This window comes from Brevibacillus sp. NRRL NRS-603 (genome assembly GCF_003013445.1).
In the GTDB taxonomy this organism is placed as follows: Bacteria; Bacillota; Bacilli; order Brevibacillales; family Brevibacillaceae; genus Brevibacillus; species Brevibacillus formosus.
In genome coordinates, this window is record NZ_PXZN01000032.1 from 1 (window position 1) to 111,215 (window position 111,215).

The following is a 111,215-nucleotide window of genomic DNA, read 5'->3' on the forward strand; positions in this document are numbered from 1 at the left end:
TTTCGCTGTTCAGTTTTCAAGGAGCAATTTCCTGTCCTCAATGTTCATCGTTATTTGTGATGGCGTCTTAAGGACAAGAACTAATCTATCACGTTACCTATCTTTGAGTCAATATGTTTTTTAAAAAAGTTTTTAAGTATAATGCTCCTCCCCGAGTTTTCTGCGTCTGACATACTTGGATAACTCATTGGGAGAGGCGATTCTTGCGTACATACGAAACATGATGGAATACCTCTCCTCCATGGCTCGCTTCACTAGATGATCAATTCGTTTATCGCTAAAATCAAGGAGCATCTCTTCCAGCTCACGTTTTAACAAGTATTCTAGTTCCTGGACTTCTTTCGTATTAAACAAAAACCCTAGCAACGATATCGCCCTCCGCCTTACGAGTCTCTCCTCTATCCTTTCCATCAAAATTCAGCCCTATTCAAAATAAAAAGCCCTCCGTTTAGGAAGACTTCAATTTGTTCACAAATCTGAATTATTTCAGTAAGTTCAATTGCTGTAGTTGTTGGCCCACTGTTTCCTTAAGAATAGTTGGAGTAATCGTACTCTCCACAATGGCAGCGACAAATAACAGAACGACCACAGTCAAAACCGCTATTGGAAATTGCTTGAGTGTATCGTACCAGTCATTTTTCAATTGTGCCAGCTTTTGTGGTTGGATTAGAACTCCCACTGAGCGTAAACTCAGCACCCCTAAACGAATACCAACTCCCGCTGCAAACAGGATAGCTGGGAGCTCAAAAATTCCATGAGGCAAAATCCCTGCACTAAAAATAAGCCATGGACTTACTCCAATCCCGCTGTATTGGAAAAGGATAAATCCAAGCAGCACTCCATTCGTGAGCATTCCAATTATGGGAAAGAATGCAAACAATATTCCCAGCGCCATCATCATCAATGCACTGAAAACATTATTAGAAAAAATCATCCAGAATACCGCTAAAGGTCCGCCGCCGTTATCTTTTATCCGTTCAGCAATTTCCTTTAATTGGCCCATCATTTTACCGACCATCTCTTCAACAAGCGGTGCTTGAAAATAACCAATCAAAGCACCACCAAAAAATAATAAGCATGCGGCGAAGAAATATTTTCGGTTATCAAGCCATAAATGCCGCAATCGATTGCCCATGCACCACACCCCTTTACTGCCTCATAATTCACTATATGCATTGTACCTCAACAATAGCCAACAGGCCAAAGAATATCCTTGTCTTCCCTGCATAAACTGTTATCGGACAAAGGAGGTGCTTATCCATGAAAATTATTTACGTGATCAGCGCGAAACGATTAAAGCAAATCTTAATTATCTTCGCGGCCATCGTACTCACTGCTGGAATTGGTTATGCGGAACGCGATTCCATTGCTGCATTTGCTGAAGGTGCCAGCACGCAAGCCCCCCAAGCTATTTATAAGGTCGACACCAAAGAAAAGAAAATCGCCCTTACCTTTGACATCAGCTGGGGAGAGACACGAGCATTACCTATACTGGATGTGTTGAAAGAAAAAAAGGTAAACAAAGCGACCTTTTTTCTCTCCTCCCCATGGAGTCAACGACATCCGGACATCTTGAAACGAATCAAAGAGGATGGCTTAGAAATTGGTTCGCACGGTCACAAGCATGATAACTACACCAAATACTCCGATGAAGAAATTCGCTCCCAAATGGCTAAAGCAGACTCCATTTTAACCGAAATGACTGGAAAAAAACCAACGCTCATTCGGATGCCAAATGGTGATTTTGACAAACGAGTGCTAGAAATCGCGAATCGCATGGGTTATTCCGTCATTCAATGGGATACGGACTCAAAAGATTGGACCAATCCGGGAACAGATGTGATTATCAATAATGTATTATCAAAAGCTCATCCAGGAGACATCATCCTGATGCATGCGAGCGATTCTGCGAAAGATACACATCTTGCCCTGCCTGTGATCATTGATCGACTTCGCAAGGATGGGTATGAATTCGTTACAGTATCCGAACTCATTTCGGGTACAAGTGTAGACAGCAAAGAAATTCACTGAAACAAAAAAAGCTGACCTTCATCGGGTCAGCTTTCTCTTTTTACCAAACGGTGCAATTGCATGACTTGCCAGACGTTACAAAACAATAGTGGGACGAGCATGGATAACGTTGCACGAACATTATCTTCTTTCAATGCCGGAATCCATTCCAATGCCGTAACGACAAACATAAAGAAGGTCGTCGGTATCCATGCAGATTTATTGGTCAGACTTACTTTTCCATAAGCGGTAACAATAGCAACAATTAATAATAGCGTTGGCTCAATAAAGTACGGGCCAAATCCTTTTCCTTCACCGAAGGATGTATATCGAAGATAAATCATGTCGAAAAAGACAAACAAAATAAGAAATACTTGGACGCTTTTCCACAAGGAAGCTGTTTTAAATATTGTTTTGGCGAAATAATTAATCGTCATATACGCAAAAAAACCCATCTGAGCCACAATGCTAATGGTCATTCCATACAGTAAATACATGAACAAGCCGACAAAAAAGTTACCGGTGCTTCCCCCGAGCAGCTTGTCCAAATCAAAAATAAGGGCAACCAGGATCCCACCTAATCCCCCAAGCAAGAGTGTGGTAATAAAAAGCCATCCATACTTACGCAAACTCACCAAGTATTCCCTCCCATCCATCGAATATGATTGTACCAATGGATACAAGAAAATACTAGCGTAAGAACAAAACAAAATGCACACGTTACTTGTAGGCAGAGTAAAGAAGGAGGTGTCCACCCCATGAGAAAAAAGACGATGTCTTTTTGGTTAACCGCTCTTGTCTGTCTTGTGCTCACCAGTTGCGGGGGTGGCGGACAAGCGCAAGGTTCGTCTCAGCCTGATTATAAAAGCGTCAAAGACATGGTGCTGGACATATTGCAGACGGACGAAGCGAAGCAATCAGTAAGTAAGATGATGAAGGATGAAAAGTTCAAGCAGAGCCTGATGTTGGACGAGTCCACTGTGCGAACCACCTTGATTCAAAGCATGACCAATCCAAATAGTACGCACATTAAAGAGGCGTTTAAAGATCCCAAGTTCGCTAGCGCCATGGCGAAATCCATGAAAAACGAGCAAAAAACGCTTATGAAGGACCTTATGAAGGACCCTGAATACCAAAAAGAGCTCATTAGCGTAATGAAAGACCCTGAGTTTGAGAAAAATTTGATGGACCTCATGAAAAGCTCAGCCTATCGTCAACAAACTATGCAGGTGATGAAGGATTCCTTGCAAAGCCCTTTGTTCCAAGCTGAACTCATGAAGATCATGACCAAAGTATCTGAGGACATGACAAAACCAAAGGAGCTCAAGCCAAAGAAAAAAGGGAAAGGAAAAGAAGGTGGCGATGGTGGCGGCGGCGGCGATTCCGGCGGAGGAGGCGGCGGCGGCAGTTCTTCCTAAACGTAAAGGTGAGCTCTTTTATAGAGCCCACCTTTTTTTACGTACATTTTTATCGTTTCACAGCTTCTCCGCATTTTTCTACAACACGTTTGGCCATATCGATGTAAAGCTTACCAATTTCCGTCTTTTCTCCATAGATAGATGGGGAATAATCAGGTTCAGATGGATGATTATCCGGTTGTCCCAGCGGAATTTGAGCGAGCAGCTCACATGCCAATGTCTCGGCAAGCTTAGCTCCTCCCCCACGTCCGAATACGTATTCTTTCGAACCATCCTTTGCTTCGTACCATGCCATATTTTCCACAATACCGAGGATTTCATGACCAGTCCGCTTTGCCATAGCGCCAGCGCGAGCTGCTACAAACGCTGCAGTAGCATGGGGAGTCGTTACCACAATCTCCATGCTTTGTGGAATCATGGTGTGCACGTCGAGGGCCATATCTCCCGTTCCTGGAGGCAAGTCTAACAAAAGGTAGTCCAATTCTTCGCCCCAGTGCACTTCTGTGAAAAAGTTACGCAGCATTTTCCCCAACATAGGGCCACGCCAAATGATCGGAGAGTTGTCTTCCACAAAAAAGCCCATAGACATAACCTTTACGTTTTGCTTTTCAACAGGCAGAATGGTTTCGCCAATCACGGTTGGACGTTGCTCAATATTCATCATATCGGGCACACTAAATCCGTAAATGTCTGCATCGATAATGCCCACTTTTTTTCCTAAACGCGCGAGCGCAACAGCCAGATTCACTGTCACCGTCGATTTTCCGACGCCACCTTTTCCGGAAGTGACCGCGATAAAGGTCGTATTCGAATCCTTCGCCAAGATCGGGTTCAAAAGGGGAGCTTGTCCCGGTGTCATGTTATGTGTTTGCCCACCTTGGTTCTTACGAAGCTGAGCAGACAGAGCCGCACGTTCCTCGTCTGTCATCGAACCGAATTGCAGGCGTACTTCTTCGGCTCCTAGCGCTTTTACAGCTGCAATGACATCGTCCTCGATCTTGGCTTTGAGCGGACAGCCCGAAATCGTCAGAACGACCGTAAGGCTTACTGTCTTGTCTTCAATATGGATATCCCGAATCATGTTGAGCTCGACCAAGCTACGATTAATTTCAGGGTCTTTTACATCGCGTAGTGCTTCGAGAACCTGTTCTTTGGTCAACATTCTGGTTCACCTCATCTATAATCTTTTCAAACATTTTCATGCTGGTATATCTACAGCGTATGCGCGTTCATTATAGCATATTCGGGCGGTCGGAACACGACCACCGCCCTCTCAAGGTGTAATTGGCGCTTTTTCTCCCGAGTACTGACGCAGTATCCCTTGATAAATGGCATTTGCCATAGCCTTTTGGTATTCAACGCTCTGAAGTCGCTTTGCCTCCTCCGTATTGCTGACAAATCCTACTTCTACCAAAACGGCCGGGCAGTTAACCTCCCTAATCAAGAACACATTGTTCGTCTTACTCGGAACCCGATCTGTATAACCGATCACCCGTTTGATTTCATCTTGTATCAGAAAAGAAACTTCTTCACTCTTTTTGAAGGTGGGGGAGTAAAATGTCTGTGCTCCTGACCATTTCGGAGAAGGGATAGAATTGACATGGATGCTGACCAAGAAATCCGGTGAACTGTCATTGACCAGCTTCACCCGGTTTCGAATGTCCTCTGCTTTTCGTTTTCGTAGCTGGTCAGCATCCGGACTCGCCAAATCCTTGTCCTCTTCCCTCGTCATGACCACAAACGCTCCTGACTGCTGAAGAAAATCCCGCAAGTACATGCTGATGGCTAACGTTACTTCCTTTTCAACCACATCTCCGGCTTTGGAAACTGCACCGCCGTCCTTCCCCCCATGCCCTGGGTCAATTGCTATTACCGTTCCTGTCAGCGGCAGCGACCATGCCTGCCAGGAAGAGCGATCCGGTGATTCGTAGGTGAACAACAGCATGAGTACTGCAAAAGCCAATATCCAGCCTACTCCTTTTCGTGTCACAGTGTATCGTCCCCTTTGTCCCATTCTCGTTCCATCTTATGGACAAACATGGACAAATATACCCGTTTGTGAAAAGGAAAAACCCCCTGCCTGCGAACAGACAAGGGGTTTGTATCGAACAGCAATTAGCGCTTGGAGAATTGAGGTGCGCGACGAGCTGCTTTCAAGCCGTATTTCTTACGCTCTTTCATTGTTGGTATCGATTCACTAAGGTTTCTGCATATTAATAGGAAGATTTACAACTTAGGTTCCGTTTATTTAAGATACTTTCTGATAGAAATATGGTCAAAATATGGTCACGACGAGAGTCCTAGAGATTATGTTCTAGGGCTCTCATTATATCGATCTGGAATACCGATGGGAGGATAACCGATCTGCTGCTAAGAAAAGTTGAATCTTTTTTACGTTGGTTGCCGACGGTCTTTCCATTCATCAACTTCCCTAGGATCAATGTCGAAGACTTCGCAGATATGCAAGGCTATTGTAACCGTGGGTATTGTGATCCCATATTCGATATTCTGGTAGTGCTTGAGAGACACATTTACAATCCGACTTACTTTTTCCTGAGACAATTTCTTTTCTCTTCTTGCGTCAAATAGTTTCAAACCGGAGAACGCTCCTTAATTCCTTTACTCCTATCTTAGGTTGTTGGTGAATTTTTAATCATCCATTTTACTTGGCTAATTAAAATACACGTAGTATACTTACTATTATTGCCAAGTATTTACATTTTGTGTTTACGATTGGATGTTGCATGATTTTAAGGAGTGTTTATGTATGAGGCTGCAAGAGAAGTTTCTAGGGACGCGCATCTGTTTCAAGGGTGGGATTATATCACAGTATGCAGGATTTTAGCTGTTTACAAATATCGGAAAGGAAACTATTACCAAATACTATTGTGTGTGATATCATTAAAAAAATTAAAAACGATAAATTTTTTTAGGGGGCATCCAATGTTCATGGAAATCGGAGATTTACTCCATGCCTACCGACAACGGGAAAATATATCGTTAAATGAGCTTGCAGAGCGCACAGACATTAGTAAGACAACACTTTCCAAGATCGAATCAGGGGAAACGAAGCGACCAGGGTTTGCCCTATGGAAAAAGATCGCAAGCGCAATCAAAATCCCGTCTGTCGATGTGATCACCGCATATCTGGACACCACGGAAAGACCTGCGACAATTCAATTACTTCTGAAAGAGGCGATTGAGCTTAATTACCCGCCAGTGGTTCAACAGGTGGCTTTAAAGCTACTAGAAACGCCGAAAATGGATACTTTTCTAGCGCTGGATCATCTACTACAGGCGACAAACGACGCGAAGGATCGGGCCGTTACGCTGGCATTGCATGAGGTGATTATTGATTACGCGAGGAAGCGCGGCGTCCCGTTATATCTCGGAAAGAGCCTCTATGATCGCTACATGCTTGAAAGGGACGACTTTTCGCGGTTTGAGGAAACCTACCGCAGAGGAAAGGAATTGCTGCACTACATCGATATGCTACTGCCGATGGAGCGCATTACCTTTTACTATCGAATGGGGACGCACGCGTATATCTTAGGCTACTACGGGGAGAGTATCGAATTTTGCGGGAAAGGGATTCGCGAAGACGGTACGGACAATAAGCCCAAAGCCTCGGCCCTCATTTCGATTGTCAATTCATACCTGAGTCTTGGCGATCTGATCCTAGCCGAACTGTATCTAAAAGAGTATGAAAATAGCGAATACGCAGATTACCGAAAGAACCACCTGCGAGCGCTTCTGCACGCCAAAAAAGGGCAGCACGAGGATGCTATGAGACTTTACGAACAGTGTCTCGCAGAAGCAGGGAAGGACAGCCGCGCGACCATTATCAGCGATCTCCTAGAGGTCTATCTGGAAAGCGGCAATGACATCCTAATAAAAGAGCTGATTGGCTCTGAAGATCAGTTCCTACCTTCAGACATTCTCGCTCACCCGTACCGGATCAAACAGGCTGCGCGATACTACAAGCGCAAAGGGGTATGTCAGCTCGCGATTGGACACGTTGAGGAAGGATTCGAGAGTCTTCTGCAATGTATCAGCTACTACCGACAGCTAGGCGCGTCCGACAAAGTAATAGAGGGCGTGGGACTCTTCCTAAAACATCATCGGCTGCAACAAAGGGCTTTTTCTTTCGAAAACATGGAAATAATTGAGAGATTCTGCCATAATGAGGGCATAAAGGAATAGGAGGTGCTGCTCGTGAAAAAGAAGCTACTCATACTCACGTTTGCTTTCCTCGTCACAGCAATTCCGTCAATGTCACTAAGTCAACCGGAACACCTAGTCATATGGTATGGTGCCGAACCGGACTGGTAGAAACTAAATTTTATGGGAGGGTGTAAAATAATGTATAAAAAGGCTACGTTTGTCCTCGCGGGCATCGGTGCGCTGCTGCTTGTCGGAAATAGCGCGTCTGCAAAAATTACAGAGTATGAATCATATGTGACTATCCAGAGTTCGACAAAAGAGGATTACACGATAAAGTTTTACGCTACAACACTCAACGATGACCCGCAAGCAAAGCTGTCAACGCAATCAACCTTGTATAAAGGCGATGAACACGTAGACGACGCGGAAGGCTCTGTCAGGGCGTCAAGCACATATACTGATGTGCATGGACACAAGATCAGGTATAAAGTCGAAACGGATCACTTTGAGACGGTAGGCAGGAAACAGACCGATGCCGAATATTCGGAGGATACAGTCGCATATAATCCGACTGATTGGAAATTCGTCAAGTTGAGCGACGAAGAGGCGCAAGAAGAAGCGAAAGCACACAACAATCTACTCGCCCAACGAGCTACGGAAATCGCTGCTGACACTGGCGTAGACTTGGATGGATACGCGCCAATTAACAAAGGCGAGGTTTTTGATATTGATCCAGACCTGTACCAAGAGGTCAGAGCGCTGACTAAAACCGAGGTAGGCGATAAAAAGCCTCAAATCCATTTGCACGAGTCCGGCGAAAGTCTGTACATACTGAGGCAGTACGCGGACGGATCGAACACGGCTGTAAAGTTCGTGCTGGAAAACGGCAAGTGGGAAAAGCAATAGTATAGGTATTAGTAAAGAAACCCGTCCCCTCAAAACAGGGACGGGTTTTTACTAGCTAGCTAAAATAAATCGACGAATACTGGTGAGCGTAGCATGCCGCTCTTTGTCCAGTTCCGCATTTTGACGCGTGCTTTAATTTGAGGCTGAATGTAAACCTAATCGCGATTCTCGCCAGTGACAATTGATTTTGATACGCCCTAGAATACCTCTCAAATGAGAAGGCTTAAATCTTACTTTTCACAAGCAACTCCGTCTTTGTCACGATCTAACTTCTCTCTGTACCCAGGCTCACCTCTATATAGAGGAGCTGCGCCTGCTGCTTTTGCCTCACTGCAGTTAGCATAATACACTTCCTGTACTGGCTGGGGAGCTGGTTGGGATTGGGGATTAGGCTTTGGTGAGGTTTGGGTAGCCACGGTGCTTGTAATGGGCTCCGATTCGTTCTTTTTCACAACATCCGAATGGTACCCATCCTCTTGGGCGTAGTTTTCAATTGACCAAATTCCAACTCCGGCTTTTTGAGCTTGTTCTTGAATTTTACGGTACTGTTCAACATATTTCACATTAGGTACGTACACATAAGCGACGCGTGCCAACCCCTTTTCCAGCAATTGCTCTTGAACCGATTTACCATCTACATAAATGTAGTAGAGAAGTCGTCCATATTTGTCAGGACCATTATTTACATCCTGTTCTAGCTCCACTGTCTTTTCAGTAAGGAGTTGCTTCGTGAAGTCGCTCGCTTCTTTACCGAATGGTTGTACTCCGTATTTAGGGTGCTTCGTTTCAGGAGTATCGACTAGAAGCAAACGTACAGTCTCTTCTTTGTCGTTTATTTTTACTTTGATAGTATCTCCATCTACCACTTCCAGGACCTTTGCTTGAATCCGTTGTGCATTCTGAGTAGTATTTACATCGGTAGCCGAAGCCGAAACTCCCTGCTGATCTATGGTTACATTTTGAGAGAAACTAACCGCCTCTGTTTTCGGTGAATTTACTGCTGCAGATGTTACATTGGCCGTTTCAGTTGTATTACTTGGATTTGGTTTATTATTGGTATCTCTGCCAGCTATCCCAATGATTAATGCTAATATGGCCCATGTTGCCCCTACACGCTTACCAATTTTACCAAGCCGTTTCCAATCAACAAATACCATTATGTAAGGTACAAAAATCCATCCTAATATCTTTATAAGTTTCAAAATAAGTCCCCCTAATATCCCGACGTATTAGATTTTACCGAGCTGCTTTAATGTTTCTGCATTTCGGATACCCTTTACAGCCATAGAATTCACCTTTTGCTCCTTTTCTCAAGACCATCTGGCTACCACACTTGTCGCAGATATGTGTTTTCGATTGGAATTGTGCGATCACCTTTTTAGGGTCTGGTTTTGCTGTAGGGTTCATCAGGAGAATCATTTCAATGAGTGCTTCGCGATTAATCAATTTTACCCCGTTAGAGGCAGCCAGCTTATAAGCAGCATCTGTGAAGTCTCTATTAGTTACTACCCACGAACCCGATGCACTATAATGTTTCATTGCCCCAACGACTTGCTGAATTGCTTCGATCCCAACGTTTTTAGAGTAGCGCTTAGCTTGGACAACTGTTTTAGTGCCATTCTTTTGCAATATCAAATCAGCTCCGAAGTCTCCTGAAGCACGTGTTACTTCTGCCTTATACCCTTGCGAACGAAAAAGCAGTCCAAGGTATTGTTCGAATTGTAGGCCATCCATTTTGTCTATTTCGCGTATTCCTGATTTCCTTAATCGCTCTTCTCTTTTTGCGCTCTGAGCAATAGAAATCCAAAGAGCAGCACCCATTACAGCAGCAAAAGCAATTCCACCTATGATAAATGAATTTGTATAGTAATATGCCCCGCCAAATGCAAATAAAGAAAGCAGTCCGACCAACTGGCTTATCGGGTCATCTCCCTTTTTCCTTCTTCGTGCCAAAAGTACAGTCCCCTTTCAAAAATAGTTCTTTCAGCATATTTAATTCCCTATTTTCTAACAAACGAAACAATTATACACAAATATACAAAATAACAAAAACCCACCCTTATTTTTGAATGGGTGGGGAGGTTCGCTGTTGTAATCCTTCGCTATATACTATGCACGCCCATTCGCTTGCTGCTTGGCGTCGTATAAATAATTGTTAAGGCGAACTTGGCATTCAGCTTTTAAATGCGACACGTTATAGAGACATTCTTCTTGTCGGCCACCGACAGTCACAACTACAGAGTATAGAAAACTATCAGTTGTCCTTTGGATATGAATTTTCCCACCCATCCTCCCAAACTGGCTCCGATATTCGTGGTGTTTTCGCTCTGCCTACATCGATACGGTATCGAGCATGGGGCGGTATGACATTTTGAGCTGATCCTGATTAAGGCTTTCTGCATCAAGGGCGATTGCCTTAAAAAGCATGCCGTATAGGATCGTTTCGTGTAGTATCTCGCCATTGGTCAGGTTGAATCATTGTCGCTACACCCGCTCTACCTGCAGCATTTTTTCCAAGGGCACCCACCATACACCATCGATTCGAACAAGCTTGATCTTGTTCTCAATTCGGTCGATATCCTTGACCACTCCCCATTCTCGCCGAATACACTCATCAAGCCAGCTGACGGCGATCGCAAAGTCTTTTCGAACAGAGTCGTAAATAATGACATTCATTTCAGCCAAGACGTCTGAATCAACCGGTGGTAACGGGGTCATGACTTCCTCGTAGTGATTCTCATAAAGCAAACTCATTTGTAATCTCCTCCACCAATCCAGCCTCTATCAGATCCCGTAGAATGTCAGGAGCACAACAAGGACTCACTCCTGTGTGGATTATGCTTATGGCTTTGAGATGTTTGGGGGTTAAAACCGGAACAGCTTGGAGTTGGCTGTCGATTACAGCGTTGATTCTTTCCATAGTAATCACCCTCAACAAGAACGTTTGTTCGTATTATATACGAACAAATTACGAACATGCAATTAAAAATGCCTCCCATCAAGGAGGCATTTTAATAAATTTTTCTTTCTCTATATTATTTCTATGCAGTTATATTGTTCCGTGCTTTAATTTCTTCTATCTTTTTGCTAATTTCAGAACGAATCCTCGGCACTATTTTACCCCACCTTGTTTGTAGTCCGACTTGCTCAAGATATGCTTGATCATTATCTTCCTGTTCGCCAAGGTATGAAACAAATAATTCAACCGCTTTAATTCTTGTTTTCCAGTAATCTGATCGCTCCAAGTGATTAGTTCTTAACGAATTAAGGGTATAACTTAGTTCGGAAAACTTTTCTTCATTACAAATTGGGGTATCGTGCAGCACTAGCTCTAAATACTCAAAAGAATACATAATTTCATCAAGATAGTAAATTCCGGCAGGAGTTATTCGAAGTAGCTTAACTTCATCGTAATAGTTTTGTTCATTTTCATCTGGTCTTCTCGATCCGATGTCACTATCAATTAGAAAATAACGTAGTAATGGAATTATACACAGTCTTAGAGCAGACTCATCTTTTACATAGGGTGACAAATCTTGAAGTAATCTCGATATTGGTACATATCCTTCCCCGAGATCATGCCCGAAAGATTGATGGTATAAATCACGAAGGACTTGCAATATCCTAATTGTAACAAAGTGACTAAAGAATCCATCTTTATTAATTGTAAACAAATTTATTATTTTCGATTTCTCGGAATTGTATATCACATAATCTGTTAGTGCAAGGCTCTTTAATACTTCGTCTGGTCTATATAATTTGGGTCGCTCTTGTAAAACCATATTATTTACGAATCTTGATACATCCGTGTGACCTGAAGTAACAAGATCTCTAAACAATTCCAATGCTTGTCTCATATTTCCGCTGGACAGATTTTCAATAATTCCCTTTGTATACTGTGTCGATATCGTATTGTCTAATACTTCAAATACATCTTTAATTCTTACCGAAACTGCAATAGGTTTCCCAGCACGTCTAACATCAAAATTAACTTGTTGGGTTCCTAACAAATTTTTTGTGTACGAAATTCGTTTTTGAATTAATTGAGTAGCCTCTGGGGGAATTATTTGGTAATGAGTAAAATTGCTAAAGGCATCAATAGGTAACCTAGTTCGGATATTCCAAAATGTTTCATCTCTTAAAGAAACAACAATCAAAGTTTTGGAATTTTCCGCCTCTGCAAAAGCGTAGTGACTAATTTCCAATTGTATTTTCGTATCAAGCTGGTCTACATTATCAAAAACAATGCATATGACTTTATTAAGTTTTTGTTGTATGTAGTTAAAGATTCTTCTAATATGATTAGGTAAATCAGACTCCCTCTCTTCTAAGAAGTCATGTAATCTATCATTCAATTTTTCTTCCATAGATAAAATTAACTTCCATCTACCTTTTTTCAAGCGTGAGATTTCATCTTCGTATATTTTCAATAGAGCTTCTAAACTGGTCAAATCTAAGTCCTGGTAGTTTTCGTTAATAACACTCATAATACTGTCATTAATAAAATCATGTAAAGCTTTTCCGGACTTTTTTAATTTTAGAAAATCTATGTGTATCCAAACAAGTTGCCTCTTTGATACCTCTTCTAAAAGAAGTGAATAAAAACGGTGCATAAATGTAGTTTTTCCTGCACCAACATTACCTAGGAGCAAGAAAACGTGACCACTATCTTTCTGAAATTCCATTTTCAAATCTTGTCCAAAATCACCTGATGAATCCTTAGTAGTAATAACCTGCTTAACAGGATTACCGAAAAAAGGGATTCTGTTTTTCAAATATATCTTTAACTCATCCCCATAATTGTCCAAATTATTGGTTACACAGTACACTTCTTGCATAAACTTATCACGTTCATGTTCTTTAACATTTGTGACCTCTCCAAAATACTTATGCAATAAAGGTCTTAAAATACTAGCTAATGCATTAAAATCTTGCAAACGGTTTTGAAAATAATGCGTACCTAAAATTGTTTTTCTAAATTGCGGCTCATTTCTAATTTCCCCGCTTGCAGACAATGCTTCTAGGAATAACTGTTCACTTGAAGAAGAATAAGGGGAAATAAGTGAATAAATAATATGTAAGCTCTTCTCAATACTTTCTTTTCCATTGTATGAAATAACATCTATCGTTTTATCGTTTGCTGGGTATGTTTTAATAAAAATTAGGCTCAATCCATTTGAAACAATACAAAAAGGACAGTTCTTTTGTCTGGCATAACTTCTTGCTTGTTCAATCGCCTCAAATAATTCAGGGCAACTTTTCTCAAGGGTCTTCGAAATCAAGCGCTCCTGATTTCTTGGGATACGAAATGGAACCCCCGTTCTTTTTGCTTCTAATACAAATTTATTTTTTGAACTTTCGCAATAGTAATCAATGTACCCAGCAGAAATCTTTGGCTCTCTTGTTATAGTATCTTCCTGCCACCCAAAAACTTCTTTAATAATAGGATCGATTATTTTACATCTTGTATCAGTTTCACTAAAACTAGAATACATGCTATCCAGACGTTCCAATTCATTAATTAGCGAATTCCAATTGCGAACAACCTGCTGAAAGTCCAAAAGCATTTCCTCCTTAAAAAAAAACTTCTTGACCTATTTTAAGTCAAGAAGCCATATTTATCCATTGCATAATAAGCGACCTTTACTTGTTCTCTTGAGAATCTAGGTTTCTGTAAGATTAATTCATTCGCCACATGATTGTAATCTTTGCATTTCCAATACCAAAATATATAGTGTACTGATGCCAGAAGTTCAAGCCAATCATGTATTCTAATTTCTTTGGGTTTATTATTTGTAATCTCTCTAAGAGGCTTGAGAGCTTGTTTAGACTCATCCCTTAATACATATGAAGCCATTTCATCAGCATTAATGGTTTGGTTTGCATACATAACTCTTGTAAGGGCTGGTGAATAAGGTCCCTTCTTGTACCAAGACCATATAAAATCCCCACAATTTATACCTAACTCATTGGCTAAATAAATTACCTTCTGGGCAATAATTCGATCTTGTATTCCAACTGTGGAGGGCGGAGCGTCAGTAACATATTCATGTACCTTAAATACGGAAATATATTGCGTGTCCATATTTCCCTCCTCCTCTCACAGATAAATCACTTTATTAACTTGAATATAATACAATGCAAAGTGAATTAAAAGTAATTCTCATTAAAAACACACAACATTCACTATGCTACAATATTATTTCCAAATGGGCAAGTATTCTATTCAGAAAACGAAATTATATGCTTTAGAGACAGTTGTTAATACTTTATTCAATGCTTTACGAAAGTTTCCTCTGAACAGTGGGATAATTCAAATGTATTTAAGTCATGTGTCGATTTCGGCATTGAATACCAAACTTCATCAAATGATTTTTTTCTTATTTTATTCTAAACATGTCCTAACTTCCTTCTCAATACATTTAGAATAGACAACTTGGTTCTCATTTTAACGATTAAGTATTGGATAGTTAAAAAACTCCACCTTTCAGTGGAGTTTTTTAACTTCTTTTTCCGTTATGCCTGCTACAACTAATTTCCAAAAAAGTTCAATGCAAAATCCAACTTCTGTTACTGCATAAGTGGTTGGTTCCTACTTGTTTATTTCCATTTTACCAAATACTTTATATTACTCGTCACAAACGTCTATAGTGTAAACTTCTGTAAACTTGTGTCCCCGAAGGAGGGGGGGCCTATTAGAATGCAGTTAGCAGTATCTCCAAGGCCTGCTGGATCGCCTCAGCTTGCTTATCTGTCACTACCCCATACCCTGCTCCTACAATTGCAAGAACGCCACCGACAATCATCCAAACTCCTCGTTTCTTTTTGTTTGTTTTATCCATGAAACTCATCCTCTCAATATTACTGTATTTGTACTACCATCCCACTCAATCTGTAGACAAAGCGCGGCAGCTAACTCACGTGCTGGCGCATACGCCGAACCCGATATGAGCTTTTCATTTAGGTCTTTGCCGTTTACGCGAACATCCTTCGTTTGTTCAATCCACTCCACTTTTCCACCTGCAGCATTGGCGACAGCTCGTACTGGCAGCATAGAAACGCCTTCCTGCAAAAATCCAGTTACCGCGAGTAAAGTACCATTCAGACTGATAGCAACCGGAACTTGCTTGGGCTTATCCACTTTACCCACAGCTTTTTGCAAGAATTGTGAGTAATTAGTGCGGAATGTGCCCATCGGGAATGCAGGACAGTTTTTCCAAGCGTAGCCGGGGTACTCCTGGTGACCAAACACCTGCTTCATGGTTGGAATCTGTACCTGCAAGTGCTTGATAAGGCGATTCGCCGAATCAAGTTGTGCTGCGGTTGGTTGCTGTGTCCGGAAATCACCTACAAGGCAAATCCCTAGCGCATGACGGTTGCTGTTGCCAACATGGTAGGAAATTGCCTCTGGATCGTTGCACCAGTAAATCACCCCATCCTTTTGAATCACAAAATGATAGGCAATGCCCGGCCATCCGTTTTTGACGACATGGTAGCTTGCGAATGCCTCTGGCGATCCGCTTTTTGTAGCTGAATGATGCATAGCTGCCGATCGGATGTCAGTCAGCTTACGCAGTCCATACCTTAGTGTTTTGTGACGTGGCAAAGAGGTGCGAACGTCGATCACGCGCGCACCCGAGATAGTAATATTCATGTTTACTTGTTCTCCTTTCTTGCAGCTCGCTCTGCTTTCGCTTTGATTTCCGATCCTACCAATTTTTCAACTGACCTTGGCATAGGCCAGCCAGCTCGATGTGCATTTGCGGTCAGGCTCGTCCACGTGTGATAAATGAGACCGAACGTTACTCCGTAAAACAAAAAGCCTGGCGTGCCCATGACGCGATCTAAGAGATTGGCTAAGGCTGGTAGAGCAAAGAGGAACATTGTGCGTGGGATTCTTGACAACCCATAATCAGATGAGTAGGATTGATCTTTTTTTGCTGCGGAAATGCCTGTGATCCAATCGAGGACGATCATAAAAAAGAGCACGATCAGGATATCCTGACGGTTCGTGCCGTACAGATAGAAAAAGGCGGGCGACACGATTGCACCTGCAGTTGTCGCCCATCCGTTTGCAGGGGTCGCTACATTTTCTAAACTCTGTAGAAATTTCATAGGGTACCTTCCTTCTCACCCGCTAGGGGCAAAAGTAAAAGGAGCCGCGATAGCAGCTCCTCATAAAAATGCATTTTGCTCTCTACAACCCACAACTGTCCAGCCATTCGCTCATTGTTACGGTGTCAATGTCGGCACGCCGGGAATAGGCATAATCCACAACCTCTTGGAAGTTGCTTACGTTGTACTCGATACTGGACGAGGCTTCACCGCTAACGATCTTATGGAACATGAATAAACACACGCCCCCCACTTTGGCCGCATTATCTATGTGCCCTTTTAGTGTGGCCGGCGTAATTGTATGATCCACATTTCGAATCTTGATCGTCCGTTTATCCGGTGGCGGTGTGGTCACCGTATCTTCTTGGACAGTGCGGCCCGCTCTGCGAGATTGCATAACTTGCAGCACCCTGGCATCATACGCCCCGTATGGATACGCCAAGATATTTGATGCTCTCGTAAAGCCATTTGTATTTAGCCAGGTCTCGGCCTCTCCAATTTCTTTCTCGATGGCTGCTGTGTCTTTCAGGTCTTTCAGTGTCGCGTGGTTCATGGTGTGGTTGGCCATGTCCCACCCGTAGGCGTACATTTCCTTTAACTGTTGCAGCGTGCAATAGCCAGACCACCCTACGTGCGACGGAATGACGGCAATGACACCTGGAAGGTTAAATTTCCCCATGTACTTGAACGCTTCGGTGTACTGTGTCAACCAACCATCGTCAAACATGAAAATCACTTTCCCGCGTTGTGTTTCATCACGAATGATCGAATCAAATATGATCGACGCGGTAGTATTATCGTTGGACTTAACCCGAATCTGCATAGAGACAATATCCCGGGTAAGGCTTGCAGCTCCAATTGGCTCCAGCTTGCTGACATCGATGATATGTTCATTCCACCCCAGCGCCATTCGCCATCCCCGCACGGTGTAGCCCAAAAATTCTGCGTAGCCGGTATCATGTGCCAGATAAATTTGAAACTCATAGAAGTCAGTCAAATTGTCTACATAGAATTTAATCTTTAGGGTTTTTGCCCCTGTAAGGTTGAGGAGAATATTTCTTCGAGCAGCGATCGATGTACCCGTAGAGGTGACTTGTAGCATCCCGTTGATAAATGACACAGTGCCTCCGCCATATGCTTTTAGCCAGGCGTTGGTATCACTAAAAGGCTCCACGAGACGGCCTTTCTTGTAATCTCTAACTTGGGCCAATATCAAGTCTTTGCTTTTCTTGTCTGCCGGCTTAGCCCATGCCATTCTCTCCACCCTCTTTTTGAGCATTTTTCAGCTTCTTATTTTCTTTCCGCAATGCTTCCAGCTCTTTTCGTAGTGCCTCTTCCTGTTGTCGCTCCTCCTCTCCTGCTGGCGTGTAAACCCAATCTCCTAGCGATCCGTCAGGATTCCGCTTCCGGTATCTCATGCTTTGATCGCCCCCGATAAATTCGTCGCTGCAGCTGTTGAGTTGGCGTCATTACTGGTCAGTGTAAATTTCAAATGGAGTTGAGCGTCTGGTGTCGCGTACGTTCCAATGAATTCCTTCTCTACGATTCCAGTGATAACAGGTGCAGACGTTTTGTTCATGGGCTTGTAAGATTCAGCAGCCCCAGCCGCCACGATGGAAAGAGCTCCATCCACATTCAGGTCTCCTGTTTCATGCTGGAGCCAAGCTAGGACTTCTTTGGCTGTAGTTGATTGAGGAGATAGCTTGTAGCGAGCATGGGCAGTTTTGAGTCGTGTTTTCGTCACTAATCGGGTCAGGGAAAATGTGAGGACTGTCGTTGCTCCTAATGAGTCGGCTGCTGTTATGACGAGACTGTTCGGTCCATTAACCATCTGCTTCGGTGTGACGGTTATCGTCCACGCGCCACCGCTGACCGATATGGGTACATCTGCACCACCGTTCAGACGATACTTCATGGATACTGCTTGTCCATCTGGATCGGAAACAGTGCCGTTTATCGTAATGGGTGAATCATCCGACAAATTATCATTGTTCTCCACAAATGTGTGTGTAAGAGTAGGCGGGCGATTCAGCATAACGGTAAACGTACGCTCTGCAATGATCGAGGTTCCGCCCTTATTGTCCTCTGACCACACTTCTAGTAAATGGGTTGCTCCCTCATCCAGTAGCCCAGAAACGGCTGTCGTTCCATCCTTCAATGCTCCACCTGTAAATGTCAATGTCTTGTTAAAGGCTAACGGATTTACCCCATCGACTGATCCTTGGGCAATCCGATAATTTGTCCCTTTGTTTACACGTACATAGACAGATACGATGTCACCAGCGTCTGTGTCTTTTGTGGTTCCTGCAATTGTGTAGGTATTACCTACAGATAACTTGACCCCGCTTGCTGGAGCAGTAAGTGTGAGCGTTTGACCAAAGTTGTCTTCATAGGTAACTGTTACGGTATAGGCATAATAGTAGGTATATGAAACGGAAGATGGTCCGTATACCGTACCGGAATAGCTTTGTGTGTAGTTGTACTTACGCGTATCAGGCTTGCTGACTGTCCCGGAATAGCTGCCTGTTGCAGAAGCACCATATATCCTTTCGCCGCCACCTTCGTTGCTTAAAAGCTGACACGACCCCGCAGACGCTCCGGTACGTTGTAAAGTGCCCGTGTATCCTTCCCCGTCCGAATAGGGAATCGATGATGGCAACGCCGACAAAGCGCCGCTTTGTGCAGCACTACAAGACCCCCCGAGGTCATACCAAGAATCGCGAGAAGTTGATACTGATTTTTGACCGGGAGGGCTACCACTAACTACATAAGGAGTTGATCCGCCTGCCTTAGACAGGGTACCGCTATAAGTACCATCGTTGTAACTGATCGACGATGGAAAACTATCAGTGCTGCTGGTACGAGTATCCGATACGGTTTTTGTGTTTGGGGTGCTGGATGTGGTGTATCGGGTATATGAGCCATCGCTGACATTGATCGTCACTTCGCTGCCATTGACAGAGTGTGTAACTTTGCCTGTATTGACCGCAACTGACACGACACGCTTTAGGTTCGAAATGGTTATCTTTTGTGACCGGCTTTGTGATGTAGATTCGGGGAAATTAACAACGGTTGATTTGCTCGCCATCTAACCTCCTCCTTTCTTATGTGACGGCTATTTTCACACTATAGGTATCAATTGACCCTCGTCGCATACGTTTCGCCGCTGTATCAATCTCCACGGTTGACCGTGCCAAGATCGCATTTGATGAATAGGTTGCTGTGGGAGCCGCATTTAGTGTAATGACCTGAGTCGACGCATTAATTGCCGTGATGATACGCTCCTCCTGATTGTTGACAGAGGCTAGTGTCACCTCTTGCCCTACTGCAAAACCTGTCACCGATGCAACGGTAACATTCGTACCAGAAATCGACTGAATGGTTGTTCTCGTTTTGTCCAAAGAAATGACCGCATCCTGGATGCCATCAAACAAATCAACAAAAATCCCACTATTCCCCGCTGTCCTGTCTCCTGTCGTGATCTTGGCGTGCAGGTAGAGAATGCGATTTTCTAATCTGATTACAATGCCATCGATGTCCTTTATACCTTCTTCTATGTGATTCATACGCCGTGCGGTAAAACGAGTACCATCTTGGATTGTCTCACCTGTGTCCGTATTTACAAGCCGGTCAGTCCAAAATTGTCGTTCGTAAGGCATTTCACACACTCCTCACTTCGAAAGGGATTTCGAAAAGCAACAATGCCCCTGTTTCGTGCGAGGTAATCTGTGCATCAGAGGTGATCATTGCCGTCCCGCTTGCGTCCACAAGTTTTGCCTCTGTAATGGTGCCCTCTGCATCCACGGCGTCCAAGTAGACGTAGAGCTGCACAACCGTTTTCTGGGCGCTGGTAAGATGCTTCGTCTGTGTAATCGGATGGACGACTGATTTCCCGTCAACAGTGATGATGGCATTGCTCAGTTTTGCACTTACCGTATTTCGGATGAATTCCAAGAAAGCTGCCTCTACTTTTATTGCCATCTGAATTACCCCTTCCCGTAAGCACGAAACGGAGAAGTTGTTTTTATGATCACTTGTGTAAATGGCTCAAAATATTCCTCAAACACTTCGCCTTCTTTGACCGTAAATGTGTAGTTGTTAATCGTGAATGTCAAATCGTTCGTTCCGTCGTTCTTAATAACAAAGCCGTACATGGGCTCTGTGAAAATTTGCGTAGTATCTGTGGCACCGCTAAAAGGCTCTTTTGCAGATAAGCCGCGAAGTTGCACGAACATAGCGCCTTTATTACCCTGAATTTCCTGAAATTCATCCTTCGTCACATTGAAATATTGCGGGACCGGAAGTAGACCGCCGTCACGTAATATATGTCTTGTGCCAATTGGCATCTGATTCCCTCCTATCTCATTCCGTTGCTGTAAACATAGGCATGCCAGGCGCAACAAAGACGGGCAAGCTTGGAGCATTGACAACAATTTCGTCAGGGTAGAAGGTATTGCACACAAAGTAATCAACCCTGAATTTTTTAGCGGAAACATTCACTTCGATCGTACTGGCTACGATTTTGAAAACAATGTCATCAAGCCAGGAGCTTTTGCGCTTCACACCTTCCACCAGACGGCGGAACTTTGCCAGATCCCCCGGTTCAAAAATCAGCTGTTCTGTCTCAATTCGAAAATGATGCGGTTCTCCTCCATATTCGAACCACTCGCGGACAGATGAGTTTTTAAAAACGATGGACGCAACCTGCTCGATTGCCCAGGGGGTGCCCTTATATCGATGAGCTCCAATTGCTGTTTTGACGAGCTCTCTCCGACTTTCAAGGGATAACGTTGAATCATAGAAATCGACGTGCAATTGGTGGGCTAAAATGTCCACAACCTCTGAATCTAGTTCATCGATCCGAGAGAACATCAGCACCAGTTTTATATCAGAGGAAATGTCCTGCATTTCCTTTGTAATCGCTGCGGCCAATGCTCGAATCTGCTTGTCTTCTTTTATGGATGGCGGAAGAATGTCCGAGAGCTTTGCGTTGTAGATATCAACCACTTTCCAAACCTCCATACACCACATTGACCGTGTGTTCTTTGGCTACTTCCGATTCAGTCAGCGTGGTAAAAACTGGACTTGTCACAGAAACCCTTTTTGCTCCCGCCTTCTTCATCAGGAATACAAGCTCGGATGGATCGATGTCTCGTCCAAGCTTGGCTCTTTGCCACAGTTGATAATCAGCAACAGCTTGATTCACTTTGGCTTGTATAGCTGTAACAGCACTTTCCTTGTCTGTATCAATCCAGTAAGTGGCCTCAATGTTGTATGTTTTTTGAGTCGGGGCCAAAACAAAAACTTGGTCGGTGAGTGGCCGAATTTTCCTGTCATTGCAAACAGCCGCGACAAGATCGATAATTGTCTGATCAGGTATCTCGCCCGTTTTGAGAAGAGGTCGAATCTCTACCACTCCAGCTCTTGGGCTCGATACATTTACATCACCTAGAAGGGTACTGGCGGACTTTGCCCAAAACTCGTAAGCTCCAGATGGTCCAGCTACGGAAAAACTCTCAGGTGCTTGCCGGATTCGTTCTGCATATGAATCGTCGTCCTCTTCATCTGCCCCGCCACCCGATTCTGTGACATTGGAAACCGATTGGACAAATGGCAAAGGGTCAACCAATTGGTTCAGCTTCCCCACTGGATACCCATTACCAATCACACCCACGGAAACACATTCCGCTTTGACCTCTACTTTCGTTTCCCCGCTTGAGACTGTGACGTCCACTGTTGTTGCAAAAAATACGTTGTCCCCTGCTGTGACCCGTGTCCCTTTTGGGATAGTCTGAGATACTGGTGTCGATAAGGTAAAACGAACCGTAGTCTTAGCCTTTGTAGCCAGTATTCTTACTACGTTCAGCAAGATACCAATGAGGTCCAGGTACTTACCTCTCGCATATTTAAGCAAGTTCTGTTTTGCAGAGTCGTCGATAATGACTCTTTGCTGTACAAAAAAAGGCACGATGCTCTTGATAAAGAGTCGTACCGGATCAGCTGCTGCAAGTGGTTTTTTGTATTCTTTTTCATAGTTTGCGATCAGATCCGCTTCGATTTGTTGCGGCGATTTATTGGCGAATGATACATCTGGTAAAAAATCAAACCTAGACACCTTTTATCGCCACCTTTACCAAAGGTTTTAACATCCCGTTTTCATCACCTTTATACGTAACTTCCTGGACCTCTGCACGTGGTTCATATTGTTGGATTTTTTCAATGAGTCGTGCCGAAGTGATTGCCATATAAGCATTAACAGGTGCATCGATGTTAGGGTCCCAACCAAATGATCGGTACATCGGAGATGTATGAATCATGCTCAGCATGATGGTCCTCACATTTTGGATCACTTCTGTTTCTCCCGTCGCGCCGAAAATAACCTCTTTAAAATCACTGGTAATCGTTACGATTTGAGCCATTAGCTTCCCGCCTTTTTCGGATACTCCTTGAGACGCAGCTCAACGTTAACAGATAGTAAACGACCACGGCCGTCATAGTTTTTGTGTTGTTCGCTAACCGACTCAGTAACCCATTGGCTGGTTGAAACAGGTTTATTTCCGATGACTAATAAATCCCTTTGGCCCGTATCCCTTTTGATCCGCAATGTTTTCAGCTCCGCTTCTGGATCAACCCCGAGCGAGGCTTTCAACTGAATGGAAAGACTAATTTCTTCAAGCCCCGGACCAACGAATTCAGGAATCGGTTTGTTTCGATGGATGTCATGGGTTACCCACCGGCTCGAGCCGTTTCTTGTCAGTTCATCAAAAGTACGAACACGCTGGGAAGATACTTCAAAAATCACTTCTCCAAGACTTCCGATGACCGCCATTCTGGTTCACCTCGCTGCGTCGTTTGGTTGTATATGATATTGGCGTTATTGACGACGATTTTCCCAGGGTGGAGGAAATCAATGGTGATGGTATGCGTTTCTCGATCATAGTCGATGAATGTCCCATCACCAAACCGGATGTGTCGTTTATTTTTGTTTTTGATTGGCACCAGGTCCTCCTGGTTGTACGTCGATCCAAGGATGATCCCATCTGCATTCCCTGTCGGCAAGAATAGGCACCATACCTGTTCATTCACATCCGGCAGCCAATAATCTTTCTGCAAAAAAGAACCGCGAGAAAGGATGTCCATGTTGTAGGACACGACATCCTCGCGATCACCGAAAACGACCCTTGCTGTTGCATCCCTTTCGTCCACGCTCGATACAATGCCGACACGTAATATGTTTTTCATATCCATTACCAGCCCAATACCTTTCTGCATTCAAGCGATGTTTCGTAGCCATTCCCGCTATAAGCATGAACAGCTTGGGTAATGATGTATTTCCCGCTCACAGCCCCAAAATTGTTCAGCATAAACGTCATACCCGCTACCAGGTTAACGTCTCCCATCAAGGTAATACTTGCCGTGTTCTGCTCCTTATTCGCTTGGCGCAGCGCACTTTTGGCTTTTCGTTCTGCCTGACGTCTATCCTTTACGCGCTCATTGATATACAGTGTACGTCCTGTTTTTGGAGCGTTAGGGGGCATATAGGTGTGGTGGATCTTCTTTTTCCCCTTTGGACTGTGATAGTTCACAACAGCGCGATTATAGATTCCTGTCGTGGTCACATGTGCCGAAAAGCTTTTGATCTTGGACGTTGCGTAATTGAGCGAAAAAGCAGGAGGTTTCTCCTCGTATTTAGCTTCATCAAATAAACTGATCTGTTTGCCTGTCAGCTTAACAGCAATGCCAGCATCATCGCACAGGCGCATGAGGAAACCAAGATCGGTTTCCTCTGTTTGTTCAATCCGATCATAGTCCTCGTCTTCTGCGTCAAAAAGAAGTTTGAGGCCATTCTTGCCTGCAATATCTTTTGCGATCACAGACAAACGCGTTTTTTCCCATGCGCGGAATTTTCGTTGTGCCCGGATCGTTGATGCATCTGGCACAGACACGCCTTGGATACTGACGGCATTGGGTGGACTTGTTAGGCTGATCTCATTGATCTCGAAATACCCGCAATCTAAGGCATCCGTTTTCCCGTCATCGATCCAGTTTTCTCGAATGATTTTTGCCTTTAGGCTTGCATACAATTCTGGCATCCATGCTGCCCACCAAAGGCGTTCCCGATCTGCTAGGTTGATAGATAGGGTATCCGCCGTACCTGAGAGATTGTCGGTGTACTCAAATGAGGTGAGGTACGGCTGCAGGTCATTCGATATATTCTTGTTGTCATAGAGAAGTTCAAATTTGACTCGTCTTGGATGTGCCACCCGTCGTCACTCCCTCTTCCAAGGAGGCAGATTTGATGTGTCCTGCGCCGTGACATCGTCATTGTCTGGAACAACCAGGACGATTCCGGATGAGAAGACTACCGTCTCTCGATGCTTTAAATTGGCTTCAATTAACTGTGGCATGAAATACTCGCTGCCCATCGTTTTAAATGCGATCCAGTCCCACATGTCGCCTGCATTCGTTGTATATGTTCTGGCCATCAGGAAAACCTCACCGCCCTTTCATTCCTCATGAACCGCTGCATATTCGCCTTGAATTCATGATAGGAGTCTCGGAGCATCGACTCGTTTTCCGCCCGATTTCCGCCTGAAAGGTTTGGTGAGAACTGAAAAACAAGTGTTTGATTCCCATTTCCTGACGACAACGCCTGATTCGCTCTCGACCATAGATTGGAGTCGAGATTACGATTCTGTTGGGCAGTCAATACACGTTCCCCTTTGTGAAGCTCCGCTCGGTATCCATCGAATGGGACATAAGATAATCCGTTTGCATGGGAACCATTTACCCAATCCCACGCTTTTTCGTACCATGCAGGTTCCGGCCCTGCTGTCATGGTTGCGTTCGGTCCGCCGTAAACGGGTGTAGTGGTCGGATCTTGACCAGCAGCCCTCATGCTCTCTATTCGGGCTTCCAGTTTGCTAAAGGGAGTCTCCAGCTTGTTTTCTCCCCACATTCCATCCCAAATGCCTTGAATGATCGATTTGCCGACATCATATCCTACGTCTTGGGCGATTGGAATGAGAGGTACAGCTGCCGCTTTAATTAGCTCCCCGAGCTTCGATGCAATTTCATAAGTGACACGTTGTGTAGCTTCACTCCCTCCGGAGCTCCACCATTTGTTGAACGTCTCGTATGCATCCGCTACGATAAACTCGATTTTCCCCCAAACATCCAACTTCTTATATTCGGGATTATTGAAAATCGTCTGTAGCTTATTAGATGCAAACTGGACGGACTTGGTAACAGTTCGTCCCATTTCCGCAAAAGCATCTGACCCTAGCTTCGCCAAATCCTGAAACGCTTCTGTTTTGGTCAAATTGTCGATTTCTTTTAGCGTTGGTTTCAAAGCGTCTAACGCTTCTACCCCCATTTTGGTCCAAGTCAGTTGAAGCTTTTCCACGAGCTGTTCATACATAACAAGACCAGTAGTATCGACATCACTCAACAACTTGGCATCAATGTTCTGTTTATTTAGCAGCTCATTCATGCCCTTGATAATGCCGTCAATTCCCGATTTGGCAAACTTCTTGATGTCTGAACGCGGCATATTGAAACGCTCAACGATAGACTGAGTATCGCCAATCAATAACTCGTTGAGTGCGATTGCCGCCCCCTGCATCCCCTGCTGTTTATTGATCGTCCCCAGCTTCTCGGATATATCCAGTAACGCTTGGACTTGCCGCAGGTCTTTCGTTTTAAACAAAAACGCCTGGCCGGATTCAAAGAAGTCCGTCATCCCGAAACGGGATTCAATGGCGCGCTTCTCCATCCAGTTGAACAACTGATCTGCTTTCTTTTGATCCCGGAGCAATGATTGGATGACTTCGATGTTGTATTCTCGATCAGCCGCTTTGCTGACGCTATCCATCATCAAGTCAAAAGCAGATTTCGCAGTCTTTGCTCCGACAGCAATCCCAGCCAGACCAACCCCAACCGTACCAAGATACCCTCCAACGGGTATCAATGCAGCCCCTGCCAACGCAATTTCCCCTATGGAGACTCCCGCAGCAAGTGCGTTTGCCTCCATAGTTTGAAGTTGGCGAGAATAAGCGTTCAGATTGTTTGATTCACTTCTCATTTCTCGGTTTAATTCGGCTATGTTCCGTTTAAACTTATCGACCTGTGAGGCTGCTCTCTTTTGTACGTTGGTAAACCGTTGAAGGTCGTTTTGCAGCTTCTGGCTTTCCCGCCTGTACACCTCTTCGCTGATCGCGCCACTTCGGTATTTCCGCTCCAAAGAGGCAAGGCCGCTCTTGGTTTTCGCTATCGCAGCTGACATTTTCGAGTGCAAGGTGGACATGGATTGCAGTTTGCCATTTGCCTTCTCAATAGATGCCTGATACTCGCTGATTTTTTTTCGCATATCCTGCATGCGACGGGAAGCGTTATCGAACGCGCTGGTGAACGATCTATTCATTTTCCCAGACATCTTGATTGTGAATTCATACAGTTTCCTACCCATCCGTTTCGCCTCCCTCCGTAATTTCCATGGCTGCTGTTACCCATTCATTTAAATCGTTCAAAGTCATGCCAAGGAAAAACTCCATGCTTGTATGCGTGTTTCTTGCCATATTGAGTACGAGTTTCCGTAACTCTCTTATTCCTCCGTCTTCTCTATCTCCTCCATCTCCTTCAAATCCATACCGAGCAAAAAAGCATGTGCCGCTGTTACTGCTCGGAAAAAATCTCGTGCCCCAAGTCTTAATAGATCATGGTAGAGGACTCCGCAAGCTTTTCCGGCAAGCACCGCCCGGAAAGTCGATGATTGCATCTCATCCGGGGAAAATCCGCTAATCTGACGGGCCTCATTAGTAGCATTGATAATATCCGCGCCTGTCAGTTTATCGAAATCAAAAGTCAGGGAGGTTATCTCCTCGTCGTTTACTTTCAATGGTTTTTCCAATGGCAGTGGTAATTTCATTTTTGCAAAACTCCCTTCTATAGCCCAAGCGCCCGACGCGTATCAGCCAGCTGATCCTTGCCGTTCACTCGATAGATGTAATTCAGTTTGTCGAGCTCCAGGACATTCTTTCCGTCCATATCGATCTTGATATACGTGATTTCCAGCTCTGTACTGCTGTCTGTTGTTGCACCCTTTTCTAGCTTCCCTAGTTCGCCATTGATTGTGTGCCCTTGTACAACAACACGCAGAGAACGGGTAATAATACGGCCAGAGCCACGGTCATGCTCTTGTAGGGCTCCACGGCAATCTAGTCGATGAGCATCTAAATTAAGAAATTCAAACAGTAAATTGGTGATTGTGTGCCAATTCAATGTGACTTTTTGGCTGCCGAAATGCCCTACTGAGGATTCAAAACTGCCAAATACACCAGCTCCTTTGACTTCCTCTGTAGCAAAAGAAAAGGATGGCAATTGAATATCTGCCACCCCCACGAGGTCGGTTGTACCGTTTTTGTATATCATGAAATCCTTTAAACGATCAGGAATTGCTTTGTTAGCCATTGTTTATCCACCTGCCTTGTATGATTAGGCTGCAAAGAGATTTTGAAGATAGGCCACATCAAATTCAAGTTTGAACTCGATGTTTTCAGCCGGTACTGGAGCCGCCAGGAACAACCGATAAGAAACTTTTCCGTCCAGCAGCGATGTGACCGGATTATCCGCTGCTCTAAATTCTACACGCCCGCCGAGTATGGAACCTTGCGCTGTCAGTCCATTCAGCCAGATGTTTGTTGAGTCAATAACCGTGTCAATCAACCTTCTGTTTGTCGGGTCGTCAACTTTTTGCCAGTGTGTCAGAATCAACGTATTTCCGATCCAGTTGAACATCTGACGGACGGGAATGAATCTGTCCTTCACGTCTGTATTGGCTGGGTAAGCGGAAGTATTATTGCCCCACATCTTATGTCCACCTGTAAAGTTGATTGCTGTGACAATTCCCTCGCCATTGAGGTACGCTGCCTGATCAACGCCAAGATTGATCTCAGTACCAGCTTCATTCACCAAGGCGTTTGCTTGAATGTTTTTGTTTGATGGAGATACATAGGGAACATCGTCATTGTCAGCAATAACTCTGCTATTCAATGCGGCAAATTGCGTAGACAGATGATAAATCTCGTGATAAATCTCGTCACCCAATTTCGGTTTCAAATAGCAGGCAATAAGATGAGGGTCGCTGTAATTGTTGGCGTTTTTCCATGCGGGCGCCTCTGTGTAAACAGCCGCACCTGTTGGCGAGCAATCAATATCAGCAATTGCCATGGCTTTAAATAGGCTATTAATTCCCAACGCTTTTGCTTTCATGACTGCGGCAACAGCCGGCTTTTTTGAGTGTTTCGGCACAACAATTTGTCCTGGCACCAACCGATACAGTGGGAAAATCTTGTTGATCAATTCTAGCCCGGTTACCTTTCCTGTTGCCGAATCAATTCCCCCGATGATTTGGGCATCCGTTACAGCCGAAGGCGTGAGTTTATCGTAGGATACAGTCAGTGTGGTTTGGTTTGCTGGAATATCTCCACCCTCCACCCGCGAAATAACAGGGTGTCCCGACACATTGAATACAACTGTAAAGTCCTTATTACGTACCAGCGCATTACCAGCGCCTGTGAGTTTAACAATGAGGCTCGCCAATAACACTCCCTCGGCAGCAATCGTGTATTTACCCAAAGATAGATTGATCGTGCTGTCCTTGACATTTACCTTGTGGATGGAAGGATCAAGCACGTTGACGAATACCGCAGGGCCAACATTGAAAAGCTGAAATTGCGCTTTGATTGCTTCGCACAGCGTGTAATCGTCCCAGTTGGAATGATACCCGAGAGCCTTTACCGCTTCCTCGTAGCTGTAGGCCAGTACCGGCTTATTCACAAATGCTGTTGGATTGTCTGTCAAATGAATAGGCGCAGTACCGAAATATACTGGCAGTCCGGCTGTAGCCTCAACAGGAGAAAGAATGCTCGTATCACTCTCTGAGACGCCTATCTGGTGTTTATATGCCACTATTCCTCAACTCTCTTTCCTGCGGCGTAATCAGCGGTCTGATGAAAAAAGACGCTCTCTGGTGTTCCATGATCTCTAATCGCTGCTTCTGTTTGGGACAGCTTTTCTACGGGCACAAACATTTTCTTAATGGCTGGACATGCTTCGATGTGCTTGCTCAGATGTTGTGGAATTCCGTCCGTAAATAGCGCGTATCGATGCAGAGTGCCATCACGTAAACTACTCCCGCAGTAGATGACGTGCATTGGTTCTTTAGCAGTCACCTTTGATTCTGCTTTGCTCATTTATAAAATACCTCCCAATCAAATTCGGACTGTACTTGTGGAATCAGTACGTCGAACGTGATGTATGTCGCCCATTCTGGGAATGGCTGCTCGTCCGGTTGCTCTGTTTCGAAAGATTCGTCATCGATCTGAAAACGATCGTCAATGATCGGATCTCTTTTTAACCCAATCTTTATCCGATTCGCTACATTCAGGCTATCAATCCAGCCGTTTTGTTCATCTTCGCTGTATGTGATGACGATTACACGAATTTTAACGATGTTTGCCTGCCTCCCGTCGTTCTCTCTCCGAAAACGAACAACAACGGCGGGCAGCTCCGCTTTGATTTCTTGCGGATCGGCTACCGGTGATTGTTTGCTCTCACTCAGGAACCCGCTGACTACCTGTGGTGCTTTGTGATCGTGGCCATCTACGTTGGTGGGTAGCACAAAATCTTTCACAAGCGTTTCAATACGCTCTTTCAGCTTATTAACTAGGACAACATTAACCATCTAGCACCCGTCCTATTTCATGCTCGAGACGCTTGTCTAATGTCTCCAGCATTTTATTCTGTATTGATTTTCGTACCTTCTCGTTGTCTAGCATTTGCGGTACAGCAGGTGCATAGAGTCCTTTGATTGGAAACCTCTTTGGTGTCGTGCGTCTGTATACGGAGGCCACATTTCTGACTTTTGCAACAAACGCACCAGGAATCGGAGATTTCCCGCCAGCTCGTAATACTTGGGCCAAGATCGGTTTTTTTCTACCAGGCTGCGGCGATTTCGGTGTGACACGAAAACGAATCAGTGGCATTACATGACCCTTTGATTCCAGACTGCCATCCAGATCATTCGCGGAAGCTTTTTTGAGCTCCATTGTCTCGCTGACGTCTTTTTTTCGGACAAGATACGTGTCTCTCACCCTGGCTGCCGCTTCCGTTTTCCCGCTGGACAGGGCACGGTTCATTGCCCGTGCCTGTACCTTTGGAATTTGCTTCGGAATATGTGCCAGAAGATTTGCCGCTTCATTCAGTCTCTGTTTGATGGAGTTGTCGAAATCAATCATGGGTTTGAATTCCCTCCAAGACGGATTTCCAAAATGCCCTCAAGATCAGAAGGTGGAGCTACAATTACATACGCTTTTTTGTTTATTTTTAACGTGTGTCCAACTGGTGGAATGAATGTAAAATCGGCTCGGCTCACATAGAGCATTATTTCTTCCGTGTATTCGCGGTCATGGGTCGGGTAGGAGTACGATCGATTCCCCCCACCAATCGCGACAGGTTCAATCAATCCCGTAATCTTCTTCCCGTCGATGTCAATTTCATCTGCAAATTCGCCTGTATTGAGAAAGACAGTGGAATCCGCCTTTAGTTGGTCCTTGAATGTGCTCATTTGGGCGCGTCTACAATCAATTTGTCCGTATCAAGATTTAAATTAAGCTCTTGATTATCGTCAGAATGCTCGTCCTGTTCCGTATCCTCGCTCGTTATTCCACCAGAACCTACATCACTATCAGTTTTTCTGTCAGGTTCAGTCTCTTCAAACTGCACTACCGCCCCTTCACCGATCAGATGCGCTACATCCTTTTTGTGAGCATTAAAAATGGCGCCCTTCTCATGAAAGACACCATTATGCTTCACTGTTCCAATTTGCACTTGAAATCGCATGATAGTTTCCTCCTACGCGCGCGTTTTGATAACAGACCATGCAGATACGTCAAACGGCTTCGGCAATGGACGGCTCTTCACAATAAGAGATTTCACATCGGTCTCATGGTTGACTGTTACCTTTGTCGCACGAGGCCCTGCTACAGTAACATAGTTGATACTACCTTCTGGGATAAAGGTATTTGCACCGTACAAAAGCTCCCCGATATTTCGTGGCGCGACAATGACCTTTTCGGGGTCGATGTAGGGTTTAAGAGACTGCGTTGTGTCATCGTAGTACCACGCATCATATCGGTACACATCGAGTCCAAGTTCGGTTAAACGGCCAATGTAAGTATAACCATTTCCATTCTCAATGCTGAGCTGGGGATTGATCGTACCGAATTGCGCATATCGCAGGTCCATAAACTTCGTCATGAAATTATCGTCTGCTCGAAGATTAGCCCACGCCTCATCACCAAGGAGGGCGACAGTTGGATTGTATCCAGCCTTTCGAGATTTTCTGACCGCTTCCTCCAAGTCTTCATACTTTTTGGACGTAGTCTGGTTCCATTGGCTTCCGGCTGTAAGGTTGATCATGTTGTCAAACCCAAAGTCGATGGTATCAGTACGAACAATCGTTGCGGCATCATCAATGTAACCGGATACTGTTACTTTACCCGTCTGCAGAAGTTCTGCACCCATTAACTCTTCTCGGCGTGTGACCATGTCGGAGAGCTCCAAAAAGTCGCGGTTCATCTGTTGTACAGCCCGCTCATCTGGCGACATACCGCCAAATACCGCTTCCCCAGGCATGCGAGTTTGTAGCATGCTGATGTCAATTGGGGAAGATAGGTTGATAAAAGGTGGCGTATAAATTTTCGTTTCAAATCCATCTCGCTTGATATTAATTGGCATACTGCCTTCTGCAACAAGTGGTGCAACACGTTGGCGGTTTTTGTAGAAATCCACTAGAACATGCTTTGTATCGAAAGTCTCCTCTCCAGGGAAGAACATGTCCCGAAGGAACGTTGTAACTGGCATTCTTCGTTGAAACGAAGGAAGCATGGTTTGTGGTTCATAGATGCTGATGCTGCCACCTATAACGGTTGCGGCATTTTGCGGACTCATAAAACGTCCTGCGATGGCAGATTGTTTAATTTTCACGGTTGTTTACCCCCGATCAGTTTTGTAATGGATATTGACGGTGCGAAGCTCATCTTTGTGGTTGGCCACTGAATCGCCGGCCGCCACTTTCAGAGCGTCATATCGAAAAACACCCGTTTTATACGCTACTGCGTTTACATCAGCTCCGGTTGTGTCCACGTCCTCAGATAAAACCAATGACGCGATCTGACTTCCGTCTGTTGCTGCTTTATTTACCAACGCATACTTCCCGTTGGCGGTGATCTTTCCGAGTACCGATCCGCGTTTGAGCTTCCCTTGACCAGCAAGTAGTGTCACAGCTGTGGTCATTGCGGACACTTCCGTCCCCGCGAAAAAGGACTGATTATCCACCGTGCCAAATGTAGTAGAAGTGTTTGGTGCCATGGTTATTCCTCCTTATCTTTGTAGGCGCTGCATTGAATGTGCATGCGCGAGTTGCTGGAAGACTGCATTCACGTCTTTCAAGTTGTTCAAGTCATACTCTTTTTCCGTGTTTTGTTGTTGTGATTGAGCTGTCACATCAAGAGCTCCAGACACTTGATTAGCTGCTACTGCCGCATTGAATATGCCGTTATTGATCATCTTGCCCTCTTGCATAGCCTTGAGAGCAAGATCAGCTGCTGTCATTGGGTTTTCCCCATACTTCGCTTCGTTTACCAAAGCAGGATCGATATTTGCTGCAATAGCGTCAATGGCGCGAAGGCGCTCCCTCTCTTGTGCAGCTGCATCTTGAGTATTTTGTGCCTGATTCGGTGCAGGTGGTTGTGGTGCTGCTGCTGTATTTGATGCTGTCGGTGGTTGTGGATCGATTACTTGTGTTTGATTGGTTACTTGCATAATGCTCGCTCCTTCCGTTTGGAACTTCATAATTTCATTTCGGACACGGTCTATCACCTGTTGGGGAATCATTTCGATGCCTGCATGTGCGACAGCACTGAGCTGATTCGAATCGTCGAACATGATTTCATCGATAAACCCTTTTGCCAATGCCTCTTGTGCCGTCATCCACGTTTCCCGGTTCATAAGGGTACTCAATTCGTTCTGAGACAACCCCGTTTTTAGTCGGTATGCATTCGCGATGGACTTATCCACCGCCTGTAAGAAATCAGCTGTGTGCCGATGCTCCCACTTATCTCCCTGAGTCCGAGTCTTTGCGTTGTGAATCATGAATTGCGCCGTTGGTGACATTCTGACCTTCTTTCCACCCATGGACGCGACAGAAGCAGCACTAGCTGCCACGCCAACGATTTGGACGTCAACACCAGCTGGATGGCTTTTCAACATGGTATAGATTTCACTGCCTGAATAAACATCACCACCACCTGAGTTGATAATGACCTCAAGATCATCGCCATTTGCTTCCGCAATAGCTTTCGATATTTTCCCAGGGCTTGTTGCATCCATTTCGAACAAGTCGTAAATCCATTGATGGTCATTCGGTATGATTACGCCTCTAACTTCAATCCGTTTTGGCATTTTGTTTGTCACCTCCTTTCATGCCCGGAATATGTGCTTGTGGCAGGTTCCGACGTGCCTCCCACTCGCGCGTCAGCACGTCAATATTGCTATCCCAATCCATCCCTGTGAGCTCCGCCGTTTCCCGTTCGTGCGTGCTAAATCCGTTGTTGATTCGCTTCACGGCAGCATCTACTTCTTTCTCAGGGTCGATTTGACCAGGACTCGGTCCAATCCAAATAGCTTGGCTCCATAGCTTTCGCATAACCGGATCGCTAAAGAATCCAGGTGCCTTAATACGTCCGGTTGCCACGGCTTCAAACAACCACGTCTCGTAGGTCGGCTGACAGAAATCATGAGAGAACCAATCACGGCGGTCCCGGAAGGATCTCCACGCTTGCAAGAGTGCAGCTCGACTCGCTGAATAGCTACTGTTGAACACAGAAAGCAGCACTTCATATGGCATGTCCAGCGCTGCGCCTGCTAACTGCGCCATGACCTTTGTAAACGAATCAAATCCAGCGTTGGGATGCGTAGGATCGCCAAAGGTCACTTCCTCGCCTTCTGCCAACATGTTGATGGTTCCCGGCCCCAACTCGTAACTGGAGAGCCGTTCCTCTGGAGACAGTTTCAATTGCTCACTTTCAGGAATGGGATTGGTAAATGGTATTTCGTTTTTTGCTCCTTCTTTTCGTGTAATAAAGGCAGCGAAAAAACTATTGATGATCGCCGCTGCAATCTCTGCTTCGGCATAACGGTCCATTTGTTTGACTTGCTCGATGACAGGTGCAAGATACGGTACACCGCGATATTGCTCTGCCCTCTCCGCATCCATCACAAAAAGCACGTTAGGTAATCCGGAAACCGGATTCTGTGCCTCAACGCGCGCCCATTGTGTTATATGTCCTTGTGGAATCGTACTGTTCGGGTGTTTATTGCTTATCCAGTAAGCGATCACTTTACCATTCGGATCTGTCTCGACTCCATTTCGGATAGCACGGCCATCTGATAGCTCCACATATTCGGAAAGCGAGAAGCCCTCAGTACCAAGGATTGGGGAGTAACCTTGCGTATGATTCGGATTGTTGAGCCTGTCGCCCTCAATGAGATGAAGCCGCATGCGATATGGATTTAGCCGCTCTGCGGTATCTGCATATTTCATAACAGCAAGGGAATCACCGTTCAGCAACCATCCGGTCAACATGATCCGTTGTGCATCGTAGAAGTCATTCAGCCCGGTGTTATCGATCTTGGATGATGCCCAAAGGTTAAATTCGAATTCTGTACGATCTTCCCACTCTTTTGCCTGTTCTGCCGTAATGCCAAGCAGCCGGTAATTGAGTTGACATTTGAGTGTGAGTCCCGAACCGACGATGTTTGACTGATTCTTCTTAATGGCCCCTGTAGCAAGACCGCCACCCATGTAAAGGTCACGGCTACGTTCACGAAGCACAGCAAGGTTTTGCCCGATGTCCTCTTGCGGACTTTTGCTATCGCTGTTCCAGCCTTTCATTGAGTTTTTTCTCCGACTGGCCCCGTTATTCGAATAACCACTATTCGTAGCCTTCCGAAGTGCCGATAGCTTTGCGCGATTCACTTCTCGCTTTAACGCCATAGTTGGTGATAGCCATTCAATTGTTTTGTCTATGAACTTCACAAATTACTCACCCCCCTTACAAGTCTCGATAGATGACTCGAAATGCCTTACGCTTTGATGGACTCTCGCCCGTTGTTAGTGCATTTTCCAGTTCGTTTTTCCGATCTTGTAGCTTCTCGATCTCATCCTTAATGAGTTTCAAGTCGCCGCGACGCAAATTCCTGGACCCGATCCGGTATTCCTGTGCGCCTGTCAAAATGGCTGTCTCAGCCTCGTAGTATTTACTCAGGCGGTCCTTAACAATTTCTAATTCATCTTGTATCCTTTTCTGCTGCTGTGGATCATAAGCCATTTCCTACACCCCCTCACCAAAGTTTTGAGCGCTTGACGAGCTGCTTTGCTTGCTGACCTGATATTTGTTTTGCTGCAGCTGTATGTTTTACGGGAGGATCAGTTTCTCGCAAGCGTTTTTCGAGTGCTTCAAAGTCTGGTTTCAGCAAACGCAACGCTGCGAGACCATAGACCCGTAAATCCAGCGGCTCATTCCTCTTGTCTTTGGCGACATTTTCCCAAACCATGACGGTTTGGCCATACTTTTTCCTAAACACTTGCCGCTCAGAAACAAGACCTTTGAAATAAATCTGATCATATCCGCGTGTTTCCCCAATCGGGAAATGAAAATAGTGTGGACCAGGTTCCGCAATATGCAAACGCTGCATGATCGTCGTTTTTCCTGAATCCACACCAAGGAGGATAAGTGGAAGCTTATATTTGTTGTTTTTGGAGACCTTCCGGATTAACTCAAGACCTGAACCGCCTTCCCCTTTGATGGGAAAAACTCTGCTTTGTAGACGTGGTCCGCAATATCGATAAACTTCATCTGTGTAGTGACCGCCTATGTCAACAAAGGTACACGCTACAATAAGCCCTGCGCCATTAGCGAATTTCCAAACCTTTTCTCTCTTGTCATCAAGGTCTTGCCATGTACGCGGATTGTCTGGTTTTCCCCAGATGACTCCTTTTTCTATTCCCCATGATTCCTCTTCTTTACCCCAGCCGATGACTTCATACTCCAAACGGTCATTCTGGGTGTCGACTGCCATTGTAAGGATGAGAACGCCGTTCGGTAGTTCAGCATCGTAGCTTTCTCGCCGCTCCAGAAGAATGTTTTCATCCTGAATATCACCGCGATCTTCCCATGTTTCGCTCAATAACGTATTAACAAAAACCTGCATCTGCTCGGGATTTCCTTTTTTCAACTCGTCCTGTGCGATCAAAAAGGCTTCGATCATTTCTTGCCAACGAGTCCATGGAGACGCTAACGCGTTCATGTGGAATCCCTTTACTTTTCGTTCAGGGAATTCATGTATCCATTCACCTTTGCCAGCAATCTGCTGTTTCTTCCAGTCGATTTCAGGAGAATCAAAGCCACAATGCAAGCAGCGCATCGATACGGTATCGAATATGATCCGATTCCACTCCAAGGGTTGGAGTGCCTCACACTTCGGACATGGAAGATGCCATTCACCTCTCGAGGAGTTATTGTATAGCTGCTCGATCCGCGAATGGCCTTTAATAGTTGGTGTAGAAGCAACAACGATTTTTCTATTGTGGAACGTGGCCGTCCGTCTTCTTGCCAAGTCCAGCGCATCACCCTCAGAAGTCGCCTCGAATCGGTCTAATTCATCGACCAGCAATATCCTGATCGGACGACTCGCCAGTGAGGCCGGGGAATTACTACCCACAATGGTGATATGACCGCCTGGGAATGATTTATGCAAGATGGTATTTCCTGAATCTTTGGCTTTCGAATCAGCAACCTTTTTAGTCAGAACTGGCGTATCGCGTATCATAGTGCTAAGTCGGTCTTTCGAAAAGCTTTTTCCCATATCTAGTGTGGGGACAACCAACATCATGGGAGACGGGTCCTGATCAATGTAATAACCGATGATGTTTTCCTGGGATAGCGTTTTTCCGACCTGTGATCCCATCATAAATACTACTTCTTCTACTTCTGGATCACTAACTGCATCCATCATGCCCTTTTGATATGGCGCCCGATCGCTTCTGTACTTCCCTGCCTCAGCTGCCGATTCAGGAGACAGATATCGGTAGGCATCTGCCCACTGAGTAATTGTCAAATCGGTTGGAGGAGAAACGATTTGGGCGATAGCCTGGTAAAGCTTACGATGTTTCTGGTTCATGCTCTGCACCAGTTGGCTCGACCGTGCCCTTTTCAGCAAAGTTAGTGTAGTGATCTGCCAGTTCTTGCAATGCTTCTTTAATCTCTTTTTGCAATATCCCCACGATTACCGGCATTTCTGTTTCAAATTGGAGCAAAGGAGATACTTTCGATGGAATCGTGAGGCAACGCGCTTTGAATAGACCGACCATCCGCTCCATAATCTTAACTACTTCATCCACCTGAATGAGCGACAATTCTTTTTCTGCCAGATCAAGCTCAGCAATTTTCCGCTTGGCTCTTTCGTGCAGCGCTTTTTCTTCGTTGTAATCGATGTCTGTATTATCGCTAAGATGCTGCACGTATTTGATGTATCGCTGAACGTTGTCGGCTAGATCGTATTTTCCTCTGCTAATCTGTTGGAGGATACCATCTCGTGTGAGTGTATTTACCCATTTAGGGGTTTTTCCGATCACATCAGCGAACTGCTGTGTGCCCACAATCATATCCATGAGTTCTCTCCTTTCTTCCGGAAGTAAAAAACAAATCGCTTCCTCTTCTTGACCCAATGTAGTTCGGGACAGTAGATGAAGCGATTTTTTCAGTAGTAGCAACGACCAGTGAATAGGAAGTGACTTTAAAATTTTGAGTCTAGTTGAATTTCGGGGCTCGATCGACCCGCATGGAATTAGACTTCCCGGAAGGACCCAAGCTGTCAGAATTGTGTATGGTTTTAACACAATTCAAATCAACCATTAGTGTCATACATAGTCATTTGGTGCTCCCCACCTGGGCTACGGCCTTGCTTGTCCTTTATTTGCTTGGCATCCGTCGCTATAGATTTTTGCAACTCTTGTTCCATCTTCATGAGCGAATGCAGATCACGCACAGAGTTTACAATGATCTTGCCGCTCTGGAAATCCTTCACCCATTGGGCGATGACCGCATGAATCACCTTTCTATATTTCTGGTTCGTATCAACAAAGTCGGTCAGCAGTTCTTCTGTTTGCTTTTTCATTGATGCCACCACAGCTTTCCTTTAATATGGAAAATGAGATAGTGGCTTGAAGAATCCGTGGCCACGGTGTTCCACTATCTCTGCTGGGGTGACCCGGCTTGAGTGGGAGAGTGTTTCTGCACTCTCCTTTTCTTATGCCTTCACTGCTATTTCACCAGTGAGTTGTTCCCATCGTTTTACGATCACATCACAATATTTGGGGTCAATCTCCATGAGGTAGGCAACCCGCTCGGTTTGCTCAGCCGCAACAAGTGTGGATCCAGAACCGCCAAAGAAGTCGACCACGATGTCCCCACGCTTACTGCTGTTCTGTAAAGCTCGAGCAACTAGAGCAATTGGCTTCATCGTGGGATGCTCGCCATTACGCGTTGGCTTATCAATTTCCCAAACCGTGTCCTGCTTGCGGTCGCCGTACCATCGATGTGCAGCCCCCGGCTTCCATCCGTAGAGAATGGGCTCGTGTCGCCAATGGTAATCCTGTCGGCCAATAGAGAAACTATTTTTTACCCAAACGAGACACTGTTTCAAAAGCCATCCGGATTCTTTCATAGCTGATTTAAAATTTGCGCCCTCCGTAGCCGCATAACATACATAGATAGGGGCTCCCTCTTCGGATACGAGAAAGAGGTTTTGATAGACGGTCACCAGGAATTCCTTGAACTGGCCGTCTGCCATTTTGTCGTTTTCAATCTTAAGAGCATCCTTCGTTTTACCGGTGTAATCCACGTTGTACGGCGGATCGGTGAAAGCCATTGCAGCAAGCTTGCCATCCATAAGCCGTTCGACGTCCGATTGATTGGTTGAATCTCCGCACAAAAGTCGATGTCGCCCGAGAATCCAAAGGTCGCCTGGTCGTGTGACTGGCTCTTCGATTTTAGAGAGCTCGTCTTCAATATCGAAATCATCTTCTTTAACTGGTTCATCTATTTCAATGTTGACGTAATCGTTGATCAAATCTACAACTTCATCCAGATCAAAACCTGTGAGCTCTACGTCCAAATCGCACTCCTGTAGCTCCGCCAACACCTGGGCGAGCATTTCCTCATTCCAATCCCCGCTGATTTTGTTCAGAGCGATGTTGAGTGCCTTCTCCTTAATGTCATCCAAGTCAACGACTGATACGTCTACCTCAGTCCGTCCTAACTCGTTGACGAGTATTTTGAATCGCTGATGCCCTCCGACAAGGTTTCCACTTCGCTCATTCCAAACCAGCGGCTCGACGTAGCCAAACTCTTGAATGGATCGTTTCAATTTCTCGTATTCAGGGTCGCCCGGCTGCAAATCTATTCGCGGGTTATATTCAGCAGCCTTAATCATAAAGACTGGTATTTTCCGTATGTCCATGCTGTTCAGCTCCTTCGTGGCGATAAAGTAAGAATAAAGAATATTACCAACCCTTGAATTGCTCTATGCCTTGATACTGTTGGGCTGGTGCCGTGTTTTGTAGGTGTAATCAAACGACTATTATTCCAGCAGAAAAGTATATGTTTTGTTTCACCGCAAAAAATGAGATTGAAGCTTAGAGCCTTATACTTTGGCTGCCTGTTGGCTTCTGGCGACCCCTAATCCAAATTTGGGTCTTCTCCTGCCTCTGTGATCTCCTGGCTGAATAGGTGCAGGAGCCACGCTTCTGCTGTCTTCCCATTGAGAGAATACAGGGGATTGATGGTTAGTGCTGACCGTCCATCCAAGTCAGTTCGGCGGATGATCTGCAGCTCAATGAATGTCTTCACAATCTTGCGTGCTGTTGGATAGGAACAGTCTGCAATGCGGGCAAGGTCTTTGACGGTAAGTGGTGTGCCCTTTTGCCCGCGCTCATTGTCGCCTTGCAGGAGGTTGGTTCCCTCGCTGGCATAAGGAGCGATCTTCAACAAAAAGCCAGCCTCAGCGAGTGACAGCTTTCTGAGCCGTCGCTTTGCCTTTTGGCTGGCTTTGTTCTTCACGAATTTTGAGCTGCGGCCTACTGGACGAAACACTTTTACAATCTCGTCCGACCGGCGCAGCACTTCCTCCGTGTAGTATATTTCTCCTGTCATTGAGTCGACATACTGCCGCACTACATTTCACCCACCTCCACTTATAAAGGGAGAAAGTACTCCAATTTATTATTTTCGTAAGTATAGTCCATGAGTTGAACAAATTAATTGGACCAGTTCTTTTTTTGATTGATCTCCTAAATAAAGCTCGAAAATAAGCCCATTAGAACGCACAATCAATTTGATTTCAGGAAAAATAAAGCATGTATGAATTTTTTCTCTTAAACTTAACCTAGTCAAAAGTTCCATCTTTCTATTCGAGTCAATTTCGAACATTGGTTTTTTTGACGCATTTTCATAAGTTTCGAGCAGGCTATTATGATCATCCACAATGTCTTTTAATCTGTCAATGTCTCGGTCTGATAGATTAGAAGTTGCAATAGCTGAACTAAGAGTCCATAACTGCTGAATAGTTTTAATAAAACGTTGTTCTTCCTGCAAATAGTAGCTATATTTGCTCATTTCTTCTTTGCAATCATCATAAAATATCTCTAATTCATCGCTTAAAGGATATCGCAAAGGCACTGGAAAGCGATCGATAAGAAACCTGTTATCTGAAAGTTCGCTTTCAAAGTCAATGGAAAGTAAATCTTCCTGAAAAGGTTTCAATAACTCATTAATACTATGTACATTTTCCCAAAGTCTCTCTTCAATAATTGTTCTAATTTCCACACTAACACTCCCTCTTTCAATTCTATAGTTTAGTATACCGCATTAAGTAAATTAGGAAAAACGTGCAAAGCCGTGCTCATGCTGTAATTAAACCCTCAATCTAATTTTTTGAAACTCAACAGCAAAATTTCTTGTCCTGGTCCACTTTATAAGGATTGAAAGTATATTCCTTATAACGACGTGAAAAGTCCCCTTATTCAAAAGGGGACTTTATCTACAATCTGCATAATCGGTGTTTTATTGTTTATTTTCCTAATACTACACCATCTTTATCTAAGGAAGCCTTTCTATCGCCGCTCTTCTTTAATTTCCATGCTTTCTTTTCGCCGTTCCATCCAAGATGCCCTGCAGTATCTTTTTCCACAGTCCATTTTCCATTTTTGAATTCGCCAGAAGACTTGGTAAGAGGGGTATTTCCATGTTTATCTTTGAATGAACCGAGATCTACCGTTATATCATCATCCATAATATCATTTGGTAAAGAATCAGCTACATCTTCGGCAGCCTTCTTTAGTTCCATAAAAAGAATTAGGCTTAAAGCTGAAGCTTTTTGAGCTGGCACAGCATACCCAATCACAAACGTGAGGGCAAATGTTGCAACAAGAAGTTTCATAAAATATTTCTTCATTACTAACAACTCCTATATTTCATTATTTTTACCAAAAAATATATTACCTTATTATACCAATGATTGTAAATACACTAAATAAAGTTCATTTATTTTATAAATTCCAATAAATTTCTTTTAGTACTGCACCAGGTAATACTGCACACTTAGGATAGGATCAGCGTATTCGAATACGAGAGATACCGGACAAAGGGCGAAAGGCCGAAGCCGTAGGTCTCGCATGTAATCCCCTGTCCGATATATTCCAGCAAAGTAATCGCCCCCATAATTTACAAGTTGATTTTCCTTATGCACTGAATGAAATTAATTAATGTATAGATAATGCTAGGAAGGAATTTTTATGGGTCGAGTTATCATCAGTGAATTCACTCCACAAGAAAAACTTAAATTATCCAAAATTGTCCTGAATTGTGTCAGCAAAGGTGAAGGTGAGACAGAGCTTGATGCATTAAAAAAAGCATTTGAAATTGCTAAAGCAGTGCTAAAAAAACCAACTGCTCAAATGTGTCAATACGTTTGGCAAGAACACTTGAGAAATTACTATCGAGCACTCTATGAAAAAGCTTTACAGAAAGGAAGTAAAAACAGATCTATGAGAAAAGTAAGTGAGGAAAATCGTTATCTCGTTTCATTAGTTTGCACAGAAATTTTAAAAGGTCAGGCAATTGGAGAAGCCTTGCGATCCGTTTCAAAAATTGTAAACCTTAAGGAGAGTACCATTAAAACGAAGTGGTATGCACTCATGAGAATCGAAGAATATAAGGCGCAATACGATGAAGCTCTAAAGAATCAATCCGAGTTCCAAGCAGCTACCCCAGAAACCCCTGAGACTTTCCAAAATGCATCTCACGAAAAGCAAAGTGAAGACGGTGAAAGACCTTTACATACTAACGAAGCTGGTTTCCTAGATTCCATCAATAGCTTTATCACTTCCTTCAAAACCCTACAGGAAGAGAATGAGAATCTAAGAAATCAAAATGATATGCTACAAGAAAAGTATGAAAGAGTTGTATCTGAGCTTAAAAAAATGAAAGACTTAATCAATTCCTTGGAATTATGATCGTTAGGAATATCTCCCCACTGAAATATTCGTGGGCAGATTTAACTCCCGAAATATATAAGAGCCGCCCGTCTAATTCCCGAGCGGCTTATTCATCGTGCGTACACTTAGTATAGAGCGACTTTTGATTTGCTTGCAAAAACCGTCAAGAGCGTCAGATGTGTCAGATATGTCAACCGCCGCCATAGTGTACCAACCAACATCGGACTTGCTGCTCAGTCTAATACTGCATAAACTTCATCACCAGCTTTTATCTTAATAAAATCGTCCGACTCATAAATGGTAATTCCAATATTAGGCATTCCGGATATAGAAGTTGAAAGATCCATTTTTTTTACTTTAAATTTCAATTCTTCTGTTGTAGTTTTAACCATAATATATTTATCCACAAGATATGGTATTTTCGTATTACTTGAGGAAAATACTGGGTCAGCCCCTCCTACAATAATACATCCTAGTTTTTTATGATTCATGCTATATCCTATTTGCATGATATGTGTATAACACATTCTTAGCCCTCCTTATCTTTCAAAAATATCAAGTAACTGTTTAACATCTCTTAGCTTCAATCCTTCATTTCTTAATCTCTGAATAGCATCTCTTCCAAGCATCATTCTCTCGGCTTGGCTTAATTCTGGTGCAAATCGTGCTGCTCTAATACTAGCTTGTGCTTCATCTAGGGCAGTATTTATTAGATTTGGAATCATCTCATTGTTTATTATGTCAAATTGATCAAAAGCAGTTCCTTTCTTAACTGTCTCATAGTGTCCAACAACTTCGTGCGCAATAGTGCCTTTACCGCTAATCAAAGAATTGGGATTTCTAGTTGGTAATTTAGTTGGCAAGACATCATTGTTTATAAACAACATTTGACCATATGCTATGCTTGTTTGAGTGGTAGTTACCTCATCTGCGATAATAATTTGATCTTCTGGAAAACCCAATCGTTTTGCATAATTAACTAATTCATTTTTTTGTTCCTGAGTAAGTGGTGTGTCATTTCTAAACCCTTTAGTATCAATGAAATTCTTAACATTACCTGTCCCCTTCTTTCCCTTCCTTGCCGCATCCAATAAACCCTTAATTCTTTTACTTCCCCCCAGCGTAAGTACACCCAAGGCAAGCCCACCGATTGCAATTCCATCCGCAAGCTCGACTTTACCATCCCGCAACGTATCCAAGTCTTCTTGCATTGGCTCGATATATCCTTCCCTTACAAACGCTCCAACACCCTTAGGCAAATCATTTGCTGCTTTCTCCATAGCGCTTGGCAACTCACTTGCCGCTTTTTGCATCGCAGCAGGAACATCTCCCAGCATCGAGATTCCTTTGACGAAACTATCCCACATGCTAGGCTTTTCCTGCGGCCTTTCGCAAGCTGGTCCTTGTCCAAAACCAGCAGCAGACGGCCCGCTATTTGCTGACGACTGATTTCCTATCGTCACACCACCCAAATCCTGCCCGTCATCTTCAATCTTGATCTGCCCACAATAGAAACACATATTTGTTGATTTATTAAGCAATGCCGGATGACCACCGACCATTTTGTCCGCTTTCCCATCTATCCATGGCATTGTTGTTAGAGGTGTGCACGGCATTGGTTTAAGTACACCATTGTTGGCTGCTGTGGCAGAAGCGACTGTGGGATTTTGTAAGCTGCTGCACTTTCCGAATGGCATAATATTTACGTTAGGAACAAAATCCATGATGTTCATTTGCGGCTTTCCTTTTACAAAAACACCATGGCTGAACGGCATTTTCAGCCGACTCTGTTTACTTCCGCTGCTGCATGATAAAATGGCTCCCACAACCACGTAGCTCTTGCGTTCAGCACTTGACTGCTGGATATTGATACCTTCAATATTGGGCAAACAGTCTCCTCCTCTCTGTAAAGGTTTCTATACAGATGGGAGATTCTCATGTTGATCGATATATTCGATATCCAATCTATATATAAAAAGGAAATAATGCCCACGTAATGAAGTATCGGATGTGGAACGCACACTAACAATAGATACAAAGTAACAAACGCACCATTATGACCATAGGTTTTTAGAACCACGAAAAGCCACTCGGATCATTCCCGAGGGCTTCTTCATCATGGATTGCCAGAGTATTTATGCATCTGCTCTTCTTTAGAAACGTCATTCCGCCAACCTTTCAGGAACCTAACAATTCCTCACTGTACAGCTCCCTCGCTAATCGATTTACGATGTCCCGTTTGATTTCATTCAATCGTTGCCGGGAAACTCCTACGTGCCTAGCAATGCTATTCATTCGCATTCCATCCATCATGCATTCCAGGACTGTTCGGTACTTGCTATCGCTCAGACCGATAGCGAAATCATTGATTTGCCTCACCTTGTCTTCAAGGCTTTTCATTCTCTCAATCCGTTTTTCGTACCGCTCTTCCGGAATGGTTAAGGTGGAGAGGCGTAATCCTTTCCCGCTCGGCATACCTGCTGCATCGCCATAGGTAGCGACCAATTTCTCCTGTATCAACGGATTCGAAGATATCGCCTTGTCTATTTCCTTCCTCAGACGCTCAACCTCTTTCACCATCCAATGGTAATCCTTGATTTCTTCCTCTACCTTTTGTACGACTTCAAGTGCTGGCTCAAGATTGATATAGGCGAGCTGCCCGCACCGATCAAGCAACCCTTGATTCTCTATAATGTAATTGTCCCACTCCGGGCAGGTTTCGATCTTACCAACGTGGAGGTTATGGACACTACAGATCGATTTCTTACCCCATTGAGTAGCGGGACATTTTTCGCATACCTTTTCGATCAGTTTATCATTCACCTACACCACCTACCCTTTTCTAGATTCTCATTTAACAAATCGTGTGATTTGATTACTTTTTGAAAATTGCCCATTTTCATTGGATTTATGGTAAAATTTAGTATAATCCGGTAAACAAATCCAATAGGAGGTTGTTATGAAAAAGATTGTTTTGCTGTTATTTGCAGTTTTCATGATCCAACTCCATTTCACTTCTGCAACATTTGCTTCTGGGGACCGTATTAGGGCTGGTCAAGCACTTGAATATGGTGCTTGGCTAACGTCAATGAACAGTAAATACACTTTACGTTTTTCTGTTTATAACGATCTTTATATAAAGAGGTATAATCCCAAACCAACAACCGTCATATGGAGCGTGAATACCAACCGCGCTGGAAATTCTCTCAAACTTGACTTTTATAGCGGAAAACTCGTTATACTCCGTGGTAATGGTGATCCGATTTGGTACTCAGATAACGCTGCATGGAGCAATATCCATTATCAAGGTAAACCACCTGCAAACCTTAGAGGCGACCTTCTGATTATGCAAGATGATGGAAATTTAGTTCTTTATAACACCACGGACTTGAATCAAGGCTGGTATCCTGTCTGGGCTTCGGATACTTGGGAACGTTAAGATTATATTAAGAGCCGAGCTACCTTTCGGCTCTTTTTTCTTTGGGAGGCGAGGCTACCCCTAGTAGTGGCATTTACCGAAGCTTAAATTGGGCTGAACACCGTCTTGCCTCCGATCCTCTCAATTACCGTTTTGTAAAATCAGCTTTTCGATCCTCGTCTTATGATCAACCTGGTATCATACTTAGCCCAGTGAAACTGCTTTCCGTTCTCGTCATACCATCGAACATAAACTGACTTTCCGGATAGTGATACACCATCTACGCTTCCGTGATTCAATTGTTTCCATTGACTGCGATGACATTTTATATGCTCTACAATATCGCCTTTTTTCAGGCCGTTCACTGCTTCCGTTCGCATGCTCTTTCCTCCCTAACTAATGTGATAAATCACTACTGATACTGGCAATACTGGTAATAAAACACATAGAGGTAGAAAATGTTAGTTAATTTCATTGCCGTGTTTCTAATTCCATGGATTCTTGGAGCCTGGCTTTACATAAAAAACGATAAGATTGTATTGACCATTGCTCCAACATTTTCTGTCTTATCCTTCGTAGTAAATCATTGGGGTGTCCAAACTGGTTATTGGGAGATAGTTCCTGTTCTTGAGAACAAATCGTTCTCAGGCTTGTTTTACGACACTGGAATTTTTCCCGTACTGGCAACCCTGCTTGTTTATCTAATTCACAGGAGGAGGCTAAACCCTTTTATCTTGATTGTCTTAATTACTTCTGGAACGACTTTCATTGAATCAATTGGATATTACTTTGGGAGAGTACTTTATGCTAATGGATGGAATTTCGGTTGGACCTTCGTTTCGTACCTGATTCCATTTTCTTTGACGTATTTGTACTACATTTTTCTGAATAAAAAAGGTTTTTACCAGGAGTGAGTTTTATATATTGAGCTAGAAAAACCGTGTGATAGTAGTTGGATTGGCTCCCCTTCTTGGGGAGCCTTTGGCATATTAGTTAATCAATCGTTTTTCTATTCCGATTCAATTGCTAGTTCGTCTACACGCCCTGACAAACACCCCAAGCAGCAAAAATGATCAACAGAAGGTTTCTTACTTACCAATATCCACTCAGGCTTGTCCCCTACGATCTCTTCATCGCAAAATGCACATTTCATCGCTTGTTCCTCCTTGTTTATTGGTGAAGACAGTGGATTAATCCACTTGGCAAACATGTGCATTGTAGTCTTTGTTGGCTTCCCCAAGTAAGCAGGCCAGTTGCTCCAAGTTGGCAGCCCGTTTATCGAATGCGTTAGCTGTTTGAATTCTCCCAGCTCGTAAATGCGTTGCTGCTTTATTCTTACTGTGATCCACTTCGCGATGGATTCCCGATACAGCATCTAACACAGCGTCAAAATCGAGACTTCTGATAAAGTAGGCCAATTTTTTCTCTTCTTCCGTGAACTCTGGTTCATTGATATCTTCATCTCCAACGGTGCCGTCATAGCTGTTAGCTTCCACGATCCCGTCTGGAGAAATAACACCACTATTGAACCAAGCGATATATTTCCCGTCTTTTGCTCCAATAGCCATCATGATTTGGCAATCAGAAATGATTCTACTGAAATCATGATCGCCTAGACCGAAAGCAAATTCCGCCTCTCCCATATTTACAATCAAGGTGTCACCGTCCTCCGCTTCCAAATAGTCCACATCTACGTTAACGCCTGAGATTCCAATAAACGGATCGGCAACTCCTTCCAACTTAAATTCTAAGCTGCATGTAACGCCGAACTTCTTCATCACTTCGAATAGGTGCATTGCTTCTCCAGCATTTGAATCAATCATTTGAATTGTTGTCATATAAATCCGCTCCTTTAGTGGTTTAGTTAAAAATTCGTTCACTTTTTGCTTTAGCTAACATTCCGACGAGAATAGAGTGAAACTTGTCCAGCGCACCCATTCGCACCATGACGTCTATTCCGTTAATCATTTTTTTGAGTGTTGATTCGGCATATGGGCGACCGATGCTTTTGATTCGATCAGCATTAATCTTGTCCCGCTCCCGCTGCACCCGCTCTAAGACGTTAATGCCATGCTGATCCTTCATCGCGTCATAGATACGGTTGTATATTTCGTTGTGCCCCATTCGAGTCCAGCGAGAGTATTCGTTAATTAGATCGACTACCTTGGCTGCATCTGGCACAGCCGTCAGATTGTCTGTAATTGTTTCAAAGCCGCTCTTTAACGCCTTTAGTTCCTGATCGCGCCGAGCATCCTCTTTTTCTTTCTGGACTGCCTGATTCGCCAGATAAGCAACCATTTCCATCGTTGTCAATTGCGGTTGTGTTTGTTGGGAAATTGTTTGCTCCAACAAATTAAAGGCTTTTATATAGTCCTCTTTGAATCGTCCGGCATCCTTTCCGGTATAACCCATAACCAAGAAGGTAAACCCGTCTCGAGTCATATCTACCTTGGGATAAACTCGTCCTCTTTCATTCGTATAGATTGACTCCTCAAAATTGAGGAGTCGGAACTCACTGCTGCAATCGAGGTTTCGTATATCTCGTAATACGTTGTCGTGGCCTTTCCCGAACTTTTCAGCAACTAACAGGCTATCTGTTACTGCTTTTCCATTCCCGATGAAAACGAGCTTGTCCAACGGATTTCCCTCCTCGGAATAATTTTTGGAATAATTTGAGTGGATATTGACAAAAGTCATTACAACCAATTCGCCTAAAAACCGAGAATTTTACAACCAGGCATTCAATGAAATAGGTAACTCATTTCAAAAAACATCTTTCTCATTGCCGCCAATGCGTGTCCCGCTCCTCTGGTTCATCGTCAATTGTTTGTTGCTTACCAAAACGATGATCGAGACTCACGAACTTATTGAACTCCTTGAGAAAGGCCAGCTCCACCGTTCCAATTGGTCCGTTCCGTTGTTTCGCAATGATGACCTCCAATATGTTCTTGTTTTCTGTTGCTTTGTCATAGTAATCATCACGATAGAGAAAGGCGACCAAATCTGCTTCTTGCTCAATTTGCCCCGACTCACGCAAGTCACTCATCATCGGCCGCTTATCCTGTCGCTGTTCTACGCCGCGACTGAGCTGAGAGAGGGCGATCACAGGGACTTCCAACTCACGAGCCATGCTTTTGAGTGTCCGGGCTATCTCAGACACTTCCTGCTCTCTGCTTCGCCCTGGCTTGTCCATCCTAATTTTCGTTAGGTAGTCAATGATGACCAAGCCAAGCCCTTCTTGCTGCTTCATACTCCGGCATTTTGACCGAAGCTCTCCAAGAGCGATCTCAGGCGTATCATCTATATAGATGTTCGTCTTGGAAACGATGCCCAAGGCGTGCGTCAAACGAATCCAGTCATCCCCTTCCAGCCAACCGCTTCGTAGCTTTGATGCGTCAATATTGCCCTCCGCACACACCATTCTCGTGACCAGTTTCCCGGCACTCATTTCCAATGAGAAGATCATGATTGGTTCGCCTATCCTCTTTGAAGCGTTTTGAGCGATATTTAGCGCCAGTGCCGTCTTTCCGATTGAAGGCCGAGCCGCCAGAATAATCAAATCTTGCTTATGAAATCCGCTCGTCATTTTGTCCAAATCAGGATATCCGGACGGAACCCCAACCGTCCTTCCGCGCTGCTGAAACGTTCTGTCAATCTCCTCGTATGCTTCCAATGCAACTTCCCTGATCGGTCGTACAGACCGCTTTTTACCACGTTCCCGAATCTCGGCTGCCAGTTTTTCTGACTGAGCAAGCACTTCATCGACATTTTCATTGTTGAGGCTGTCCTTGTACGCTTGGTAGTTGATTTCAATAAGCTTTCTGCGCCGAGCCTTGTGTAAAACGATCCCTGCATAGTAGTCAATGTTCTCTGCCGTCGGTGTATAGCTGACCAATTCTGTAATGTACGGGACGCCCCCCGCGTTATCCAGTGCCTTCTTCTCTTGTAAATGACTTGTTATCGTTACCAGGTCAATCGGATCGCCTTTCTCATACAAGTCAGCCATGCCTTGATAGAGGATTTGATGTCGTGTCCGGTAGAAATCCATAGCTGTTAGCTCATCGATGACTTTTGTAATAACTGGGGGCTTACAGAAGATCGCCCCGAGTACCGCTTTCTCCGCTTCTTCGCTGTGGGGCATCTCCTGAATATCAATCATGTTTCATCAATCTCCTGTTTAGCTGCTCCGTGTTTTCGATATGCAAGTCAAAGCGGCGACTGTCTCCGGTCAACTCTTCCAAAACGCAGGATTCAATAATGCGCTCCATCAAGCGAGTACCCCATCCTTTTTGGCGTTCGTTAAACCTTGCCTCCAGCTCCTTGACCGTAAAGTTTGAACCGTACAGTATGGGGCTTCTGTTCTGTCTACCGTTTAACACAGTGAACAATTCCCCCATTTCCCAATCCGCTGGAATTTCTGCGCCCAGCTCGTCGATGATCAAAACATCTGCAGCTCTGTAGGCGTTTAGGTAATCCCATTTGCCAATCGGTTTGCGAGTATGAGCAATCAAGAGTTTGGCTGTCGTATACACGACACTGATACCATGATTTCGCAATTCTTTCGTCGCCGCCGACAGCAGATGGCTCTTTCCGAGTCCGTTTTCTCCAAATAGGTATACTCCTTTGGCTCCCCACTCCTCGATGCCGCGAGTAAAGTCCTGGATCACCTGAAAGCCACGGATGGTTCCAGGTTCCGTCTCATATTCCGTTAAAGTAGCCCCTATAACCATTTGGTCATCATCGCTATATTCGTGTATTTCTCCGTTGCGCTTGGCTCTCTCAAAACGTTTGATGTCGGCCATTTCCCGCTCCGCTTCACACTTGCATACTGGAGTTACCTGAAACTTTCCGATTACCTCGGAAAATAGCTCTATTGGTTTTAAAACCTTTCCGCAATGGGGGCAGTTCCGCTCACTTGATCCCTGCTTTTCGATACAATTCTTCACGACTTGGTGTAAGGACTGCTGAATTGGTTCCACTTGCTCCGCCTCCTTTACCAAAAGCCTTTTGATTCAGATATCCTTCAAACTTTGGCGAAAACAAAGTCTCAGGTCTGAGGTATTTAGACCATTCTGGATTGTTTAGCCATTCAGTCGTCTTGTTATCAATAACACGCTTAAAGTCATCTAGGCGGAACCCTTCGTTCCATCGAGCAGTAATAAGCTGCTTTGTTTTTTTACTGGTCGCTCGATAGCTTGTCCCTGCTTTTTGGTTTAGGTATTCAATGATTTCAGCAAAAGGGACATTATCTTTATTACTTAATAAAGATAAATACTTAGTATTATTAATACTTAGTAGTGTCGGATTTTCCACATCTGGAAACTCCACATCTGGTTTTTCCACATCTGGTTTTTCCTGTTGTGGTTTTATCTCTTCTGGCAACTCCTCTTGTGGTGTTTCAAAAACATGTGTCTCCCATTTGACGATCTTGCCGTTTTCTTTTACAGGGAAGCGGTGCAGATAACCCAACCGCTTTAATTCCTTTAGCCCCGTTCTTAGACTGTCCTCACCATCAGATGCGTGAGTAGCCAACTCCTCTACGAAGAATGTCCAGTCATCGGGCAGCGACAACATATAGGCGATAATGCCTTTTGCCTTCCAGCTCAAACGATCATCATGCAAGGCTGTTTTGTCCATCACAACGAAATTGTCGTTCTTCCTTACCCTGAAAATGCTCAAATCGCGGCGGCCCCCTCTTGTTGCGGTTGTTGATAAAACTTTAAGAACAGTTCATATGCTGCTATTGGACCGTCTTTCTTGTTTACATCGCTAATCATCCGTAACTGATCGATGTGAATTTTGTCTTCTATAACAGCCTCGGTAATTATTTTGATCGCGCGTGCAGATGGATCACCGCCTGCAGCTCTACGGCAGATGTCTGCATATCGTTCACATAGGCTAAGCGCTGTTGTCTTACTCATGCAGATCGCCCGCTTTCTACAGTTTCAGGAGATACCTTCCTGATACGTGCGCGTACTGCTCGATGCATGATACCAAGCAAATCGTCCTGCAAGTATTCGTCACCCATCTTTTCATCCAGCTTTCCGAGAATCTTAATGGATGTTCTACTGAACACGGCTTCGAACAAATCTTCTGGAGTGGTGTAGTCCCGCAACCTCAAACCCAGCTTTTCGCACACTTCATCCATCAAGCCGAGTAGCTTAATGGCGTCAACCGACACATCGCTCGGATTATGCATAAAGCTCCACTCCTTTTCCTTGTTCTTGGCGAAGAAGATCACGCTGTTTGATAGCTATATTTTTGAGCATAGGCACTAGATCACTATTGCTTGACCCTTGAGGAGCAGAAGCAATGTACTCCTCTAATTCAGCCAGCGTCATGCACGACACAACTTTTTCCCACCACTCTATGATTGAAAAGCCTTTGTCTGGAACAATAAACGCTGTAACATCCACTCCAGCCCCTTTTGACAATTCAAGGATCGACGTAGCTGCCTCTTGAAATATCGTTTCCACCCTATTCCCTCCCTTTTTGAAGGAGGACAAACTTTTATGTATACATATTTGCAACATTCGCTATAATAATTAATAGCGAGGCTTGTCCTCCGTTGATTCGGTTGTCATTTCCTTGGTCCGCCAAGACAATTTAGGAAATGACCGTCTTACCCCATCTGTTCGTAGCAGGTGGGCTTTTCTTTTTTTGCCCAACGCCCTAGAATTTTGGCTGCTTGTTCGGACTCCCGAGCTTTTTTTATTTCCGTTACTTTTTCAGCAGTAATTCGCATTTTTAGAGCTACCATAATCATGCCTTGCTGGTCATAGCGTCTAGCTGTTTCCTCAAGAGCAGATACGATCATCGAAAGCTGCTCCTCATCCACCCCATCCAGCGTTTCCTTGACATTCTCATGCCTCATCCGTTATTTAGCCTCCTTTCAAATTCAAACAAGTTCTTGTATGTTTGCTAGTGCCGCTTGCCTTTGTGCAAGCAGTTCGGATTCTGAACCGAAATGGATATGATTCCAAGAAATGAACCCATACAAGATTAAAAGTTTATCAACCAATTCATACTCTGCTCTCCCGCTATCAATTTCCCAGCGTTTAAGAGTACGAACGGGAATCCCAGTTTTCCCGGAAACTTCTTTTAGCTCCAGTCGGCAGTTTAAACGGGCCTCTCGCAATGAAAGTCGATACATACCTCTTCTCACCTCCTTTCAGGCTGTCTAAGCCACACTAGGCAATGGTTCTTTGAGAAGCGCGTCTATTTAGATAATGGAAGTGTCGATCTAAGAATGTCTGCATTTCCTTTGCCCGAAACATCCACCTGCCGCTTTCTCGGCCATTCGATATTTCTGCCATTTCCTCCTTAAATTCAGGATTGAGCAAAATGTTTTCGATAAGCCAATCGCGCTTTCTGCAAGTCTCCGCTTCAAGTCGTTTCAAGTCCCACCAGCAGCCAACGCCATTATCGTTTAACACGCTCTTTACCTTTTCTTCGACAAGCTGATAAATGTATTGATCGTCGATTGTCACTCTGATAGCTGATTGAGTACTCAATACTTGCTTCTCCTTTCTTTCATAAACGGTATTTTAAATACCTACTTATAGCAAAAAATAAATACCTTGGTTGGGGTATTGACAATACCGTTATGTATAGATAAACTATTAATTGGGTATTACAAATACACTTTAAGTGCACACGATGTCCTTAAATAGTTGTTCTGGAGTTGATTCCAATACACCGCATAACTTAAACATTAACGGGATACTAGGATTAACTCGACCGTATTCAAGACTCTTAATGTGCTCAAAAGTGACTCCTACTAATTCAGCTAGTTGGGGTCTTGATAGACCTTTAGAAATTCTAGCATTAGTTAGCTCTGGTCTTTTTTGAGTAGCCAAATCGATATTCACCTCACTTGTTGTATTTGTTTCAAATTATAAATGGTATTTTCAATACCGTCAAGTATTTTAAATACCCTTTTTAAAAATTGGAGGATGTTTAGAATGTCTCTAGGGAGTCGTATAAAGTTTTTAAGGAAATCTCATAAGCTCACTCAACAAGATATAGCCACCAGATTAGAAATGGGTCGTTCCAATTTCGGACACATTGAAAATGACAGGGTTGTCCCTTCGAGTGGCGACTTGCAGAAAATCGCTGACATTTTAGACACAACTACTGATTATCTTCTTGGTCGTACAGACATTGAGAGCGGAACATCTGGTAACCTAAAAGACTCTGTAAACCCATACTCCCTAACACCAAAGGAAGAAAAAGATATCGCCGTTAAGATAGAAAATATGATGAATGACCTTACAAATGATTCGTCATTAGCTTTCATGGGTGAACCGATGGATGAAGAGGACAGAGAACTATTGCGAATTTCTTTAGAAAATACCCTGCGTATGTCTAAACAAATGGCTAAGAAGAAATTCACACCAAAGAAACATCGCAAATAGTATCTGGGGGTTATTTAATGGACAAAACAGACCTAGTTATTTCACAGCTAATTAAAACCCACGGAACCAATAACCCCCTTAGAATAGCAGCTCAGAAAAATATTACGGTTCTTTTTGAAGACTTAGGAAAGAACATCTATGGATATTATGCATGCATGAATCGCATCGCGAGCATTCACATTAACAATCGTCTCGATGAATTTGAGACTAGATTCGCATTAGCTCACGAGCTTGCTCATCACATACTACACCCTGGAGTTAACACACCCTTTTTGCGGAAAAACACTCTATTTGCAGTCGATAAAATCGAGCGAGAAGCTAACCAGTTTGCTATTAAGCTGATCATTGGAAATACCCAGCCTGAAAACGGCGAGACAAAGAATTGCTTCCTCCTGCGTTGCGGCATACCGGAAGAATTCCATTTTTTTTATTAACCTAACAATCTCGTCGTTAGGCTGTTTATTATACATCACAAACCGAACGTACATTCGGAAAGGGTTGGTTTTATGGCAAGTTTTCAAAAGTACACAACAAAAGATGGTATTAGATGGATGTACAAGTATTACTCTACAATCGACCCAGAAACGGGTAAGAAGAAGCCATCTACAAAAAGAGGGTTCAAAACGAAGAAAGAGGCACAATTAGATGCAGCTCGTACAGAGCAGCAGCTAGCAGAAGGAACGTTCATTACAGAGGACAAGAGTAGCATTACCTTTGAACAAGTCTTTAAACAGTGGTTTGAGACGATTTCAAGCACCTATAAACCCAGCACTCGAAAAGCTGTACTATCAAAATTCAACAAGCGCATTCTCCCCCACTTTAGAAATTTAAAAATGAAGGACATCAGTAGGGCTTATTGCCAAGATGTGATTAATAAGGTTGCCGAAGAAATTAAATCGGTCGACAACATGAAGATGTATGCAAATCAAATATTTGAGTATGCGATATCAAAAGAAATCCTTGAAAACAATCCCTTAAAAGGAGTTATCATTCCGAAGAAAGACGAGGAGTTTATCGTAAGCACAGATGAACCGGAACGTAATTACTGGGAGAAACACGAGATTAAAGAATTTTTAGAGTTTGCTAAGCGCGAGTGTACAATGCGGGATTACTTAATGTTCCATCTCCTAATTTACACTGGCGGACGTAAAGGGGAAGTCCTGGCCTTGCGCTGGAGCGACATCGATTTTAAAGCCAAAACCATTCATTTCAACAAAACTTTGTTCTATGAAAAAGGGAAGTATGTATCTCTGACGTCCAAAACAGCCGCATCTAGACGTTTTATCAGCATCGATGACACAACGGCAGGGTTACTCAAAAAATACCGTACAGGGAAATCTGGAGCGTCAGTGGTACATCTCCATTCCAAAGATAATGAAATGCTTTTTACTCGTGAAGATGGATCCCCGCTTCGACTCGCATATCCAAATGACAAATTAGATGAGATTATCAAAAACAACAACCTCCATCCAATTACTGTCCATGGATTACGTCACTCACATGCCTCACTTTTGTTTGAAGCCGGGGCAAGCATCAAGGAAGTTCAGGAGCGCCTCGGTCATTCCGATATCAAAATGACTATGAACATCTACACCCACGTTACCCGAACAGTCAAAGAGCAAACTGCATCCCGATTTGAGAAGTTCATGGAGCTATGACCAAACAAATATGGTCAAAATATGGTCACGGCTCAGTCGGGGGAAAAATTAAAGCCCCTGACCAATGAAGGCCAAGGGCGATAAACCTTGATATAGCAAGCTTCTTAGCGCTTGGAGAATTGAGGTGCGCGACGAGCTGCTTTCAAGCCGTATTTCTTACGCTCTTTCATACGAGGGTCGCGAGTCAGGAAGCCAGCGCGTTTCAGAGCGCCGCGCAGTTCCGGATCTGCTTTCAGCAGAGCGCGAGCAACGCCGTGACGGATTGCACCAGCTTGACCAGTGGTCCCGCCGCCGTTTACGTTAACCAATACATCGTAACGACCAAGAGTCTCAGTCAGAACGAGTGGTTGTTTTACGATCAATTTCAGTGTTTCCAAACCAAAGTAAGTATCCATTTCACGCTTGTTGATCACGATGCGACCTTCACCTGGAACCAGGCGAACGCGTGCTACGGAGTGCTTACGACGACCTGTACCGTAGTATTGTACTTGTGCCACGTATATTTCCTCCCTTTACCTTAACCGCGAATTTGCCAAACTTCTGGTTTTTGTGCTGCGTGCGGATGCTCAGTTCCAGCGTATACTTTCAGCTTGGTGAACATTTGACGTCCCAGGCTGTTTTTAGGCAGCATGCCTTTTACCGCCAGTTCGAACATACGATCTGGGCGCTTGTTCAGCATTGCGCCAGCAGTGGTCTTTTTCAAACCACCTGGATACAGGGAGTGAGTGTAGTAAATTTTGTCGTTCAGTTTGTTACCAGTCAATTTCACTTTGTCAGCGTTGATTACGATTACGAAATCGCCAGCGTCAACGTGAGGAGTGAATTCTGGTTTCAATTTTCCGCGCAGGATAGAAGCTACTTCGCTCGCCAGACGACCCAGCGTTTGGCCTTCAGCGTCAACGATGTACCATTTGCGCTCAACTTCGAGCGGTTTCGCCATATATGTGGTACGCATTTTTGTCCCTCCTAAATATCTTACCTAACACATATCCATCTACTTATAACCAAAACAACCGAAACTTGCAATGGAAGATAATTGCTGTTACGGGTGAGCAACTCTTCCAGGTGTTCCATGTAATCACGATCTTGTCTTTCAATCCCGGGGCTAGAGTGGGGCTAGGCGGGGTTAAAATACCAAGGAATATCGTACTACATAGACGCCCCATAGTCAAGTGCTGCTCGTTCGTCTAATAGTTGGAAATCAGAAAACTAGTAGAGAACTTCCCACATGGTCAGACCCTTGGCTGGTGCTGTCTTACCTGCCTTTTCCCGATCACATGCGGCGAGGATTTCCTTCAGTTCAGCAGGGTTTCTTTTTCCTTGCCCTACTTCAACTAAAGTCCCCACAATAATTCGAACCATGTTGTACAAAAAACCGTTGCCTCGGCATGTCACCCATACCTCGTCTCCGATTTTTTCCACGGTGAGCCCATACACAGTCCGAACCTTGTCCTCAACGAATGTTTTTGCCGAGCAAAAGGAAGTAAAATCATGTTCACCTACCAAATAATGAGCAGCCTGCTGCATCGCGTCCACATCTAACGGAAACCGGACATGGTCGGCGTAGCGATGCCGGAATACATCGGCCACTGGATTGTTGTCGATACAATATCGATATTCTTTTACTTGCACGTCAAAACGCGCATGAAAAGAGGCATCGACCTCTTCGACTGTCCGAATGACAATAGAATCAGGCAACTGATTGTTCAACACAAACCGCCATTTATCCATCGGAATGTTGCTCGACGTGTCAAAGTGAATCACTTGACCGCGCGCATGAACACCCGCGTCTGTCCGGCCTGATCCGAAGACTTGGATATCTTCTCCGGTAACCCGATTCAATGCAGCTTCAATTTCACCCTGGATCGTTACTTGATCTGGCTGTACCTGAAAACCGCTGAAGTCAGTTCCGTCATATGCCAATACACATCGCAGTCGCTTCACGTACGCCACCATCCAATCACGATTGCCAAGATCACACTCACAACAGCTACGATTCCATCACGCCAAGTGAACGTCAGCTTATTCAGCCGCGTTCTCCCCACTCCCCCGCGATAGCCACGTGCTTCCATTGCCAAAGCCAGCTCTTCAGCACGCCGAAACGCACTAACGAACAACGGGATAGCAATCGGAATCAGGTTCTTGGCTCTGCGTACGAGACTTCCACTGGTGAAATTGGCTCCTCTGGCGGTCTGCGCCTTGATGATTTTATCCGTTTCTTCCATCAGGGTCGGAATGAACCGGAGTGCAATTGACATCATCAGGGCTATATCATGAACCGGTATGCCGATCTTCCCTAGTGGTCCTAGTAAATGCTCCAAACCCTCCGTCAAATCGATAGGAGAGGTGGTCAGTGTTAGCAAGGAGCTAATGAGAATCAAAAGTCCCAATCGCAAAGAAATGAAGATCGCCTGGCGAACTCCCTGTTCTTCTACTGTAAACCATCCCCACTGAAAGTAGACCGTTCCGCCTTTTGTGATAAAAATATGCAAGACGACGGTAAACAAAATCAGGATCCAGACAGGCTTTAAGCTTTTTAATATATAGGACAATGATAGCCTAGAAAGAAGTGCAGCATACAAGGTAAAACCAATGAGTATGGCGTACGTAACCGTATTGTTAGCCAGAAAAATCAAGGTAGCAAAAAGAATGATGAAGAGAAGCTTGCTTCGCGGATCTGCACGATGTAAAAAAGATTGCCCTGGTACGTATTGACCAATTGCGATATTCTGCAGCATGCCTAGCCCTCCTTTGGTACGGACAGTCGTTCCAGCAGATGGGCAATCAGCTCTTCCTCCCGATAAAGGGAGCTCGGCAGACTAGCCTTGTCCGGCAGCAGTTGATTCATTTGCGATACGAGAGCCACCGTTTCCGGTACATCCAAAGACAGCTCTCGGAGACGATCCACTTGCATGAATACTTCCTCCGGCTTCCCCTGCATAGCTACTTGACCTTGTGCCATCACAAGCAAGTAGTCTGCATAGCGGGCTGCCTCTTCCATGCTGTGCGTGACCAATAGTGTCGTGAGGTTTTGTTCCCGATGAATCCGGTAGATCCCTTCCAGAATCGTGACTCGTCCCGCAGGATCAAGACCCGCAGTTGGTTCATCCAATACCAGAACCTTCGGCTGCATGGCAAGAACACCAGCCAAAGCAACACGTCGCATTTGCCCGCCACTCAAATGAAACGGCGAACGATCCTTGATCGTGGCATAATCCAGGCCGACAATTTCAAGGGACTCCCTAACGCGGGCTTCCACCATTTCCGTTGGCAAGTCAAAATTGAGCGGTCCAAAAGCAACATCCTTCGCAACCGTTTCTTCAAACAACTGATGTTCAGGATATTGAAAGACAAGCCCAATATCGCGCCTCTGAGCATGGGGTAATCGTCGCTTTGGAGTAATGACCGCATCACCCAGGGTAATCTGCCCTGAACTAGGCATCAGCAACCCGTTCAAGTGCTGAATCAGCGTTGACTTACCTGAGCCCGTGTGGCCAATAATTCCGACAAACGAACCAGATGGAATCGTCAGCGAAATATTGTGTAAGGCAACTCGTTCGAACGGTGTTCCTTTTGCGTAGATATGGCTTACTTGGTCAAAAGTAATTTGCATACGTGCTCCACCAGCTCCTCTTGATGCAGGACAAACGGTAAATCAATCCCTTTGGAATGAAGTGCGTGACGCAGTCGAACGGCAAATGGCACATCCAGTCCCACCTGTTTCAAACGATCCACTTCATTAAACACTTCACTTGGCTTACCTTCCATCAGGACTTCACCCGCATTCATGACGATGACCTTATCCGAATAGATGGCTTCTTCCGGAAAATGGGTAATGTTAATGATCGTGAGTCCCTCGTCACGGTTCAGTTGACGAGCCAGATTCAGCACTTCCATTCTGCCTTGTGGATCAAGCATTGCTGTCGCCTCATCCAAGATGATGACAGAAGGACGCATCGCCATAATCCCAGCGATCGCCACGCGTTGCTTTTGACCACCAGACAGACGATGTGGTTGTGCCTGTAAATAAGACTCCATCCCTACAGAAACGAGCGCCCCATCAATACGATCTCGCATCTCTTTGGGGTCCACACCCATGTTTTCTAGGCCAAAGGCGACATCATCTTCCACAGTTGCCCCAACAATCTGATTGTCCGGGTTCTGAAAGACCATGCCAACATGTCGTCGGATTTCCCAGAGCAGCTCCCCATCTTTCGTATCCATTCCACTGATAAGCACTGTGCCGCCTTCTGGAAGCAACAGAGCATTCATCAGCTTTGCCATCGTTGATTTTCCGGAACCGTTGTGACCCAGTACGGATACAAAGGAACCTTTTTGGATGGTAAGGTCAACACCTTGTAACACCGGAACCCGTTGGCCATCCTCACCCTCGTAGGTATAAGAAACATCTCGCAATGCCAGCAGGTTATCTTCATTCATGAGGCATTCACAACCTCCCCAGCCTTCACAGGGAACTGACTAGCAGGATTTCGATGAGAAAGGAAAAAAGGGTTGAATCAGAGTCCAGCCTATGACCAGATCTGCCCCCACCCTTTTCGCGGTAATCTACCAGGCTTAAAACCTGAGTAAATGACCAGTTTACATGTATTAAACGAATTCGATGTACGCCATTGGAGCAGCGTCGCCACGGCGAGGGCCGGCTTTCAGGATACGAGTGTATCCACCGTTGCGCTCTTTGAAGCGAGGAGCGATTTCATCGAACAGTTTTTGAACAGCATCGCGGCCTTCAGCATTCGCAACTTCTTTGCGAACGAAAGCAGCAACTTGACGGCGAGCATGCAGATCGCCACGTTTCGCGAGCGTAATCATTTTTTCAGCGATTGGGCGCAGTTCTTTCGCCTTCATCTCTGTAGTTTCGATGCGCTCGTTGATGATCAGGTCTGTTACCAAGTCGCGGAACAGCGCTTTACGAGCTGAGCTACGACGACCCAATTTACGTTGTGCCATGTGGTTTACCTCCCTCTTAATCGAGAGAACAAAAGTTTGCCTCTTGGTTTGCTACTCTAGTCGTCGCTGCGCAGGGACAGGCCCAGTTCAGCTAACTTTTCTTGAACTTCTTCAAGAGATTTGCGCCCCAGATTGCGTACTTTCATCATGTCCTCTTCGGTCTTCTGCGTCAGCTCTTGCACGGTATTAATACCGGCACGCTTCAAGCAGTTGTAGGAACGAACGGAAAGATCGAGCTCTTCGATAGTCATCTCCAAGACTTTCTCTTTCTTGTCCTCTTCCTTCTCTACCATGATTTCTGCATCCTTCGCCTCGTCAGTCAGACCGACGAACAGGTTCAGGTGCTCCGTCATGATTTTTGCGCCGAGACTCACGGCTTCTTCCGGACTGATGCTACCGTTAGTCCAAACCTCAAGTGTTAACTTGTCATAGTTGGTCATTTGCCCTACACGGGTATTTTCCACTTGATAGTTAACGCGCTTGATCGGCGTGTAGATCGAATCAATCGGAATCACACCAATAGGCAGATCCTCAGATTTGTTTCCGTCAGATTGAACATAACCACGACCACGTCCAGCTGTCATGCGGATATGCAGACGACCGCCATTGGCCAACGTTGCAATATGAAGATCAGGGTTTAAGACCTCCACATCACTGTCAGCACGGATATCTCCCGCTTTGACAACGCCTTCGCCTTCTGCATCGATCTCGATTACTTTTTCTTCATCGGAATGGATCTTCAGCGCCAAGCCTTTGATGTTCAGGATGATCTCGGTTACATCTTCAACGACGCCTTCAACCGTAGAGAATTCGTGAAGAACCCCATCGATTTGAACAGTACGAACTGCCGCGCCTGGCAAGGACGAAAGAAGAATTCGTCTCAGCGAGTTGCCAAGGGTAGTTCCGTATCCGCGCTCTAGAGGTTCTACAACAAACTTTCCATACGAGTTGTCGTCGCTAACTTCCACAACCTCGATTTTTGGTTTTTCTATTTCTATCATTAAACAAACCCTCCTTCAAAACGTCGAAATCCTTGGGTGGGCCGCATACGTGCCCACTCAGGAATTTCCCCGGCGGTTTACCGTTTGCGTGCATGACAAGCTATAAATCAGAATTTACCATTCTAGTATGGACATGTTCTGAACGATATAAACCAGTTACACGCGGCGACGTTTTGGTGGACGGCAACCGTTGTGCGGAATTGGCGTCACGTCTTTAATCATGTTCACTTCAAGACCAGTTGCTTGCAGGGAACGGATCGCAGCTTCACGACCTGCACCTGGGCCTTTTACCGATACTTCAAGGGAACGCATGCCGTGTTCCATAGCAACGCGTGCAGCCGCTTCAGCAGCCATTTGCGCAGCAAATGGAGTGCTTTTACGGGAGCCTTTGAAGCCGAGGGAACCAGCACTGGACCAAGAGATCGCGTTACCGTGTGGATCCGTGATTGTGACGATCGTGTTGTTGAAAGTAGAACGGATGTGTGCTACGCCGACTTCAACATTCTTACGGTCACGACGACGGGTACGAGTTGCTGTAGCTTGTTTTCTTTTCGCCATGTCAGATTACCCTCCTTTACTTCTTCTTGTTTGCTACTGTACGGCGTGGACCTTTACGCGTACGAGCATTTGTTTTAGAACGTTGACCGCGAACTGGAAGTCCACGACGATGACGGATGCCACGGAAGCAACCGATTTCCATCAGACGCTTGATGTTGAGGGAGATCTCACGACGGAGGTCACCTTCCACCTTCACAGTTTTGTCGATGTACTCACGAAGTTTGTTCACTTCATCTTCTGTCAGATCGCGAACACGAGTGTTCATGTCTACGCCAGTAGCGGACAGAATTTTTTGAGACGTGGGGCGGCCAATACCAAAAATGTAGGTAAGAGCAACTTCAACGCGTTTTTCGCGCGGCAAGTCTACGCCTGCAATACGTGCCATGTGTCAAAAGCACCTCCTTGTTTACCCTTGTTTTTGCTTATGCTTCGGATTTTCACAAATAACCATTACGTTACCTTTGCGACGGATAACCTTGCATTTCTCGCAGATCGGTTTAACCGAAGGTCTCACTTTCATGGTTCTTGCCTCCCTTTTCTAGGGGTTTTGCTTACTATTTATAGCGGTACGTAATACGTCCGCGGGTTAAGTCGTACGGCGACAGTTCAACAGTTACTTTATCCCCCGGCAGGATACGGATAAAGTGCATGCGGATTTTTCCAGAGACGTGAGCGAGGACTTTATGTCCATTCTCTAATTCTACTCGAAACATAGCATTTGGCAAAGGTTCGATTACCGTACCTTCCACCTCAATTACATCATCTTTTGCCATGGTAAACTCTCCTTTCTTCTGCTCTTCAGTCGGACCATGAGTTTTGCGAAATGATCACACAACGAACTTATCGTCGACACGTTGGACGACAATCCCGAACCGTTCGGAACTACCGTTTTTATGTCCGTGTAAAAATCTCATAGCCATCTTCCGTAATCGCGATGGTGTGTTCAAAATGAGCACAAGTTTTCCGATCCACTGTTACTACCGTCCAATTGTCCTCCAATGTGCGGACATAACGTTCGCCGGCATTTACCATTGGCTCTATTGCCAACACCATGCCTGGTTTTAACCGCGGTCCTCGATCAGGAGGGCCGTAGTTAGGAACCTGCGGATCTTCGTGCAAGTTTTGCCCGATCCCATGCCCCACATACTCGCGAACGAGTGTGAAGCCGGCAGCTTCTGCATGAACCTGAATCGCATGAGAGATGTCGGACAAGCGTCCACCCGGAACAGCTTTTTCAAGCCCCTTGTACAACGACTCTTCCGTTACTCTGAGCAGCTTCTGGTTTTCTGTTGAAATCTTACCGACCGGATACGTCCAAGCAGAGTCGCCATGGTAACCCTGAAACTGGGCACCAATGTCGATACTAATAATGTCTCCTTCTTGTAACGCCCGTTTACCTGGGATCCCGTGTACGAGTTCTTCATTGACTGAAGCACAGATACTTCCTGGAAAGCCACCATAGCCTTTAAACGATGGAATTGCTCCCATGCTTCGAATAAAGGTCTCGGCAATTTCGTCTAGCTGCTTCGTCGTGACACCAGGCTTGATCGCCTTGGCCAGTTCTTGATGGGTGAGTGCGACGATACGACCAGCTTCGCGCATAACCTCAAGTTCTGCTTTCGACTTTAGGATAATCATTCGCAATTACCCTCGCAACAAAGATTTAATTTCCGCAAACACTACCTGGATATCTTGTTCTCCATCGATATCTCGCAGAAGTTCCTGTGCGGAGTAGTAGTCGATAAGTGGCTGTGTTTGAGCGATATTCACGTCAAGGCGTTGTGTTACCACTTCGATCTTGTCGTCTTCACGCTGATACAGCTTACCACCATCTTTATCACATACGCCAGCCTCTTTTGGAGGATTGAACATCGTGTGATAGCTAGCACCACAAACAGGGCAGATCCAGCGACCGGTCAGACGTTCAATCAATTGCTCGCGTTGAACGTTGATGTTAATTACATGGTCAATTTCGCGTCCCAGCTCTTTTACTGTAGCTGTCAACGCTTCCGCCTGAGGTACTGTGCGCGGAAAACCATCTAAGAGGAATCCCTTTGCGCAGTCATCCATCGAAAGGCGCTCCCGCACAATACCAATGACGACCTCGTCTGGGACGAGATGACCTTTATCCATGTAGGATTTAGCCTCTAGTCCGAGCGGCGTTTCGTTTTTGACCGCAGCTCGGAACATGTCGCCAGTCGAAATGTGCGGGATGTCAAACTCTTTTACGATACGTTCTGCCTGTGTCCCTTTACCGGCTCCAGGCAGTCCCATCAGAATTATATTCACGTCCATTCCCTCCGTCCCATCAAAAAAGCTAGAGAAGCTTTTCTGTAAACATCTAAGTCATTACTTGATAAACCCTTGGTAGTGGCGTTTGATCATCTGACTTTCAATCTGCTTCATTGTATCCAAGCATACCCCAACCACGATCAACAGCGATGTACCACCGATGTAAATGGATTGCGGCAAGTTTGCAATACTACCGAAGAAGAATGGCAAAATCGCAATTAGCATCAAGAACAAAGCGCCCGCCAATGTTAACCGGTTTAATGTACGAGTAATGAATACCTCAGTGTTTTTACCAGGTCGGATACCAGGAATGTAACCACCATTTTTTCTCATGTTTTCTGCCATTTGTACAGGGTTGATCTGTACGAATGTGTAGAAGTAGGTGAATCCGAGAATCAAGATAGCGTAAAGCGTCATTCCTAATGGTTTGTTGACTTGGAAGTTCTCATAAATCCAGTTAGCAAATCCTTGTCCGGATGCATCCACCCAGAACTGAGCAATCGTTGACGGGAACATTACCAGCGATACCGCAAAGATAACAGGAATAACACCAGCAGAGTTGATTTTCAGCGGAATGTGGGTAGATTGACCACCGTACATTTTGCGTCCAACCACTCGTTTCGCATATTGCACTGGAATCTTACGAAGACCTTGCTGCATAAAGATAACCCCGACAATAATGGCGAGGACCACCAATAGGATAAGCAGAACTTTGACGATGCTGAAAAAGATGTTTACAGATGGATCACCAAACATCGTGGTGTAGATCGTCGTAGCCGCATTAGGCAGTCCAGCAACGATCCCGGCAACGATCAGGATCGAAATCCCGTTACCGATACCCTTCTCCGTAATCTGTTCCCCCATCCACATCATGAATGCGGTCCCAGCTGTCAATGTCAACGCAATGAGTGCATAGCTGCCAACCGACGTGTCGTTTAGCAAACCAGGCGCCATATTGTTGAATCCAATCGTCATCCCTACAGACTGAATCAAACCAAGGATAATTGTAGCGTAACGGGTAACGGTGGCAATCTTGCGACGACCAACTTCACCTTCACGAGCCCATTGCGTTAGCTTAGGCACAACATCCATGGACATCAGCTGCATGATAATCGATGCCGTAATGTACGGCATGATACCCATGGCAAAAATCGAGAAGTTATGCAGTGCTCCACCTGAGAAGGTGTTCAACAAGCCCAGTAATTGGTTTGTATTCTGCTGAAACAACTCGACATTTACGTTAGGAACTGGCACAAAGCTTCCGATCCGGAAAACGACCAGCATCATGAGCGTAAAAAGGATCTTGCGACGAAGGTCGCTAATTTTAAAAATGTTAGTTAAGGACGCTAACATTAGATCACCTCGGTTGTTCCACCGACTTGTGCGATCTTCTCAGCAGCAGCTCCGGAGAACTTGTGAGCTTTAACAGTCAGCTTCACAGTCAGTTCACCGTTAGCAAGAACCTTAACACCGTCGCGCAGCGCGCTGATAACACCAGTTTCTTTCAACAGCTCAGGTGTTACTACAGTGCCCTCTTCAAAACGGTTCAGCGCGTCCAAGCTAACAATCGCAAATTCTTTGCGGCTGATGTTAGTGAAACCACGCTTAGGCAGACGACGGTACAATGGGTTTTGACCACCCTCGAATCCTGGGCGAACACCTCCGCCGGAACGAGCGTTTTGACCTTTGTGACCTTTACCAGCAGTTTTGCCAGTACCGCTACCGATACCGCGACCGATGCGCTTACGAGTGTGACGGGATCCTTCTGCAGGTTGCAGTTCATGCAATTTCATACGTTGCACCTCCTAACTAATTGAGATGTTCAATTAAGCTTCTACTTCTTTCACTTCTACCAAGTGCTTCACTTTGAAAACCATTCCACGAATTGCAGGATTATCTTCCTTCACTACAGTGGAGTTGATTTTGCGAAGACCCAGAGCTTTAACAGTGTCTTGCTGATCTACTGTACGACCGATCAGGCTGCGTTTGAGGGTGATTTGCAATTTTGCCATGTTCATTCCCTCCTTATTAACCCAACAACTCGTCAACAGTCTTACCGCGCAATTTCGCGACATCTTCCGCTGTTTTAAGACGGCCGAGACCTTCCAGCGTAGCGTTGACCATGTTGATAGGATTGTTGGAACCAAGAGACTTACTCAAAATGTCACCTACACCTGCCAGTTCGAGAACGGCACGAACAGGTCCACCAGCGATAACTCCAGTACCTGGAGCAGCAGGTTTGATCAGAACTTTACCAGCACCGAATTGGCACATTACTTCGTGCGGAACTGTTGTTCCTCTCATCGGTACACGGATCAATTTTTTCTTAGCGTCGTCAATCGCTTTGCGAATGGCGTCTGGAACTTCTTGAGCTTTACCCATACCAGCACCTACGTGGCCGTTACGGTCTCCCACAACAACCAAGGCGCTGAAGCTCATACGACGTCCACCTTTAACCGTTTTTGCTACACGGTTAACTGCGACTACTTTTTCTTCGAGCTCTAATTTGCTAGGGTCGATACGCATTCCTTACCCTCCTTGTTGTTAGAATTGCAGACCAGCTTCACGAGCTGCTTCTGCCAGTGCTTTAATACGTCCATGATAAATGTAACCACCGCGGTCAAAAATCACTTCTGTCGCACCTTTTTCTTGTGCACGCTTAGCGATCAGTGTGCCAACAGCTGTAGCAGCTTCCACGTTAGCGCCATTTTTCAGGCCCAGCTCTTTATCCAAAGAAGATGCAGATACCAGTGTTACGCCAGTTGCATCATCGATCAATTGAGCGTAGATATGCTTAGAAGAACGGAAAACGTTCAGACGCGGGCGAATGGTAGAACCAATCACGCGTTTGCGGATTCGCAGGTGGCGTTTTTTCCGAGCTTTGTTTTTATCAGCTTTCGTAAACATTAAGCGGCCTCCTTTCTCATGAAGCTAGAAGCTTATTTACCTTTTTTACCTTCTTTACGACGAACCACTTCATCGCTGTACTTGATACCTTTACCTTTGTATGGCTCAGGTTTACGCAGAGAACGGATTTCAGCAGCAACTTGGCCTACGCGCTCTTTGTTAATACCTTTTACCACCAAAGTGGTTTGGTTTGGTACATCGATTTCGATACCCTCTTCTGGAGTAACTTCCACTGGGTGGGAGAAACCAAGAGAGAGAGTAACACCGTTGCCGGACTTAGCAGCACGGTAACCTACACCGACCAGTTCCAGGGTACGAGTGAAGCCTTCGGATACGCCAGTTACCATGTTGGATACCAGCGCACGAGTTGTACCATGCAGGGAACGGTGAAGTTTGTTGTCGCTTGGACGCTCAACGATTACTTCGTTTTCAGCGATGTTAATTTTGATATCTTCATGGAAGTTACGAACGAGTTGACCCTTAGGGCCCTTTACCGTCAGCTCAGTACCGTTCAGAGTGAGGGTAACGCCTGCAGGGACCACGATCGGTTTTCTACCGACACGAGACATGTGGTGCACCTCCTGTGCTATTTACAATCTGTTAATTACCAAACGTATGCAAGAACTTCTCCACCAACGTGTGCTTGACGAGCTTGCTTGTCAGTCATAACACCAGTGGATGTAGAGATGATCGCGCAACCGAGGCCACCCAAAACCTTAGGTACTTCATTGTTTTTTGCATATACACGAAGACCTGGCTTAGAGATACGTTTCAGACCTGTGATGACGCGCTCGTTGTTAGCACCGTATTTCAGGAATACGCGGATGATACCTTGTTTGTTGTCTTCAACAAACTCCGCATCGCGGATGAAGCCTTCTTCTTTAAGAATGCGCGCGATTTCCTTCTTGATGGTGGACGCCGGGATTTCCACTTTCTCGTGGCGAACCATGTTGGCGTTACGGATGCGTGTCAACATATCTGCGATTGGATCAGTCATAACCATGAGAGAAAACCTCCTTCCCGTTTCAAATTACCAGCTTGCTTTTTTCACGCCTGGAATTTGACCTTTATAAGCAAGTTCACGGAAGCAAATACGGCAGAGTTTGAATTTGCGCAATACGGAGTGAGGACGTCCGCAACGCTCGCAACGAGTGTACGCGCGTACTGCAAACTTCGGCTGCCGCTGTTGCTTGATGATCATAGATTTCTTTGCCACATTCTTCCCTCCTTACGAGTGGGTTTATTTACGGAATGGCATACCCATTTGAGTCAGCAACTCACGAGCTTCCTCATCCGTTTTCGCGGAAGTAACAATTACGATGTCCATACCGCGAACTTTATCAATTTTATCGTACTCGATCTCAGGGAAGATCAGTTGTTCCTTCAGACCAAGTGTGTAGTTACCGCGACCGTCAAAAGCCTTGGAAGAAATTCCACGGAAGTCACGAACACGCGGGAGAGATACGTTCATCAATTTGTCGAGGAAGTGGTACATACGCTCGCCGCGCAGAGTAACCTTCGCACCGATCGGCATACCTTCACGCAATTTGAAACCCGCGATGGATTTCTTAGCCTTTGTTACTACAGGCTTTTGACCAGCGATGATTTGCAGGTCTTCAATTGCAGTATCCAAGGACTTAGCGTTTGCTACCGCTTCGCCAACACCCATATTGATGATGATCTTTTCTACTTTCGGCACTTGCATGATGGAAGTGTAGTTAAACTTGCTCATCAAGCTAGGCACGATTTCGCTCGTATACTTTTCTTTCAATCTTGTTGCCATCTAGGATATCCTCCTTTCCAACCTGACTACTTGTCGAGTACTTCGCCAGACTTTTTCGCGTACCGAACTTTCTTGCCGTTATCCAAAACTTTGTAACCGATGCGAGTAGCTTTTCCGGACTTCGGATCGATCAAAGATACGTTGGATACGTGAATAGCTGCTTCTTGAGTCACAATGCCACCTTGCGGGTTAGCTTGGGACGGACGGCTGTGTTTCTTCACGAGGTTGATACCTTCAACCAGAACGCGTTCTTTCTTTGGATAAGCAGCGAGAACGCGACCTTTTTTGCCTTTATCTTTGCCCGCATTTACGATAACAGTGTCGCCTTTTTTAACGTGCATCGCTTGGTGCACCTCCTATCGAACAAACTGCCTGAGTTTTGCCGTTCAATTAGATAACCTCTGGAGCCAGAGAGATGATCTTCATGAAATCCTTGTCACGGAGCTCACGAGCCACAGGTCCAAAGATACGAGTACCACGAGGGGATTGATCGTCTTTGATGACTACAGCTGCGTTCTCATCGAAACGGATGTAAGAACCATCGTTACGACGAACGCCACTTACTGTGCGTACTACTACCGCTTTAACTACTTGACCTTTCTTGACAACGCCGCCGGGTGTAGCGGATTTTACGGAGCACACGATAACATCACCGATGTTCGCCGTTTTACGACCGGAACCACCCAGAACCTTGATGCACATGAGTTCCTTTGCACCGGAGTTGTCAGCAACAGCCAATCTCGTCTGAGTTTGGATCATTTACTGTTCCTCCTTTCGGACTTAATATCCGAAAATCTGACTTATACGATTACTGCCTCTTCGACGATACGTACCAAACGGAAACGTTTGTCTTTGGACAATGGACGAGTTTCCATGATTTCTACGATGTCGCCCACTTTTGCCGTGTTGTTCTCGTCGTGAGCCTTGAACTTTTTCGAGAATTTCATGCGTTTGCCGTACAAAGGATGTGTCTTGTAAGTTTCAACAAGAACAACAATGGTTTTATCCATCTTGTCGGAAACAACGCGACCTACAACTGTTCGACGCATATTGCGATCTGCGGTCATCGTTCAAACCTCCTTCCTATAATTAGCCGATTCCCAATTCTCTCTGGCGCAGGACGGTTTTCGCACGAGCAATATCCTTACGCACTTGTTTGATACGAGATGTGGTTTCGAGTTGACCCGTAGCCAGCTGGAAACGAAGGTTGAACAACTCTTCTTTCAAAGAAGTAACGTTTTGTTCGATCTCGGCAGTGGTCAAATTACGGTACTCATTAGCCTTCATGTGCGTCACCACCCACTTCTTCACGCTTCACGAACTTGCACTTGATTGGCAGTTTGTGCATAGCCAGACGCATAGCTTCGCGAGCGACTTCTTCAGGAACACCAGCAAGTTCGAACATGATCTTGCCTGGTTTCACTACCGCTACCCATTTCTCAGGAGAACCTTTACCGGAACCCATGCGGACTTCGAGCGGTTTTTGTGTTACTGGTTTATCAGGGAAAATTTTGATCCAAACTTTACCACCACGTTTGATGTAACGAGTCATCGCGATACGAGCTGCCTCGATCTGACGGTTAGTTACCCAAGATGGTTCCATTGCTTGCAATCCGTATTCACCGAACGCAACAGTAGTACCGCCTTTTGCGTTACCAGCCATTTTCCCGCGGTGTTGTTTACGGTGTTTCACGCGTTTTGGCGTCAACATGATTACTTGCCTCCTTCCTCAGTAGCGACGTTCTTTCTCGCTGGAAGGACTTCTCCACGATAGATCCACACTTTAACACCGATGCGACCATAAGTGGTATGTGCTTCAGCAGTACCGTAGTCGATGTCAGCGCGCAATGTGTGAAGTGGAACAGTACCTTCGCTGTAACCTTCAGAACGTGCGATGTCCGCGCCGCCAAGACGACCGCTTACCAAGGTTTTGATACCTTTAGCACCAGAGCGCAGCGTACGAGTGATCGATTGCTTTTGCGCACGGCGGAAAGAAATGCGGTTTTCCAATTGGCGTGCAATATTTTCAGCTACCAGAGTAGCATCCAGATCCGGACGTTTGATTTCGTTGATATTGATATGAACGCGTTTGCCAGTCAGATCAGTCAGGGTTTTGCGCAGAGTTTCAACCTCTGAACCACCTTTACCAATTACCATACCAGGCTTAGCGGTGTGAATCGTAACGTTCACGCGATTAGCTGCGCGTTCGATTTCGATCGTGGATACAGCAGCATCTTTTAGACGCCCTTTTACATACTTGCGGATTTTCAAGTCTTCGTGCAACAGAGTTGCGAAGTCCTTATCAGCGTACCATTTGGACTCCCAGTCACGAATGACACCGATCCGAAGACCTACCGGGCTTACCTTTTGACCCACACGTAATCCCTCCTTATTTCTCGTTTAGTACCACTGTGATGTGGCTCGTGCGTTTATGGATGCGGCTAGCGCGACCCATAGCGCGCGGACGGAAACGCTTCAACGTAGGACCTTGGTCTACGAAGATTTTGCCCACTACGAGGCTGTTCGGATCCATCTCATAGTTGTGCTCAGCGTTTGCAATAGCCGACTTCAGGAGTTTTTCAACAACTGGAGAAGCTGCCTTTGGCGTGTGTTTCAAGATCGCCAAAGCTTCACCTACTTGCTTGCCTCTGATCAAGTCTACCACCAGGCGGACTTTACGAGACGCGATGCGAATATTGCGTGCAACTGCTTTTGCTTCCATCTTTGTACCTCCTCTCTGTCAAGAGAAAATTAGCGCTTCTTGGACTTCTTGTCGTTGTCGACGTGACCCTTGAAGGTACGAGTTGGTGCGAATTCACCCAATTTATGACCAACCATGTCTTCCGATACGTATACTGGTACATGTTTGCGGCCATCGTAAACTGCAAACGTGTGTCCTACGAACTCAGGGAAGATGGTGGAACGGCGAGACCATGTTTTGATCACGCGTTTCTCGTTCTTTTCATTTTGCTCGTCAACTTTTTTCATCAAGTGGTCATCCACGAAAGGACCCTTTTTTAAGCTACGTCCCATTAGTGAACCTCCCTTCGCCAAAGGCGTTCGGTTATAGTATCAGCCTACCTTATTTCTTGCGGCGGCGGATGATGTATTGGTCGGACTTGTTCTTCTTCTTACGAGTCTTGAGACCCAGGGTTGGTTTACCCCAAGGAGTAACAGGTGCTTTACGACCGATTGGAGCGCGACCTTCACCACCACCGTGTGGGTGATCGTTCGGGTTCATTACGCTACCGCGAACAGTTGGACGGATACCCAACCAGCGGGAACGTCCTGCTTTACCGATGTTCAGCAGTTCGTGATCCAGGTTACCTACTTGACCGATAGTAGCGCGGCATACGTTGTGGATGCGGCGTGTTTCACCGGAAGACAGGCGAACGATTACGAACTCACCATCACGACCAAGCAATTGAGCAGATGTACCAGCAGCGCGCACCAATTGGCCGCCTTTACCAGGTTTCAGCTCGATGTTGTGGATGGTTGTACCTACCGGGATTTTCTCCATTGGCAGTGCGTTACCGATTTTGATGTCGGCATCTGCTCCGGATACGATCTGGTCGCCCACTTTCAGGTTGTGTGGAGCGATAATGTAACGCTTTTCACCGTCTGCATAGTTGATCAGAGCGATGTTAGCGGAACGGTTTGGATCGTATTCAATGGTTGCTACGCGACCAATGATACCATCTTTGTTACGTTTGAAGTCGATAATACGGTATTTACGTTTATGACCGCCACCTTGATGACGAACGGTAATTCTACCTTGGTTGTTGCGACCAGCTTTTTTGCTGAGAGGCGCCAACAAGGATTTTTCGGGAGTCGACGTGGTGATCTCCTCGAAAGTAGAAACCGTCATTTGGCGACGACCAGGAGAAGTCGGTTTAAACTTCTTGATACCCATGTTAATACCCTCCTTTTCGGTAGTCGTCGAGGTTATACTCCCTCGTAGAAGGCCAATTCTTTGCTGTCATCAGTCAGCTTAACGATTGCTTTCTTCCACTCGGACGTGTAACCGGAGTATTTTCCGTAGCGTTTTGGTTTCGCAGGTACACGAACTGTGTTAACTGCTTCTACTTTTACGCCAAATACTTTTTCAACAGCTTGCTTGATTTCTGTTTTGTTGGCTTTGAGAGGTACTTCGAAAACGTACTTCTTCTCAGCCATCATATCAGTGGTGCGCTCGGTAATGACAGGGCGTTTAAGGACATCATGAAGGCTCTTCATTATGCGAGCACCTCCTCTACTTTCGCAACCGCTTCTTTCGTCACGATTACTTTGTCATGCGCTACCAGATCAAGAACGTTAATGCCTGCAGCATCTACGATTTTTGCACCTGGGATATTACGGGAAGCGAGCGCTACGTTTTGGTCGTACTCGGAAGTAACGATCAGAACTTTGCGATCTACTTTCAAGCTGCTCAAAACAGCTGTCATTTCCTTAGTTTTAGGAGCTGCGAAGTTCAAAGCTTCCAATACCAGGAGTTCGTTGTTTTGTACTTTCGTGGAAAGTGCAGATTTCAGAGCCAAACGACGAACTTTACGGTTCAGTTTGTAACCGTATTTGCGCGGAGTTGGACCGAATACAACACCGCCACCTTTCCATTGCGGAGAGCGAATGGAACCTTGGCGTGCACGACCTGTACCTTTTTGGCGCCATGGCTTGCGGCCACCACCACGTACTTCAGAACGGTTCTTTACATCATGTGTACCTTGGCGTTGGGATGCTTGTTGCATCACGATCGCATCGTACAGAACTGCGCTGTTAGGCTCAATCCCAAAAACGCTGTCTGCCAGATCGATTTCGCCAACTTGAGAACCGGTTTGGTTATAAAGAGCTACTTTCGGCATGTCAGTTCCTCCTTTCCTTACTAGTTCTTCTTGACTGCCGTGGATACCAGTACGCAGCTGTTTTTCGGACCAGGCACGGAGCCTTTTACGAGAACCAGATTGCGTTCTGCATCTACTTTAATTACTTCCAGGTTTTGAATGGTAACGTTGTCGCCACCCATTTGACCTGGCAGGGTTTGACCTTTAAATACGCGGTTTGGAGCTACAGCACCCATGGAACCTGGACCGCGGTGGTAACGCGAACCGTGAGCCATAGGACCGCGGGATTGATTGTGACGTTTGATCGCACCTTGGAAACCTTTACCCTTGGATACGCCAGCTACGTCTACCATTTCTCCCTCGGCAAAAATGTCAGCTTTCAACTCTTGACCAACCTCGTAATCAGCGAGGTTAACTCCGCGAATTTCGCGAATGAAGCGCTTAGGAGCAGTATTAGCTTTCGCTGCATGTCCTTTTTCCGGCTTGTTAGCGCGCTGTTCTTTTTTGTCTTCGAAACCGATTTGAATCGCTTCATAACCGTCAGTCTCAACGTCTTTCTTCTGGAGAACTACGTTGGAACCTACTTCGATAACCGTTACAGCAGTCGCTGTTCCGTTTGGACCAAAAACTTGAGTCATGCCAAGTTTTTTCCCTAAGATTCCTTTGGTCATTTGTGCCACCTCCTGTGCTTATTTCAGTAAAACGTTTTTATGTTGTATCAAGTCCCCATCGATGCGCAGGGGTGCCATTTTAAGGGTTTGTTGCTTGGTATAACACGCTTATCAAGACAACGTCTGCGCGTGTATCGCTTTTTGGGACCTACAGTTTAATCTCGATGTCCACACCAGATGGCAGATCCAGACGCATCAAAGCATCTACTGTTTGTGGTGTTGGGTTCAAGATATCGATCAGACGTTTGTGTGTACGCATCTCGAATTGCTCGCGAGAATCTTTGTACTTATGAACCGCACGCAGGATCGTGTAAACTGCTTTCTCCGTAGGGAGTGGAATCGGACCGGATACGTTAGCACCGGAACGCTTCGCAGTGTCCACAATTTTTTCTGCGGACTGATCCAGGATTTTGTGATCATACGCTTTCAAACGAATACGAATCTTTTGCTTTGCCATTGAAGTCCCTCCTTTTTCGCCCATTTTTTAAACAGACATTTCTCCGTGGAAATATCCTGCACCCCGGTCATGGCAAAGGGGCCGGGTGTGTCAGCAACCTCCCACATCATCGCAAGTCCATGACCAACATTCAATATTGTACTAAAAAGATTTGGGCAACGCAAGTTTTTTCTTGGGTTTCCGCATATTTTTTTTGTACATGGTGCGCCTACTGAATGGCTCACTTTGACCATATTACATATTTCCGTGAAATAAGGCAAGCGGGATTACCTGCCAACTCGCTGATCATCTATCTATAATAGAAGGAAGACGTTATACTTATGGTTGTAATCGTTATGAAATGGAGGTTTTCCTCAATGTCTGATGTGAATCAAACCCCTTATGAAATCATCGGCGGCGCAGATACCTTGGCCCGTCTTGTCGATACCTTTTATGATCTGGTAAAGCAGCATCCCGATATTAACGAGCTCTTCCCTGAAGATTTAACCCACGTGAAGGAACGTCAGTATCAGTTTTTGACACAGTTTCTCGGTGGTCCAAGCCTGTATTCGGACGCCCACGGTCATCCGATGCTGCGAGCACGACACATGCCGTTTCCTATTGGACCTGTACAGGCAGAGGCTTGGCTCTCTTGTATGGATAAAGCCATGGACCTGACAGGACTGGAAGGCGAAATTCGGAAGCACATCTTTGATCGCTTGCGTTTAACTGCTCACCATATGGTCAATAAGTGGGATCAATAAGAAAAAGCGTAGGACAATTACCGTCCTACGCTTTTGTTGTAATATCAGAGGCTGCTGCTGCATGCGCAGCTTTCGGTCTCACCAAGCTGCGTGATCCCAAATATACACCGCCTACGATCATACAAAGTGCTAGTAAGTGTACGAGTTGGAGGCTTTCCCCCAGGAATATCGCCGCAAATACCAAACTGGCCATCGGCATTCCATTTAAGAAAACAGCTGTTCGACTCGCTCCCAGCTGACGTATGCCATAATTCCAGCCGATCGAGCCGAGCGCAGTTGATAGCGCACCTGAAGCAAAAATCACAAGCCACTGAAAAGATGAAACGTCCAAAGAAAGATAATAGGAAGCTGGTTGAACAGTCAATGCGACTCCCCACAAGAAGATGACTCCAAACATTTGCGATAAAGCCGTAATTAAGAGTACCGGCACACCTCTTACGACCAATTTCCGTATAAGTAAACCACCCGTTACATACATGAGCATGGAGAAAAACATAATGGCATCTCCCCAGCCATTCATATGAAGACCGCCGTGCTGAGAGATAACGACAATCAATACTCCTGCAAAACCCATTCCAATGCCAATCCCTTTTTTCAACGACATGCCTTCTCCTAAGAAAAGCATCGCCAAGAGTGCCGTTGCCAACGGATTTAATCCAAGTATAAGCGACGCATTTCCCGCTGTCGTGTATTGAACACCGGCGGCCAGCGTTATTTGATGGAGAGCGATAGAACTAGCACCGACTCCGGCCAACAAGAACCAATCCGTTTTGCTAAAACGCAAACTCTTTCGGTATAAGAAGATGAGTGGCGATAAACAGATTCCACCGACAGTCATGCGTATAGCCGCGACATACAATGGAGGAAACGTTGTTAAATACTTGACCATGACGACATTCAAGCCCCACAGCGTGACAACACCTGCAAGCATAAGAAACAGTAATCGCTCATTATTTTTCATCTCTAATATCCCCCATCCAATCCTGATGGTATTGTAGCATATTGCCACGAGAGGCAAATTGAATGATTTTGATGGGAGTTATTTAAAAGTTCGATAAATGCACATAAAAAAACCCGACAACCAAAGTTGTCGGGTTTTGTGTATCCGTATATCTTACGCGTCGATAGAAGCTACAACGCCAGCGCCTACTGTACGGCCACCTTCGCGGATCGCGAAGCGAGTACCTTGTTCCATCGCTACTGGAGCGATCAGTTCTACAGTGAACTCAGTGTTGTCGCCAGGCATGATCATTTCAACGCCTTCTGGCAGTTGGATGATACCTGTTACGTCAGTTGTACGGAAGTAGAATTGTGGACGGTAGTTAGCAAAGAAAGGAGTGTGACGTCCGCCTTCTTCTTTGGACAGAACGTAAACTTCTGCTTTGAACTTAGTGTAAGGCTTAACGGAACCTGGTTTCGCCAAGCATTGTCCACGCTCGATGTCGTTACGGTCTACACCGCGCAGCAGAGCACCGATGTTGTCACCAGCTTGAGCTTGATCCAGCAATTTGCGGAACATCTCAACACCAGTTACAGTTGTGTTTTTAGTTTCTTCAGCCAGACCAATGATTTCTACTTGGTCACCAACTTTAACGATACCGCGCTCTACACGACCAGTAGCAACAGTACCACGACCAGTGATCGTGAACACGTCCTCTACAGGCATCAGGAACGGCTTGTCAGTTGCACGCTCAGGAGTTGGGATGTAGCTGTCAACAGCGTCCATCAGTTCGCCAATTTTCTTAGCCCACTCACCAGTTGGGTTGTCCAAAGCTTCTTTAGCAGAACCTTTGATTACTGGAGTGTCGTCACCTGGGAACTCATATTGAGACAACAGGTCACGGATTTCCATTTCAACCAGTTCCAACAACTCTTCATCGTCTACCATGTCGCATTTGTTCATGAATACTACGATGTAAGGTACGCCTACTTGCTTGGAGAGCAGGATGTGCTCGCGAGTTTGTGGCATTGGACCATCAGCTGCGGATACAACCAGGATAGCGCCGTCCATTTGAGCAGCACCGGTAATCATGTTTTTCACGTAGTCAGCGTGACCAGGGCAGTCAACGTGAGCATAGTGACGGTTTTCAGTTTCGTACTCAACGTGAGCAGTGTTGATTGTGATACCGCGCTCTTTTTCTTCTGGAGCAGCGTCAATAGAAGCGTAGTTCATAGCTTTTGCTTTACCTTGTTGTGCCAATACAGTTGTAATAGCAGCAGTCAGGGTAGTTTTACCATGGTCAACGTGACCGATAGTACCGATGTTAACGTGTGGTTTATTACGCTCAAATTTTTCTTTTGCCATGAGAGTAAAGCCTCCTTATATATAAGGGTTTTATGGTTTGAAGAAAGGTTTACCTTACGAATGGTTGTCCCTTCCATATTGTAAACCTTTCTGGTTGCAAGATAAAGCTGTAACCTGTAATTATTCGCCTTTAGATTTCTTGATGATCTCTTCAGCGATAAATTTAGGTACTTCTTCGTAGTGGTCGATCACCATGGAGTAAACGCCACGGCCTTGAGTACGGGAACGCAGAACTGTGGAGTATCCGAACATCTCGGACAGTGGTACCATTGCACGGATTACTTGTGCATTTGCACGAGCTTCCATACCTTCGATACGACCGCGGCGGGAGTTCAGGTCACCCATTACGTCGCCCATGTACTCTTCAGGCATTGTAACTTCTACTTTCATGATTGGCTCGAGCAGTACAGCGCCACATTTTTTCGCAGCTTCCTTCAATGCGAGGGAACCTGCTACTTTAAATGCCATCTCGGAGGAGTCGACATCATGGTAGCTACCGTCTACGATAGTAGCTTTGATATCAACCAGCGGGAAGCCGGCGATAACACCATTTTTCATCGATTCTTCGATACCCGCTTGAACAGCAGGGATGTATTCGCGTGGTACTACACCACCAACGATTTTGTTTTCGAATTGGAAGCCTTGACCCGGCTCGAGAGGAGCGAACTCCACCCAAACGTGACCGTATTGACCACGACCACCGGACTGACGAACGAATTTACCTTCCACTTTAGCTGCGTTACGGAATGTTTCACGGTAAGCAACCTGTGGAGCACCTACGTTCGACTCAACTTTAAATTCGCGTTTCAGACGGTCAACGATGATCTCCAGGTGAAGCTCACCCATACCGGAGATGATAGTTTGACCTGTTTCTTCATCTGTGCGAGTTCTGAACGTTGGATCCTCTTCAGCCAGCTTGGACAGGCCGATACCCATCTTGTCTTGGTCTGCTTTGGATTTTGGTTCGATCGCAACAGAGATAACTGGCTCTGGGAATTCCATAGACTCGAGGATTACAGGAGCCTTTTCATCACACAGAGTATCACCAGTTGTTGTATCTTTCAAACCTACAGCAGCAGCAATGTCACCGGAGTAAACCGTTTGGATCTCTTCACGGTGGTTTGCGTGCATTTGCAGAATACGGCCTACGCGCTCGCGCTTACCTTTAGTAGAGTTGAGTACGTAAGAACCGGAGTTCAGTACACCGGAGTATACACGGAAGAATGTCAGACGGCCTACATAAGGGTCAGTCATGATCTTGAACGCAAGAGCAGAGAACGGACCGTTATCGTCAGCTGGACGATCTACTTCTTCATCAGTATCTGGCAGTGTACCTTTGATTGCAGGGATATCTACCGGGGACGGCAGGTAAGCTACAACGTTGTCCAGCATAGGCTGAACACCTTTGTTACGGTAAGAAGAACCGCACATTACCGGCGTCAGTTTGCACTCGATAGTACCCTTACGCAGAGCTGCACGGATTTCTTCGTTGGTCAGCTCTTCGCCTTCCAAGTACTTCATCATGAGCTCTTCGTCTTGTTCTGCAGCTGCTTCAACCATAGCCATGCGAAGTTCTTCGCAACGTGCCAAAATGTCAGCAGGAATTTCAGCGGAGTCAGAAGTTTTACCCAAGTCATCAGTATATACGATTGCCTTCATTTCAATCAGGTCAACCATACCTTTGAATTGATCTTCTGCACCGATTGGATATTGGATTGCTACTGGATTTGCACCCAGGCGAGATTTGATCTGGCCCAAGCACATATCGAAGTTAGCACCCAAGATATCCATTTTGTTAATGTAGCACATGCGCGGTACGCCATAGCGGTCAGCTTGGCGCCATACTGTTTCGGTTTGCGGCTCAACGCCACCTTTTGCGTCAAAAACGGTTACAGCACCGTCAAGAACGCGCAGGGAGCGCTCAACTTCTACAGTGAAGTCTACGTGGCCTGGCGTATCAATGATGTTGATACGATGTCCAGCCCATTGAGCAGTAGTAGCAGCCGAAGTAATGGTAATACCGCGCTCTTGCTCTTGTTCCATCCAGTCCATGGTAGCTGCACCTTCGTGCACCTCACCAATTTTGTGAACACGACCAGTGTAGAACAGAATACGCTCAGTAGTCGTCGTCTTACCAGCATCGATGTGAGCCATGATACCGATATTACGCGTATTCGGCAAAGAGAACTCGCGAGCCATTAGGTATGCTCCTTCCATACTCGAGTTTGAGAATAAACGGGTATCCAATACGGACACCCGATTCAATTCCTACCAGCGATAGTGAGCAAACGCTTTGTTCGCTTCAGCCATCTTGTGCGTGTCTTCACGCTTTTTAACTGCTGCACCGGTGTTGTTAGCAGCGTCCATGATCTCGTTAGCCAAACGTTGTTCCATGGTTTTCTCTCCACGGTTACGGGAGTAGTTAACCATCCAACGCAGTCCAAGAGTGGTACGGCGCTCCGGTTTTACTTCGATTGGTACTTGGTAGTTAGCACCACCTACACGGCGAGCTTTAACTTCCAGTACTGGCATTACGTTTTTCAGTGCTTCTTCAAACACTTCCATCGGGTTGCGACCAGTGCGCTCCTGAATGATGTTAAATGCGTTGTAGAGAATATTTTGCGCTACACCGCGTTTACCATCCAACATCAGGCGGTTAATCAAACGAGTAACCAGCTTGCTGTTGTAAATTGGATCAGGCAACACGTCACGACGGGTTACAGGACCTTTACGAGGCATCGTATTCCCTCCTTCTTTTCGTTATAAATTCACGCCACTTCACAGGCGCTTTTTTATTACTTCTTCGCTGCTGCTTGACCTGGCTTAGGACGCTTAGTACCGTACTTGGAACGACCTTGTTTACGGTTGTTCACACCAGCAGTGTCAAGAGCACCACGAACGATATGGTAGCGTACCCCTGGCAAGTCTTTTACACGACCGCCGCGCACCAGCACGACGCTATGCTCTTGCAGGTTGTGGCCAATACCACCGATGTAAGCTGTTACCTCGATTCCGTTTGTCAAACGCACACGAGCGTATTTACGCAACGCGGAGTTCGGTTTTTTCGGAGTCATGGTACCTACACGAGTGCAAACACCACGTTTTTGAGGAGAGCTTTGGTTGGTTTGGCTTTTCTTGAAGCTGTTGTACCCCTTTTGAAGAGCTGGGGACTTAGACTTCACAACCTTATCCTCGCGACCTTTACGCACCAATTGGTTAATTGTAGGCATGATGTTACCTCCCTTCTTAATACCCAATCTTCAAGACCACAGATCCAGGTGAGTCATTTTTAGGTCAAATAGAAAGTCCTTGTCCAGTATTACGCAACGTGTAACTACAGACAAAAACATCGTTAACCACTCTTTTTAATCGCAGCAGTAGCTGCTCCCACTTCAATTCCGCACGCTTTGCCTAGACGGCGCATGGAATCTACATGGATGACTGGAACACCCTTCTCTTTGCAAAGGAGCTCGACTTTTTGGGTCAAACGTTTATCCGCATCAAGAGCGATATACATTGCTTCTACCTGTTGGTTTTCCACAGCTTTGATCGTCTGTTTGATACCGATCGTCAAGTCCTTGGCCCGCTCTACTTTTTCATAAGACATGATTCTCATATCCTCCAAAGTACAGATGTCAGGCACACTTGAATATAATATCAGGTGGGCTAGTTGTTGTCAACGCCCTTTTGATATTTTTTATTTAAGGAAAGCGCCCACCGATCGGTGATGGGCGCTTTTCCTGCCATTACTCTACAGAAACTGCTTCTTGCTCAGCTTTCGCTGCTTCCAGCTCTGCTTCGTAATCTACTTGACTAGCAACTTTTACATTGCGGTAACGTGACATACCGGTACCTGCTGGAACCAGCTTCCCGATAATAACGTTCTCTTTCAAACCTAGCAAGCGGTCCACTTTTCCTTTGATCGCTGCATCGGTAAGAACGCGAGTCGTTTCCTGGAAGGATGCTGCCGACAGGAAGGAGTCGGTTTCGAGGGATGCTTTGGTGATCCCCAGAAGAACCGGACGGCCCACCGCTGGATTTCTGCCTTCCATGAGAACTTTTGCGTTCGCTTGCTCAAATTCAGGAACCTCAACATAGGAACCTGGCAAGAGGTCTGTATCTCCGCTGTCGATAACGCGCAGTTTGCGCAGCATCTGACGAATCATAACCTCTACGTGCTTGTCGTTAATTTCTACCCCTTGCATACGGTAAACTTTTTGTACCTCTTGCAAGATGTAGTTGGAAACGCCGCGCATACCGCGAACTTTGAGCATTTCTTTCGGGTCTACGGAACCTTCCGTGAGCTCGTCACCTGCATTCAGCTTGACACCAACAGAAACCTTGATGCGCGAGCCATACGGTGCTGCATACACTTTGTTCTCCGCTTCTCCACGTACTTCGATCTCGCGACGATCTTTCCCTTCGCGAATATCAACAACTTCACCATCGATTTCGGAGATAACTGCTTGCCCTTTCGGATTGCGCGCCTCAAACAACTCTTGAATACGCGGCAAACCTTGGGTAATATCGTCTCCCGCAACCCCACCGGTATGGAAGGTACGCATGGTCAGCTGGGTACCCGGCTCACCAATGGACTGAGCAGCGATAATACCAACTGCTTCGCCCACTTCCACCTCGGCTCCTGTAGCCAGGTTGCGTCCGTAGCACAGTTTGCAGACACCATGGCTGGTGCGGCAAGCAAGTACGTTACGGATGTAAACGTCAGTGATTCCAACTTTTTCGATATACTCGGCAACCTCTTCAGAGATCTCCTCATTGCGGTGCACGATAATTTCTTTTGTCTCAGGGTGGCGCAAAGTCTCGAAGCAAGTACGTCCTACCAGACGGTCAGACAGCTTCTCGATTTCTTCTTTACCATCCTTGATCGCTGTTACACGGATACCTTTATCTGTTCCGCAATCGGTTTCGCGTACAATCACGTCTTGGGCAACGTCTACCAGACGACGAGTCAGGTAACCCGAGTCCGCTGTACGCAAGGCTGTATCGGCGAGACCTTTACGCGCACCGTGCGTGGAGATAAAGTACTCCAATACCGTCAGACCTTCACGGAAGTTGGATTTAATCGGCAACTCGATGATTCGACCAGATGGGTTTGCCATCAGACCGCGCATACCAGCCAGCTGAGTGATCTGGGATACGTTACCACGGGCACCGGAGTTCGCCATCATGAAGATCGCATTGAACTTATCCATGGACTTCATCAAAACGTCTGTTACTTCATCCTTCGCTTTGGACCAGATGGAGATTACGCGGTCATAGCGCTCGTCTTCGGTGATCAAACCGCGACGGAACTGCGTCATAACAGTTGCAACCTTTTCATCCGCTGCGTCGAGGATGTCTTTTTTCTTTCCTGGTACCGCAATGTCCGCTACGGCAATTGTGATACCTGCTTTCGTGGAGTACGTGAAGCCCAGTTCCTTAATCTTGTCGAGGATCATGGACGTTTTCATCGTACCGAAACGACGGAAGCACTCGGAAATGATCGTTCCCAAGAAGCCTTTCTTCACCGCACCCGGATCAGGCAGGTTCTTGATGAACTCTGTAACGTTGGTACCTTTATCGAAAATAAAGTATTCGTCAGGAACCATGTTTTGCAGGTTGCCTTTCGTTGGTACGTTGATGAACGGCAGATCTGCAGGGAAAATTTCATTGAAGATTACTTTACCTACTGTCGTTACGAGAAGCGCGTTCTCTTGACGCTCAGTAAAGCTGGTTTTGCTCAGGCGTTTTGCTGGCAGAGCGATGCGCGTATGCAGGCTGATAAAGCCTTGCTGATAAGCGGCAATCGCATCGTGAGGATCGCGATAAATCGTACCCTCTCCTTTGTCGCCTTCGCGTTCCAGTGTCAGGTAGTAAGAACCAAGCACCATGTCCTGGGATGGTGTTACTACAGGTTTACCGTCTTTCGGGTTCAAGATGTTCTGCGCTGCCAGCATGAGGATACGGGCTTCTGCCTGTGCCTCAGCAGACAACGGAACGTGAACCGCCATTTGGTCACCGTCGAAGTCCGCGTTGTACGCTGTACAAACGAGCGGATGCAAACGGATCGCACGGCCTTCAACCAGAACCGGTTCGAATGCCTGGATACCCAGACGGTGCAAGGTGGGGGCACGGTTCAACAGTACCGGATGCTCGCGAATAACGTCCTCGAGAACGTCCCATACCTCTGGCTGAACGCGCTCAACCTTGCGCTTTGCGCTCTTGATGTTGTGAGCGAGGCCTTTGGAAACCAGCTCTTTCATCACGAACGGCTTGAAGAGCTCCAGTGCCATTTCTTTAGGCAAACCGCACTGATACATCTTCAGGTTTGGTCCTACAACGATAACGGAACGACCGGAGTAGTCAACACGCTTACCGAGCAGGTTTTGACGGAAACGACCTTGTTTACCTTTCAGCATATGGCTGAGAGATTTCAAAGGACGGTTTCCTGGTCCTGTTACCGGACGTCCACGACGACCGTTGTCGATGAGCGCGTCTACTGCTTCCTGCAGCATGCGTTTCTCGTTTTGTACGATAATGTCAGGAGCACCCAGTTCGAGCAGGCGCTTCAGACGGTTATTACGGTTGATTACACGGCGGTACAGGTCATTCAGGTCGGAAGTGGCAAAACGTCCACCATCCAACTGAACCATTGGACGAAGCTCTGGCGGGATAACCGGCAGTACGTCGAGAACCATCCAATCCGGGTGGTTACCGGAGTTGCGGAATGCCTCGAGCACTTCCAGACGCTTGATCGCACGGTTGCGACGCTGGCCTTGTGCCGTTTTCAAATCTTCTTTTAACGTTTCCACGTCTTTATCCAGATCGATTTCTGCAAGCAGGCGTTTGATCGCTTCTGCTCCCATCATCGCTTGGAAGGAGTGGCCGTATTTCTCACGATAGTTGCGGTACTCTTTTTCGGAGAGCAATTGCTTTTTATCGAGAGGAGTATCACCTGGATCGGTTACTACGTAAGAAGCAAAGTAGATTACTTCCTCCAGGGAACGAGGGGACATGTCAAGCACCAAGCCCATACGGCTTGGAATCCCTTTGAAGTACCAGATGTGAGAAACTGGGGCAGCCAGTTCAATGTGCCCCATGCGCTCACGCCGTACTTTGGCGCGGGTCACTTCCACGCCGCAACGGTCGCACACTACACCTTTATAACGAACACGCTTGTATTTACCGCAATGGCATTCCCAGTCCTTGGTCGGTCCAAAGATGCGTTCACAGAACAAGCCGTCTTTTTCCGGTTTCAGTGTGCGGTAGTTGATCGTCTCTGGCTTCTTCACTTCCCCGAAAGACCACGAACGGATCTTATCGGGGGAAGCCAAGCCGATCTTCATATATTCGAAGTTGTTCACGTCAATCACAGGGCGTTACCTCCCTTGGTACCGGAATCTTACTCGTCGTTCAAGCTTCCGCCTTCGAGAACGAGGTTCAGTTTTTCACCGTTGCCTTCATCCTCGTCTTCCATTTCACGCATTTCAATCTCCTGCTCGTCTCCGGACAGAATCTTCACGTCCATACCCAAGCTCTGGAGTTCCTTGATCAATACCTTGAAGGACTCTGGAACACCTGGTTCTGGAACGTTTTCGCCCTTAACGATCGCTTCGTACGTTTTCACGCGGCCCACGACGTCATCGGACTTGACAGTGAGAATTTCTTGCAAGGTGTAGGCAGCACCATATGCCTCCAATGCCCAAACCTCCATCTCCCCGAAACGCTGTCCACCGAATTGAGCTTTACCACCCAATGGCTGCTGCGTAACAAGAGAGTAAGGACCAGTAGAACGAGCATGGATTTTGTCGTCAACCAAGTGAGCCAGTTTCAGCATGTATACGCAACCTACCGTTACACGGCGGTCAAACGGTTCACCTGTACGACCATCAAACAAGATCGTTTTCCCGTCACGATCCAGACCTGCTTCTTCCAACGTTTCGAATACTTCTGCCTGACGTGCACCGTCGAATACCGGCGTTGCTACGTGGATACCCAGAAGCTTCGCTGCCATACCCAAGTGAGTCTCCAATACCTGACCGATGTTCATACGCGAAGGTACGCCCAACGGGTTGAGTACGATCTCTACTGGAGAGCCATCTGGCAGGAACGGCATATCTTCTTCCGCCATAATGCGGGCGATAACCCCTTTGTTACCATGTCGGCCGGCCATTTTGTCACCCACGGAGATTTTCCGTTTTTGGGCGATGTAAACGCGAACGAGTTGGTTTACGCCTGGTGGCAATTCGTCGCCATTCTCACGCGTAAATACTTTTACGTCTACGATGATACCGGAACCACCATGCGGTACGCGCAAGGATGTATCACGAACTTCACGAGCTTTTTCACCGAAGATAGCATGCAGGAGGCGTTCTTCTGCTGTCAGCTCAGTAACCCCTTTAGGTGTAACCTTACCAACGAGAATGTCGCCGTCCTGAATCTCCGCACCAACACGGATGATACCGCGTTCGTCCAGGTTTTTCAGAGCATCTTCCCCAACGTTAGGAATGTCGCGAGTGATTTCCTCTGGCCCCAGCTTGGTGTCGCGAGCTTCGGACTCGTATTCTTCAATATGGATAGACGTATACACGTCATCTTTTACAAGTTTTTCACTCAGAAGAATCGCGTCTTCGTAGTTGTATCCTTCCCACGTCATAAACGCAACGATTACGTTACGACCGAGAGCCAATTCACCTTTTTCGGTGGATGGGCCGTCCCCAATGATATCGCCTTTCTCAATCCAGTCTCCAGTGCTAACGATTGGACGCTGGTTGATGCAGGTACCTTGGTTGGAACGGATAAACTTGTGCATTTTGTATTTATCGAGATCGCCGGCAACTTTTCTGCCGTCGATTTCTTGGTAACGACGAATCCAGATTTCGCGAGCCGTTACGCGCTCTACTTGACCCGGATGCTTGGCAACGATCGCCACGCCGGAGTCTTGCGCTGCTTTATGCTCCATACCTGTACCGACAAACGGTGCTTGTGGAATCAAAAGCGGAACGGCCTGCCGCTGCATGTTTGAACCCATCAGTGCGCGGTTGGCGTCATCGTTCTCGAGGAACGGAATCAGCGCTGTCGCTACGGATACAACCTGCTTCGGCGATACGTCCATGAAGTCTACCTTGTCGCGCGGTACGCTTAAGATCTCACCTTTACGACGGCAGATTACCATGTCGTTTACGAAACGGCCATCTTCATCGAGTGGCTGATTCGCCTGTGCCACGTTGAACACGTCTTCCTCATCAGCAGTCAAGTAGCTGATATCAGTCAACACGAAACCTGTTTCCGGATCTACTTTACGACGAGGCGTTTCAATAAATCCGTAATCGTTAATGCGTGCAAAGGACGACAGGGAGTTGATCAAACCAATGTTTGGTCCCTCTGGCGTCTCAATTGGACACATACGACCGTAGTGGGAATGGTGAACGTCGCGCACTTCGAAGCCCGCGCGCTCACGCGTCAAACCACCAGGTCCGAGTGCGGACAGACGGCGTTTGTGCGTCAGCTCAGCCAATGGGTTAGTTTGATCCATGAACTGGGACAGCTGCGAGCTACCAAAGAACTCCTTCAGTGATGCAATCACTGGACGGATGTTAATGAGAGCTTGCGGTGTGATTTGGTTTTGATCCTGGATGGACATGCGCTCACGAACCACGCGCTCCATACGGGACAAACCGATACGGAACTGGTTCTGCAGAAGCTCACCCACGGAACGCAGACGACGGTTACCCAAGTGGTCGATATCATCTGTGGAACCAACACCGTGCAAGAGGTTCATGAAATAGTTGATCGCCGATACGATATCCGACGGCGTAATATGTTTGAAGGACTTATCTACATTTCCGTTTCCGATTACTTTGATGATCTTGCCATCCTCAATCGGAGAGAAAATATTGATAGATTGCAAATGAATTGCTTCATCTTCCAATACACCGCCATGCGTGCGAACATCAATAAAGCCGATATTGCCTTCCAGCGCTGGCAAGATGCGATCCAGGACACGACGGTCAATCATTTGACCTGCTTCGGCAAAAATTTCACCCGTTGTCGTATCGATCAGTGTCTCAGCCAAACGTTGGTTGTACAGACGGTTTTTCAAATGAAGCTTTTTGTTCATTTTGTAACGACCAACAGAAGCCAAATCATAGCGCTTAGGGTCGAAGAAACGAGAGATCAAGAGGCTCTTCGCATTCTCGACTGTTGGTGGCTCACCCGGACGAAGACGCTCGTAGATTTCAATGAGCGCTTTTTCCGTAGAATCGGTATTGTCTTTTTCCAGCGTGTTCTTGATGTATTCATCTTCACCCAGCAAGTTGAGAATCTCGATGTCGGAACCAAAGCCCAACGCACGCAAAAGAACCGTTACCGGGATTTTTCGCGTACGGTCGATGCGGACATAAATAACGTCCTTCGCATCGGTCTCCAGCTCCAGCCAAGCACCCCGGTTCGGGATTACTGTAGCTGTAAACGTCTGCTTGCCGTTTTTGTCCACTTTGGTGTTGTAATATACACTGGGGGAACGAACAAGCTGGCTGACAATAACGCGCTCAGCACCATTAATAATGAAGGTTCCCGTTTCGGTCATGAGCGGGAAGTCCCCCATGAATACTTCTTGTTCCTTCACTTCTCCCGTCTCTTTGTTCAACAAACGTACCTTCACACGCAGAGGCGCCGCATAGGTGACGTCACGTTCTTTCGACTCGTCAACATCGTACTTCGGCTCTCCCAAGCTGTAGTCGATAAACTCCAGCACGAGATTACCTGTGAAGTCCTGGATTGGCGAAATGTCTTGGAACATCTCACGGAGCCCCTCATCAAGGAACCATTGGTAGGACTTTTGTTGAATCTCGATGAGATTTGGAAGGCCCAGCACTTCGTTAATACGTGAATACGTACGACGCTGGCGGTGTCGGCCACTTTGAATCACTTTACCTGCCAACTTATTCACCCCTCAGGTTGTGTTTTCACACATAGAAACTCGGCATTCGGCAACTTCTTTCAGTCGCATTCGAATGCCTAAAAATAAAAATGGGTTAAAGCAGCTTCAACCATTTTTAACCCAGAGAAACTCTATTTTAAAAGAATTCCCATGTTTTCACGCAAACATTCCTATCTCAGGAAAAAAGTAGAAACGCTTGACGGACAGGGAATTGCTGAAAAATAGACATTTATCCCATATTGACATTTTATAATGCTACCACATTCAATTATTCGCGTCAAGAAAACTTTTCTAATGATTTCTTCTTGCTTATTTGATTGCCCTAAATATGTGATAGCCTTTTTCCCGATCTACCTCTATTACTTCACGGTACGTTTCCTGCAGCTTTTTCAATGCGGATGGGGCGCCTTGCTTCTTCTGAATGACAACCCACATTTCTCCGCCTTCTACCAACAGGTCATATCCCTCTACAAAAATGCGATGAACGATTTCCTTACCCGCACGAATCGGCGGATTGGTCAGAATGACATCAAACTGCTCGCCTTGCACGCCGCTGTAAACATCACTCACTCGAACCTCAACATTTTTTATTCCATTTGCTTCTGCATTACGACGAGCCAGGTTAACCGCACGCTCATTCACGTCGATCATCGTCACCCGACCATGATCAGCAAGCTTGGCAGCCGTCAATCCCATCGGACCATACCCGCATCCCACATCAAGCACACGCGCATGACTGTCGATCTCCATGTTCTCGATGAGCAATACACTTCCAAAGTCAATCCGGTCTCGGGAAAAAACGCCAGCATCCGTTATGAAACGAAATTCATTACCACGGAGTTTGAACGTAAATTGCTGTTCATCATGTGCAGCGCCCGGTTGATTGGTATAGTAATGGTCTGCCACGTGTGATTCACCCTTCCTCATCGTTTAAATAAACCTTTATCATCAAAAGTTTATAGAAAATCCCCCTGCCGCAGGCAAGGGGATATCCTAAAGGAAGCTAACTTACTTTACTTCTACTTGAGCGCCAGCTTCTTCGAGTTTTGCTTTGAGGGCTTCTGCTTCGTCTTTGGAAACGCCCTCTTTGAGTGTTTTTGGAGCGTTGTCTACCAGGTCTTTTGCTTCTTTCAGACCCAAGCCAGTCAGCTCGCGAACAACTTTGATTACGTTGATTTTGGAAGCGCCGCCGCTTACCAGGTTTACAGTGAACTCAGTTTGCTCAGCAGCAGCTTCTGCTCCGCCACCAGCAACTACAGCTACAGGAGCAGCAGCAGTTACGCCGAATTCTTCTTCAATTGCTTTTACCAGATCGTTCAGTTCGAGAACGGACATGCCTTTAATGGCTTCCAAGATTTGCTCTTTAGACATTTGTAAATCCTCCATTCAAGGAATAGTATTTGTAAAACATTAACCGATCAGACGATTACGCGCCTTGACCTTCTTTTTGTTCTGCCACTGCTTTGACTGCCAGTGCAACGTTGCGCATTGGAGCTTGCAGGACGGAAAGAAGCATGGACAAGAGACCTTCGCGGTTCGGCAGGGAAGCCAGAGCTTTAATTTGCTCAGCATCAACTACTTTACCCTCGATAACGCCACCCTTGATTTCCAGCTTGTCGTTTTTCTTAGCGAATTCAGCGATAACTTTCGCTGGAGCGATGATATCGTCTTTGGAGAACGCCAGAGCGTTTGGTCCAGTCAGATATTGATCCAGTTCAGTCAGGCTTTCCTTCTCAGTAGCCAGACGAGTCAGGGAGTTTTTCAACACCTGGAACTCAACACCAGCTTCACGCAATTGCTTACGGAGCTCAGTTACTTGTGCTACTGTCAGACCGCGGTAGTCAGCTACCACTGTAGTTTGGCTTTCGCGAAGCTTAGTTGCGATTTCGTTGATCGCTTGTACCTTTTCTTCACGAATAACGGTTGGACGAATTTCTGCCATTGTTTACACCTCCCGTGCTCTAATCCTAGAAAATGAAGAATGCCCTCGCAGACTCACGAGGGCATAATGCTATATCGTCAAAGGAAAACAGCGTTTCCTCATTCGTACATTACACGCCTCGGAGGGATATTAAGCGTTACTCTCACAAGCATCGCACCTTCTGTCTACGGCATATTCTTTTCATCAACAGGGACTATCTTAACAACTCCCGTAAAGGAAGTCAAGTGTCATTATTTTACAGCTACGCGTACGCCAGGGCCCATAGTGGAGCTCAGGGTTACGTTTTTCATGTAAACACCTTTAGCAGCAGCTGGTTTCGCACGGTTCAGTGCTTCAGTCAGAGCAGCCAGGTTTTCTACCAGTTTGTCAGCATCGAAGGATGCTTTTCCGATAGGAGCGTGGATGTTACCCGCTTTGTCTACACGATACTCAATTTTACCTGCTTTGATTTCGTTAACCGCTTTAGTTACATCGAAAGTAACTGTACCGGTCTTAGGGTTTGGCATCAGGCCTTTTGGACCGAGTACACGACCCAATTTACCTACTTCACCCATCATATCAGGAGTAGCTACTACAACGTCAAAGTCGAACCAGCCACCTTGGATTTTTGCGATCATGTCTGCATCGCCTACGAAGTCTGCGCCAGCTGCTTCTGCATCTTTCGCTTTTTCGCCTTTTGCGAATACGAGAACACGTTGTACTTTACCAGTACCATGTGGCAATACAACTGCGCCACGAATTTGTTGGTCAGCACGCTTAGGATCTACGCCCAAACGGAAAGCTGCTTCAACAGTTTCATCGAATTTAGCTGTAGCTGCTTTTTTAACCAGCTCAACGCCTTCAACTACTTCGTATACTTTGTTTTTATCAACGAGCTTTACAGCCTCTTGATATTTCTTACCTTTTTTCGCCATGATTAAATCTCCCTTCAATGTGGTCGTAGCGGTTGATCCTCCCACAGACAGGGGGGCACAACGTCTGTGCCCCCTTGCACTCAAGACAATTAGTCTTCGATTACGATACCCATAGAACGAGCTGTACCTTCTACCATGCGCATAGCCGCTTCTACGGATGCAGCATTCAGGTCAGGACGCTTCAGTTCTGCGATTTCACGAACTTTATCACGCTTCAGCGTAGCAACCTTTGTTTTGTTTGGTACGCCAGAACCGGACTCGATACCAGCAGCTTTCTTCAACAGAACTGCAGCTGGAGGAGTTTTTGTGATAAAAGTGAAAGAACGGTCTTCAAACACGGTGATTTCCACCGGAATGATCATACCAACTTCGCTTTCAGTGCGAGCATTGAATTCTTTACAGAATCCCATGATGTTTACACCAGCTTGACCGAGAGCCGGACCTACTGGAGGTGCAGGATTCGCTTTACCTGCTGGGATTTGTAATTTAATTACGCGGATAACCTTCTTAGCCACGTAACACACCTCCTTACTTCACATGTGGTTATTACGGGGGAATGCCCCCTCCCACCGTTTTTTGAAAGTCTCTATGTAAAAGACTTTCGATCTATAGTGAGAGTGCAAGAAACCCCAATTAGTGTTGTGGGATTGTTAAAACAAAATGAAATGTACCACATAGCGCGATACTTTTCAAGTTGAATCCTAATCCAATTTTTGAACTTGTGTAAAGTCTAGCTCTACCGGTGTTTCGCGACCGAAGATGTCCACCAATACGCGAACCTTCTGCCTGTCCGGGTGAATCTCGATAATCTCCCCGGTGCGATTGGAAAATGGACCATCTATGACGCGCACCATATCGCGGAGAGCATAATCGACTCTGATCTTGGGAATTTCGATCCCCATTTGCTTGAGAATCGTATCGGCCTCTTCAGGACGCAGCGCTGTCGGTTTAGAGCCAGCACCCGTGGATCCGACAAAGCCGGTAACCCCAGGGGTGTTGCGCACGACATACCAAGAGTCGTCCGTCATCACCATTTCAACAAGGACGTATCCAGGAAACACTTTTTTCGTGACGGTGCGCTTCTTACCATCCTTGGTTTCCACCTCTTCTTCAGTGGGAACAAGAACGCGAAAGATCTTGTCTTCCATGCCCATCGACTCGAGTCGCTTCTCCAGATTGGTTTTCACCTTGTTTTCGTAACCTGAGTACGTATGAAGTACATACCATGCTTTTTCCATATCCAACAGGACGTTAACCGTCCGTCCCTCCTAAGACTTGCATAATTACGTTCCTAGAATCAAATCGATCAAGCGCGAGATACCCAAATCAACGACGAAGAAGAATATTGCAAGGAGCACGACCGTAACGAGTACAACAAGCGTATAGGTTGTCAACTCTTTACGGTTGGGCCAACGGACTTTCTTTAGCTCGGACATTACGTCACTAAAAAAACCACCGGTACGGCGAAAACTGGCTCCGATTCGTGATAAAAAACCCACTTTGCCACCCCCTGACTTCGTCGCATCAACCATTACTTCGTCTCGCGATGAAGGGTCTGCTTCTTGTCACGGGAGCAATACTTTTTCAGTTCAACACGTTCAGTAGTGGTGCGCTTGTTCTTTGTGGAGATATAGTTACGCTCGCCACACTCGGTGCACGCCAACGTGATGTTTACTCGCATTTATTGCCACCTCCATCTCATTTCAAACCTGCTATTAGTTAAAAGTACCCCGATGATAAATAGTACGGGAAAACCGCTACTTTTTCCTGACCATTTCATTCACCTAAGTAACCATAGAACAGAGAGATAAGAGTCTATGGCTACCTAAATAAATTTATCACACCGAAATACCCATGTCAAACAAAATGACTTGACAAGAGGTAGTCCTTTTGCTTCCAAAATAAAAAGAGAGATTCTCTACAAATGAATCTCTCTTCCTTCCAAATAGCGCTCTAGCTTGCGCTTTACTCGCTGCAATGCATTATCAATAGATTTGACATGACGCTTCAGCTCGACGGCAATCTGCTGATAGGATCGCCCATCCAAATAGAGCATGAGAACCTGGCGCTCCAAGTCGCTCAATATTTCACTCATTTTGCCCTCGATATCATCGAACTCTTCCCGATTAATAAACAATTCCTCTGGATCGGTCACTTTTGTTCCCGAGATCACATCGAGTAACGTGCGGTCAGAATCCTCATCATAGATAGGCTTGTCCAGTGAGACGTAAGAATTGAGCGGGATGTGCTTTTGGCGTGTCGCTGTCTTGATCGCGGTAATGATCTGACGGGTAATACACAGCTCGGCAAATGCCTTGAACGACGTGAGCTTGTCTCCTCGGAAGTCGCGAATAGACTTGTACAGTCCGATCATCCCTTCCTGCACGATGTCTTCGCGGTCAGCCCCAATAAGAAAATAGGATCTCGCTTTGGCACGAACGAAGTTCTTGTATTTGTTGATCAAATACTCCAAAGCTTCGGCGTCATTATCGCGAACCAGGTCGACTACTTCTTCGTCGGTCATTAGTTCATATTGGGCATGTTTTAACTCCTTGAGGTCAACACTCACAAATGATCCCTCCGCCAACCAATAGATAGCGCTATTATACATGATGCCGTAAAAAAGCGTCAACCGAATCCAAGTTATTCCCTTCTCCATTTTTCGAATATTTTCGCTATTTCATCATTCAGCGTAATCCGCGTGGAGAAGCGCTCTTCTTGCGTTTTTTCGACTTGTTTCTTGATTTCCTTGCCCGCATTTTCCATATCGAGCAACAACTCCCGCGCTGATTTGCGCAAAGCCCCCTGCCCAAATATGACACGTTGAGAGGTATAATCAGAAGTTGCTACATAAATTTGTCGATTTTTATTGTGAAATTGGGAGACTAGCTGCTCAATTTTCTCGTCTGCTGTCTCCTTTTTCTTCGTGAAATAAACCTCGACCTGGAAGTCTTCCATTTGACGGCCAATGCCAGGAACGTTGTACGCATCGAAGACAATGATGACCTTCACACCAGTGTAGCTCTGGTACTCAGCCATTTTTGCGATTAATTGATCACGCGCCTCGTCCATCCGCTCTTGATCCTTCAGCAGGCGCAGATCGGGCCAGGCGCCGATGATATTGTAACCATCTACGATCAACAGCTGCTTGGCTTTTCGTTTCGCCATGTCATTTCACCCGTGTCGGAATTGGACTCCTGGAGCGATAGACTTCATACATCAACAAGGCAGCTGCTACAGAAGCATTGAGTGAGGTAACATTTCCCGCCATCGGAAGGCTGTACAGAAAATCACAGTTTTCTCGGACGAGACGACTCATCCCTTTTCCTTCGCTGCCAATGACAATTGCGAGCGGCATCGTATAATCACCCTGGCGGAAATCCTGCTTGGCACTCGCATCTGTTCCTGCGATCCAAACACCGCGTTCTTTGAGCTCTTCCATGGTACGAACCAAGTTCGTCACTCGCGCTACCGGCACGTAGTTGATCGCCCCTGCCGAAGCTTTTGCCACTGTTGCTGTAAGACTGACAGAGCGTCGTTTTGGAATGATGACACCATGAGCCCCGACTGCATCGGCTGTCCGCATGATGGAACCGAGGTTATGCGGATCTTCCAGCTCGTCCAACAGCAAAATGAACGGCGCCTCGTTTTTTTCCTCTGCCCGCTTCAAAATATCGTCTACTTCTACGTAATCGTAAGCAGCAACTGAAGCCACTACACCCTGATGGTTGTCCGTTGACACGAGCTGATCCAGCTTTTTGCGGTTCGCTGTCGTCACAATGACACCCTGTTCTTTCGCCAAGGCAAAGACAGGTCCCATCAGATTTTTATTCGTCCCCTCTGCAACCCAAATCTTATTGATCGTACGGCCTGATCGCAAAGCTTCGATAACGGGGTTTTTCCCCAGAATCCACTCTTCACTCATTTCATGATTCTCCTTCCACTATGGCAAACGCTTGTTGCACAATTTCAGCGATCCGCTCTTCTTTTCCACTCAAGTACAGATACCCGATCAATGCTTCAAAAGCCGTTGCATGACGGTAGTCGATAATATCGGCGTTTTTGGCACTGGAGCCGGATTTGGCATTCCGCCCCCGCTTCACTACATTCAATTCTTCCTCCGGCAATGTGGGCATTAACGTTAACAACACATTGGCCTGTGCTTTCGCTGAAACATAGCGGTTGGCCGCCTTGTGGAGCTGGTTTGGTTTAACCAGCCCCTTGGCGATCAAATGATACCTAACACAATGCGAATAGGTAGCATCCCCGAGGAAGGCAAGCACGAGTGGATTTGTCAGATTAGGATCTCGGGTCAGTTCTTCTTTTTGCATCTATTTTCTTCGGCCCCTTATTTTCGACGCCAGCGAACACCTTGTGGCGTGTCCTCCAGCACGATTCCTTTTGCTGCGAGCAGATCGCGGATTTCGTCAGAGCGCGCAAAGTTTCTTGCTTTGCGGGCTTCTGTGCGCTCTTCGATCAGCGCATCAATCTCACTATCCAACAGCTCCTGCTCTTCTGCAATTTCAAGACCAAGAACCTCCGTCAACTCAACCAACAAATCCATGTACGCACGAACTTCGGTTTCGCCTACATTTTGATGACGCAAATACAGGTTGGCTTCCTTCACGACGTCAAAAATAACGGTAATCGCATTCGCTGTATTGATATCATCATCCATCTCAGCAATGAAGCGCTCGCGAAGCTCTCCAATGATTCGTGCCTGCTCCTGCGCCTGATCATTCGGCTCTTCTGCACGCACGGTATCCAGACGATGGGAAAGATTCGTATACGCCGTCTTGATTCTATCCAAACCATTGGCCGCTTGTTCGATCAACTCTTCGCTAAAATTGATCGGGTTGCGATAGTGCCCCTGAAGCATAAAGAAGCGAATTAATTGACCGCCGAATTTCTCCGAAAGGTCGCGTGCAAGCAAGAAATTCCCGAGGGATTTAGACATTTTTTCGTTGTCGATATTGAGCATGCCGTTGTGCAGCCAGTAGCGTGCAAAGACTTTACCCGTAAAGCACTCCGATTGGGCAATTTCGTTCTCGTGGTGCGGGAACACAAGGTCTGTTCCGCCCGCATGGATATCGATTTCCTCACCCAAAAACTTCAGGGCCATTGCCGAGCACTCAATATGCCATCCCGGTCTTCCTTCGCCCCACGGACTATCCCAGGTAACTTCTCCAGTCTTGGCCGCTTTCCAAAGTACAAAGTCCAGAGGGTGTTCCTTTTTCTCGTTAATTTCTACACGAGCACCTGCCTGCAAATCATCCAGCGGCTGATGCGAAAGCTTTCCGTATTCCTGAAAACGTCCCGTGCGGAAATAGACGTCACCTTCACTCTCATAGGCAAAGCCCTTTTCAATCAGCCCTTGCACGAATTCAATGATCTCCGGAATGGTCTGCATCACTCGCGGTTGAATATCCGGCGGCGATACGTTCAGTGATTTCAGATCAGCATTGTACGCATCCGTGTATCGATCCGCCACTTCTTTGACAGTGACACCTTCCTGATTCGCCACACGAATCAGCTTATCATCTACGTCCGTAATATTTTGCACGAATGTCACTTCGTAGCCACGGTATTTCAAGTAGCGGCGAAGTGTATCAAATACAATGGCAGGTCGCGCATTTCCAATGTGGATGTAGTTGTACACGGTCGGGCCGCACACGTACATTTTTACCTTTCCTGGCTCCAATGTGTGAAACGGTTCCTTTCGCCGCGTCATCGTGTTAGTTAACTGAATGCCCATCGTTCTTTTTATCCTCCCTCAAAAGCTCCAATTCTTTTCGTAAATGATCAATTTCCTTTTGCATCATTCGAATCGTATCCGCTACCGGGTCTGGCATATTTACATGGTCCAGATCGTTTTTGACCCGCTTGCCATCCTGGATGACGATGCGTCCCTTGATTCCTACAACGGTCGAGTTAGGCGGTACCTCCTGCAAGACAACGGCACCAGCCCCTATCTTTGAATTATCGCCAATTTTGAAGGAGCCCAACACTTTTGCTCCCGTAGCAATAATGACATCATTGCCGATCGTTGGGTGACGCTTTCCTTTTTCCTTACCTGTTCCCCCGAGTGTAACTGCTTGATAAATCGTTACATTGTCTCCGATCTCGCACGTCTCTCCGATCACAACACCCATGCCATGGTCAATGAACAGGCCGCGTCCAATGGTTGCGCCCGGGTGAATCTCAATTCCCGTGAAAAAACGGGATAGCTGAGAGACAATTCGGGCGAGTGTACACAGCTCAGCCTTCCAGAGCCTGTGGGCAATCCGGTGCCCCCATATCGCGTGCAAACCGGAATAGGTCATGACGACTTCCAGCGTACTGCGCGCAGCCGGGTCTCGTTCAAAAACAGCATGAATGTCATCTCTCATCTGTGCTAACATTTTTGGGTGGCACCTCCTGCCTGATTTACCTGCCGAGTGTTCAACTTCCTATAAAATAAAAAACGTCCCTATCCCCTCCATTACGAAGGGACAGAGACGGGTTTACCGTGGTTCCACTCTGCTTAGATCGTCTTGGCTGCAAAGACTTAACAAACAACCTTGAACGATCTCGCTCATATCCCGATAACGGCGGGAAGCCGATGGCGCTTACTGATATCTTTTCAAAAAGATAGGTTCAGCTCATTGCTCACAGGGGCATTTCCAACAGGGCACATCAGATGGCTCTCACCTATCCATCCTCTCTGTAGATGTGCAGACTGTTGTACTTCTCCTGATCGTTGCATTCCTTATATATAAGAGAAAACCAGCCAATACTTACTGACCGTTTGCAATTACTTGCTGTGCACGTGCAATCACCTTGTCGCGTCCGAGCAGGTACAACGTCTCTGCCAAATCACGACCATGCGCCTGGCCAGTTGCTCCTACGCGAACCGGCATAAACAACGCCTTGCCTTTGTGACCCGTTTCCTTTTGCACGTCCTTGAGTACTGCTTTAATAACATCCACATTATATGCATCCTGGGCAGAAAGGTGTTTCACAAAGGAAGCGAGCACTTCCGGCAATTGCGGTTCTTTCAGCACCAGCGTTGCTTCTTCATCGTACACCACTTCGTCGAGGAAGAAAAGAGCTGCCAACGGAACGATTTGCGCACAGTAGGACATTTGCTCTTGGTACAGTCCTACGATACTGCGAACCCATTCGCGCTTCTCAGCAGACAAATTCTCTTCGATGAAGCCAGCTTTTTGCAGATGCGGGATACACATGTCTGTAATCATATCGAGCGGTTGGCGCTTCAAATAGAAGTTGTTCATCCAGTTCATCTTCGTTGCATCAAACACAGCTGGCGACTTGTTCACGCGGTCCATTGAGAACAGCTTGATCAGATCTTCCATTAAGAAAATCTCTTCTTCGCCACCTGGAGACCATCCCAAAAGAACAAGGAAGTTCACGATTGCTTCCGGCAAGAAGCCGAGGTCGCGGTACTGTTCAATGAACTGAAGAATGCTCTCGTCGCGCTTGGACATCTTTTTGCCATCTTGGTTGAGGATCAGTGCCAAGTGAGCAAAGTCAGGCGCTTCCCACCCAAACGCTTCATAAATCATCAATTGACGGGGCGTGTTGGACAGATGCTCTTCTCCACGAATGACGTGGCTAATTTTCATCAAATAGTCGTCCACTACAACGGCGAAGTTGTATGTAGGAATCCCATCCGGACGGCAAATAACGAAATCGCCCATCTCGTTGGAGTTGAATGTTACCTGTCCACGAATCAGGTCGCTCACGACATACTCGCGGTCTTCCTGAACGAGGAAGTGAATGGATGGCACTCGTCCTTCTGCTTCGTACTGAGCACGCTGCTCGTCTGTTACATGGCGGTGCTTTTCCAAAATGCGTGGTGTTTCTCCACGCGCGAGCTGTTCTTCACGCTCTGCATCCAGTTCTTCTTTTGTCGCGTAGCAGTAGTACGCTTTGCCTTCTGCCAGCAGTTGATCGATATATTTCCGATAAATGTCCAGGCGCTCTGTTTGACGGTACGGTCCATATGGTCCACCAACGTCTGTACCTTCTTCCCATGTTACGCCGAGCCATTTCAGGTTTTTCATTTGTTCTTCGTCCGCATTTTCCTTATTGCGCGTTTGGTCCGTATCTTCAATCCGAACGATGAACGAACCACCGTGATGTTTCGCAAAAAGGTAATTAAAGAGCGCTGTTCGCGCACCGCCGATGTGTAAATGCCCCGTAGGACTCGGCGCATAACGAGTGCGAATTTCTTTCGCCATTGGTAGCACCATCCTTATGAATGTAAAAGGCTATAACCTTGACCTAAGTAAAAACGTATCTAAGGCTTTATGTTACACCTTGCCCCTCTACTTGACAAGCAAGCATACCGCCTGTGCAGCGATTCCTTCTCCTCTGCCTGTAAAACCAAGTTTCTCGGATGTCGTCGCCTTCACATTCACTTGCGAGAGATCATCTGCCTCCAGCACGCGTGCAATGACTGCACACATTTGCGGTATGTACGGCGCCATCTTCGGCGCTTGGGCAATGATCGTTGCATCCACGTTACCTAAACGGTAGCCGCGTTCCCGAACCAACTTCCATACATGCTCCAGCAGCTTTACGCTATCTGCATCCTTAAAAGCCGGGTCTGTATCTGGGAAATGACGGCCAATATCCCCCTCACCAATCGCTCCAAGAATCGCGTCACTAATCGCATGGAGGAGAACATCCGCGTCAGAATGCCCTAGCAAACCTTTTTCATACGGGATGGTGATGCCTCCGATAATGCATGGACGCCCCTCTACTAATTGATGTACGTCAAAACCTTGTCCAATACGCATGAGCTACTCTCCCTTTCGTTTCCGCAATATCTCTTCACCAAACCACAGATCGTCTGGCGTCGTAATCTTAATGTTCTCATAGCTTCCCTGCATAATCGATACCGGATGACCCATCCACTCAACCAGCATCGCATCATCCGTACCCAGCTTCCCTGCTGCCTCTGCTGCCTGATGTGCCTCTCGCAATAAAGACATACGAAAAGCTTGTGGGGTTTGAACCGCCCACAAGCTTTCCCGTGCCGGGGTTGACTCTACAAGTCCTGTCGCCCCCACCACTTTAATCGTATCTTTGACAGGTACTGCCATGATCGTTGCCTGATCTTGTTGTACCTGATTGATCATGTCACTGATCTGTTTGCGAGTGACAAAAGGACGGGCAGCATCGTGAACCAGTACGTAATCGCAACTTGCTGATAGTGAGGCCAAGCCATTTCTCACACTGTCTTGTCGCTCTGCTCCGCCCAGAGTAACCACAACCGTCAGCTTTTCAGCCGAGATTAAGGCCATTACTTCTGCGTGGTCTGCTTCACTCACCACCAGCACGACTTCATCAATGTCGGGATGAGTAGCAAAAAGACGTACCGTATGAGCCAAGATCGGCTCGCCCGCAAGCGGTAACCACAACTTGTTTCGTTGTCCACCCATTCGTTTACCCGAACCGGCTGCAACGATCACGACACCCGTACTCACTGATTCATCCCTCTCCTGTTGTCTTTTCTATAACGCTCGTTCCAGCAACTTTGGTTTGGCGAAGATCATACGTCCCGCTGAGGTTTGCAGCACACTCGTTACGAGAACGTCGACGTCGTTTCCGATGTATTCTCGTCCGCCCTCTACAACAATCATCGTGCCATCATCCAGGTAAGCGACACCCTGACCGTGCTCTTTCCCATCCTTGATGACTTGAACGTTCATCTCTTCTCCAGGTAAAACTACAGGCTTAACTGCATTGGCCAAATCATTGATGTTCAATACCGCCACACCTTGCAGCTCACACACCTTGTTCAGGTTAAAGTCGTTTGTTACGACCTTTCCGTTAATGAGCTTTGCGAGCTTGATCAGCTTGCTGTCCACCTCGGATACTTCTTCAAAATCGCCTTCCCAAATCTGAACCTTTACTTTCATTTCCTTTTGAATCTTGTTCAAGATATCCAGACCTCGACGACCGCGGTTTCTCTTCAGTACATCGGAGGAATCAGCGATATGCTGCAACTCCTCTAACACAAATCCCGGAATGACCAGTACCCCTTCCAGAAAGCCAGTACGGCAAATATCTGCGATGCGTCCATCAATGATGACACTGGTATCGAGAATTTTATTTTCCAAATTAACGGAGGTTGTCGCACTTTCCTTTTTCCTATCCTTACGTCCAATCGAAAATACCGACATAATCTCGTCCCGCTTGCGAAATCCTACCTGGAAGCCCAAATAACCGAGCAACCCGGAAACAATTAACGGCAAAAGATCTCCTACAAATGGAATCGGAATTTTACTGATGGGCAGGAATAATAAGAATGCAACAATAAGACCACTAATCAACCCCATCGCTCCGAACATCACATCGACAACCGGCATTTTGACGAGTGTCTCTTCACCCCATCGAACGATGCGCAGAACATAATCCACAACCCAATTCGCTAAAAAGAAAAACAAGATGGCACCTAGTACAGCTCCAATATATTGCGATCCGGCTACTACACCAAAGTTTAACAGTGGATCAAGCAACGAAAACAATTCGTCACCAAATCGATAACCCAATCCGCCACCAATCAAAACAAAAATGAATTTTCCTACTCGGCGTAACATGCCTTCACCTCCTTTTACTAATATAGACAGAAGCCTAAGAGTAAAACCCTATTTTTTTCCAAATCATTATAATGCTTCATTTTACTTTCCCTCACTATAGCAAAAAAGATTTTGCCATGTCAAATAGCCAAAAATTTTAACATAGTTGTCATTTTCTCGTCAACCCGGGAACACTCGTTTCCTTTGATGATAAATTGACAGAGAGCTGGCTCCCTTCTTATAATGTCAGTATCGTAATGAGAGAAAATTATGACGATACCAACAGCCTAAAGCAGAGGTGAACCAGATGGACAATCGAAACATAGACGACTTTCAAACGCAAGTATCCGAGCTTTTGATCAGACATCGTAGCGTACTGGACGTCATGTCCAAAGTTCAGGAAACGGCATCCCGCATTAACCGTTCACTGACTAAAGCCATCACCGAATGCGGCTGTGTCGAAGTGGTTGCCAAAAAACAGACGTACGATTCGAACAAGAATCTCGAGGACAACAAGTCCCATTTGGACACCCACTTTAACGGACCGCTGTGCGAGCATTGTCGCGATGTAGTTACTGCTGAACTTGGCAAAAACCTCTTTTACCTCGCTGCCTTGTGCAATATTACTGACATCAAGCTAGAAGATGTACTTCAGAAAGAATCCAACCGACTGAATACTTTGGGTGTCTTCAATCTTTCTTAAAAGTCCGCTACTCGTATTACGAATGAACCCTAAAAAAAGTTGCATACAAAAAAGAAAAACCCACACATGGAAGTGTGGGTTTTTTTATGCCGAAACTACTCAAACGGAACGGTTTCTTCCTCTTTGTTTTTACGCTTGCGTAATTTTTTGACAAGAAAGTCAACGTTTTTTTTTATTCCGTACAATGCATAAAAAGCGAGTGGCAGAAAGACGATTTTTGGAAATTGCTGCGGATACTTAATCGCTACAATAACCACAATGGCGATGATAATGGGTGTGATCCAGTAAGCAGACTTTGGAATTCCCACTTTTTTGAAGTTAGGATACTTGACCTTTGATACCATCAAAAAGGCAAGCAGCAACATACTTACGGCAAGCAATACCGGAGTGAACACTTGGTGATAGAGTGCGAGCGTAGCCAGAACGCCTCCCGCTGCCGTAATCGGCAAACCGATGAAATACCCCGGAACCCCGGCCTGTACGTTAAAACGCGCCAAACGCAGCGCACCACAGATCGGAAAAATAGCTGTAATGAGAATCCCAAGCAAATCAAAGTGTTGCAAGACGACAACATACATGATGAACGCTGGCGCAATCCCAAATGTAATAACGTCAGAAAGGGAATCCAATTCCTTCCCGAACTCACTTTGGGCATTCAACATACGAGCTACACGTCCATCCAGCCCGTCTGCCAGCATACCAATGATCACTGTGATCGCTGCATATTCGACGTATTGATCGCCTCGAAACGCAAGAATAATTGCTAAAACTCCCAGAAACAAGTTGCTTACGGTTAGTATGTTCGGTAACGATTTCACGAACATAGACTACCTCCTGATTTCTTTTGCGTAAGGAGCAGGTTATCCTGTTGACCTTGTTTTATCCAAGTCCCTTAGGCAAATGCTGAATACAAATAATGCCTTTATCCTATTCTACTTTAAATGTGTCTGTCAATGAACACTTGTTCTTGAATCCGTTTCAGTCCCTCTTTAATCGCTCTCGCTCGGACCTCGCCAATGCCTTCCACTTCGTCTAATTCCTGAATCGTTGCCATCATGATTCGCGGCAGATGATGGAAATGCTCAACCAGATTCGAGATGATTGTAACGGGCAAACGCCTGATCTTGTACAGGATCCGATAGCCTCTAGGGGAAACGGATTCATCCAGCATACTGGCATTGGAGGAATACCCCAACGTTCGCAAAAAAGAAGTGAGCTCCAGCATTTCCTCTGAGTTCAATTTTTTCATGTCCCGCAGCACAAGATCAGGTGAATAGGATGGATCTCGGGAATAATCCCGAATAAGCATATGGGCCTCTTCCTCAATGTTTGAAACCAGTTCCTCCAACTGCATACTGACGAGCCTTCCTTCAACTCCTAGCTCACATATGTACTTGGAGACCTCTGTCTTAATACGTAACACCATCTCAATTCGTTGCAAAACCGAGGCAACTTCGTGTAAAGTAACGAGCTCCTCGAATTCTAACGCACCGAGATTCGTCAAAGCTTGATCCAACACGGCCTTGTATTTCTCAAGGGTAGATACAGCCTGATTCGCCTTGGCCAAAATGACGCTGATTTCGCTTAAGACATACCGGAAATTCCCCTGGTAGAGTGTGATCACATTCCTACGCTGAGAGATAGCGATGACCAGATGATTCGTTTGAATGGCCGTGCGTTGTGCTGTACGATGCCGTGTCCCCGTCTCGCTCGTGGGGATTGAGGAGGGTGGGAAGATTTGCGTATTCGCGTACAGGATGCGTTTTGCGTCTTCACTTACTATGATCGCCCCATCCATCTTCGCTAATTCATACAAATGGGCAGGAGAAAAATCACAATTGATGGAAAAACCGCCATCGACAATCGACTTCATCTCTGGACCGCATCCAATAACAATCAAGCCCCCGGTTTTTGCCCGTAAAACATTTTCCAACCCTTCACGAAGCTGTGTGCCGGGTGCCACGAGACGAAGCACATCACCGAATTGCGGAGTTCTTTTGATGTTCCCCTGCATGCCCACTCCTACCTCCTTATCACCTCATTCAACGCATCGGCAATATTGCTCACACCAATTACTTGAATATCTGCTGGCGCATCCAGACCGCGGATGTTTTTCTCCGGGATGATAACACGTTTAAAGCCTAATTTATGTGCTTCTCGCACTCGTTGCTCAATACGAGATACACCGCGCACCTCACCAGTCAAGCCAATTTCTCCGATAACGACATCATGCGGATTGGTGGCGTGGTCACGGAAACTGCTTGCAATGCTTACGGCTATCGCCAAATCAACTGCTGGCTCATCCAATCTGACCCCACCCGCTACGTTTACATAAGCATCCTGATTTTGTAGCATCATGCCCATGCGCTTTTCCAACACGGCCATGATCATCGCCACACGCTGATGATCTACACCTGTTGCCGTTCTCCGCGGGGTCACAAAGCTGGTCGGGGCAACGAGAGCTTGCAGCTCCACCAAAACGGGACGTGTACCCTCCATACTGGCTACGACTGTGGAACCCGCAACACCAAATGGACGCTCTGCCAAAAATATTTCAGATGGATTCGCCACTTCCTCCAAACCGCGATCCTTCATCTCGAAAATACCGATTTCGTTTGTCGAACCAAAACGGTTTTTGACGGCGCGTAAAATTCGAAACGTATTGTGGCGCTCCCCTTCAAAATAGAGAACAGCATCTACCATGTGCTCAAGCATACGCGGACCAGCGATGGAGCCTTCCTTGGTTACGTGACCGACGATAAAGGTACCAATCCCTTTCCCTTTTGCAATCCGCATCAATTGGGCAGTAGCCTCCCGCACTTGTGCAACGCTCCCCGCAGCCGATTGAATCGTCGGGTGGAAAACAGTCTGGATCGAGTCAATAATCAGCACATCCGGGTCTACTTGATTAATATGCTGTTCGATCAAATCCAAATCATTTTCTGCCAATACAAACATCGGCGGCGTTTGCAAATGGAGTCGATCCGCGCGAATTTTGATCTGCTTTGCCGACTCCTCTCCAGATACATAAAGAACCTTCGCCCCTTGATGAGCCAAGGCAAAAGATGTCTGCAAGAGCAATGTCGATTTCCCGATTCCGGGGTCTCCCCCAACTAAAATGAGTGAGCCCGGCACAAGTCCACCACCAAGAACACGATTTAATTCTCCGATCGTCGTATCCATGCGCGGCTCTTCTTCACTGGCTACCTGGGTCAATGGAATCGCAGATTGGCGCTGACCGCCGCTCAGTCCTTCGTGACGATGTGCATTTTTTACCGTCACTTCCTCTACTAGGGTGTTCCAGCTGCTGCAACCCGGACATTTCCCCATCCATTTTGGCGATTCATAGCCACATTCTTGACACGCGTATTTCGTTTTATACTTTGACATAATCGCACCCTCACTTGGATTTCTTTCTCTACTTTTATCATAATTACGCACCCAAAAAAAGAATACCTCCCGAATCAGGAGGCATTCTATTACGTTTCAACAGTTTACGATTTCGTTTTTTCGAGGCGCTTGACTACCAGCTTGCCTTCTTCGGCTTCGATATTGACGGTATCGCCTTTACTGATCGTACCCTTGAGCAATTCCTCGGACAAATTATCCTCGATGTGACGCTGGATAGCTCGACGCAGAGGACGCGCACCATAGGCCGGATCAAAGCCCTCTTTTGCCAATACTTTCTTGGCTTCTTCGGTCAATTGGAAATCAATGTCCTGCTCTTTCAAACGTTTACGCAGCTCTTCTGTCATGAGCGATACGATTTGCTCGATGTGCTCTTGCTCCAAAGAGTGGAACACGATGACTTCATCAATACGGTTCAAGAACTCAGGACGGAAGCTCTTCTTCAGCTCATCCATGACTTTGTCCTTCATATCCTGATACTTTCTTTCCGAATCGTTGGTCGTGAAGCCGAGCGTCGTATTTTTCTTGATCATGCTGGCTCCGACGTTGGAAGTCATGATGACAACCGTGTTGCGGAAATCAACCGTACGTCCCTTGGAGTCTGTCAGACGACCATCATCCAATACTTGCAAGAGGATGTTGAATACGTCTGGGTGGGCTTTCTCGATTTCGTCCAGCAAAATGACGGAGTAAGGCTTGCGACGAACTTTTTCGGTCAGCTGACCGCCTTCGTCAAAGCCTACGTAGCCAGGAGGGGCACCTACCAGACGTGCGGTGGAATGCTTCTCCATGTACTCGGACATATCTACACGAATCATGGCATCCTCGTCACCGAAAAGCGTCTCTGCCACGGCACGAGCCAATTCGGTTTTACCCACACCGGTAGGTCCCAGGAAGATAAACGAGCCGATTGGGCGTTTTGGATCTTTCAAACCAGCACGGGCACGGCGGATCGCACGCGAAATGGATTTGACTGCCTCATCTTGACCAATGACGCGATCGTGCAAAATCTCTTCCATCTTCAGCAAGCGCTCTGTTTCTTCTTCCTTCAGCTTCAACACAGGGATACCCGTCCAGCTCGCTACTACTTGTGCGATGTCTTCTGGCGTAACCTCCATGTTCAGCTGGCCTTGACGCTCTTTCCAGTCTTTTTTCGTTTTATCCAGTTCTTCACGCAGTTTTTGCTCCTGATCGCGAAGTGCTGCTGCTTCCTCGAACTCTTGTGATTGGACGGCAGCGTCTTTTTCCTTGCGCACCTCTTCCAGACGTCCCTCCAGCTCTTTGAGGTTTGGCGGAACCGTAAAGGATTGCAAGCGGACCTTAGATGCCGCCTCGTCGACCAAGTCGATAGCCTTGTCAGGCAGGAAGCGTTCCGTAATATAGCGGTCAGACAATTTTACTGCCTGCTCGATTGCTTCATCGGTAATTTTGACACGATGGTGGGCTTCGTAACGATCACGAAGGCCATGCAGGATACGGATAGCATCCTCTGCTGTCGGTTCATCAACCTGAATCGGTTGGAAACGACGCTCCAATGCCGCGTCTTTTTCAATGTACTTGCGATATTCATCCAGCGTAGTAGCACCTACGCACTGTAGCTCGCCACGTGCCAGGGCAGGCTTCAAAATGTTGGAGGCATCGATTGCGCCTTCTGCTCCACCTGCACCAATCAAGGTATGCAGCTCATCAATAAACAGGATGATGTTTCCTGCTTGGCGAATTTCGTCCATGATTTTTTTCAGACGATCTTCGAACTCACCGCGATATTTGGTACCCGCAACAACGGTTCCCATATCCAGTGTCATGACGCGTTTATCACGAAGGGTTTCCGGAATTTCGTTGTTCACGATTTTTTGGGCAAGACCTTCTGCGATAGCTGTTTTCCCTACACCAGGCTCCCCAATCAAAACAGGGTTGTTCTTGGTACGTCTGCTAAGTACTTGGATCACACGCTCGATTTCTTTTTGGCGACCGATGACCGGGTCCAGCCCGCCATCACGAGCGATTGCAGTCAGATCCCTTGCCAAGCCGTCCAGTGTCGGTGTATTCGCCGCTGGGTTCCCTCCAGACGGTTGATGAGATGCCATCATTTCCGAGCTGCCAAGCAGCTGGAGCACCTGTTGGCGTGCCTTGTTCAGGCTAACGCCCAAATTGTTCATGATTCTCGCAGCAATGCCTTCTCCTTCACGGATCAAGCCAAGCAGAATATGTTCAGTCCCCACATAGGTATGACCCAATTTGCGGGCTTCGTCCATCGACAGTTCAATGACCTTTTTGGCGCGAGGTGTATAGTTTGGTGTGTAATTACTACCGGACTGCTCCGTTCCTCGCCCGATTAACGACTCCACTTCACTCTGGATTTTATCGAGGCCAAGCCCAAGTGATTGCAGTGCCTTTGCAGCAATCCCTTCGCCTTCTCGAATGAGTCCCAGCAGCACATGCTCTGTCCCAATATCTTTGTGCCCGAGACGAACCGCCTCTTCCAGGGCAAGCGCCAGTACTTTTTGTGCTCGTTCTGTAAAACGTCCAAACATCATATCGTACACCTCCGTATAACCGTGTTTATTCTCTATATGGTTAACAATTGCGTGATACCATTACCCTTGTGATTCTACTACGCGCAGACGCTCTCGGATCAGCCTTGCCCTTCTTTCGTCGCGTTGGTCCGGAGTAAGCTTTTGACCAGCGTGGTGTTGTAAAAACCCTGGCTGTGTCGTGACCAACAGTTCGTTTAGAACGAGCGGAGATACATTAGGAATGATACCTAGATCAATCCCTAGACGTACATCGGATAAACGTTGAGCCGCTTCCTTGGACTCTACCGTGCGGGCATACATCAAGATACCATACGACCGAAAAATCCGATCCTCCAAAGAAACCCGGGTATGCTCCAGCAAATAAGTTCGTGCCACACGCTCTTGCTCAATAATCTGTCTGGCTACACCGTAAAGATTGGAAAGGATATCCGACTCAGACATCCCCAGTGTGACCTGATTGGATAACTGAAAAAGATTCCCTAGAGCTTCGCTGCCCTCTCCGTAAATTCCTCTAACGACCAGACCAACTTGATTAATTGCCTGTAAAATTCTGCTGATCTGCTGCGTCATCACCAGAGCGGGCAAGTGCAGCATCACAGATGCACGAATTCCCGTACCCACATTGGTTGGACAGCTTGTAAGATATCCTCGTGTTTCGTCGAATGCGTAGTTCAAGCTTTTCTCAAAAATGTCGTCTATCTTCGTACCTATTTCCCATGCCTCGTTCAAACGAAACCCGGGTAATAGTACCTGTATTCGAATGTGGTCTTCTTCATTAACCATAATGCTCACAGACTCATCTTCCCGAAGCAATACGGCACCTTTGCGAGATTCCTCTGCCAGGTGAGGGCTAATCAGATGCTTTTCTACGAGC

Annotated in this window: 143 protein-coding genes, 3 pseudogenes and 2 other annotated features (1 of these 148 running past the window's edge); of the genes and pseudogenes, 12 read left to right on the plus strand and 134 right to left on the minus strand. The window is 46.0% G+C overall.

Annotation, left to right across the window (positions count from 1 at the left end):
* Positions 1-132: 132 nt before the first annotated feature.
* The gene (locus C7R94_RS22500) at positions 133-366 is read right to left on the minus strand and encodes a hypothetical protein (RefSeq protein ID WP_012684012.1); all 234 of its coding nucleotides are present in this window, start codon (positions 364-366) and stop codon (positions 133-135) included.
* A gap of 115 nt (positions 367-481) precedes the next feature.
* On the minus strand, positions 482-1,135 hold the full coding sequence (locus C7R94_RS22505) for a stage II sporulation protein M (protein WP_106784902.1): 654 nt from the start codon (positions 1,133-1,135) through the stop codon (positions 482-484).
* 125 nt (positions 1,136-1,260) lie between these two features.
* Between C7R94_RS22505 and pdaB the strand changes: the two genes are divergently transcribed.
* Positions 1,261-2,031: a polysaccharide deacetylase family sporulation protein PdaB gene (gene pdaB / locus C7R94_RS22510; RefSeq protein WP_047074658.1), complete on the plus strand. Its 771-nt coding sequence runs from the start codon at positions 1,261-1,263 to the stop codon at positions 2,029-2,031.
* A 26-nt stretch (positions 2,032-2,057) separates the two neighbouring features.
* Here the strand turns inward: pdaB and C7R94_RS22515 are convergent, their stop codons facing one another.
* Positions 2,058-2,645, minus strand: a complete 588-nt coding sequence (locus C7R94_RS22515) for a KinB-signaling pathway activation protein (RefSeq protein ID WP_106784905.1) — start codon at positions 2,643-2,645, stop codon at positions 2,058-2,060.
* Between the two features lie 123 nt (positions 2,646-2,768).
* On the opposite strand from C7R94_RS22515, the gene gerD reads away from it, so the two are divergent.
* Positions 2,769-3,428, plus strand: a complete 660-nt coding sequence (gerD, locus tag C7R94_RS22520) for a spore germination lipoprotein GerD (protein WP_106784908.1) — start codon at positions 2,769-2,771, stop codon at positions 3,426-3,428.
* Positions 3,429-3,477: 49 nt separating this feature from the next.
* Here the strand turns inward: gerD and C7R94_RS22525 are convergent, their stop codons facing one another.
* From C7R94_RS22525 to C7R94_RS22540, 4 genes and pseudogenes are all read right to left on the minus strand, one after another.
* Entirely contained in the window at positions 3,478-4,590 is a 1,113-nt protein-coding gene (locus C7R94_RS22525; RefSeq protein ID WP_106784910.1) for a P-loop NTPase, read from the minus strand.
* 111 nt (positions 4,591-4,701) lie between these two features.
* The gene (gene cwlD, locus C7R94_RS22530) at positions 4,702-5,418 is read right to left on the minus strand and encodes an N-acetylmuramoyl-L-alanine amidase CwlD (RefSeq protein ID WP_304533971.1); all 717 of its coding nucleotides are present in this window, start codon (positions 5,416-5,418) and stop codon (positions 4,702-4,704) included.
* Between the two features lie 125 nt (positions 5,419-5,543).
* Positions 5,544-5,615, minus strand: a pseudogene (gene rpsI / locus C7R94_RS22535) (30S ribosomal protein S9); the annotation flags it as partial.
* A gap of 204 nt (positions 5,616-5,819) precedes the next feature.
* Positions 5,820-6,023: a helix-turn-helix transcriptional regulator gene (locus tag C7R94_RS22540; protein WP_106784914.1), complete on the minus strand. Its 204-nt coding sequence runs from the start codon at positions 6,021-6,023 to the stop codon at positions 5,820-5,822.
* A 348-nt stretch (positions 6,024-6,371) separates the two neighbouring features.
* On the opposite strand from C7R94_RS22540, the gene C7R94_RS22545 reads away from it, so the two are divergent.
* Positions 6,372-7,631: a helix-turn-helix domain-containing protein gene (locus C7R94_RS22545; RefSeq protein ID WP_106785079.1), complete on the plus strand. Its 1,260-nt coding sequence runs from the start codon at positions 6,372-6,374 to the stop codon at positions 7,629-7,631.
* Between the two features lie 159 nt (positions 7,632-7,790).
* The gene (locus C7R94_RS22550) at positions 7,791-8,498 is read left to right on the plus strand and encodes a hypothetical protein (protein WP_106784916.1); all 708 of its coding nucleotides are present in this window, start codon (positions 7,791-7,793) and stop codon (positions 8,496-8,498) included.
* A gap of 230 nt (positions 8,499-8,728) precedes the next feature.
* Here the strand turns inward: C7R94_RS22550 and C7R94_RS22555 are convergent, their stop codons facing one another.
* From C7R94_RS22555 to C7R94_RS22755, 43 genes and pseudogenes are all read right to left on the minus strand, one after another.
* Positions 8,729-9,700, minus strand: a complete 972-nt coding sequence (locus C7R94_RS22555) for a thermonuclease family protein (RefSeq protein ID WP_233220636.1) — start codon at positions 9,698-9,700, stop codon at positions 8,729-8,731.
* Between the two features lie 34 nt (positions 9,701-9,734).
* Positions 9,735-10,451, minus strand: a complete 717-nt coding sequence (locus tag C7R94_RS22560) for a restriction endonuclease (RefSeq protein ID WP_106784919.1) — start codon at positions 10,449-10,451, stop codon at positions 9,735-9,737.
* Positions 10,452-10,607: 156 nt separating this feature from the next.
* Positions 10,608-10,814, minus strand: a pseudogene (locus C7R94_RS31110) (YhjD family protein); the annotation flags it as partial.
* Between the two features lie 168 nt (positions 10,815-10,982).
* On the minus strand, positions 10,983-11,252 hold the full coding sequence (locus C7R94_RS22565; protein WP_106784921.1) for a hypothetical protein: 270 nt from the start codon (positions 11,250-11,252) through the stop codon (positions 10,983-10,985).
* A 287-nt stretch (positions 11,253-11,539) separates the two neighbouring features.
* Positions 11,540-14,059: a hypothetical protein gene (locus C7R94_RS22575; protein WP_106784926.1), complete on the minus strand. Its 2,520-nt coding sequence runs from the start codon at positions 14,057-14,059 to the stop codon at positions 11,540-11,542.
* A 38-nt stretch (positions 14,060-14,097) separates the two neighbouring features.
* Positions 14,098-14,583, minus strand: coding sequence for a hypothetical protein (locus C7R94_RS22580; RefSeq protein ID WP_106784928.1), 486 nt, complete (start codon positions 14,581-14,583; stop codon positions 14,098-14,100).
* Positions 14,584-15,193: 610 nt separating this feature from the next.
* Positions 15,194-15,340, minus strand: a complete 147-nt coding sequence (locus C7R94_RS30095; protein WP_158264702.1) for a hypothetical protein — start codon at positions 15,338-15,340, stop codon at positions 15,194-15,196.
* 5 nt (positions 15,341-15,345) lie between these two features.
* Positions 15,346-16,152: an N-acetylmuramoyl-L-alanine amidase gene (locus C7R94_RS22585; RefSeq protein ID WP_106784931.1), complete on the minus strand. Its 807-nt coding sequence runs from the start codon at positions 16,150-16,152 to the stop codon at positions 15,346-15,348.
* A 2-nt stretch (positions 16,153-16,154) separates the two neighbouring features.
* Complete coding sequence (locus tag C7R94_RS22590; RefSeq protein ID WP_106784933.1) at positions 16,155-16,613, minus strand: phage holin family protein; 459 nt, start codon at positions 16,611-16,613, stop codon at positions 16,155-16,157.
* Positions 16,614-16,695: 82 nt separating this feature from the next.
* Complete coding sequence (locus C7R94_RS22595) at positions 16,696-17,868, minus strand: polysaccharide deacetylase family protein (protein ID WP_106784936.1); 1,173 nt, start codon at positions 17,866-17,868, stop codon at positions 16,696-16,698.
* Complete coding sequence (locus C7R94_RS30370; RefSeq protein ID WP_199197956.1) at positions 17,855-18,031, minus strand: hypothetical protein; 177 nt, start codon at positions 18,029-18,031, stop codon at positions 17,855-17,857. Before C7R94_RS30370 ends, C7R94_RS22595 begins: the two co-directional genes overlap by 14 nt.
* The gene (locus C7R94_RS22600) at positions 18,028-19,701 is read right to left on the minus strand and encodes a hypothetical protein (protein WP_106784938.1); all 1,674 of its coding nucleotides are present in this window, start codon (positions 19,699-19,701) and stop codon (positions 18,028-18,030) included. Before C7R94_RS22600 ends, C7R94_RS30370 begins: the two co-directional genes overlap by 4 nt.
* Positions 19,702-19,717: 16 nt before the next feature.
* Positions 19,718-20,272 (minus strand): hypothetical protein, encoded by a 555-nt coding sequence (locus C7R94_RS22605; protein ID WP_106784940.1) that lies wholly within the window; start codon positions 20,270-20,272, stop codon positions 19,718-19,720.
* A gap of 1 nt (position 20,273) precedes the next feature.
* Positions 20,274-20,594, minus strand: coding sequence for a hypothetical protein (locus tag C7R94_RS22610; RefSeq protein ID WP_106784942.1), 321 nt, complete (start codon positions 20,592-20,594; stop codon positions 20,274-20,276).
* A 5-nt stretch (positions 20,595-20,599) separates the two neighbouring features.
* Complete coding sequence (locus C7R94_RS22615) at positions 20,600-20,959, minus strand: hypothetical protein (RefSeq protein WP_106657704.1); 360 nt, start codon at positions 20,957-20,959, stop codon at positions 20,600-20,602.
* A 16-nt stretch (positions 20,960-20,975) separates the two neighbouring features.
* Positions 20,976-21,620: a phage tail protein I gene (locus tag C7R94_RS22620; RefSeq protein ID WP_158264703.1), complete on the minus strand. Its 645-nt coding sequence runs from the start codon at positions 21,618-21,620 to the stop codon at positions 20,976-20,978.
* Complete coding sequence (locus tag C7R94_RS22625) at positions 21,613-22,728, minus strand: baseplate assembly protein (protein WP_106784946.1); 1,116 nt, start codon at positions 22,726-22,728, stop codon at positions 21,613-21,615. The genes C7R94_RS22620 and C7R94_RS22625 overlap by 8 nt, the downstream gene beginning before the upstream one ends.
* Positions 22,721-23,032 carry a hypothetical protein gene (locus C7R94_RS22630; RefSeq protein ID WP_106656061.1) on the minus strand — a complete coding sequence of 104 codons (312 nt, stop codon included), beginning with the start codon at positions 23,030-23,032 and terminating at the stop codon, positions 22,721-22,723. The genes C7R94_RS22625 and C7R94_RS22630 overlap by 8 nt, the downstream gene beginning before the upstream one ends.
* Positions 23,032-23,442 (minus strand): phage tail protein, encoded by a 411-nt coding sequence (locus tag C7R94_RS22635; RefSeq protein WP_106784948.1) that lies wholly within the window; start codon positions 23,440-23,442, stop codon positions 23,032-23,034. The genes C7R94_RS22630 and C7R94_RS22635 overlap by 1 nt, the downstream gene beginning before the upstream one ends.
* On the minus strand, positions 23,412-23,855 hold the full coding sequence (locus C7R94_RS22640) for a phage baseplate assembly protein V (protein WP_158264704.1): 444 nt from the start codon (positions 23,853-23,855) through the stop codon (positions 23,412-23,414). Before C7R94_RS22640 ends, C7R94_RS22635 begins: the two co-directional genes overlap by 31 nt.
* Positions 23,856-23,860: 5 nt before the next feature.
* Positions 23,861-24,877 (minus strand): phage late control D family protein, encoded by a 1,017-nt coding sequence (locus tag C7R94_RS22645; protein ID WP_106784952.1) that lies wholly within the window; start codon positions 24,875-24,877, stop codon positions 23,861-23,863.
* Between the two features lie 6 nt (positions 24,878-24,883).
* Entirely contained in the window at positions 24,884-25,099 is a 216-nt protein-coding gene (locus C7R94_RS22650) for a tail protein X (protein ID WP_106784954.1), read from the minus strand.
* Positions 25,099-27,081, minus strand: a complete 1,983-nt coding sequence (locus C7R94_RS22655) for a hypothetical protein (RefSeq protein WP_106784956.1) — start codon at positions 27,079-27,081, stop codon at positions 25,099-25,101. Before C7R94_RS22655 ends, C7R94_RS22650 begins: the two co-directional genes overlap by 1 nt.
* Before the next feature lie 135 nt (positions 27,082-27,216).
* Positions 27,217-27,540: a phage tail assembly protein gene (locus C7R94_RS22660; protein ID WP_106784958.1), complete on the minus strand. Its 324-nt coding sequence runs from the start codon at positions 27,538-27,540 to the stop codon at positions 27,217-27,219.
* A 17-nt stretch (positions 27,541-27,557) separates the two neighbouring features.
* Complete coding sequence (locus C7R94_RS22665) at positions 27,558-28,082, minus strand: phage major tail tube protein (RefSeq protein WP_106784961.1); 525 nt, start codon at positions 28,080-28,082, stop codon at positions 27,558-27,560.
* A 24-nt stretch (positions 28,083-28,106) separates the two neighbouring features.
* Positions 28,107-29,582, minus strand: coding sequence for a phage tail sheath family protein (locus C7R94_RS22670; RefSeq protein WP_106784963.1), 1,476 nt, complete (start codon positions 29,580-29,582; stop codon positions 28,107-28,109).
* A complete protein-coding gene (locus C7R94_RS22675) occupies positions 29,582-29,866 on the minus strand; it encodes a hypothetical protein (protein ID WP_106784965.1) in 285 nt (94 codons plus the stop codon). Before C7R94_RS22675 ends, C7R94_RS22670 begins: the two co-directional genes overlap by 1 nt.
* Complete coding sequence (locus C7R94_RS22680) at positions 29,863-30,357, minus strand: hypothetical protein (RefSeq protein ID WP_106784967.1); 495 nt, start codon at positions 30,355-30,357, stop codon at positions 29,863-29,865. Before C7R94_RS22680 ends, C7R94_RS22675 begins: the two co-directional genes overlap by 4 nt.
* On the minus strand, positions 30,350-30,910 hold the full coding sequence (locus C7R94_RS22685; RefSeq protein ID WP_106784969.1) for a phage tail protein: 561 nt from the start codon (positions 30,908-30,910) through the stop codon (positions 30,350-30,352). Before C7R94_RS22685 ends, C7R94_RS22680 begins: the two co-directional genes overlap by 8 nt.
* The gene (locus C7R94_RS22690) at positions 30,907-31,239 is read right to left on the minus strand and encodes a sugar transporter (protein WP_106784971.1); all 333 of its coding nucleotides are present in this window, start codon (positions 31,237-31,239) and stop codon (positions 30,907-30,909) included. Before C7R94_RS22690 ends, C7R94_RS22685 begins: the two co-directional genes overlap by 4 nt.
* Positions 31,236-31,514: a hypothetical protein gene (locus C7R94_RS22695; RefSeq protein ID WP_106784973.1), complete on the minus strand. Its 279-nt coding sequence runs from the start codon at positions 31,512-31,514 to the stop codon at positions 31,236-31,238. The genes C7R94_RS22690 and C7R94_RS22695 overlap by 4 nt, the downstream gene beginning before the upstream one ends.
* Before the next feature lie 12 nt (positions 31,515-31,526).
* Complete coding sequence (locus C7R94_RS22700; protein WP_106784976.1) at positions 31,527-32,660, minus strand: major capsid protein; 1,134 nt, start codon at positions 32,658-32,660, stop codon at positions 31,527-31,529.
* A gap of 6 nt (positions 32,661-32,666) precedes the next feature.
* On the minus strand, positions 32,667-33,044 hold the full coding sequence (locus tag C7R94_RS22705) for a head decoration protein (RefSeq protein ID WP_106784978.1): 378 nt from the start codon (positions 33,042-33,044) through the stop codon (positions 32,667-32,669).
* Positions 33,045-33,056: 12 nt separating this feature from the next.
* Positions 33,057-34,136, minus strand: a complete 1,080-nt coding sequence (locus tag C7R94_RS22710; protein ID WP_106784981.1) for a head maturation protease, ClpP-related — start codon at positions 34,134-34,136, stop codon at positions 33,057-33,059.
* Entirely contained in the window at positions 34,120-35,772 is a 1,653-nt protein-coding gene (locus C7R94_RS22715) for a phage portal protein (protein ID WP_106784983.1), read from the minus strand. The genes C7R94_RS22710 and C7R94_RS22715 overlap by 17 nt, the downstream gene beginning before the upstream one ends.
* A 16-nt stretch (positions 35,773-35,788) precedes the next feature.
* Positions 35,789-36,064, minus strand: coding sequence for a DUF6148 family protein (locus tag C7R94_RS22720; protein WP_106784985.1), 276 nt, complete (start codon positions 36,062-36,064; stop codon positions 35,789-35,791).
* 13 nt (positions 36,065-36,077) lie between these two features.
* Positions 36,078-37,916: a phage terminase large subunit family protein gene (locus C7R94_RS22725; protein WP_106784987.1), complete on the minus strand. Its 1,839-nt coding sequence runs from the start codon at positions 37,914-37,916 to the stop codon at positions 36,078-36,080.
* The gene (locus C7R94_RS22730) at positions 37,897-38,406 is read right to left on the minus strand and encodes a hypothetical protein (RefSeq protein ID WP_106784989.1); all 510 of its coding nucleotides are present in this window, start codon (positions 38,404-38,406) and stop codon (positions 37,897-37,899) included. Before C7R94_RS22730 ends, C7R94_RS22725 begins: the two co-directional genes overlap by 20 nt.
* 236 nt (positions 38,407-38,642) lie before the next feature.
* Positions 38,643-38,912 carry a hypothetical protein gene (locus tag C7R94_RS22735; RefSeq protein WP_106784991.1) on the minus strand — a complete coding sequence of 90 codons (270 nt, stop codon included), beginning with the start codon at positions 38,910-38,912 and terminating at the stop codon, positions 38,643-38,645.
* Between the two features lie 132 nt (positions 38,913-39,044).
* Positions 39,045-40,256 (minus strand): site-specific DNA-methyltransferase, encoded by a 1,212-nt coding sequence (locus tag C7R94_RS22740; protein ID WP_106784993.1) that lies wholly within the window; start codon positions 40,254-40,256, stop codon positions 39,045-39,047.
* 218 nt (positions 40,257-40,474) lie between these two features.
* A complete protein-coding gene (locus C7R94_RS22745) occupies positions 40,475-40,969 on the minus strand; it encodes a hypothetical protein (RefSeq protein WP_106784996.1) in 495 nt (164 codons plus the stop codon).
* 48 nt (positions 40,970-41,017) lie between these two features.
* Positions 41,018-41,620, minus strand: coding sequence for a hypothetical protein (locus C7R94_RS22750; RefSeq protein ID WP_106656609.1), 603 nt, complete (start codon positions 41,618-41,620; stop codon positions 41,018-41,020).
* 244 nt (positions 41,621-41,864) lie between these two features.
* Positions 41,865-42,248 carry a hypothetical protein gene (locus C7R94_RS22755; protein WP_106784999.1) on the minus strand — a complete coding sequence of 128 codons (384 nt, stop codon included), beginning with the start codon at positions 42,246-42,248 and terminating at the stop codon, positions 41,865-41,867.
* Positions 42,249-42,588: 340 nt separating this feature from the next.
* Between C7R94_RS22755 and C7R94_RS22760 the strand changes: the two genes are divergently transcribed.
* Positions 42,589-43,308: a hypothetical protein gene (locus C7R94_RS22760; protein WP_106785001.1), complete on the plus strand. Its 720-nt coding sequence runs from the start codon at positions 42,589-42,591 to the stop codon at positions 43,306-43,308.
* A 215-nt stretch (positions 43,309-43,523) separates the two neighbouring features.
* On the opposite strand, the gene C7R94_RS22765 is transcribed toward C7R94_RS22760, so the two are convergent.
* From C7R94_RS22765 to C7R94_RS22775, 3 genes and pseudogenes are all read right to left on the minus strand, one after another.
* The gene (locus C7R94_RS22765) at positions 43,524-43,817 is read right to left on the minus strand and encodes a hypothetical protein (RefSeq protein WP_106785003.1); all 294 of its coding nucleotides are present in this window, start codon (positions 43,815-43,817) and stop codon (positions 43,524-43,526) included.
* A 945-nt stretch (positions 43,818-44,762) separates the two neighbouring features.
* Positions 44,763-45,179: pseudogene (locus C7R94_RS22770) on the minus strand (DUF4280 domain-containing protein); the annotation flags it as partial.
* Between the two features lie 289 nt (positions 45,180-45,468).
* The gene (locus C7R94_RS22775; protein WP_106785005.1) at positions 45,469-46,113 is read right to left on the minus strand and encodes a hypothetical protein; all 645 of its coding nucleotides are present in this window, start codon (positions 46,111-46,113) and stop codon (positions 45,469-45,471) included.
* 136 nt (positions 46,114-46,249) lie between these two features.
* On the opposite strand from C7R94_RS22775, the gene C7R94_RS22780 reads away from it, so the two are divergent.
* Positions 46,250-46,729: a hypothetical protein gene (locus C7R94_RS22780; RefSeq protein WP_106785008.1), complete on the plus strand. Its 480-nt coding sequence runs from the start codon at positions 46,250-46,252 to the stop codon at positions 46,727-46,729.
* Between the two features lie 140 nt (positions 46,730-46,869).
* Here C7R94_RS22780 and C7R94_RS22785 read toward each other — a convergent pair whose 3' ends face one another.
* Positions 46,870-47,088 carry a hypothetical protein gene (locus C7R94_RS22785; RefSeq protein ID WP_106785010.1) on the minus strand — a complete coding sequence of 73 codons (219 nt, stop codon included), beginning with the start codon at positions 47,086-47,088 and terminating at the stop codon, positions 46,870-46,872.
* A gap of 78 nt (positions 47,089-47,166) precedes the next feature.
* Between C7R94_RS22785 and C7R94_RS31040 the strand changes: the two genes are divergently transcribed.
* A complete protein-coding gene (locus tag C7R94_RS31040) occupies positions 47,167-47,622 on the plus strand; it encodes a CBO0543 family protein (RefSeq protein ID WP_106785012.1) in 456 nt (151 codons plus the stop codon).
* A gap of 95 nt (positions 47,623-47,717) precedes the next feature.
* Here the strand turns inward: C7R94_RS31040 and C7R94_RS30375 are convergent, their stop codons facing one another.
* The 13 genes from C7R94_RS30375 to C7R94_RS22850 all read right to left on the minus strand — a co-directional run bounded on the left by C7R94_RS30375 (position 47,718) and on the right by C7R94_RS22850 (position 54,579).
* Positions 47,718-47,861 carry a hypothetical protein gene (locus C7R94_RS30375; protein WP_199197957.1) on the minus strand — a complete coding sequence of 48 codons (144 nt, stop codon included), beginning with the start codon at positions 47,859-47,861 and terminating at the stop codon, positions 47,718-47,720.
* A gap of 37 nt (positions 47,862-47,898) precedes the next feature.
* Positions 47,899-48,546, minus strand: coding sequence for a hypothetical protein (locus tag C7R94_RS22795; RefSeq protein ID WP_106785015.1), 648 nt, complete (start codon positions 48,544-48,546; stop codon positions 47,899-47,901).
* Between the two features lie 22 nt (positions 48,547-48,568).
* Positions 48,569-49,345: a Rha family transcriptional regulator gene (locus C7R94_RS22800; protein ID WP_233220637.1), complete on the minus strand. Its 777-nt coding sequence runs from the start codon at positions 49,343-49,345 to the stop codon at positions 48,569-48,571.
* 142 nt (positions 49,346-49,487) lie between these two features.
* Positions 49,488-50,867, minus strand: a complete 1,380-nt coding sequence (gene dnaB, locus C7R94_RS22805; protein WP_106785020.1) for a replicative DNA helicase — start codon at positions 50,865-50,867, stop codon at positions 49,488-49,490.
* Positions 50,860-51,687: an ATP-binding protein gene (locus tag C7R94_RS22810; protein WP_106785022.1), complete on the minus strand. Its 828-nt coding sequence runs from the start codon at positions 51,685-51,687 to the stop codon at positions 50,860-50,862. Before C7R94_RS22810 ends, dnaB begins: the two co-directional genes overlap by 8 nt.
* The gene (locus tag C7R94_RS22815; RefSeq protein WP_106785024.1) at positions 51,620-52,387 is read right to left on the minus strand and encodes a conserved phage C-terminal domain-containing protein; all 768 of its coding nucleotides are present in this window, start codon (positions 52,385-52,387) and stop codon (positions 51,620-51,622) included. Before C7R94_RS22815 ends, C7R94_RS22810 begins: the two co-directional genes overlap by 68 nt.
* A complete protein-coding gene (locus tag C7R94_RS22820; RefSeq protein ID WP_106785026.1) occupies positions 52,384-52,629 on the minus strand; it encodes a hypothetical protein in 246 nt (81 codons plus the stop codon). The genes C7R94_RS22815 and C7R94_RS22820 overlap by 4 nt, the downstream gene beginning before the upstream one ends.
* Entirely contained in the window at positions 52,626-52,907 is a 282-nt protein-coding gene (locus tag C7R94_RS22825; RefSeq protein WP_106785028.1) for a hypothetical protein, read from the minus strand. Before C7R94_RS22825 ends, C7R94_RS22820 begins: the two co-directional genes overlap by 4 nt.
* Positions 52,900-53,184 (minus strand): hypothetical protein, encoded by a 285-nt coding sequence (locus C7R94_RS22830; RefSeq protein ID WP_233220638.1) that lies wholly within the window; start codon positions 53,182-53,184, stop codon positions 52,900-52,902. Before C7R94_RS22830 ends, C7R94_RS22825 begins: the two co-directional genes overlap by 8 nt.
* 146 nt (positions 53,185-53,330) lie before the next feature.
* Complete coding sequence (locus tag C7R94_RS22835) at positions 53,331-53,582, minus strand: hypothetical protein (RefSeq protein ID WP_106785033.1); 252 nt, start codon at positions 53,580-53,582, stop codon at positions 53,331-53,333.
* Between the two features lie 24 nt (positions 53,583-53,606).
* Positions 53,607-53,861 carry a helix-turn-helix domain-containing protein gene (locus C7R94_RS22840; protein WP_106785035.1) on the minus strand — a complete coding sequence of 85 codons (255 nt, stop codon included), beginning with the start codon at positions 53,859-53,861 and terminating at the stop codon, positions 53,607-53,609.
* 37 nt (positions 53,862-53,898) lie between these two features.
* Positions 53,899-54,222 (minus strand): DUF771 domain-containing protein, encoded by a 324-nt coding sequence (locus C7R94_RS22845; RefSeq protein WP_106785038.1) that lies wholly within the window; start codon positions 54,220-54,222, stop codon positions 53,899-53,901.
* Positions 54,223-54,354: 132 nt separating this feature from the next.
* Entirely contained in the window at positions 54,355-54,579 is a 225-nt protein-coding gene (locus C7R94_RS22850) for a helix-turn-helix transcriptional regulator (protein ID WP_233220639.1), read from the minus strand.
* A 93-nt stretch (positions 54,580-54,672) separates the two neighbouring features.
* Here C7R94_RS22850 and C7R94_RS22855 point away from each other — a divergent pair, with 93 nt between their 5' ends.
* From C7R94_RS22855 to C7R94_RS22865, 3 genes are all read left to right on the plus strand, one after another.
* A complete protein-coding gene (locus C7R94_RS22855; RefSeq protein WP_106785040.1) occupies positions 54,673-55,125 on the plus strand; it encodes a helix-turn-helix domain-containing protein in 453 nt (150 codons plus the stop codon).
* 17 nt (positions 55,126-55,142) lie between these two features.
* On the plus strand, positions 55,143-55,559 hold the full coding sequence (locus tag C7R94_RS22860; protein WP_106785043.1) for an ImmA/IrrE family metallo-endopeptidase: 417 nt from the start codon (positions 55,143-55,145) through the stop codon (positions 55,557-55,559).
* 72 nt (positions 55,560-55,631) lie between these two features.
* On the plus strand, positions 55,632-56,783 hold the full coding sequence (locus tag C7R94_RS22865) for a site-specific integrase (protein WP_106785045.1): 1,152 nt from the start codon (positions 55,632-55,634) through the stop codon (positions 56,781-56,783).
* Positions 56,784-56,887: 104 nt separating this feature from the next.
* Here the strand turns inward: C7R94_RS22865 and rpsI (C7R94_RS22870) are convergent, their stop codons facing one another.
* The 36 genes from rpsI (C7R94_RS22870) to rpsJ all read right to left on the minus strand — a co-directional run bounded on the left by rpsI (C7R94_RS22870) (position 56,888) and on the right by rpsJ (position 76,258).
* Positions 56,888-57,280 carry a 30S ribosomal protein S9 gene (rpsI, locus tag C7R94_RS22870; protein ID WP_005828788.1) on the minus strand — a complete coding sequence of 131 codons (393 nt, stop codon included), beginning with the start codon at positions 57,278-57,280 and terminating at the stop codon, positions 56,888-56,890.
* 20 nt (positions 57,281-57,300) lie between these two features.
* Positions 57,301-57,738, minus strand: coding sequence for a 50S ribosomal protein L13 (rplM, locus tag C7R94_RS22875; protein WP_012684005.1), 438 nt, complete (start codon positions 57,736-57,738; stop codon positions 57,301-57,303).
* Positions 57,739-57,992: 254 nt separating this feature from the next.
* A complete protein-coding gene (gene truA / locus C7R94_RS22880; protein WP_233220640.1) occupies positions 57,993-58,739 on the minus strand; it encodes a tRNA pseudouridine(38-40) synthase TruA in 747 nt (248 codons plus the stop codon).
* Positions 58,724-59,521: an energy-coupling factor transporter transmembrane component T family protein gene (locus C7R94_RS22885; RefSeq protein ID WP_106785049.1), complete on the minus strand. Its 798-nt coding sequence runs from the start codon at positions 59,519-59,521 to the stop codon at positions 58,724-58,726. Before C7R94_RS22885 ends, truA begins: the two co-directional genes overlap by 16 nt.
* Positions 59,522-59,523: 2 nt before the next feature.
* On the minus strand, positions 59,524-60,396 hold the full coding sequence (locus tag C7R94_RS22890) for an energy-coupling factor transporter ATPase (protein ID WP_106785051.1): 873 nt from the start codon (positions 60,394-60,396) through the stop codon (positions 59,524-59,526).
* Positions 60,372-61,223, minus strand: coding sequence for an energy-coupling factor transporter ATPase (locus C7R94_RS22895; protein ID WP_106785053.1), 852 nt, complete (start codon positions 61,221-61,223; stop codon positions 60,372-60,374). Before C7R94_RS22895 ends, C7R94_RS22890 begins: the two co-directional genes overlap by 25 nt.
* A gap of 168 nt (positions 61,224-61,391) precedes the next feature.
* Positions 61,392-61,751, minus strand: a complete 360-nt coding sequence (gene rplQ, locus C7R94_RS22900; RefSeq protein WP_012684000.1) for a 50S ribosomal protein L17 — start codon at positions 61,749-61,751, stop codon at positions 61,392-61,394.
* A 56-nt stretch (positions 61,752-61,807) separates the two neighbouring features.
* Positions 61,808-62,752: a DNA-directed RNA polymerase subunit alpha gene (locus C7R94_RS22905; RefSeq protein ID WP_005828801.1), complete on the minus strand. Its 945-nt coding sequence runs from the start codon at positions 62,750-62,752 to the stop codon at positions 61,808-61,810.
* Between the two features lie 156 nt (positions 62,753-62,908).
* Positions 62,909-63,310 (minus strand): 30S ribosomal protein S11, encoded by a 402-nt coding sequence (rpsK, locus tag C7R94_RS22910; RefSeq protein ID WP_005828803.1) that lies wholly within the window; start codon positions 63,308-63,310, stop codon positions 62,909-62,911.
* A 16-nt stretch (positions 63,311-63,326) separates the two neighbouring features.
* Positions 63,327-63,695, minus strand: a complete 369-nt coding sequence (gene rpsM, locus C7R94_RS22915; protein WP_012683999.1) for a 30S ribosomal protein S13 — start codon at positions 63,693-63,695, stop codon at positions 63,327-63,329.
* Between the two features lie 21 nt (positions 63,696-63,716).
* Positions 63,717-63,830, minus strand: coding sequence for a 50S ribosomal protein L36 (rpmJ, locus tag C7R94_RS22920; protein ID WP_003333770.1), 114 nt, complete (start codon positions 63,828-63,830; stop codon positions 63,717-63,719).
* Between the two features lie 34 nt (positions 63,831-63,864).
* Positions 63,865-64,083: a translation initiation factor IF-1 gene (infA, locus tag C7R94_RS22925; RefSeq protein WP_003333772.1), complete on the minus strand. Its 219-nt coding sequence runs from the start codon at positions 64,081-64,083 to the stop codon at positions 63,865-63,867.
* A gap of 118 nt (positions 64,084-64,201) precedes the next feature.
* A complete protein-coding gene (gene map / locus C7R94_RS22930) occupies positions 64,202-64,948 on the minus strand; it encodes a type I methionyl aminopeptidase (RefSeq protein ID WP_047074690.1) in 747 nt (248 codons plus the stop codon).
* A 6-nt stretch (positions 64,949-64,954) separates the two neighbouring features.
* On the minus strand, positions 64,955-65,599 hold the full coding sequence (locus C7R94_RS22935) for an adenylate kinase (RefSeq protein ID WP_012683997.1): 645 nt from the start codon (positions 65,597-65,599) through the stop codon (positions 64,955-64,957).
* 60 nt (positions 65,600-65,659) lie between these two features.
* Positions 65,660-66,955, minus strand: coding sequence for a preprotein translocase subunit SecY (gene secY, locus C7R94_RS22940; RefSeq protein WP_106785056.1), 1,296 nt, complete (start codon positions 66,953-66,955; stop codon positions 65,660-65,662).
* Positions 66,955-67,395 (minus strand): 50S ribosomal protein L15, encoded by a 441-nt coding sequence (rplO, locus tag C7R94_RS22945; protein ID WP_007716272.1) that lies wholly within the window; start codon positions 67,393-67,395, stop codon positions 66,955-66,957. The genes secY and rplO overlap by 1 nt, the downstream gene beginning before the upstream one ends.
* Positions 67,396-67,428: 33 nt before the next feature.
* On the minus strand, positions 67,429-67,614 hold the full coding sequence (rpmD, locus tag C7R94_RS22950; protein WP_012683995.1) for a 50S ribosomal protein L30: 186 nt from the start codon (positions 67,612-67,614) through the stop codon (positions 67,429-67,431).
* 16 nt (positions 67,615-67,630) lie between these two features.
* Positions 67,631-68,128 (minus strand): 30S ribosomal protein S5, encoded by a 498-nt coding sequence (gene rpsE, locus C7R94_RS22955; RefSeq protein WP_047074695.1) that lies wholly within the window; start codon positions 68,126-68,128, stop codon positions 67,631-67,633.
* An 18-nt stretch (positions 68,129-68,146) separates the two neighbouring features.
* Positions 68,147-68,509 carry a 50S ribosomal protein L18 gene (rplR, locus tag C7R94_RS22960; protein ID WP_047074697.1) on the minus strand — a complete coding sequence of 121 codons (363 nt, stop codon included), beginning with the start codon at positions 68,507-68,509 and terminating at the stop codon, positions 68,147-68,149.
* A gap of 32 nt (positions 68,510-68,541) precedes the next feature.
* A complete protein-coding gene (gene rplF, locus C7R94_RS22965) occupies positions 68,542-69,078 on the minus strand; it encodes a 50S ribosomal protein L6 (RefSeq protein ID WP_047074699.1) in 537 nt (178 codons plus the stop codon).
* Positions 69,079-69,113: 35 nt separating this feature from the next.
* Entirely contained in the window at positions 69,114-69,512 is a 399-nt protein-coding gene (gene rpsH / locus C7R94_RS22970; RefSeq protein WP_047074701.1) for a 30S ribosomal protein S8, read from the minus strand.
* Positions 69,513-69,539: 27 nt separating this feature from the next.
* Positions 69,540-69,725 (minus strand): type Z 30S ribosomal protein S14, encoded by a 186-nt coding sequence (locus C7R94_RS22975; protein WP_005828830.1) that lies wholly within the window; start codon positions 69,723-69,725, stop codon positions 69,540-69,542.
* A gap of 24 nt (positions 69,726-69,749) precedes the next feature.
* A complete protein-coding gene (gene rplE, locus C7R94_RS22980) occupies positions 69,750-70,292 on the minus strand; it encodes a 50S ribosomal protein L5 (protein WP_047074703.1) in 543 nt (180 codons plus the stop codon).
* A gap of 26 nt (positions 70,293-70,318) precedes the next feature.
* On the minus strand, positions 70,319-70,633 hold the full coding sequence (gene rplX / locus C7R94_RS22985) for a 50S ribosomal protein L24 (RefSeq protein ID WP_007716253.1): 315 nt from the start codon (positions 70,631-70,633) through the stop codon (positions 70,319-70,321).
* A 49-nt stretch (positions 70,634-70,682) separates the two neighbouring features.
* Positions 70,683-71,051: a 50S ribosomal protein L14 gene (gene rplN, locus C7R94_RS22990; RefSeq protein ID WP_012683990.1), complete on the minus strand. Its 369-nt coding sequence runs from the start codon at positions 71,049-71,051 to the stop codon at positions 70,683-70,685.
* Positions 71,052-71,092: 41 nt separating this feature from the next.
* On the minus strand, positions 71,093-71,359 hold the full coding sequence (gene rpsQ / locus C7R94_RS22995) for a 30S ribosomal protein S17 (RefSeq protein ID WP_012683989.1): 267 nt from the start codon (positions 71,357-71,359) through the stop codon (positions 71,093-71,095).
* 22 nt (positions 71,360-71,381) lie between these two features.
* Entirely contained in the window at positions 71,382-71,579 is a 198-nt protein-coding gene (gene rpmC, locus C7R94_RS23000) for a 50S ribosomal protein L29 (RefSeq protein ID WP_012683988.1), read from the minus strand.
* Positions 71,569-72,003, minus strand: coding sequence for a 50S ribosomal protein L16 (rplP, locus tag C7R94_RS23005; RefSeq protein WP_007716249.1), 435 nt, complete (start codon positions 72,001-72,003; stop codon positions 71,569-71,571). Before rplP ends, rpmC begins: the two co-directional genes overlap by 11 nt.
* A 2-nt stretch (positions 72,004-72,005) precedes the next feature.
* Positions 72,006-72,668: a 30S ribosomal protein S3 gene (gene rpsC / locus C7R94_RS23010; protein ID WP_012683987.1), complete on the minus strand. Its 663-nt coding sequence runs from the start codon at positions 72,666-72,668 to the stop codon at positions 72,006-72,008.
* A 13-nt stretch (positions 72,669-72,681) separates the two neighbouring features.
* A complete protein-coding gene (gene rplV, locus C7R94_RS23015) occupies positions 72,682-73,014 on the minus strand; it encodes a 50S ribosomal protein L22 (protein ID WP_047074707.1) in 333 nt (110 codons plus the stop codon).
* 29 nt (positions 73,015-73,043) lie between these two features.
* On the minus strand, positions 73,044-73,325 hold the full coding sequence (gene rpsS / locus C7R94_RS23020; protein WP_005828846.1) for a 30S ribosomal protein S19: 282 nt from the start codon (positions 73,323-73,325) through the stop codon (positions 73,044-73,046).
* A gap of 49 nt (positions 73,326-73,374) precedes the next feature.
* Complete coding sequence (rplB, locus tag C7R94_RS23025; RefSeq protein WP_012683985.1) at positions 73,375-74,205, minus strand: 50S ribosomal protein L2; 831 nt, start codon at positions 74,203-74,205, stop codon at positions 73,375-73,377.
* 32 nt (positions 74,206-74,237) lie between these two features.
* On the minus strand, positions 74,238-74,528 hold the full coding sequence (rplW, locus tag C7R94_RS23030) for a 50S ribosomal protein L23 (protein ID WP_007716243.1): 291 nt from the start codon (positions 74,526-74,528) through the stop codon (positions 74,238-74,240).
* Entirely contained in the window at positions 74,528-75,151 is a 624-nt protein-coding gene (gene rplD, locus C7R94_RS23035; RefSeq protein WP_016742844.1) for a 50S ribosomal protein L4, read from the minus strand. The genes rplW and rplD overlap by 1 nt, the downstream gene beginning before the upstream one ends.
* A gap of 20 nt (positions 75,152-75,171) precedes the next feature.
* On the minus strand, positions 75,172-75,801 hold the full coding sequence (rplC, locus tag C7R94_RS23040; protein ID WP_088910287.1) for a 50S ribosomal protein L3: 630 nt from the start codon (positions 75,799-75,801) through the stop codon (positions 75,172-75,174).
* Between the two features lie 148 nt (positions 75,802-75,949).
* Entirely contained in the window at positions 75,950-76,258 is a 309-nt protein-coding gene (gene rpsJ / locus C7R94_RS23045) for a 30S ribosomal protein S10 (RefSeq protein WP_005828858.1), read from the minus strand.
* 356 nt (positions 76,259-76,614) lie between these two features.
* Between rpsJ and C7R94_RS23055 the strand changes: the two genes are divergently transcribed.
* Positions 76,615-77,001: a globin domain-containing protein gene (locus tag C7R94_RS23055; RefSeq protein WP_047074711.1), complete on the plus strand. Its 387-nt coding sequence runs from the start codon at positions 76,615-76,617 to the stop codon at positions 76,999-77,001.
* Positions 77,002-77,026: 25 nt separating this feature from the next.
* On the opposite strand, the gene C7R94_RS23060 is transcribed toward C7R94_RS23055, so the two are convergent.
* The 26 genes from C7R94_RS23060 to C7R94_RS23180 form a co-directional block, all read right to left on the minus strand.
* Positions 77,027-77,962: a DMT family transporter gene (locus C7R94_RS23060; protein WP_106785058.1), complete on the minus strand. Its 936-nt coding sequence runs from the start codon at positions 77,960-77,962 to the stop codon at positions 77,027-77,029.
* 153 nt (positions 77,963-78,115) lie between these two features.
* Positions 78,116-79,306 carry an elongation factor Tu gene (gene tuf, locus C7R94_RS23065; RefSeq protein ID WP_047074714.1) on the minus strand — a complete coding sequence of 397 codons (1,191 nt, stop codon included), beginning with the start codon at positions 79,304-79,306 and terminating at the stop codon, positions 78,116-78,118.
* Between the two features lie 120 nt (positions 79,307-79,426).
* The gene (gene fusA, locus C7R94_RS23070) at positions 79,427-81,505 is read right to left on the minus strand and encodes an elongation factor G (protein WP_047074716.1); all 2,079 of its coding nucleotides are present in this window, start codon (positions 81,503-81,505) and stop codon (positions 79,427-79,429) included.
* Positions 81,506-81,574: 69 nt separating this feature from the next.
* Positions 81,575-82,045: a 30S ribosomal protein S7 gene (rpsG, locus tag C7R94_RS23075; RefSeq protein ID WP_047074718.1), complete on the minus strand. Its 471-nt coding sequence runs from the start codon at positions 82,043-82,045 to the stop codon at positions 81,575-81,577.
* A 56-nt stretch (positions 82,046-82,101) separates the two neighbouring features.
* Entirely contained in the window at positions 82,102-82,536 is a 435-nt protein-coding gene (gene rpsL / locus C7R94_RS23080; RefSeq protein ID WP_012683978.1) for a 30S ribosomal protein S12, read from the minus strand.
* Positions 82,537-82,658: 122 nt separating this feature from the next.
* Positions 82,659-82,913, minus strand: a complete 255-nt coding sequence (locus C7R94_RS23085) for a 50S ribosomal protein L7ae-like protein (RefSeq protein ID WP_106785060.1) — start codon at positions 82,911-82,913, stop codon at positions 82,659-82,661.
* A gap of 139 nt (positions 82,914-83,052) precedes the next feature.
* Positions 83,053-86,679 carry a DNA-directed RNA polymerase subunit beta' gene (gene rpoC / locus C7R94_RS23090; RefSeq protein WP_106785062.1) on the minus strand — a complete coding sequence of 1,209 codons (3,627 nt, stop codon included), beginning with the start codon at positions 86,677-86,679 and terminating at the stop codon, positions 83,053-83,055.
* Between the two features lie 29 nt (positions 86,680-86,708).
* Positions 86,709-90,248, minus strand: coding sequence for a DNA-directed RNA polymerase subunit beta (rpoB, locus tag C7R94_RS23095; RefSeq protein ID WP_088910280.1), 3,540 nt, complete (start codon positions 90,246-90,248; stop codon positions 86,709-86,711).
* A gap of 309 nt (positions 90,249-90,557) precedes the next feature.
* Positions 90,558-91,154, minus strand: a complete 597-nt coding sequence (locus C7R94_RS23100) for a class I SAM-dependent methyltransferase (RefSeq protein WP_048035650.1) — start codon at positions 91,152-91,154, stop codon at positions 90,558-90,560.
* Between the two features lie 102 nt (positions 91,155-91,256).
* A complete protein-coding gene (gene rplL, locus C7R94_RS23105) occupies positions 91,257-91,619 on the minus strand; it encodes a 50S ribosomal protein L7/L12 (RefSeq protein ID WP_088910278.1) in 363 nt (120 codons plus the stop codon).
* 55 nt (positions 91,620-91,674) lie between these two features.
* The gene (rplJ, locus tag C7R94_RS23110) at positions 91,675-92,190 is read right to left on the minus strand and encodes a 50S ribosomal protein L10 (protein ID WP_016742852.1); all 516 of its coding nucleotides are present in this window, start codon (positions 92,188-92,190) and stop codon (positions 91,675-91,677) included.
* Between the two features lie 24 nt (positions 92,191-92,214).
* Positions 92,215-92,378, minus strand: a sequence feature (ribosomal protein L10 leader region).
* Positions 92,379-92,420: 42 nt separating this feature from the next.
* A complete protein-coding gene (gene rplA / locus C7R94_RS23115) occupies positions 92,421-93,104 on the minus strand; it encodes a 50S ribosomal protein L1 (RefSeq protein WP_047074730.1) in 684 nt (227 codons plus the stop codon).
* 89 nt (positions 93,105-93,193) lie between these two features.
* On the minus strand, positions 93,194-93,619 hold the full coding sequence (gene rplK, locus C7R94_RS23120) for a 50S ribosomal protein L11 (protein ID WP_005828886.1): 426 nt from the start codon (positions 93,617-93,619) through the stop codon (positions 93,194-93,196).
* Between the two features lie 186 nt (positions 93,620-93,805).
* The gene (nusG, locus tag C7R94_RS23125) at positions 93,806-94,342 is read right to left on the minus strand and encodes a transcription termination/antitermination protein NusG (protein WP_017247036.1); all 537 of its coding nucleotides are present in this window, start codon (positions 94,340-94,342) and stop codon (positions 93,806-93,808) included.
* Positions 94,343-94,387: 45 nt separating this feature from the next.
* The gene (secE, locus tag C7R94_RS23130) at positions 94,388-94,636 is read right to left on the minus strand and encodes a preprotein translocase subunit SecE (protein WP_012683970.1); all 249 of its coding nucleotides are present in this window, start codon (positions 94,634-94,636) and stop codon (positions 94,388-94,390) included.
* A complete protein-coding gene (gene rpmG, locus C7R94_RS23135) occupies positions 94,636-94,785 on the minus strand; it encodes a 50S ribosomal protein L33 (RefSeq protein WP_003392018.1) in 150 nt (49 codons plus the stop codon). Before rpmG ends, secE begins: the two co-directional genes overlap by 1 nt.
* Positions 94,786-95,022: 237 nt before the next feature.
* Positions 95,023-95,673: an RNA polymerase sporulation sigma factor SigH gene (gene sigH, locus C7R94_RS23140; RefSeq protein WP_005828894.1), complete on the minus strand. Its 651-nt coding sequence runs from the start codon at positions 95,671-95,673 to the stop codon at positions 95,023-95,025.
* 74 nt (positions 95,674-95,747) lie between these two features.
* Positions 95,748-96,272, minus strand: coding sequence for an NYN domain-containing protein (locus tag C7R94_RS23145; protein ID WP_047074734.1), 525 nt, complete (start codon positions 96,270-96,272; stop codon positions 95,748-95,750).
* Between the two features lies 1 nt (position 96,273).
* Positions 96,274-97,029 (minus strand): 23S rRNA (guanosine(2251)-2'-O)-methyltransferase RlmB, encoded by a 756-nt coding sequence (rlmB, locus tag C7R94_RS23150; RefSeq protein ID WP_012683967.1) that lies wholly within the window; start codon positions 97,027-97,029, stop codon positions 96,274-96,276.
* Between the two features lies 1 nt (position 97,030).
* On the minus strand, positions 97,031-97,435 hold the full coding sequence (locus C7R94_RS23155; protein WP_007716204.1) for a Mini-ribonuclease 3: 405 nt from the start codon (positions 97,433-97,435) through the stop codon (positions 97,031-97,033).
* 17 nt (positions 97,436-97,452) lie between these two features.
* Complete coding sequence (gene cysS, locus C7R94_RS23160) at positions 97,453-98,859, minus strand: cysteine--tRNA ligase (protein ID WP_047074735.1); 1,407 nt, start codon at positions 98,857-98,859, stop codon at positions 97,453-97,455.
* Positions 98,840-99,505 (minus strand): serine O-acetyltransferase, encoded by a 666-nt coding sequence (gene cysE, locus C7R94_RS23165; protein WP_106785065.1) that lies wholly within the window; start codon positions 99,503-99,505, stop codon positions 98,840-98,842. The genes cysS and cysE overlap by 20 nt, the downstream gene beginning before the upstream one ends.
* An 89-nt stretch (positions 99,506-99,594) precedes the next feature.
* Positions 99,595-99,853: a binding site (T-box leader), on the minus strand.
* Positions 99,854-99,880: 27 nt separating this feature from the next.
* On the minus strand, positions 99,881-101,347 hold the full coding sequence (gene gltX, locus C7R94_RS23170) for a glutamate--tRNA ligase (RefSeq protein WP_106785067.1): 1,467 nt from the start codon (positions 101,345-101,347) through the stop codon (positions 99,881-99,883).
* A gap of 87 nt (positions 101,348-101,434) precedes the next feature.
* Entirely contained in the window at positions 101,435-101,908 is a 474-nt protein-coding gene (ispF, locus tag C7R94_RS30740; RefSeq protein ID WP_197237900.1) for a 2-C-methyl-D-erythritol 2,4-cyclodiphosphate synthase, read from the minus strand.
* A 3-nt stretch (positions 101,909-101,911) separates the two neighbouring features.
* Positions 101,912-102,598 carry a 2-C-methyl-D-erythritol 4-phosphate cytidylyltransferase gene (gene ispD, locus C7R94_RS30745; protein WP_197237899.1) on the minus strand — a complete coding sequence of 229 codons (687 nt, stop codon included), beginning with the start codon at positions 102,596-102,598 and terminating at the stop codon, positions 101,912-101,914.
* Positions 102,599-102,625: 27 nt separating this feature from the next.
* Positions 102,626-103,714 carry a PIN/TRAM domain-containing protein gene (locus C7R94_RS23180; RefSeq protein ID WP_047074746.1) on the minus strand — a complete coding sequence of 363 codons (1,089 nt, stop codon included), beginning with the start codon at positions 103,712-103,714 and terminating at the stop codon, positions 102,626-102,628.
* Between the two features lie 286 nt (positions 103,715-104,000).
* On the opposite strand from C7R94_RS23180, the gene C7R94_RS23185 reads away from it, so the two are divergent.
* On the plus strand, positions 104,001-104,396 hold the full coding sequence (locus C7R94_RS23185; RefSeq protein ID WP_106785070.1) for a nucleoside triphosphate pyrophosphohydrolase family protein: 396 nt from the start codon (positions 104,001-104,003) through the stop codon (positions 104,394-104,396).
* 95 nt (positions 104,397-104,491) lie between these two features.
* Here the strand turns inward: C7R94_RS23185 and pssA are convergent, their stop codons facing one another.
* The 5 genes from pssA to mcsB all read right to left on the minus strand — a co-directional run.
* Positions 104,492-105,220, minus strand: a complete 729-nt coding sequence (gene pssA, locus C7R94_RS23190) for a CDP-diacylglycerol--serine O-phosphatidyltransferase (RefSeq protein ID WP_047074750.1) — start codon at positions 105,218-105,220, stop codon at positions 104,492-104,494.
* Between the two features lie 113 nt (positions 105,221-105,333).
* Complete coding sequence (gene disA, locus C7R94_RS23195; protein ID WP_106785086.1) at positions 105,334-106,410, minus strand: DNA integrity scanning diadenylate cyclase DisA; 1,077 nt, start codon at positions 106,408-106,410, stop codon at positions 105,334-105,336.
* An 8-nt stretch (positions 106,411-106,418) separates the two neighbouring features.
* Positions 106,419-107,786: a DNA repair protein RadA gene (radA, locus tag C7R94_RS23200; protein WP_088910268.1), complete on the minus strand. Its 1,368-nt coding sequence runs from the start codon at positions 107,784-107,786 to the stop codon at positions 106,419-106,421.
* A 104-nt stretch (positions 107,787-107,890) separates the two neighbouring features.
* Entirely contained in the window at positions 107,891-110,341 is a 2,451-nt protein-coding gene (locus tag C7R94_RS23205) for an ATP-dependent Clp protease ATP-binding subunit (RefSeq protein ID WP_016742864.1), read from the minus strand.
* Between the two features lie 60 nt (positions 110,342-110,401).
* Positions 110,402-111,215, minus strand: the 3' portion of a protein-coding gene (gene mcsB / locus C7R94_RS23210; RefSeq protein WP_106785072.1) for a protein-arginine kinase McsB. The gene runs 260 nt beyond the window's last position; only the last 814 of its 1,074 coding nucleotides appear in the window; the start codon falls outside the window, past its right edge; it ends in the stop codon at positions 110,402-110,404.

Bases quoted from the DNA above. Each gene is read 5' to 3' on its own strand.
- rplE (WP_047074703.1), bottom strand. From the start codon at position 70,292: ATGGCAACAAGATTGAAAGAAAAGTATACGAGCGAAATCGTGCCTAGC.
- rpsK (WP_005828803.1), bottom strand. From the start codon at position 63,310: ATGGCGAAAAGAAAACAAGCTACAGCAACTCGTACCCGTCGTCGTGAC.
- rplA (WP_047074730.1), bottom strand. From the start codon at position 93,104: ATGGCGAAAAAAGGTAAGAAATATCAAGAGGCTGTAAAGCTCGTTGAT.
- C7R94_RS23060 (WP_106785058.1), bottom strand. From the start codon at position 77,962: ATGAAAAATAATGAGCGATTACTGTTTCTTATGCTTGCAGGTGTTGTC.
- C7R94_RS22895 (WP_106785053.1), bottom strand. From the start codon at position 61,223: ATGAATGAAGATAACCTGCTGGCATTGCGAGATGTTTCTTATACCTAC.
- C7R94_RS22785 (WP_106785010.1), bottom strand. From the start codon at position 47,088: ATGCGAACGGAAGCAGTGAACGGCCTGAAAAAAGGCGATATTGTAGAG.
- C7R94_RS22505 (WP_106784902.1), bottom strand. From the start codon at position 1,135: ATGGGCAATCGATTGCGGCATTTATGGCTTGATAACCGAAAATATTTC.
- rlmB (WP_012683967.1), bottom strand. From the start codon at position 97,029: ATGAGTGAAGAGTGGATTCTGGGGAAAAACCCCGTTATCGAAGCTTTG.
- map (WP_047074690.1), bottom strand. From the start codon at position 64,948: ATGATTATCCTAAAGTCGAAAGCAGAACTTGAGGTTATGCGCGAAGCT.
- C7R94_RS22690 (WP_106784971.1), bottom strand. From the start codon at position 31,239: ATGAGCACATTCAAGGACCAACTAAAGGCGGATTCCACTGTCTTTCTC.
- C7R94_RS22650 (WP_106784954.1), bottom strand. From the start codon at position 25,099: ATGGCCAGAACATATACAACGAATGCAGGCGACATGTGGGACTGGATC.
- C7R94_RS22730 (WP_106784989.1), bottom strand. From the start codon at position 38,406: ATGGATATGATTGTGGGCACACAGCAGTTCGCTGATGTGATCGGAAAA.
- C7R94_RS23155 (WP_007716204.1), bottom strand. From the start codon at position 97,435: ATGCAAAAAGAAGAACTGACCCGAGATCCTAATCTGACAAATCCACTC.
- tuf (WP_047074714.1), bottom strand. From the start codon at position 79,306: ATGGCAAAAGAAAAATTTGAGCGTAATAAACCACACGTTAACATCGGT.
- C7R94_RS30375 (WP_199197957.1), bottom strand. From the start codon at position 47,861: ATGAAATGTGCATTTTGCGATGAAGAGATCGTAGGGGACAAGCCTGAG.
- rpsQ (WP_012683989.1), bottom strand. From the start codon at position 71,359: ATGACCGCAGATCGCAATATGCGTCGAACAGTTGTAGGTCGCGTTGTT.
- rplF (WP_047074699.1), bottom strand. From the start codon at position 69,078: ATGTCTCGTGTCGGTAGAAAACCGATCGTGGTCCCTGCAGGCGTTACC.
- C7R94_RS22610 (WP_106784942.1), bottom strand. From the start codon at position 20,594: ATGGCAATAAAAGTAGAGGCAGCTTTCTTGGAATTCATCCGAAATACG.
- nusG (WP_017247036.1), bottom strand. From the start codon at position 94,342: ATGGAAAAAGCATGGTATGTACTTCATACGTACTCAGGTTACGAAAAC.
- C7R94_RS22675 (WP_106784965.1), bottom strand. From the start codon at position 29,866: ATGAGCAAAGCAGAATCAAAGGTGACTGCTAAAGAACCAATGCACGTC.
- C7R94_RS31040 (WP_106785012.1), top strand. From the start codon at position 47,167: ATGTTAGTTAATTTCATTGCCGTGTTTCTAATTCCATGGATTCTTGGA.
- C7R94_RS22885 (WP_106785049.1), bottom strand. From the start codon at position 59,521: ATGCTGCAGAATATCGCAATTGGTCAATACGTACCAGGGCAATCTTTT.
- C7R94_RS22865 (WP_106785045.1), top strand. From the start codon at position 55,632: ATGGCAAGTTTTCAAAAGTACACAACAAAAGATGGTATTAGATGGATG.
- rpmG (WP_003392018.1), bottom strand. From the start codon at position 94,785: ATGCGAGTAAACATCACGTTGGCGTGCACCGAGTGTGGCGAGCGTAAC.
- C7R94_RS22735 (WP_106784991.1), bottom strand. From the start codon at position 38,912: ATGAAAAAGCAAACAGAAGAACTGCTGACCGACTTTGTTGATACGAAC.
- rplN (WP_012683990.1), bottom strand. From the start codon at position 71,051: ATGATCCAAACTCAGACGAGATTGGCTGTTGCTGACAACTCCGGTGCA.
- radA (WP_088910268.1), bottom strand. From the start codon at position 107,786: ATGTCAAAGTATAAAACGAAATACGCGTGTCAAGAATGTGGCTATGAA.
- rplM (WP_012684005.1), bottom strand. From the start codon at position 57,738: ATGCGTACCACATATATGGCGAAACCGCTCGAAGTTGAGCGCAAATGG.
- rplX (WP_007716253.1), bottom strand. From the start codon at position 70,633: ATGCACGTTAAAAAAGGCGACACTGTTATCGTAAATGCGGGCAAAGAT.
- C7R94_RS22635 (WP_106784948.1), bottom strand. From the start codon at position 23,442: ATGGCGGTCATCGGAAGTCTTGGAGAAGTGATTTTTGAAGTATCTTCC.
- rpmD (WP_012683995.1), bottom strand. From the start codon at position 67,614: ATGGCAAAATTGCAAATCACCCTCAAACGCAGCCTGATCGGTCGTACA.
- C7R94_RS22825 (WP_106785028.1), bottom strand. From the start codon at position 52,907: ATGCATAATCCGAGCGATGTGTCGGTTGACGCCATTAAGCTACTCGGC.
- C7R94_RS22585 (WP_106784931.1), bottom strand. From the start codon at position 16,152: ATGAATATTACTATCTCGGGTGCGCGCGTGATCGACGTTCGCACCTCT.
- C7R94_RS22705 (WP_106784978.1), bottom strand. From the start codon at position 33,044: ATGGCACCAAACACTTCTACTACATTTGGCACGGTGGATAATCAGTCC.
- cysE (WP_106785065.1), bottom strand. From the start codon at position 99,505: ATGTTAGCACAGATGAGAGATGACATTCATGCTGTTTTTGAACGAGAC.
- C7R94_RS22595 (WP_106784936.1), bottom strand. From the start codon at position 17,868: ATGGCATGGGCTAAGCCGGCAGACAAGAAAAGCAAAGACTTGATATTG.
- rpsE (WP_047074695.1), bottom strand. From the start codon at position 68,128: ATGCGTATCGACCCTAGCAAATTAGAGCTCGAAGAAAAAGTAGTCGCA.
- C7R94_RS23205 (WP_016742864.1), bottom strand. From the start codon at position 110,341: ATGATGTTTGGACGTTTTACAGAACGAGCACAAAAAGTACTGGCGCTT.
- rplB (WP_012683985.1), bottom strand. From the start codon at position 74,205: ATGGGTATCAAGAAGTTTAAACCGACTTCTCCTGGTCGTCGCCAAATG.
- C7R94_RS22795 (WP_106785015.1), bottom strand. From the start codon at position 48,546: ATGACAACAATTCAAATGATTGATTCAAATGCTGGAGAAGCAATGCAC.
- C7R94_RS22720 (WP_106784985.1), bottom strand. From the start codon at position 36,064: ATGGCTTATGATCCACAGCAGCAGAAAAGGATACAAGATGAATTAGAA.
- C7R94_RS23180 (WP_047074746.1), bottom strand. From the start codon at position 103,714: ATGTTACGCCGAGTAGGAAAATTCATTTTTGTTTTGATTGGTGGCGGA.
- gerD (WP_106784908.1), top strand. From the start codon at position 2,769: ATGAGAAAAAAGACGATGTCTTTTTGGTTAACCGCTCTTGTCTGTCTT.
- C7R94_RS22630 (WP_106656061.1), bottom strand. From the start codon at position 23,032: ATGGCTCAAATCGTAACGATTACCAGTGATTTTAAAGAGGTTATTTTC.
- disA (WP_106785086.1), bottom strand. From the start codon at position 106,410: ATGCAGGGGAACATCAAAAGAACTCCGCAATTCGGTGATGTGCTTCGT.
- C7R94_RS22835 (WP_106785033.1), bottom strand. From the start codon at position 53,582: ATGAGGCATGAGAATGTCAAGGAAACGCTGGATGGGGTGGATGAGGAG.
- C7R94_RS22685 (WP_106784969.1), bottom strand. From the start codon at position 30,910: ATGATTGATTTCGACAACTCCATCAAACAGAGACTGAATGAAGCGGCA.
- rpmJ (WP_003333770.1), bottom strand. From the start codon at position 63,830: ATGAAAGTGAGACCTTCGGTTAAACCGATCTGCGAGAAATGCAAGGTT.
- secY (WP_106785056.1), bottom strand. From the start codon at position 66,955: ATGTTAGCGTCCTTAACTAACATTTTTAAAATTAGCGACCTTCGTCGC.
- C7R94_RS22760 (WP_106785001.1), top strand. From the start codon at position 42,589: ATGGGTCGAGTTATCATCAGTGAATTCACTCCACAAGAAAAACTTAAA.
- truA (WP_233220640.1), bottom strand. From the start codon at position 58,739: ATGGTGGCGTACGTGAAGCGACTGCGATGTGTATTGGCATATGACGGA.
- C7R94_RS22665 (WP_106784961.1), bottom strand. From the start codon at position 28,082: ATGGCTAACAAAGCAATTCCTGATCGTTTAAAGGATTTCATGATATAC.
- rpsM (WP_012683999.1), bottom strand. From the start codon at position 63,695: ATGGCACGTATTGCAGGCGTAGACTTGCCGCGCGAAAAACGCGTTGAA.
- C7R94_RS22600 (WP_106784938.1), bottom strand. From the start codon at position 19,701: ATGGCGAGCAAATCAACCGTTGTTAATTTCCCCGAATCTACATCACAA.
- cysS (WP_047074735.1), bottom strand. From the start codon at position 98,859: ATGGGCATTCAGTTAACTAACACGATGACGCGGCGAAAGGAACCGTTT.
- rplW (WP_007716243.1), bottom strand. From the start codon at position 74,528: ATGAAGAGCCTTCATGATGTCCTTAAACGCCCTGTCATTACCGAGCGC.
- rplL (WP_088910278.1), bottom strand. From the start codon at position 91,619: ATGTCTAAAGAGCAAATCTTGGAAGCCATTAAAGGCATGTCCGTTCTC.
- gltX (WP_106785067.1), bottom strand. From the start codon at position 101,347: ATGGCGAAAGAAATTCGCACTCGTTATGCGCCGAGTCCTACGGGGCAT.
- infA (WP_003333772.1), bottom strand. From the start codon at position 64,083: ATGGCAAAAGATGATGTAATTGAGGTGGAAGGTACGGTAATCGAACCT.
- C7R94_RS22725 (WP_106784987.1), bottom strand. From the start codon at position 37,916: ATGAACCAGAAACATCGTAAGCTTTACCAGGCTATCGCCCAAATCGTT.
- C7R94_RS22905 (WP_005828801.1), bottom strand. From the start codon at position 62,752: ATGATAGAAATAGAAAAACCAAAAATCGAGGTTGTGGAAGTTAGCGAC.
- C7R94_RS22820 (WP_106785026.1), bottom strand. From the start codon at position 52,629: ATGAGTAAGACAACAGCGCTTAGCCTATGTGAACGATATGCAGACATC.
- C7R94_RS22695 (WP_106784973.1), bottom strand. From the start codon at position 31,514: ATGCGATTTCAAGTGCAAATTGGAACAGTGAAGCATAATGGTGTCTTT.
- rplD (WP_016742844.1), bottom strand. From the start codon at position 75,151: ATGCCGAAAGTAGCTCTTTATAACCAAACCGGTTCTCAAGTTGGCGAA.
- rpsJ (WP_005828858.1), bottom strand. From the start codon at position 76,258: ATGGCAAAGCAAAAGATTCGTATTCGTTTGAAAGCGTATGATCACAAA.
- C7R94_RS22890 (WP_106785051.1), bottom strand. From the start codon at position 60,396: ATGCAAATTACTTTTGACCAAGTAAGCCATATCTACGCAAAAGGAACA.
- C7R94_RS22680 (WP_106784967.1), bottom strand. From the start codon at position 30,357: ATGGTTAATGTTGTCCTAGTTAATAAGCTGAAAGAGCGTATTGAAACG.
- C7R94_RS22590 (WP_106784933.1), bottom strand. From the start codon at position 16,613: ATGAAATTTCTACAGAGTTTAGAAAATGTAGCGACCCCTGCAAACGGA.
- rplP (WP_007716249.1), bottom strand. From the start codon at position 72,003: ATGTTGACGCCAAAACGCGTGAAACACCGTAAACAACACCGCGGGAAA.
- ispF (WP_197237900.1), bottom strand. From the start codon at position 101,908: ATGCGTATTGGACAAGGTTTTGACGTACATCAATTAGTAGAGGGGCGT.
- C7R94_RS22550 (WP_106784916.1), top strand. From the start codon at position 7,791: ATGTATAAAAAGGCTACGTTTGTCCTCGCGGGCATCGGTGCGCTGCTG.
- C7R94_RS23145 (WP_047074734.1), bottom strand. From the start codon at position 96,272: ATGGCGAAACGAAAAGCCAAGCAGCTGTTGATCGTAGATGGTTACAAT.
- rplJ (WP_016742852.1), bottom strand. From the start codon at position 92,190: ATGGCAGAAATTCGTCCAACCGTTATTCGTGAAGAAAAGGTACAAGCG.
- rplQ (WP_012684000.1), bottom strand. From the start codon at position 61,751: ATGGCACAACGTAAATTGGGTCGTCGTAGCTCAGCTCGTAAAGCGCTG.
- pdaB (WP_047074658.1), top strand. From the start codon at position 1,261: ATGAAAATTATTTACGTGATCAGCGCGAAACGATTAAAGCAAATCTTA.
- C7R94_RS30370 (WP_199197956.1), bottom strand. From the start codon at position 18,031: ATGAGATACCGGAAGCGGAATCCTGACGGATCGCTAGGAGATTGGGTT.
- C7R94_RS23085 (WP_106785060.1), bottom strand. From the start codon at position 82,913: ATGTCTTATGAAAAAGTAGAGCGGGCCAAGGACTTGACGATCGGTATC.
- C7R94_RS23185 (WP_106785070.1), top strand. From the start codon at position 104,001: ATGGACAATCGAAACATAGACGACTTTCAAACGCAAGTATCCGAGCTT.
- rplR (WP_047074697.1), bottom strand. From the start codon at position 68,509: ATGTTTACGAAAGCTGATAAAAACAAAGCTCGGAAAAAACGCCACCTG.
- C7R94_RS22655 (WP_106784956.1), bottom strand. From the start codon at position 27,081: ATGGGTAGGAAACTGTATGAATTCACAATCAAGATGTCTGGGAAAATG.
- C7R94_RS22855 (WP_106785040.1), top strand. From the start codon at position 54,673: ATGTCTCTAGGGAGTCGTATAAAGTTTTTAAGGAAATCTCATAAGCTC.
- C7R94_RS22765 (WP_106785003.1), bottom strand. From the start codon at position 43,817: ATGTGTTATACACATATCATGCAAATAGGATATAGCATGAATCATAAA.
- C7R94_RS22525 (WP_106784910.1), bottom strand. From the start codon at position 4,590: ATGTTGACCAAAGAACAGGTTCTCGAAGCACTACGCGATGTAAAAGAC.
- C7R94_RS22860 (WP_106785043.1), top strand. From the start codon at position 55,143: ATGGACAAAACAGACCTAGTTATTTCACAGCTAATTAAAACCCACGGA.
- rplC (WP_088910287.1), bottom strand. From the start codon at position 75,801: ATGACCAAAGGAATCTTAGGGAAAAAACTTGGCATGACTCAAGTTTTT.
- dnaB (WP_106785020.1), bottom strand. From the start codon at position 50,867: ATGATTGATATTCAGGAGATGCCCCACAGCGAAGAAGCGGAGAAAGCG.
- C7R94_RS22565 (WP_106784921.1), bottom strand. From the start codon at position 11,252: ATGAGTTTGCTTTATGAGAATCACTACGAGGAAGTCATGACCCCGTTA.
- rpsS (WP_005828846.1), bottom strand. From the start codon at position 73,325: ATGGGACGTAGCTTAAAAAAGGGTCCTTTCGTGGATGACCACTTGATG.
- rplO (WP_007716272.1), bottom strand. From the start codon at position 67,395: ATGAAATTGCATGAACTGCAACCTGCAGAAGGATCCCGTCACACTCGT.
- C7R94_RS22580 (WP_106784928.1), bottom strand. From the start codon at position 14,583: ATGGACACGCAATATATTTCCGTATTTAAGGTACATGAATATGTTACT.
- rpsL (WP_012683978.1), bottom strand. From the start codon at position 82,536: ATGCCTACAATTAACCAATTGGTGCGTAAAGGTCGCGAGGATAAGGTT.
- C7R94_RS22545 (WP_106785079.1), top strand. From the start codon at position 6,372: ATGTTCATGGAAATCGGAGATTTACTCCATGCCTACCGACAACGGGAA.
- C7R94_RS22840 (WP_106785035.1), bottom strand. From the start codon at position 53,861: ATGTATCGACTTTCATTGCGAGAGGCCCGTTTAAACTGCCGACTGGAG.
- rpsH (WP_047074701.1), bottom strand. From the start codon at position 69,512: ATGGTTATGACTGATCCAATCGCAGATATGTTGACACGCATCCGTAAC.
- C7R94_RS22755 (WP_106784999.1), bottom strand. From the start codon at position 42,248: ATGAAGAAATATTTTATGAAACTTCTTGTTGCAACATTTGCCCTCACG.
- secE (WP_012683970.1), bottom strand. From the start codon at position 94,636: ATGGTTGATGCGACGAAGTCAGGGGGTGGCAAAGTGGGTTTTTTATCA.
- C7R94_RS22660 (WP_106784958.1), bottom strand. From the start codon at position 27,540: ATGAAATTACCACTGCCATTGGAAAAACCATTGAAAGTAAACGACGAG.
- C7R94_RS22615 (WP_106657704.1), bottom strand. From the start codon at position 20,959: ATGCCAATTGGCACAAGACATATATTACGTGACGGCGGTCTACTTCCG.
- rpsG (WP_047074718.1), bottom strand. From the start codon at position 82,045: ATGCCTCGTAAAGGTCCTGTAACCCGTCGTGACGTGTTGCCTGATCCA.
- fusA (WP_047074716.1), bottom strand. From the start codon at position 81,505: ATGGCTCGCGAGTTCTCTTTGCCGAATACGCGTAATATCGGTATCATG.
- pssA (WP_047074750.1), bottom strand. From the start codon at position 105,220: ATGTTCGTGAAATCGTTACCGAACATACTAACCGTAAGCAACTTGTTT.
- C7R94_RS22605 (WP_106784940.1), bottom strand. From the start codon at position 20,272: ATGCCTTACGAACGACAATTTTGGACTGACCGGCTTGTAAATACGGAC.
- C7R94_RS22740 (WP_106784993.1), bottom strand. From the start codon at position 40,256: ATGGACATACGGAAAATACCAGTCTTTATGATTAAGGCTGCTGAATAT.
- C7R94_RS22640 (WP_158264704.1), bottom strand. From the start codon at position 23,855: ATGAAAAACATATTACGTGTCGGCATTGTATCGAGCGTGGACGAAAGG.
- C7R94_RS30095 (WP_158264702.1), bottom strand. From the start codon at position 15,340: ATGGATAAAACAAACAAAAAGAAACGAGGAGTTTGGATGATTGTCGGT.
- C7R94_RS23055 (WP_047074711.1), top strand. From the start codon at position 76,615: ATGTCTGATGTGAATCAAACCCCTTATGAAATCATCGGCGGCGCAGAT.
- rplV (WP_047074707.1), bottom strand. From the start codon at position 73,014: ATGGAAGCAAAAGCAGTTGCACGCAATATTCGCATCGCGTCTCGTAAA.
- C7R94_RS22780 (WP_106785008.1), top strand. From the start codon at position 46,250: ATGAAAAAGATTGTTTTGCTGTTATTTGCAGTTTTCATGATCCAACTC.
- rpmC (WP_012683988.1), bottom strand. From the start codon at position 71,579: ATGAAGGCTAATGAGTACCGTAATTTGACCACTGCCGAGATCGAACAA.
- C7R94_RS22710 (WP_106784981.1), bottom strand. From the start codon at position 34,136: ATGCCAAAACGGATTGAAGTTAGAGGCGTAATCATACCGAATGACCAT.